General features: G+C 71.3%; 82 protein-coding genes and 2 pseudogenes. 35 read left to right on the top strand and 49 right to left on the bottom strand.

The genetic code is table 11. The annotated features are described in order from the left end of the window. Positions 1–289 precede the first annotated feature (289 nt). A complete protein-coding gene (locus tag AC5L36_RS41785) occupies positions 290–1,771 on the top strand; it encodes an FGGY family carbohydrate kinase (protein WP_441216761.1) in 1,482 nt (493 codons plus the stop codon). A gap of 96 nt (positions 1,772–1,867) precedes the next feature. Here the strand turns inward: AC5L36_RS41785 and AC5L36_RS41780 are convergent, their stop codons facing one another. The 3 genes from AC5L36_RS41780 to AC5L36_RS41770 form a co-directional block, all read right to left on the bottom strand. Continuing rightward, positions 1,868–3,310 (bottom strand): endo-1,4-beta-xylanase, encoded by a 1,443-nt coding sequence (locus AC5L36_RS41780; protein WP_441216762.1) that lies wholly within the window; start codon positions 3,308–3,310, stop codon positions 1,868–1,870. Positions 3,311–3,602: 292 nt separating this feature from the next. Then, positions 3,603–4,301 (bottom strand): DUF4386 domain-containing protein, encoded by a 699-nt coding sequence (locus AC5L36_RS41775; protein ID WP_441216763.1) that lies wholly within the window; start codon positions 4,299–4,301, stop codon positions 3,603–3,605. 139 nt (positions 4,302–4,440) lie between these two features. Further along, complete coding sequence (locus AC5L36_RS41770) at positions 4,441–5,334, bottom strand: LysR family transcriptional regulator (protein ID WP_441216764.1); 894 nt, start codon at positions 5,332–5,334, stop codon at positions 4,441–4,443. A gap of 275 nt (positions 5,335–5,609) precedes the next feature. Between AC5L36_RS41770 and AC5L36_RS41765 the strand changes: the two genes are divergently transcribed. From AC5L36_RS41765 to AC5L36_RS41755, 3 genes are all read left to right on the top strand, one after another. Further along, positions 5,610–6,038 carry a hypothetical protein gene (locus AC5L36_RS41765; RefSeq protein WP_441216765.1) on the top strand — a complete coding sequence of 143 codons (429 nt, stop codon included), beginning with the start codon at positions 5,610–5,612 and terminating at the stop codon, positions 6,036–6,038. Between the two features lie 87 nt (positions 6,039–6,125). Continuing rightward, positions 6,126–6,614 carry a SigE family RNA polymerase sigma factor gene (locus AC5L36_RS41760; RefSeq protein WP_441216766.1) on the top strand — a complete coding sequence of 163 codons (489 nt, stop codon included), beginning with the start codon at positions 6,126–6,128 and terminating at the stop codon, positions 6,612–6,614. Next, positions 6,611–7,636 carry a hypothetical protein gene (locus tag AC5L36_RS41755; RefSeq protein WP_441216767.1) on the top strand — a complete coding sequence of 342 codons (1,026 nt, stop codon included), beginning with the start codon at positions 6,611–6,613 and terminating at the stop codon, positions 7,634–7,636. Before AC5L36_RS41760 ends, AC5L36_RS41755 begins: the two co-directional genes overlap by 4 nt. A 133-nt stretch (positions 7,637–7,769) precedes the next feature. Here AC5L36_RS41755 and AC5L36_RS41750 read toward each other — a convergent pair whose 3' ends face one another. From AC5L36_RS41750 to AC5L36_RS41740, 3 genes and pseudogenes are all read right to left on the bottom strand, one after another. After that, positions 7,770–7,991, bottom strand: a complete 222-nt coding sequence (locus tag AC5L36_RS41750; RefSeq protein WP_441216768.1) for a response regulator transcription factor — start codon at positions 7,989–7,991, stop codon at positions 7,770–7,772. Positions 7,992–8,148: 157 nt separating this feature from the next. Next, positions 8,149–8,445: pseudogene (locus AC5L36_RS41745) on the bottom strand (response regulator); the annotation flags it as partial. A 31-nt stretch (positions 8,446–8,476) separates the two neighbouring features. Next, positions 8,477–10,852: a histidine kinase gene (locus AC5L36_RS41740; RefSeq protein ID WP_441216769.1), complete on the bottom strand. Its 2,376-nt coding sequence runs from the start codon at positions 10,850–10,852 to the stop codon at positions 8,477–8,479. Positions 10,853–11,043: 191 nt separating this feature from the next. Here AC5L36_RS41740 and AC5L36_RS41735 point away from each other — a divergent pair, with 191 nt between their 5' ends. Beyond that, positions 11,044–11,268 (top strand): holin, encoded by a 225-nt coding sequence (locus AC5L36_RS41735; protein ID WP_441216770.1) that lies wholly within the window; start codon positions 11,044–11,046, stop codon positions 11,266–11,268. A 94-nt stretch (positions 11,269–11,362) separates the two neighbouring features. Beyond that, on the top strand, positions 11,363–11,758 hold the full coding sequence (locus AC5L36_RS41730) for a hypothetical protein (protein WP_441216771.1): 396 nt from the start codon (positions 11,363–11,365) through the stop codon (positions 11,756–11,758). 129 nt (positions 11,759–11,887) lie between these two features. Here the strand turns inward: AC5L36_RS41730 and AC5L36_RS41725 are convergent, their stop codons facing one another. Together AC5L36_RS41725 and AC5L36_RS41720 are read right to left on the bottom strand one after the other, a co-directional pair. Next, on the bottom strand, positions 11,888–12,763 hold the full coding sequence (locus AC5L36_RS41725; RefSeq protein ID WP_441216772.1) for an NAD(P)-dependent oxidoreductase: 876 nt from the start codon (positions 12,761–12,763) through the stop codon (positions 11,888–11,890). 305 nt (positions 12,764–13,068) lie between these two features. Continuing rightward, positions 13,069–13,566 carry an N-acetyltransferase gene (locus tag AC5L36_RS41720; protein ID WP_441216773.1) on the bottom strand — a complete coding sequence of 166 codons (498 nt, stop codon included), beginning with the start codon at positions 13,564–13,566 and terminating at the stop codon, positions 13,069–13,071. A gap of 85 nt (positions 13,567–13,651) precedes the next feature. Between AC5L36_RS41720 and AC5L36_RS41715 the strand changes: the two genes are divergently transcribed. Beyond that, on the top strand, positions 13,652–14,449 hold the full coding sequence (locus tag AC5L36_RS41715; RefSeq protein ID WP_441216774.1) for a class I SAM-dependent methyltransferase: 798 nt from the start codon (positions 13,652–13,654) through the stop codon (positions 14,447–14,449). 107 nt (positions 14,450–14,556) lie between these two features. Here the strand turns inward: AC5L36_RS41715 and AC5L36_RS41710 are convergent, their stop codons facing one another. Both AC5L36_RS41710 and AC5L36_RS41705 read right to left on the bottom strand, forming a co-directional pair. Beyond that, positions 14,557–15,459 carry a ketopantoate reductase family protein gene (locus AC5L36_RS41710; protein ID WP_441216775.1) on the bottom strand — a complete coding sequence of 301 codons (903 nt, stop codon included), beginning with the start codon at positions 15,457–15,459 and terminating at the stop codon, positions 14,557–14,559. A gap of 24 nt (positions 15,460–15,483) precedes the next feature. Continuing rightward, positions 15,484–15,606 (bottom strand): 50S ribosomal protein L36, encoded by a 123-nt coding sequence (locus AC5L36_RS41705; RefSeq protein ID WP_173068722.1) that lies wholly within the window; start codon positions 15,604–15,606, stop codon positions 15,484–15,486. A 171-nt stretch (positions 15,607–15,777) separates the two neighbouring features. On the opposite strand from AC5L36_RS41705, the gene AC5L36_RS41700 reads away from it, so the two are divergent. Beyond that, complete coding sequence (locus tag AC5L36_RS41700) at positions 15,778–18,180, top strand: glycoside hydrolase family 99 protein (RefSeq protein ID WP_441216776.1); 2,403 nt, start codon at positions 15,778–15,780, stop codon at positions 18,178–18,180. A 113-nt stretch (positions 18,181–18,293) separates the two neighbouring features. On the opposite strand, the gene AC5L36_RS41695 is transcribed toward AC5L36_RS41700, so the two are convergent. Beyond that, complete coding sequence (locus AC5L36_RS41695) at positions 18,294–18,686, bottom strand: hypothetical protein (RefSeq protein ID WP_441216777.1); 393 nt, start codon at positions 18,684–18,686, stop codon at positions 18,294–18,296. 138 nt (positions 18,687–18,824) lie between these two features. Between AC5L36_RS41695 and AC5L36_RS41690 the strand changes: the two genes are divergently transcribed. After that, on the top strand, positions 18,825–19,580 hold the full coding sequence (locus AC5L36_RS41690; RefSeq protein WP_441216778.1) for an NUDIX hydrolase: 756 nt from the start codon (positions 18,825–18,827) through the stop codon (positions 19,578–19,580). On the opposite strand, the gene AC5L36_RS41685 is transcribed toward AC5L36_RS41690, so the two are convergent. After that, complete coding sequence (locus AC5L36_RS41685) at positions 19,472–20,332, bottom strand: CDP-alcohol phosphatidyltransferase family protein (RefSeq protein WP_441216779.1); 861 nt, start codon at positions 20,330–20,332, stop codon at positions 19,472–19,474. The two genes, AC5L36_RS41690 and AC5L36_RS41685, sit on opposite strands and share 109 nt — an antisense overlap. 115 nt (positions 20,333–20,447) lie before the next feature. Between AC5L36_RS41685 and AC5L36_RS41680 the strand changes: the two genes are divergently transcribed. The 5 genes from AC5L36_RS41680 (at position 20,448) to AC5L36_RS41660 (ending at position 25,131) form a co-directional block, all read left to right on the top strand. Then, positions 20,448–21,437, top strand: a complete 990-nt coding sequence (locus AC5L36_RS41680) for a zinc-dependent alcohol dehydrogenase (RefSeq protein WP_441216780.1) — start codon at positions 20,448–20,450, stop codon at positions 21,435–21,437. Positions 21,438–21,441: 4 nt separating this feature from the next. Beyond that, the gene (locus AC5L36_RS41675; RefSeq protein ID WP_441216781.1) at positions 21,442–21,840 is read left to right on the top strand and encodes a 6-pyruvoyl trahydropterin synthase family protein; all 399 of its coding nucleotides are present in this window, start codon (positions 21,442–21,444) and stop codon (positions 21,838–21,840) included. Between the two features lie 31 nt (positions 21,841–21,871). Next, positions 21,872–23,176, top strand: coding sequence for a glycosyltransferase family 4 protein (locus AC5L36_RS41670; protein WP_441216782.1), 1,305 nt, complete (start codon positions 21,872–21,874; stop codon positions 23,174–23,176). A 76-nt stretch (positions 23,177–23,252) separates the two neighbouring features. Beyond that, positions 23,253–24,056, top strand: coding sequence for an SAM-dependent methyltransferase (locus tag AC5L36_RS41665; protein ID WP_441216854.1), 804 nt, complete (start codon positions 23,253–23,255; stop codon positions 24,054–24,056). A 58-nt stretch (positions 24,057–24,114) separates the two neighbouring features. After that, positions 24,115–25,131, top strand: a complete 1,017-nt coding sequence (locus tag AC5L36_RS41660) for a lysylphosphatidylglycerol synthase transmembrane domain-containing protein (protein WP_441216783.1) — start codon at positions 24,115–24,117, stop codon at positions 25,129–25,131. 555 nt (positions 25,132–25,686) lie between these two features. Here AC5L36_RS41660 and AC5L36_RS41655 read toward each other — a convergent pair. Continuing rightward, positions 25,687–26,439, bottom strand: a complete 753-nt coding sequence (locus AC5L36_RS41655) for a hypothetical protein (RefSeq protein WP_441216784.1) — start codon at positions 26,437–26,439, stop codon at positions 25,687–25,689. Positions 26,440–26,601: 162 nt separating this feature from the next. Here AC5L36_RS41655 and AC5L36_RS41650 point away from each other — a divergent pair, with 162 nt between their 5' ends. After that, entirely contained in the window at positions 26,602–27,501 is a 900-nt protein-coding gene (locus AC5L36_RS41650; RefSeq protein ID WP_441216785.1) for an aminotransferase class IV, read from the top strand. A 92-nt stretch (positions 27,502–27,593) separates the two neighbouring features. Here the strand turns inward: AC5L36_RS41650 and AC5L36_RS41645 are convergent, their stop codons facing one another. Both AC5L36_RS41645 and AC5L36_RS41640 read right to left on the bottom strand, forming a co-directional pair. Next, positions 27,594–28,298, bottom strand: a complete 705-nt coding sequence (locus tag AC5L36_RS41645) for a sulfotransferase-like domain-containing protein (protein ID WP_441216786.1) — start codon at positions 28,296–28,298, stop codon at positions 27,594–27,596. Between the two features lie 4 nt (positions 28,299–28,302). Beyond that, the gene (locus tag AC5L36_RS41640) at positions 28,303–29,022 is read right to left on the bottom strand and encodes a RibD family protein (protein WP_441216787.1); all 720 of its coding nucleotides are present in this window, start codon (positions 29,020–29,022) and stop codon (positions 28,303–28,305) included. 880 nt (positions 29,023–29,902) lie between these two features. Between AC5L36_RS41640 and AC5L36_RS41635 the strand changes: the two genes are divergently transcribed. Further along, positions 29,903–30,508 (top strand): flavodoxin family protein, encoded by a 606-nt coding sequence (locus AC5L36_RS41635; RefSeq protein WP_441216788.1) that lies wholly within the window; start codon positions 29,903–29,905, stop codon positions 30,506–30,508. 7 nt (positions 30,509–30,515) lie between these two features. Here AC5L36_RS41635 and AC5L36_RS41630 read toward each other — a convergent pair whose 3' ends face one another. Next, positions 30,516–30,851, bottom strand: a complete 336-nt coding sequence (locus tag AC5L36_RS41630) for a VOC family protein (protein WP_441216789.1) — start codon at positions 30,849–30,851, stop codon at positions 30,516–30,518. A 71-nt stretch (positions 30,852–30,922) separates the two neighbouring features. Between AC5L36_RS41630 and AC5L36_RS41625 the strand changes: the two genes are divergently transcribed. The 3 genes from AC5L36_RS41625 to AC5L36_RS41615 all read left to right on the top strand — a co-directional run bounded on the left by AC5L36_RS41625 (position 30,923) and on the right by AC5L36_RS41615 (position 35,745). Beyond that, on the top strand, positions 30,923–33,283 hold the full coding sequence (locus AC5L36_RS41625; RefSeq protein ID WP_441216790.1) for a phosphoketolase family protein: 2,361 nt from the start codon (positions 30,923–30,925) through the stop codon (positions 33,281–33,283). A gap of 95 nt (positions 33,284–33,378) precedes the next feature. Continuing rightward, positions 33,379–34,623 carry a phosphodiester glycosidase family protein gene (locus AC5L36_RS41620; RefSeq protein ID WP_441216855.1) on the top strand — a complete coding sequence of 415 codons (1,245 nt, stop codon included), beginning with the start codon at positions 33,379–33,381 and terminating at the stop codon, positions 34,621–34,623. A gap of 111 nt (positions 34,624–34,734) precedes the next feature. Beyond that, on the top strand, positions 34,735–35,745 hold the full coding sequence (locus AC5L36_RS41615) for a DUF4190 domain-containing protein (RefSeq protein ID WP_441216791.1): 1,011 nt from the start codon (positions 34,735–34,737) through the stop codon (positions 35,743–35,745). 25 nt (positions 35,746–35,770) lie between these two features. Here the strand turns inward: AC5L36_RS41615 and AC5L36_RS41610 are convergent, their stop codons facing one another. Both AC5L36_RS41610 and AC5L36_RS41605 read right to left on the bottom strand, forming a co-directional pair. Beyond that, positions 35,771–36,523, bottom strand: coding sequence for an SAM-dependent methyltransferase (locus tag AC5L36_RS41610; RefSeq protein ID WP_441216792.1), 753 nt, complete (start codon positions 36,521–36,523; stop codon positions 35,771–35,773). An 11-nt stretch (positions 36,524–36,534) separates the two neighbouring features. After that, a complete protein-coding gene (locus tag AC5L36_RS41605) occupies positions 36,535–39,297 on the bottom strand; it encodes an ATP-binding protein (RefSeq protein ID WP_441216793.1) in 2,763 nt (920 codons plus the stop codon). A 51-nt stretch (positions 39,298–39,348) separates the two neighbouring features. Here AC5L36_RS41605 and AC5L36_RS41600 point away from each other — a divergent pair, with 51 nt between their 5' ends. From AC5L36_RS41600 to AC5L36_RS41585, 4 genes are read left to right on the top strand one after another with little or no spacing between them, the layout of a single operon-like run. Then, on the top strand, positions 39,349–40,005 hold the full coding sequence (locus tag AC5L36_RS41600; protein ID WP_441216794.1) for a DUF4386 domain-containing protein: 657 nt from the start codon (positions 39,349–39,351) through the stop codon (positions 40,003–40,005). After that, a complete protein-coding gene (locus AC5L36_RS41595; protein ID WP_441216795.1) occupies positions 39,977–40,789 on the top strand; it encodes an SAM-dependent methyltransferase in 813 nt (270 codons plus the stop codon). The genes AC5L36_RS41600 and AC5L36_RS41595 overlap by 29 nt, the downstream gene beginning before the upstream one ends. Continuing rightward, positions 40,786–41,295: a DinB family protein gene (locus AC5L36_RS41590; protein ID WP_441216796.1), complete on the top strand. Its 510-nt coding sequence runs from the start codon at positions 40,786–40,788 to the stop codon at positions 41,293–41,295. Before AC5L36_RS41595 ends, AC5L36_RS41590 begins: the two co-directional genes overlap by 4 nt. After that, on the top strand, positions 41,292–41,648 hold the full coding sequence (locus AC5L36_RS41585) for a hypothetical protein (RefSeq protein WP_441216797.1): 357 nt from the start codon (positions 41,292–41,294) through the stop codon (positions 41,646–41,648). The genes AC5L36_RS41590 and AC5L36_RS41585 overlap by 4 nt, the downstream gene beginning before the upstream one ends. 495 nt (positions 41,649–42,143) lie before the next feature. Here AC5L36_RS41585 and AC5L36_RS41580 read toward each other — a convergent pair whose 3' ends face one another. Together AC5L36_RS41580 and ybiA are read right to left on the bottom strand one after the other, a co-directional pair. Beyond that, complete coding sequence (locus tag AC5L36_RS41580) at positions 42,144–42,953, bottom strand: TIGR02452 family protein (RefSeq protein WP_441216798.1); 810 nt, start codon at positions 42,951–42,953, stop codon at positions 42,144–42,146. Continuing rightward, complete coding sequence (gene ybiA, locus AC5L36_RS41575) at positions 42,950–43,498, bottom strand: riboflavin biosynthesis intermediates N-glycosidase (protein WP_441216799.1); 549 nt, start codon at positions 43,496–43,498, stop codon at positions 42,950–42,952. The genes AC5L36_RS41580 and ybiA overlap by 4 nt, the downstream gene beginning before the upstream one ends. Positions 43,499–43,599: 101 nt before the next feature. Here ybiA and AC5L36_RS41570 point away from each other — a divergent pair, with 101 nt between their 5' ends. Then, positions 43,600–44,364 (top strand): NUDIX hydrolase, encoded by a 765-nt coding sequence (locus AC5L36_RS41570; RefSeq protein ID WP_441216800.1) that lies wholly within the window; start codon positions 43,600–43,602, stop codon positions 44,362–44,364. Between the two features lie 109 nt (positions 44,365–44,473). Here the strand turns inward: AC5L36_RS41570 and AC5L36_RS41565 are convergent, their stop codons facing one another. Continuing rightward, the gene (locus tag AC5L36_RS41565; protein ID WP_441216801.1) at positions 44,474–44,812 is read right to left on the bottom strand and encodes an STAS domain-containing protein; all 339 of its coding nucleotides are present in this window, start codon (positions 44,810–44,812) and stop codon (positions 44,474–44,476) included. A 133-nt stretch (positions 44,813–44,945) separates the two neighbouring features. Here AC5L36_RS41565 and AC5L36_RS41560 point away from each other — a divergent pair, with 133 nt between their 5' ends. From AC5L36_RS41560 to AC5L36_RS41550, 3 genes are all read left to right on the top strand, one after another. After that, positions 44,946–45,332, top strand: a complete 387-nt coding sequence (locus AC5L36_RS41560) for a phage holin family protein (RefSeq protein WP_441216802.1) — start codon at positions 44,946–44,948, stop codon at positions 45,330–45,332. Next, positions 45,329–45,703 carry a DUF3618 domain-containing protein gene (locus AC5L36_RS41555; RefSeq protein ID WP_441216803.1) on the top strand — a complete coding sequence of 125 codons (375 nt, stop codon included), beginning with the start codon at positions 45,329–45,331 and terminating at the stop codon, positions 45,701–45,703. The genes AC5L36_RS41560 and AC5L36_RS41555 overlap by 4 nt, the downstream gene beginning before the upstream one ends. A 301-nt stretch (positions 45,704–46,004) precedes the next feature. After that, positions 46,005–46,547, top strand: coding sequence for a hypothetical protein (locus AC5L36_RS41550; RefSeq protein ID WP_441216804.1), 543 nt, complete (start codon positions 46,005–46,007; stop codon positions 46,545–46,547). Positions 46,548–46,727: 180 nt separating this feature from the next. On the opposite strand, the gene AC5L36_RS41545 is transcribed toward AC5L36_RS41550, so the two are convergent. Further along, a complete protein-coding gene (locus tag AC5L36_RS41545) occupies positions 46,728–47,876 on the bottom strand; it encodes a COG1361 family protein (protein WP_441216805.1) in 1,149 nt (382 codons plus the stop codon). Positions 47,877–48,232: 356 nt separating this feature from the next. On the opposite strand from AC5L36_RS41545, the gene AC5L36_RS41540 reads away from it, so the two are divergent. Continuing rightward, positions 48,233–50,815, top strand: a complete 2,583-nt coding sequence (locus AC5L36_RS41540) for a M14 family zinc carboxypeptidase (RefSeq protein WP_441216806.1) — start codon at positions 48,233–48,235, stop codon at positions 50,813–50,815. Here the strand turns inward: AC5L36_RS41540 and AC5L36_RS41535 are convergent. Next, positions 50,780–51,724 (bottom strand): AraC family transcriptional regulator, encoded by a 945-nt coding sequence (locus AC5L36_RS41535; RefSeq protein ID WP_441216807.1) that lies wholly within the window; start codon positions 51,722–51,724, stop codon positions 50,780–50,782. The genes AC5L36_RS41540 and AC5L36_RS41535 overlap by 36 nt on opposite strands. A 39-nt stretch (positions 51,725–51,763) precedes the next feature. Here AC5L36_RS41535 and AC5L36_RS41530 point away from each other — a divergent pair, with 39 nt between their 5' ends. Next, positions 51,764–52,636, top strand: a complete 873-nt coding sequence (locus AC5L36_RS41530) for an SDR family NAD(P)-dependent oxidoreductase (RefSeq protein ID WP_441216808.1) — start codon at positions 51,764–51,766, stop codon at positions 52,634–52,636. A gap of 59 nt (positions 52,637–52,695) precedes the next feature. On the opposite strand, the gene AC5L36_RS41525 is transcribed toward AC5L36_RS41530, so the two are convergent. Both AC5L36_RS41525 and AC5L36_RS41520 read right to left on the bottom strand, forming a co-directional pair. Further along, positions 52,696–52,818 carry a hypothetical protein gene (locus AC5L36_RS41525; RefSeq protein ID WP_441216809.1) on the bottom strand — a complete coding sequence of 41 codons (123 nt, stop codon included), beginning with the start codon at positions 52,816–52,818 and terminating at the stop codon, positions 52,696–52,698. A gap of 8 nt (positions 52,819–52,826) precedes the next feature. Then, positions 52,827–53,213: a VOC family protein gene (locus tag AC5L36_RS41520; protein ID WP_441216810.1), complete on the bottom strand. Its 387-nt coding sequence runs from the start codon at positions 53,211–53,213 to the stop codon at positions 52,827–52,829. Positions 53,214–53,348: 135 nt separating this feature from the next. Between AC5L36_RS41520 and AC5L36_RS41515 the strand changes: the two genes are divergently transcribed. Beyond that, complete coding sequence (locus tag AC5L36_RS41515; protein ID WP_441216811.1) at positions 53,349–53,798, top strand: YdeI/OmpD-associated family protein; 450 nt, start codon at positions 53,349–53,351, stop codon at positions 53,796–53,798. A gap of 107 nt (positions 53,799–53,905) precedes the next feature. Here AC5L36_RS41515 and AC5L36_RS41510 read toward each other — a convergent pair whose 3' ends face one another. Beyond that, entirely contained in the window at positions 53,906–54,946 is a 1,041-nt protein-coding gene (locus AC5L36_RS41510; protein WP_441216812.1) for an NAD(P)/FAD-dependent oxidoreductase, read from the bottom strand. A gap of 96 nt (positions 54,947–55,042) precedes the next feature. Here AC5L36_RS41510 and AC5L36_RS41505 point away from each other — a divergent pair. Beyond that, positions 55,043–55,327: pseudogene (locus tag AC5L36_RS41505) on the top strand (helix-turn-helix domain-containing protein); the annotation flags it as partial. A 101-nt stretch (positions 55,328–55,428) separates the two neighbouring features. On the opposite strand, the gene AC5L36_RS41500 reads toward AC5L36_RS41505, so the two are convergent. Together AC5L36_RS41500 and AC5L36_RS41495 are read right to left on the bottom strand one after the other, a co-directional pair. Next, positions 55,429–56,742 (bottom strand): erythromycin esterase family protein, encoded by a 1,314-nt coding sequence (locus AC5L36_RS41500; RefSeq protein ID WP_441216813.1) that lies wholly within the window; start codon positions 56,740–56,742, stop codon positions 55,429–55,431. Between the two features lie 60 nt (positions 56,743–56,802). Further along, on the bottom strand, positions 56,803–57,420 hold the full coding sequence (locus AC5L36_RS41495) for a zinc-ribbon domain-containing protein (RefSeq protein ID WP_441216814.1): 618 nt from the start codon (positions 57,418–57,420) through the stop codon (positions 56,803–56,805). A gap of 52 nt (positions 57,421–57,472) precedes the next feature. Between AC5L36_RS41495 and AC5L36_RS41490 the strand changes: the two genes are divergently transcribed. Continuing rightward, positions 57,473–57,838, top strand: a complete 366-nt coding sequence (locus AC5L36_RS41490) for a hypothetical protein (RefSeq protein WP_441216815.1) — start codon at positions 57,473–57,475, stop codon at positions 57,836–57,838. On the opposite strand, the gene AC5L36_RS41485 is transcribed toward AC5L36_RS41490, so the two are convergent. Beyond that, entirely contained in the window at positions 57,829–58,437 is a 609-nt protein-coding gene (locus AC5L36_RS41485; RefSeq protein ID WP_441216816.1) for a hypothetical protein, read from the bottom strand. The two genes, AC5L36_RS41490 and AC5L36_RS41485, sit on opposite strands and share 10 nt — an antisense overlap. 160 nt (positions 58,438–58,597) lie before the next feature. Here AC5L36_RS41485 and AC5L36_RS41480 point away from each other — a divergent pair, with 160 nt between their 5' ends. Together AC5L36_RS41480 and AC5L36_RS41475 are read left to right on the top strand one after the other, a co-directional pair. After that, on the top strand, positions 58,598–60,604 hold the full coding sequence (locus tag AC5L36_RS41480; protein ID WP_441216817.1) for a GAF domain-containing sensor histidine kinase: 2,007 nt from the start codon (positions 58,598–58,600) through the stop codon (positions 60,602–60,604). Beyond that, the gene (locus AC5L36_RS41475; protein ID WP_441216818.1) at positions 60,601–61,275 is read left to right on the top strand and encodes a response regulator transcription factor; all 675 of its coding nucleotides are present in this window, start codon (positions 60,601–60,603) and stop codon (positions 61,273–61,275) included. The genes AC5L36_RS41480 and AC5L36_RS41475 overlap by 4 nt, the downstream gene beginning before the upstream one ends. Before the next feature lie 18 nt (positions 61,276–61,293). On the opposite strand, the gene AC5L36_RS41470 is transcribed toward AC5L36_RS41475, so the two are convergent. The 19 genes from AC5L36_RS41470 to AC5L36_RS41380 form a co-directional block, all read right to left on the bottom strand. Beyond that, positions 61,294–61,728, bottom strand: a complete 435-nt coding sequence (locus AC5L36_RS41470; RefSeq protein WP_441216819.1) for a VOC family protein — start codon at positions 61,726–61,728, stop codon at positions 61,294–61,296. A 125-nt stretch (positions 61,729–61,853) separates the two neighbouring features. Beyond that, the gene (locus AC5L36_RS41465) at positions 61,854–63,416 is read right to left on the bottom strand and encodes a carbamoyltransferase C-terminal domain-containing protein (protein WP_441216820.1); all 1,563 of its coding nucleotides are present in this window, start codon (positions 63,414–63,416) and stop codon (positions 61,854–61,856) included. Between the two features lie 69 nt (positions 63,417–63,485). Then, complete coding sequence (locus AC5L36_RS41460; protein ID WP_441216821.1) at positions 63,486–64,001, bottom strand: GNAT family N-acetyltransferase; 516 nt, start codon at positions 63,999–64,001, stop codon at positions 63,486–63,488. Between the two features lie 90 nt (positions 64,002–64,091). Continuing rightward, complete coding sequence (locus AC5L36_RS41455; RefSeq protein WP_441216822.1) at positions 64,092–64,727, bottom strand: uridine kinase family protein; 636 nt, start codon at positions 64,725–64,727, stop codon at positions 64,092–64,094. 9 nt (positions 64,728–64,736) lie between these two features. Continuing rightward, positions 64,737–66,611 carry a galactosyltransferase-related protein gene (locus tag AC5L36_RS41450; RefSeq protein WP_441216823.1) on the bottom strand — a complete coding sequence of 625 codons (1,875 nt, stop codon included), beginning with the start codon at positions 66,609–66,611 and terminating at the stop codon, positions 64,737–64,739. Continuing rightward, a complete protein-coding gene (locus tag AC5L36_RS41445) occupies positions 66,608–67,582 on the bottom strand; it encodes a branched-chain amino acid transaminase (RefSeq protein WP_441216824.1) in 975 nt (324 codons plus the stop codon). Before AC5L36_RS41445 ends, AC5L36_RS41450 begins: the two co-directional genes overlap by 4 nt. Continuing rightward, positions 67,579–68,241, bottom strand: a complete 663-nt coding sequence (locus AC5L36_RS41440; protein ID WP_441216825.1) for a transaldolase family protein — start codon at positions 68,239–68,241, stop codon at positions 67,579–67,581. The genes AC5L36_RS41445 and AC5L36_RS41440 overlap by 4 nt, the downstream gene beginning before the upstream one ends. Continuing rightward, positions 68,222–68,818 (bottom strand): D-glycero-alpha-D-manno-heptose-1,7-bisphosphate 7-phosphatase, encoded by a 597-nt coding sequence (locus AC5L36_RS41435; protein WP_441216826.1) that lies wholly within the window; start codon positions 68,816–68,818, stop codon positions 68,222–68,224. Before AC5L36_RS41435 ends, AC5L36_RS41440 begins: the two co-directional genes overlap by 20 nt. Before the next feature lie 11 nt (positions 68,819–68,829). Beyond that, positions 68,830–69,459: an SIS domain-containing protein gene (locus tag AC5L36_RS41430; protein ID WP_441216827.1), complete on the bottom strand. Its 630-nt coding sequence runs from the start codon at positions 69,457–69,459 to the stop codon at positions 68,830–68,832. Between the two features lie 19 nt (positions 69,460–69,478). Continuing rightward, entirely contained in the window at positions 69,479–70,483 is a 1,005-nt protein-coding gene (locus tag AC5L36_RS41425) for a GHMP family kinase ATP-binding protein (protein ID WP_441216828.1), read from the bottom strand. Next, positions 70,480–71,412, bottom strand: a complete 933-nt coding sequence (locus AC5L36_RS41420) for an NAD-dependent epimerase/dehydratase family protein (RefSeq protein WP_441216829.1) — start codon at positions 71,410–71,412, stop codon at positions 70,480–70,482. Before AC5L36_RS41420 ends, AC5L36_RS41425 begins: the two co-directional genes overlap by 4 nt. 8 nt (positions 71,413–71,420) lie before the next feature. Continuing rightward, positions 71,421–72,833 (bottom strand): NUDIX domain-containing protein, encoded by a 1,413-nt coding sequence (locus AC5L36_RS41415; RefSeq protein WP_441216830.1) that lies wholly within the window; start codon positions 72,831–72,833, stop codon positions 71,421–71,423. Between the two features lie 261 nt (positions 72,834–73,094). Then, positions 73,095–74,168, bottom strand: a complete 1,074-nt coding sequence (locus AC5L36_RS41410; RefSeq protein ID WP_441216831.1) for an NAD-dependent epimerase/dehydratase family protein — start codon at positions 74,166–74,168, stop codon at positions 73,095–73,097. A gap of 66 nt (positions 74,169–74,234) precedes the next feature. Then, positions 74,235–74,990, bottom strand: coding sequence for a class I SAM-dependent methyltransferase (locus AC5L36_RS41405; RefSeq protein WP_441216832.1), 756 nt, complete (start codon positions 74,988–74,990; stop codon positions 74,235–74,237). Then, positions 74,980–75,705 (bottom strand): HAD family hydrolase, encoded by a 726-nt coding sequence (locus AC5L36_RS41400; protein ID WP_441216833.1) that lies wholly within the window; start codon positions 75,703–75,705, stop codon positions 74,980–74,982. Before AC5L36_RS41400 ends, AC5L36_RS41405 begins: the two co-directional genes overlap by 11 nt. Beyond that, positions 75,702–76,865 carry a glycosyltransferase family 4 protein gene (locus AC5L36_RS41395; RefSeq protein WP_441216834.1) on the bottom strand — a complete coding sequence of 388 codons (1,164 nt, stop codon included), beginning with the start codon at positions 76,863–76,865 and terminating at the stop codon, positions 75,702–75,704. Before AC5L36_RS41395 ends, AC5L36_RS41400 begins: the two co-directional genes overlap by 4 nt. Positions 76,866–76,889: 24 nt before the next feature. Then, positions 76,890–77,702 carry an FkbM family methyltransferase gene (locus tag AC5L36_RS41390; protein WP_441216835.1) on the bottom strand — a complete coding sequence of 271 codons (813 nt, stop codon included), beginning with the start codon at positions 77,700–77,702 and terminating at the stop codon, positions 76,890–76,892. Positions 77,703–77,805: 103 nt separating this feature from the next. Further along, positions 77,806–78,477, bottom strand: a complete 672-nt coding sequence (purN, locus tag AC5L36_RS41385; RefSeq protein WP_441216836.1) for a phosphoribosylglycinamide formyltransferase — start codon at positions 78,475–78,477, stop codon at positions 77,806–77,808. Between the two features lie 56 nt (positions 78,478–78,533). Further along, complete coding sequence (locus AC5L36_RS41380) at positions 78,534–79,166, bottom strand: histidine phosphatase family protein (protein WP_441216837.1); 633 nt, start codon at positions 79,164–79,166, stop codon at positions 78,534–78,536. 208 nt (positions 79,167–79,374) lie between these two features. Here AC5L36_RS41380 and AC5L36_RS41375 point away from each other — a divergent pair, with 208 nt between their 5' ends. After that, complete coding sequence (locus tag AC5L36_RS41375) at positions 79,375–80,559, top strand: MFS transporter (RefSeq protein WP_441216838.1); 1,185 nt, start codon at positions 79,375–79,377, stop codon at positions 80,557–80,559. Positions 80,560–80,672: 113 nt separating this feature from the next. On the opposite strand, the gene AC5L36_RS41370 is transcribed toward AC5L36_RS41375, so the two are convergent. Continuing rightward, positions 80,673–81,665, bottom strand: coding sequence for a LacI family DNA-binding transcriptional regulator (locus tag AC5L36_RS41370; RefSeq protein WP_441216856.1), 993 nt, complete (start codon positions 81,663–81,665; stop codon positions 80,673–80,675). Between the last annotated feature and the right edge of the window lie 549 nt (positions 81,666–82,214).

Here is an 82,214-nt window from a genome sequence, read left to right as displayed (position 1 = left end):
GGGGTTTCGGCGAGCGCTGCGAGCCGCCGGCCGGGAGCGGTGCCCGCGGGAGCATACGGTCCGCCGCTGACGCGGACATGGGCGAATATGCCTCGACCTAATGCCAGCACGGGCGGCGACCCTGGCCCCGAAAGGTCTCCAGGCCGCGGACCGGGTCGGGACGAAGCCGAGCAGCTCGTTAAGACCAGGTCGTGACCCCGGCGGACGTGGATTCGCTCCGAGCCGCTGGCCAGACCAGCAGCAGCGACTAGGGTCGTCGGAGAACGCGGCGCCGACGACGAGGACTGCGATGACCTTGACCGACGAAGACGTCGCCCTCGACGCGGCGCTGGACCCGCTGGTCCTGGCGCTCGACATCGGCTCCACCGCCACCCGTGGCGGCGTGCACGACGCGTCCGGCAGGCGGGTCCACGGCCTGCACCACAAGGTGCCGCACGCCTTCACGGTCGCGCCCGACGGCACCTCGGTCATCGACCCCGACCAGGTGACCGCGGAGGTCGAGCAGGTCCTCGACGCGGTGACCGGCGAGCGGCGGCTGAAGACCCGCGTCGCCGGTGTCGCGCTGGACACCTTCGCCGCGTCCCTGATCGCGGTGGACGCGGCCGGCCGCGCGCTCACCCCGTGCCTGACCTACGCCGACTCGCGCAGCGCCGGCGCGGTCACCGCGCTGCGGGAGGAGCTCGACGAGCACGCGGTGCAGCAGCGCACCGGCACCCGCCTGCACACCAGCTACCATGCCCCGCGCCTGCGCTGGCTCGCCGCCGCGCAGCCGCACGTCGTCGCCGGTGCCGCGTCCTGGTGGTCGCTGGGCGAGTACGTCCTGGCCCGCCTGATCGGGCACCCGCTCGCCGGGACGTCCACGGTGGCGTGGACCGGCCTGCTCGACCGCCGCACCGGCGAGCTCGACGCCGAGCTGCTCGCCGCGGCGGGCGCCGGCCCCGGGCAGCTGTCCTCACCGCGGGACCCGACACAGCCCGCGACTCCGGTCGCCCCGGCGCGCTGGCCCGCCCTCGCGCGGGCCGCGTGGTTCCCGGTCATCACCGACGGCTTCGCCAGCAACGTCGGGTCCGGGGCGACCGACGCCACGGTGCTTACCGCGGCGACGGCCACCAGCGGTGCGCTGCGGGTGCTGCTCGACGGCCCCGCCGATCCCCTGCCGTTCGGGTTGTGGAACTACCGGGTCGACGCGGCACGCACCCTGCTCGGCGGGGCGATCAACGACGTCGGTCGCGCCGTCAGCTGGGCGCAGGAGACGTTGCGACTCAGCCCGGCGCTCGCCGCCGTGCTCACCGCACCGCCCAGCGACACCACCCCGCTCGTGCTGCCGTACCTCACCGGTGAACGCGCGCCGGGCTGGGTCGGCGAGGCACGCGCCGTGCTCGGCGGGGTGTCGGCGGCCACGGACGCCGACGCCATGTTCCGCGGGATCGTCGAGGGCGTGGCCATGACCTACGCGCGCGTCGCCGACGAGCTGCGCCCGGCCGCACCGCAGATCGTGCAGGTCGCCGCGGCCGGCCGGGTCAGCAACGACCAGCCCGAGTGGCTCCAGATCCTCGCGGACGTGCTCGGGCGACCCGTCACGCACGTGACCGGCCGGCGCACCACGCAGCGAGGCACCGCGCTGCTCGCCCTCGACCTGCTGGCACCGGACGCCCCGCGCGCGCCCCGGACCACCGGGACGACGTACGAGCCCCGGCCCGCGCACGTCGAGCACTACGCGGCGAGGCGCGCGCGGTTCGCCAAGGTGTACGACGCGCTCGTGCGCGGCTGAGGACTGACGCGGCCAGGGTGTGTCCTCTTGTCCGGGCAGGATGAGAACGCCACTGTCCGGGACGGGTGATTCGCTCCCGCCCCGGACAGGCGGTGGTCAGGAGGCGGTGCAGACCGGGGTCAGGCCGGTGGCCGCCCCGGTGCCCTGGAAGCCGAACTCGGTGGTCTGTCCGGCGTTCAGCCGGCCGTTGTAGCTCACGTTGCCGAACTGCACGGCGCCGCTGTTGCCGCTGCGGTTGGCGTTCCAGGCGTTGGTCACGGTGGCTCCGGACGGCAGGGTGAGCCGGACGTTCCACCCGTTGATCGGCGCGGTGCCGGCGGTGACCCGCACGGTGGCGACGAAGCCGCCGGTCCAGGAGTTCAGCGAGACCGCGGCTGTGCAGCCGGCGGTCGGGGTGGGCGACACCGTGGGTGACACGGTCGGCGACACCGTCGGCGAAACGGTCGGTGACACCGTGGGCGACACCGTCGGCGACGTCGTGTTGGTGGGGACGCGGCCCTTGTTCAGCTCGTCGAGGACCGCGTGGTAGGCGGCCTTCTTCTGGTAGTTTCCGCTGCTGCCGGTGAACAGCAGGCCCCGCTCCGAGGCGCGCCACGACTCGCTGTCGGCGATACCCCAGACGGTGATGCCGGTGCAGCGCGCGACGTTCAGGCAGGCCCGGACGACCTTGCGGTAGTTTTCCGCCTGGCCGGCGCCGATGTCGTTGTTGCTCAGGTCGTCGTCGATGTCCAGCTCGGTGATGTGCACCTCGACGCCCAGGTCGGCGAAGCGCTGGATGTTGGCCTGGAGGTCGTCGGTGATGATGCTGTTCGGGTTGTCGTTGAAGTGCGCCTGGAACCCGACGCAGTCGATGTACTGCCGGTAGTTGCGGACGATGTCGTACAGCGCGTTGGCCTTGCGGTTCTGCGTGCCGCCCCGGACCGTCAGGCCCTCGACGTCGTAGTCGTTGATGCACAGTTTCGTGGTCAGCCCGCCAGCCTGCACGACCTGCTTGGCCCGGATGAACGAGTCCCGGATGACGTCGGTGTCGCCGGTGTCGAAGAAGTCACCGTCGCCGTTCGCGTCCCGGTTGAGGGTGTGCGGCCACTGGGTGCGGCGGTTGCCGGTGTTGTTGTCGTCGAGCGCCTCGTTGACGACGTCCCAGTACGCGATCCGGTTGCCCCAGCGGTTGAGGGCGTTGCCGATGAACGTGTTCAGCGTCGCCTGGTTGGCGCCCTGGAGCGAGCCGGCCTGCGAGTGCCACACCAGCGTGTGGCCGCGTACCAGCATGTTGTTGGTCTGGGCGTAGTTGACCAGGGTGTCCGCGTTGCCGGTGTTCTGAAGCCCACCGCTCGACGTGGCGATCGTGGCGGGCTTCATGTCGTTTTCGGGAGTCAGCTGGTTGAACTCCTGGCCGACGATCGAGCTGAGCCGGCCGGGTGAGGCGGCGACGCCGAAGAACAGCCCGGCGTTGGCGGCCGCGGCCCGCAGCGTGGTCTCGGCAGCGGCGGCCGGGCCGATGGACTGGATCGCCGCGGCGCCGCCGACCAGCAACAACACGGCCGCGGACAAAGCTACGCTGGTGACTTTTTTGCGCTGTCTCGGGCTGCTGTTCACGGGACCGTCCTCAGTGCTTGGCGTCATGTGATCGGCGCTCATATATGTCTGCCGAAGGGCAGTATCGATACCCGCGGGCCGCGCTGTCAACAATTTCCGGAACTGTTCCGGAAGCGTTCAGGAGAGCAAAGGGGCCTACTTGTGCAGGTAGGAGAGGCGCGCGACCGACGAATGGGCGCCCGGCCGCGCCCCCTTTCGACACTCAGGTACCGGAATGCGCCGACCTTTCGAACGCCTACGCCGCGCGAGCGACGGCGAGTTCGCCGGCCGGGTCCACCGCCTGCCGGCGCACGCCCCGGACGACCAGGTAGCCGACCATCCAGAACTCGCCGACGGAGGCGGGGTACGCGAGTGCCTCGGCGAGGACGTGCGCGTCCGGGGCGAGGTACCTGACGAACGCGCTGAGCACGTAGCCGAACCCGCCGCCGACGAGGATCCAGCCCAGGGCGCGGGGCATCCAGCCCGAGCGCAGTACGCACCAGCCCATGGGTACGAGCCACAGGCCGAAGAACAGCCCTCCCACGGCCCACATGTTCTCGCTGATCAGGTACAGGACGTGGGCGGTGGCCGCCGCGTCGCCGAACGGGTCGGCCGCGACCTGGACCGCCGTACCCAACAGGGCCGCGCTCACCAGGCCCACGACCGCGTTGACCAGCCCGAAGGCGGCGATGCCGCTGGCCGCCACGCGGTCCACGGTGCGAAACAGGCGGTAGAACCAGACCGCGGCGAGGGCCTGGACGACGACCATGAGCAGCTCCACGGCAACGATCGCGCGGGCGAGCGACTCGCGCGTGACCAGGTTGGCCAGTGTCGCGTCGGGGTCGTCGGCCGTGTAGAGCCGCGGCAGGAGGACGAGGTAGAAAGCGACGCCGGTGATGGCCATGCCGAGGTAGAGCAGCCCGGTCTCGCGGGCGGTACGTACCAACGGGTGCACGACTCCTCCTTGACTTCGGACGCGTGGAGTCAGGCCATGAGACGGATGCCTCACGCGCCATGTACAACAAACTTGACATCTCGAAGGTAAAGCAGTCGCGACATGATGTCAATAATTTGTGACACCACCAGCGCCCAGGCTACATCTGCTCCGCCAGCTCGTTCGCGGTTTCGACGGCGATGTCGATGGCTCGGGCCGCGAGTGGCGACCGGGTGCGTCCGGCCGGCCAGTACAGGTACCACGTGCTGGTGGGTGACGGTCGGAGCCGGTGGATGCTGAGCTGGTCGTCCGACCAGGCATCGGATCCGTGGAGGGCGAGCCACGGCAGCACCGCCGAGCCGATGCCCGCCCGCACCATCGACACGACGGTTTCGTGGCCGGCCGTGCGGAACACGATTCGTGGCCGCGCCCCGTCGCCGGCGAGCACCCGCTCCAACCATCGTTGGTGGTAGTTGGGCGGCCAGGCGACCATCGGTGCGCCGTCGAGCTGCTTCACCCGCACCGCACCGTCGGGAAACGTGCCGGCGCCGGCCACCAGGAGGTACGGCTCGTCGAGCAGCTTGACGTACTCGACGTCGCCGTCGATCCGGGCGTAGTGGAACAGCAGGTCGAGGTCTCCGATCCGCGGATCCTCCGGCCCCACCTCGGTCAGCCTGATGTCGCAGCCGGGGTGCTCGCCGAGCAGCCGGCGGACGACAGACGGCAGGATCAGCTTGGACGCGCCCTGGAAGGTGCCGATGTCGATCCGGCCGTTGCCCGCCCGGAAGCGGTCGACGGCGTCGGCCAGCCTCTCCGCCTTCGCCAGCAGATCGCGCCCGTGGGCCAGGACCACCTCGCCGAGCGGAGTGATCCGCACCGGCCGGGGACCTCCGGGCCGGTCGAAGACGGCACCGCCGACGGCCTTCTCCAGCGCGGCGACCTGCTGGCTCACCGACGACTGGGTGTAGCCCAGCCGGGCCGCCGCCCGCCCGAACGTGCCTTCCTCGGCGATGGCGACCATGGTCCTCAGGTGGCGCAGCTCGACGTCGACCACGAGTCACAGCATAGGCGAGAGCGATCAACCCGATCGGTGGTCATCGCCTTCCCCGATGCACCGCCGGCCCCCGTCCGACCCTCCTCGATCGCGCGCCCGCACCGGTAGGTGAGGTTTCGTTGTCGAGAGATGGACCGGCCAGAAGAAGGACTTTCATCGGTCCGCCGCCGGCAGGCGGCGATCTTCCAGCGGATGCGGGTCGAACGGCCGACCTGATGGATCAACCACCGTGGATACGCTGCCGGTACCGACCAGACCACGATAGGAGGGGTCTGATGCGCCGGATCGCGACCACCCTGATGCTGTCCCTCGCCCTGATCCTCACGCTCTCACCGGCGACCACCGCCGCCGCGGACACCGGTCTCACGGTGAACGCCCGATGGGCCCTGCTCAGCGACGACCCCGCCACGGTGGTGCTGGTCGGCACGTACACCTGCGGCCCGTTCCCCGGCGGTGTCCCCGACCGCGGCGTCATCGACCTGGGGGTCGACCAGCGCGTCAACGGCGCGACCCGCCGCGGCATCGGCTACCTCACGCCGACCGTCTGCGACGGCGCTCCGCAGTGGTTCGCGGCCGGCGTGTCCACCGTGGACGGCACCGCCTACCGCCGCGCGACCGCGACGTGGAGCGCCTCCGGCTACGTCGAGGGACCGGACGGCGTCCAGCACGGCTCGGTGCCGCCCACCACGATCCAGATCCGCTGAACCGGCGCGCCTCCCGGATCACCCGCCCCGCCGTGCAACGCGACGGGCCCTCGGCTTCGTGTTGAGGGGGTGAGCGGGGAGGGTCGGTTGACATTCGAGGAGTACGTGGCGGTGCGGTTGCCGGCACTGCTGCGGCAGGCGACGGTGCTGGCTGGCGATCCGCACGCGGCCGAGGACGTCGTCCAGGACGTGCTGGTCAAGGCACAGCCGAGGTGGGCGCGGATCCGCGAGCTGGACATGCCGGACGCGTACCTGCGCAAGATGATCGTGAACGAGTTGCTCTCCGCCCGCCGCCGGCTCGCCGCCGCGCGCCGCCGGGAACGGGTCCACTGGCCGGCACCGGACCAGGACGGCGCCGACATGGTCGTGCAGCGCGAGGCGATCTTGCAGGTGATCCGCGCTCTCCCGGTTCGCCAGCGCCTCGTGATCGCTCTGCGCTTCTACGAGGACATGGCCGACAGCGACATCGCCGCGCTGATGGGCTGCTCCGAGGGGACGGTTCGCAGTCAAGCCTCGCGTGCGCTGGCCAAACTGCGCGAGATCGCCACGCTCCAGCCGGTACGGGAGGACGAATGATCGACACCGACGCCATCCGAGGCGCCTTCGCCGCCCTCGCCGACCAGGCCCCTCCCCCGGACCGGATCCGCGCCTCGCTGGCCATCCGCGCGCGGCGGCACCGCCAGCGTCGACTCGTTCTCCGGCTCGCCGGCGCCGGTGCGGCCGCGGCCACGACCGGCGTCGCGGCGGCGGGAGTGTGGCGCCTCACCCGGCCGACCGAGCCGGCGTTCCCGGTGCTGCACGCCGGTCCCGGTGGCGGCTGGTCCCGGGTCCCCCTGCGCTTCCGCCCGGCGTGGCTGCCGCACGGCTACGGCGAGGGCCAACGCTCGGTCGTCGTGGACGGGACACAGGCACCGGTCCTCTCGCGGACCTGGCAGCCGGGCACGCCGGACCAGCTGATCTCACTGCTGATCGGCTCGCACCCGTCGCTCGAAGCCGACCGGCCGAGCGGCCGGGCGACCACCATCGACGTCGGCGGTGTGCCCGGCGAACTCGTCCAGGTCGGGGACCAGCCTCCCGCCACCCACCTCACCTGGCAGCCGCCCGGCCAGCCACGGCTGATCGTGAGCGTGCTGACCGACGACGGCGCGGACGCCCAGCAGGACGTGGCCGTCCGCGTCGCGCGTTCGGTGCGGCCCGATCCGGGACACACCTGGGTCGGTCCCCGCTTCGGCTGGCTGCCACCGGACTTCGCCACCGTCCCCTGGCGGCTGCAACAAGGCTTCGACGACGCGAGCTGGGCCCAGCACGTGGCCGTCGACGCGGCCGACGGGCGGCAGCTCCTCATCACCATGGGCAGCAGCGCGTCGAGCCGGCTGGAGAACACCTTCGCCACCACGCCCGTCCGCATCCGCGGGTTGAGTGGCTGGCAGGTGCCGGAAAACCGGCAGGTCTTCCTGACTTTTCCCGACGGCGTCGAGGTGTTCGCGCAGCTCGAAGACGGACCCGACCGCGAGCAGACCATGCCCGACCTGATCCGGATCCTCGAGGAGTTCGAGTTCGGACCATGGCCGGACATGAGCTGGATCGGTGGACGCTGAGGATCAGACGACCGGGCCGAGGCTGTACGGCGCGTTGTTGTCGGACTGTCCAATTTGCGTGCATCGGATTCCGTATCCCGCGACCGGAGCCGCCGCCCGCTTCCGTCAGAACCGCGCCGCGCTTCGCCGCGGTTCAGGACCCGGTCGGCGTGGGGGGCTCGCCGAGACCGGCTTGCCGAGCCCGCACGATGGCTTCGGCCCGATCGGCGACGTGTAGCTTGGCGAAGATGTTCGAGACGTGGTTTCGGGCGGTCTTGGGCGCGATGAACAGCTCCCGGGCGATCGCCGCGTTGCGGTAGCCTCTGGCCAGCAGGTCCAGTACCTGGCGTTCTCGGTCGGTCAGTTCCGGAAACACGGGCGCGCCGGCTTCGTTCGCTCTGGAGTCGAAGTACCGGCGGACGTGCTCGACGATTCCCTGGGCCCATGATGAAGTCGCCGTCGTGGACAGCGGCGACGGCGCGGGCGAGCTCCGCGCGGCCGGCGCTCTTCAGCAGGTAGCCGTGTGCGCCCGCGCGGATGGCGTCGAAAACCAACTCGTGGTCTTCGAACATGGTCAGCACGAGCGTCCGGATGTGCGGGCTCGTTTTGGTGATCCGGCGGATGGCTTCGATTCCGCTCGCCTCCGGCATCTGAAGGTCCATGATGACGACGTCGGGCTGAAGCCGGTCGGCGAGGTCGACCGCCTCCAGGCCGGTGCCGGCCTGCCCGACCACGTCGACGCCAGGTGCCGAGGCGAGCAGCGCCTGAAGGCCTTCTCGGACCGCGGGGTGGTCATCGGCGACGACCACGCGTAAGGGCTCGCGGCTCATCGCCGTGCTCCTTTGGTATGTGCGGCGCGGATCACTGGTTTTTCCAGTCTTCCGCTGTCGTTGTCCCGTCGTCATGGTGCTGTTGTCCCGTTCCGGGGCGCGACCGCGGGTTCGCGCCCACGGCCGGGCGACGCGTCGGCAAGGGGATGCGGATTCGCACGGTCGTGCCGTGGCCCGGTCGGCTGTCGACGCTGAAGGCGCCGCCAAGCTCGACCGCGCGGTCCTGCATCGAGGTGAGGCCGACTCCTTCTGGCGGGTCGGCGGGGAGCCCGGCACCGTCGTCCGCCACCTCCACCACGAGGTCGTGGCCCGCCTCGAGCCGGACCCGGCAGGTGCTGGCGGACGCGTGGCGAACGACGTTGTTCATGGCCTCCACGGCGATGTGGAACGCCGCCACCTCCACCGCGGCGGGTAGCCCGTCGAGATGGCCGTCCTGTTCCACGGTGATCGTCGGGGGTGTGCGCGCGCCGGTGCCGGACTTGGCGAAGTAGGTGGCTCGCTCCTCGATCGCGGCTTTGAGCCCGAGCTGGTCGAGCGCCGGTGGGCGGAGGCCGTCGACGAGTCGGCCGATGTCGGCGATCGCTCGACGTGTGCCGTGCAGGAGCCGGCCCACCAATGCTTCCGCCTCGCCCGGCGCGGAACGGATCAGGTCTTGGGCGACCTCCAGCTGCATAGCCGTGGCGGCGAGCGAGGGGCCCAGTCCATCGTGTAGGTCGCGGCGCAGCCGGCGGCGTTCCTCCTCGCGGGCGCTCAGGAGCCTCGACCGTGACCTTTGGAGGTCCGTGGCGAGCAGCAGCGTGTACCCGGTGATACCGACCTGGCGGGCGAGCTCGTCCAACAGCCGTCGGTCCGCCGCACCGAACGCCTCACGGCCGGCTGCCACGCTGAGATGCAGCTGCCCGAGTCGTCGGCCGGCGTAGGTGAGCGGCAACGTCTGCGGTCGGCCTGTTGGTCTGCCGTAGGTGGCGCGAACTACGCGGTGCTCCGGTGAGATGCCCACCTCGACGGCGGCGTACGACAGCCGCAACACCTCGGCGAGCGTCGTGACGATCTCACCGAGCACGGCCTCGGGCGCCCCGTGGACGTTGATCCTGCCGAGTGTGGAAGCCACCGTGAGAGGTTCGTGCCGCTGCCCGAAAAGGCGCCGGCCGACGGCCCGCTGGAGCCGGACCCGCAGCGGGTGCACGGAAAGCGCCACGAGGGCGGTGGCGAACAGCGCCGCGGGTGTCGGCCCGAGGGTGTCGGTGAGCAGGTACACGGCGAGCAGGTACACACCGCCCAGGCAGCCGGTGAGTGACCCGTAGACGAGCGAGCGCCGCAGAACCAGCTCCACGTCGAAGAGCCGGCGGCGCAGGACCGCCGAACCGACGGCCACCGGTAGGGGCAGCAGGATCATCGCGAGCCATCCCGGCGGTACCGGGTCCTGCCCTAAGGCCTGCGGCAGTTGACCGACGACGAGGTAGAGGGCCGGGGAAGCCGCGAAGAAGACCAGCTCCCACCGGATCCGTTGGGAGCGCTCGAGGCCGCGTTCGCGGATCAGGCTGGCCAGGATCGCCGCGATGATCAGGATTGGATAGGTACGCGCCGCGGGCAGGGAGACGTGCAGGACGGTCCGCAGCCGGTCCAGCGGATCGCCGTCGCCCGGTAGACGGAACAACAGGTAGACCCCGTAAAGCACGAACGGCAGCACATAACCCGCCCCGACGAACCAGGGCCGGTGCCGCACGATCACCCGCGGTTGGGGAAGGGTCAGCGCCAGGTGGAGGAAGGCTCCCCAGGCGAGCGCGTTGGCGATGCCGCCGCCGATGTACGGCCAATGACCGTACGGAACGACCACGTCGACCACCTGCGGGCCGAACGGCCACGAGGTCGCCCCGATGGAGATCAGCACCGGAATCGCCAGCAGCGTGCGGGTGGCCGGGCTGCGGGGCGCCCGGAGAAAGACGCCCACCGAAACCGCGAGGAAGGTAACGAGCAGCAACACCGCGCTGCCTGAGCTCCGGAGAACCATGAGGAACGGATAGGAACCGGTCGTGACGGGCACGTCGACGGTGGTACGGCCGGACGCCTCCCCCGCACTCCGCAGAACCGTGTAGACGAGCCGGTCGCCCTTCTCCGGAGCGGGTCCGCCTCCGCCTGCGAGCAGCGCGTGCACCGGCTGGCCATTGATCGCGATCACCTCGTCGCCCGGCCTCAACAACCCGTCTCCCACGACACGAGTCACCGTGATCCCGCCCGCGTTCGGGGTGTCCACATAGGCGAGAGTCGCATCCGACGGGGCAACCAGCCGGCTGAGAATTATCCAGACAACCGGTGCCGCCAAGCCGACCAACACGACCGTCACCGGCCGGAGGCGGCGGCGCCCCGCGCCCGTCTCGGTGCCACGCACGCGGCCGAGCCAAACCATCGAGCCCACTCTATAGCCGCTGCGATGCGCCCGGTGCGCGTCCCGAAGTGTGTCCCGTTTCCGGCCCGCCGATGTGGCCCTACGAACGGGACCGCGGCCCTATGGTGCCCGGGATTCGTCGGCATTCATGCTCGCCTCAGTAACTTTCGCCGACCCGGACAGCTGGGAATGCCGCGCTTCGAGGAGTGACCATGCTTACCCGCAAATTCTGGAAGCAAGTGGCGGAACGGGCCGTCAAGACCTTCGCCCAAGCGGCTGTCGCAGTCATCGCCGGCGACGAGTTGGGCATGCTCGCCGTGGACTGGCTCAACGTCCTCTCCGTCGCCGGGCTCGCCGCGATCATTTCCGTCTTCACCTCGCTTGGTTCCGGAGCCATCAACGAAAAGCCGACCCCGAGCCTCGTGAAAATCGATTAGTGCGCGATATCGCGTCGTCGGCTCCTGCCACCGGGTCGGCCCCAACGGCACGCCTCAGCCCTGCTGGGGCAACGAGACGACAGGAGGCCCGGCCATGGCCGCGGCAGTAGTGGACAAGTATTTCACCGTCAATATCAACAGTGATGCCGACACCGATGCCGGCGTGGAACTGATGAACGGCGATTGGGTCGACGTCAGTGCCACCGGCACAGTCTGGTCCGGAGTCTGGGCCACAGGCCGCAACGGACCCGAGGGCTGGTCCAGCTGGTCCGCGAGCGGCGACGCGCTGGTTCCGGGCGTACCCCCGTTCTCCTTGCTCTGGCACACCGCGGAAGACGGCTATCTGTACATAGCCTCGGGCTTGCGGCGGACATACCAGAACGCCACTCTCGGCCCCGGGAAGACGCGGCTGTCCTTCAACATCAACCGGGATCCGCGAAGCCGCAGAGGCGACGGCGGGTTCCAGATCCACCTCGTCGTCTGGCGCTGAACCGATCGAACCGGGCGGGTGGGGATCTCACCCGCCCGTCGGTTCGCGACATCGTCTTGGACATGGATGGCTTGTCCTGGGACCATTACCTCTTCGGCGCGGGTACCCAAAAGCGGTTGGTCCGCTTCGTCAGCCGGGTTGCTTGATGCTTTCGATGATTCGCGCGAAGCCTTCAGGTCCGTGACCCGCGTCGATCTGGTGTTGGATGAGGCGCTGGACCATGGCGACCACGTCGGTGCTGATGCCCTGGTCGGCGCTGGCGGTGAGGATGTCGCCGAGGTCGGAGAACTCCAGGCTCTGCTGCCCGTCGACGGTGTAGTCGCCGCCGTCGATAACCGTGGCGAACCCTTGGAAGGCGCCGGTCATGGCGGTCAGCCATGGTGCGGCCATGGCGGCGAACTCTCCCGCGGTCACGCCTTCGGGCGCAAGCATGGCGGCACCGTGCACGAACCCGGCGAACATCACGTACATGCCCGCGAGGAGGGCCAGGTCGTACAACGACGCCAGCCCGGGATCCGCACCGAAGTAGGTGCTGGTGCCCCACAGGTCCAGTAGCGGCTTGTACCGGTCGAAAGCGGCGACCGACCCGCTGTAGAGGATTGACGACCCGGGCTGGCCGATCATCGTTGGGACGGCCATGATCCCGCCGTCCAGGTACTCCACGCCAGCATCGGCGGCCCACGCGGCGAGCTCGCGCGCCTGCGCCGGTGTCGTCGTGGTCACGTTGATCAGGGTCCGGCCGGCCAGAACGCCGGACAGCGGGTCGAGCACCTCGTGGACCGATGCGTGGTCCAGCAGGCAGGCGATGACCAGCCGGCTGACCCGGACCGCGTCGCCCGCCGTCTCGGCGCCGGTCGCACCCTGGGCGACGAGGTCGCTCGTCCTGCCCGGCGAGCGGTTCCAGACGGTTGTCGCGTGTCCCGCCTTCAGCAGGGCGGCCGCGAGCGCGGTGCCCATCGCGCCCAGCCCGAGAACGCTTACCTGGACGTCGTGGTCCGTCGTCATGTTTCTGGCTCCCTCGTGATCGTCGTTCGAGGCGATCCTTTCCGCTGCCGGTAACGTTGACCAGTACCGACTAAATAGTCAGGTACTCACCTTTTGGTAAGTACCTGTGGAGGGCAGATGGCAGCGGCAGCGCGACGCGGTCCGTACTTCTGCGGCATCGACGCCGCGCCCGTTGGGGACGTGGGGCACCGAACGCATCCGGCGGATCGGCGCCGAGAAGATCTCGCTCGATGTCGCAGGCCGGTTTCAGACGTCGCGGGCGTTGTGGCGTAAGGCTGTTGGCGGTTGGCACCGCCTCGGGCGTGTCACGAGGCGCGCGGCAGCGCGAGCCAGTCCTGCCAGGTGATGTCGCGGCCCAGATAGCGTGGCTGCCGGAAGGGCCAGTCGGCGGCGATCCACCGCGGCACCAGCGCGTCGAGCGCGCGTTCCACCTCACCGCCGACGAGGTCGTCCACCACCCACCAGGAGACCTCGCCGTCGGAGCCGGTGCGTTCGGGTGGGTCGACGTAGACGCAGCCGAAGATCGCCGTCTCCCCCTCGTCCAGCAACGCGTAGTTGAACGACTGGTGCGCGGCTATCTCCCTCTCGTGCCGCAGCAGGTCGATACGGTCCTCTTCGTAGGTCATCGTCTCTTTGGGCCAACCCCAGGCCGGACCGAAGATGTCCCACAAGCGCTCCCGCGATCCCATCACGGCGGGATAGTCGAGCGCGGTGTCCGCCTCGCGGATCGGCCGCAGGTGAAGCGCGGTGCCGGGCACGGGCACGTAGACGGGGTGGACGAAGCCCTCAGGCAGCCAACTCATGAGGGCCGAGGCTACAACTCGTGCGGCGCGGGATGATCCAGGTGGGCGACTGGTAGCGCTGGCTTCGAGGCTTAGGGTGGTGGGCGTGGCACGCGAGGTGTGGGCGCGGGGAGACGCGTACGAGGCGTATGTCGGGCGGTGGAGCCGCCGAGTCGCGGCGCGGTTCGTGGCGTGGCTGGACGTGCCGGCCGGGCGGCGGTGGCTCGACGTGGGATGCGGCACCGGCGCGCTCAGCGCGACCGTCCTGACGCTCACCGACCCGGCCGAGGTGACCGGCGTCGACCCGTCGGACGGGTTTCTGGCGACCGCCCGCGCGCAGGTCGCCGATCCGCGAGCGTCCTTCCTGACCGGTGACGCGCGGACACTGCCGCTGCCGGCGGCCGGCTTCGACGCGGTCGTGAGTGGGCTGGCGCTCAACTTCGTGCCCGAGCCCGCCGAGGCGGCGGTCGAGTTCGCGCGGGTCGCCGCGCCGGGCGCGGTCGCCGCCGCCTATGTGTGGGACTACGCCGAGGGCATGGAGCTGATGCGCCACTTCTGGGACGCGGCGGCCGCCCTCGACCCGGCCGGCGGCGAGCTCGACGAGGGCCGCCGCTTCCCGATCTGCCGCCCCGGTCCGTTGCGTGCACTGTGGACGGACGCGGGCTTCGCGGACGTGTCGGTCGAGGCGATCGACATCCCGACGGTGTTCACCGGCTTCGACGACTACTGGGAGCCGTTCCTGGGCGGGCAGGGCGCCGCGCCGGCATACCTGATGGCGTTGAGCGAGGAGCGCCGCGCCGCGGTGCGCGACCTCCTCCGCGACCGCCTACCGTCCAATCCGGACGGTGCCATCTCGCTGACCGCGCGCGCGTGGGCGGTCCGGGGATACGCGCCGGGCGCCTGAGCCGCAGCGTCCTCAGCTCGTCGACGACGCGGCGCGTCCACGCCTCGCGGCGGTGACGGCGCCGAGGGTGGCCACCAGATCCGCGGCCTGCGCGCGGGCGGCGGCGGTCAGATGCCGCGGGCCCGCAGGTCTTCGACGATCCGGGCGGTCACCGGGGTGTCCACGCCCGCGCGGGCGGCCGCACGCAGCACCGCCCCGCCGATCGCGTCCACTTCGGCCGGTCGGCCGGCCTCGACGTCGCGCTGCATCGACGACTTCATCCCCGGCGGCATGCGGTCGAAGAAGCCGATGACCGCGCCGGCGTCCCCGGTGGCGCCGGCCGCGCGGGCGACCGCCGCCACCTCGCCGACCACCGCTTCCAGATCGCCGCGGTACTTCTCGCGAACCTCGCCCGCGGTGGCGCCGTAGGCCGTGGTGAGCAGCGCCAGCGGGGCCAGGAAGGCGAGCTTGTCCCAGATCACCAGGGCCTCGGAGTCGCGCACCGCCGCGTCGATGCCGGCCGCGCCGAGCTGGCCGGCGAGCGTTTCCAGCCGCGTGCGCGGGGTGTCGTCGCCGGCGAGCTCCACCGCGCAGAACGGGCTGGTGTGCGCGATCCGGCCGGGCGCGACCCGGGTGGACTCGACCCGGATCGCGCCGGCGAGCACCCGCGCGGACGGGAAGCGCTCGCGCAGCCCGGCCATGTGGTCGACGCCGTTGAGCAGCGGCAGGACCAGGCCCGCGCCGAGCACCTCCGCGGGCACGGCGTCGAGGGCAGCGTCGAGCGCGGTCGCCTTGGCCGCGACCACGCACACGTCGACCGGCGCGGCGAGCCGCGGCACCGCGGTCGCGGGCACGCGGAAGTCGCCGTACTGGACGCTGGATACCTCCAGCCCGCCGGCGGTGAGTGCCGCCGCGGTGTCCGGCCGCGCCACGAACACGACCGGGTGGCCGGCCCGGGTCAGCACCGCGCCGACCAAGCCGCCGACGCCACCCGGCCCGACCACCGCCACACTCCACGGCGACTGCGTCACGTGCCCTCCTTCAGGCCTGCGGCGTCAGCCCTGGCGGCCGTTCCACCGGGGGTCGCGCCGGTTGATCACGCGGACCCGGCCGCCGCGGCGGACCACCACCGCGCCGGGCTTGCGGGCCAGCGAACGTAGCGAGCTACGAACCTTCATCATGGTCCTCTTTCCACTCCGCGTCCGGTCGTGTGACCGTTCGCCGCATCCGGAACGCCGTGGACCCGCTACGGATTCCCTCCGATTCTTGCGTTGCCCTGTCAGGTTATTGCGGTGATGTGTTCATTCCTGGCATGATGACCGTCGATCCCGAGCTTGAGGAGCGTCGCCATGGCGGTATCGCGCCGTACGTTCGTGACGTCCGTGGCCGCCGGCTCCGCGCTGGCCGCCGTGTCGACCACCGCGGCCGTCTCGACCTTGACCAGCGCGGCCGGTGCCGCCAGCCCGCCCGGCGACGTGGTGGGGAAGATCTCCGTCGGATACCAGGGGTGGTTCGCCTGCCCCGGCGACGGCGCCCCGATCGGCGGCTGGTGGCACTGGAGCCGCGACCGCTTCCAGCCACCCTCGCCGAGCAACACCACGATCGTCTCCTGGCCGGACCTGCGGGAGATCGCCCGCGGCTACACCACCGCCTACCCCAACCTGGGCAACGGACAGCCGGCCCGGCTGTTCTCGTCGTACGACCAGCAGACCGTGGACACCCACTTCCAGTGGATGCGCGACCACGGATGCGACACGGCCGCGCTCCAGCGGTTCAACCCGTTCGGCGACGAGGGGCCGACCCGCGACGCGATGGCGGTCAAGGTGCGCGACGCGGCCGAGCGCTTCGGGCGCAAGTTCTACATCATGTACGACGTCACCGGCTGGACCGGCATGCAGTCCGAGCTGAAAACTGACTGGACCACCAAGATGTCGGCACACACCGCCTCACCGGCGTATGCCCGGCAGAACGGCAAGCCGGTCGTGTGCGTCTGGGGCTTCGGCTTCAACGACTCCGGCCGCCCGTTCGCGCCGGCGCCCTGCCTCGACGTGGTGCACTGGTTCAAATCGCAGGGCTGCTACGTCATCGGCGGCGTCCCCACCTACTGGCGGCAGGGCATCAACGACTCCCGCCCCGGCTTCCTCGACGTCTACCACGCCTTCGACATGATCTCGCCGTGGATGGTCGGCCGCACCGGCACGCTCGACGGGCTCGACTGGTTCTACACCAACGTCAACGTGCCCGACCAGGCCGACTGCGACGCGCACGGCATCGACTACCAGCCCTGCGTGATGCCCGGCGACCTGTCCACCGGCGCCCGCGCGCACGGCGACTTCTACTGGCGGCACTTCTACAACATGGTGCGGCTGGGGTGTCAGGGCATCTACATCTCGATGTTCGACGAGTTCAACGAGGGCAACCAGATCGCCAAGACCGCCGAGACCGCGGCCACGGTGCCGGCCGGCAGCGGGATCCGGCCGCTGGACGAGGACGGCACGTTCTGCTCGTCCGACTACTACCTGCGGATCACCGCCGACGGCGGCCGGATGCTGAAAGGCCAGCTCGCGCTCACGCCGGTGCGCCCCACACCGCCGGTCGCCGGCGGTGGCCCCGACCCGCGGCCGGGCGTCGACCTGGCGGCCGGCCGGCCCGCCTCGGCCAGCAGCCAGAACGGCGGCTTCGTCGCCGCCAACGCGGTGGACGGCAACGCGGGCACCTACTGGGAGAGCGCCAACAACGCCTTTCCCCAGTGGCTCCAGGTCGACCTGGGGACGGCCGCGACGGTCGACCGCGCGGTGTTGAGGCTGCCCTCAAGTTGGGGCGCGCGGACGCAGACCCTCTCGGTGCAGGGCAGCGCCAACGGCTCCGCCTTCACCACGCTCGCCGCCTCGGCCGGCCGGTTCTTCGACCCCGCGTCGGGCAACACGGTGACCGTGACGTTCCCGGCGACCAGCGTCCGCTACGTGCGCATCTCCGTCAGCGCCAACACCGGCTGGCCGGCCGCGCAGGTGGCCGCCCTGGAGGTGTACGCCGCGACCGGCCAGCCCACCGACCCGCCGCCCAGCGCGCCGGGCAACCTGACGGTCACCGCGAAGTCGTCGACGAGCGTGACGCTGTCCTGGACCGCGAGCACCGACAACGCCGGTGTGACCGGCTACCAGGTGCTGCGCGGCGGCGCGGTCGTCGCGACCACCGCCGCGACGCAGGCGACGGTGACCGGGCTGAGCCCGGCGACGGCGTACAGCTTCCAGGTCACCGCCCAGGACGCCGCCGGCAACACCTCGCCGCCGTCCAACACGGTCGGCGTCACCACCGACCCGGCACCCCAGCCGGGCGGCAACCTGGCCGCCGGCCGCCCGGCGACCGCGAGCAGCCAGACGCAGAGCTACGGCCCGGGCAACGCGGTCGACGGCAACGCGGGCAGCTACTGGGAAAGCGCCAACAACGCGTTTCCACAGTGGATCCAGGTGGACCTCGGTTCGGCGCTGACGGTGGGCCGCGTCGTGCTCAAGCTCCCGCCGCCGGCGGCGTGGGCGGCGCGCACGCAGACGCTGTCGGTGCAGGGTGGCACCAACGGTTCGACCTTCACGACACTTGTCGCCCCGGGCGGGCGGGTCTTCGATCCCGCGTCCGGCAACACGGTGACGCTGACCTTCCCGGCGGCGAGCGTCCGCTACCTGCGCGTGCACATCACCGCCAACACCGGCTGGCCGGCCGGCCAACTGTCCGAAGTGGAGGCGTACGCACCGTGACCCACTTGTCGTGTCACGCGCTAGGGTGGGCCGGCCCGGGTGACGGTTTGTGCCACTGGTAGTGATCGGGTTCGGACGCGCCGGTGCAGACCTCTTTCCTCGCCGGTCAGGCACTAGGGTGACCGCCGGCGCAAAGCGTCTACCAGGCCGTCCGGGTCGGCGACCGTGACCGTGAGCCCAGGATGGCGCAGCCACCGCCCCGGCAGCAGGGCGGGCACCGGCGTCGCGAAGCGGACACACACCCCCGCGGCGGCGTTGGTGCCGAAGGTGACGCCGCGGTCGGCGAGCGAGAGGTGGGGGCCGATCACCCGCCACCACCGGTACGGCCCTGAGCGGCGCGCGTCGAGGACGTTGTCCCGAGCGGTCCGCAGGCGCCATGGTCCGAACCGGACCACAAGCTCGGCTTCCGACAGCGCCAGCCACGCGTTGCCCGGCCGGACACCGAACGGCGCCAGCAGCCACCACACGGCTCGCGACGCCGCGAACCGGAACCGCGCCTCCGCCATGTCAGCCGGTTACCCCGCGCGTCCCCAGCCCAACCACCGCCGGCTACCGGTGGGTGGTCGCGGACGAATCTTCCGTCGTTGGGACGATAAGCAGCGGTTTCCTATACGTCACGACGACGAATAGCTAGCATGGCGGCCGTGAGCGCACCGCACCAGGAGTTCTCCGGCGTCGCCGTGACCGTCGACGTGGTCGTCCTGACGATCCGCGACGACCAGTTGCAGGTGCTCCTGGTCGAGCGCGGCGTCGAGCCTTTCCGCGGCGCGCTGGCGCTGCCGGGCGGGTTCATCAACGACGACGAGGACGCCGAGCCGGCGGCCCGCCGGGAGCTGGCCGAGGAGACCGCGCTCGACGGCGACAGCCTCTACCTCGAGCAGCTGCGTACCTACGCGGCGCCGCGCCGCGACCCGCGCGGCCGGGTGGTCACTGTCGCCTACCTGGCCATCGCGCCGGACCTGCCGGTGCCGGTGGGCGGCACCGACGCGCGCGCCGCGTGCTGGCAGCCGGTGTGGTCGGTCCTGGCCCGGGACGTCGCGCTCGCCTTCGACCATCTGGCAATCGTGGAGGACGCGGTCGACCGGGCGCGGTCCAAGCTGGAGTACACGACCCTGGCGACCGCGTTCTGCCCCGAGGTCTTCACGATGACCGAGCTGCGCCGGGTCTACGAGGTGGTGTGGGGCGTCTCCATCGACGCCCGCAACTTCCACCGTAAGGTGGTCAACGCCGAGGACTTCGTCGTGCCGACCGGTGAGCGGCGGGTCCTGGAGACCGGCCGTCCGGCCGCGCTCTACCGCCGGCCGGGAGCGGTCAGGACCCTGTTTCCACCGATGCTGCGCGGCGCGTTTCCACCGGTGCTGCCCAGCGAGTCCGTGCTGCCCAGCGAGTCCGGGGCCTGAGGCACGGAGACGGCCGCGACCACGTACCGGCGGATCTGCTCGGCGCGCCACAGCCAGGCCACGTCGCGGGTGAACGACCAGATCAGCAGCGCCAGCGCGGTGCCCACGACAGCCATCGTCACCGGGTGCGGCAGCAGCCCCGAGCTGGCCACCACGAGCACCACGCCCTGGATCGCGGCCACCGTCTTGCGCGACACGCGGTGCGGCAGGGCACCGCGCAGCCACGGCACCGCCCAGCCGGCGACCACGAAGGCGTACCGGAACGCGCCGATCGCCAGCACCCACAGGCCCAGCGACTGCGCGACCACGGCGCTCAGCACCAAGATGAGGATGGCGTCAACTTCCATGTCGAAGCGGGCGCCCAGGGCCGAGGTCGTGCCGGTGCGGCGGGCCACCTGGCCGTCCACGGCGTCGAGCGCGAGCGCCACCGCGGCCAGCGTCACGAAGACGGCGACCGCCACGGCGTGCCCGGTGAGCCAGTCCGCCGCCAGCGCCGCCACGCCGCCCACGAGCGTCGCGCGGGCCAGCGTCACCTGGTTGGCCGGGCCGAGGAAGGTGGTGCCGGAGCGACGCAGGGCGCGGCCGAGCAGCACCCAGGTGCCGACCGCGTACACCACGCCGACCGCCCAGCCGGCGGCGTCCAGTCCGACTCCCACGGCCAGCATGCCCAGCAGGACAAACTGCACCGCCAGGCCCGCGGTATGCCCTTCGACGGTCGGAGTGGTCTCGAGGGGCCGGTCGCTGACGGTCAACGTTCCTCCGTAGTTGTCTGGGCGGGTAGGGCCCCACCACGTATGGTTACCAGGGCCTCGGTCTGGAGAACGGGAAACGGGCCGGTTCGGTTCACTTGTCCGCGGAAGGAGATCCATGACGCTCCGTGGTCGGGCGTTCTGGCTGGGCGCACCCGGGGTCGGCGAGATCCGCCCGGTCAGCCTCCAACCTCCCGGTCCGGACGAGGTCGTGGTGCGGGCGTTGTGGTCGGGCGTGAGCCGGGGCACCGAGACGCTCGTCTTCCGCGGCGGGGTGCCGCGAAGCCAGCACGACGCCATGCGGGCGCCGTTCCAGGAGGGCGAATTTCCGGCCCCCGTCAAGTACGGCTACCTCAGCGTCGGAGTTGTGGAAAACGGCCCGGACGCGCTGCGCGGCCGGACGGTCTTCTGCCTGTACCCGCACCAGACCCGCTACGTCGTCCCGGCCGCCGCGGTCACGCCGGTGCCCGAGGGGGTGCCGCCACGGCGGGCCGTCCTCGCCGGCACGGTGGAGACCGCCGTCAACGCGCTGTGGGACGCGGCGCCCCTGGTCGGCGACCGGGTCGCCGTGGTCGGCGGCGGCATGGTGGGGTGCAGCGTCGCCGCGGTGCTGGCCCGCTTCCCCGGCGCGCGGGTGCAGCTCGTCGACGCCGACCCGACCCGCGCGGCGACCGCGGCGGCGCTGGGTGTCGACTTCGCGACGCCCGAGGCGGCGGCCGGCGACCGCGACCTGGTGATCCACGCCAGTGCCACCTCCGCCGGGCTGGCCCGCTCGCTGGAGCTGCTCGCGCCGGAGGGCACGGTGGTGGAGCTGAGCTGGTACGGCGACCGGGCCGTCACGATCCCGCTGGGCGAGCACTTCCACTCCCGCCGGTTGACGGTGCGCGGCAGCCAGGTCGGCACGATCTCGCCCGCGGCGAAGGGGCGGCGCACGTACGCGGACCGGCTCGCGCTCGCGCTGGAGCTGCTCGCGGACCCCGCGTTCGACGCGCTGCTGACCGGCGAGTCAGCCTTCGACGAGCTGCCCGCCATCCTGCCCAAGCTGGCCGGCGGGGAGCTGCCCGCGCTGTGCCACCTCGTCCGGTACGACGCCGACCCAGGAGGTTGAGGGTTTGTTCAGCATCACCGTCCGGGACCACATCATGGTCGCGCACAGCTTCCGCGGCGAGGTGTTCGGCCCGGCGCAGCGCCTGCACGGCGCGACGTTCGTGGTCGACGCGACGTTCCGCCGGCCCGAGCTCGACGCCGACAACATCGTGGTCGACATCGGACTCGCCACCGCGCAGCTCGGCGAGGTGTTGAGCGAGCTGAACTACCGCAACCTCGACGACGAGCCCGCCTTCGCCGGCGTCAACACCTCGACCGAGTTCCTCGCCAAGGTGATCGCCGACCGCCTCGCCGACCGGGTGGGCGCGGGCGCGCTCGGCGAGGGGGCCCGCGGCCTGGCCGGGATCACGGTGGCGCTGCACGAGTCGCACGCGGCGTGGGCCAGCTACGAGCGGACCCTGTGAGCGGCGCTCCGCCGCCCGGCACCCGGACGCCATGACCACTGTGCACGTCGTGCTTCCCGGGGCTGTGGACGAGCCAGCCGCGCCCAGCGGCGGCAACCGCTACGACCGGCGGGCCTGCGAGCGGCTGGCCGCGCTGGGCTGGCACGTGGTCGAGCACCCGGTGCACGGCGCCTGGCCCCGCCCGGACGCCGCACAGGTCGCCCATTTGGCGGCCACCCTCGCGTCCGTACCTGACGGTGGCCTCACCTTGCTGGACGGCCTGGTGGCCTGCGCGGCGCCCGAGGTCGTCGTGCCGGCGTCCGCGCGGCTGCGGGTGGCGGTGCTGGTGCACCTGCCCCTGGTGGACGAGGCCGGCGACGCCGACCTGGACGCCCGCGAACGGCAGACTCTCCGGGCCGCCGCCGCCGTCATCGCGACCAGCGACGGCGCCGCGCGGCGCCTGACCACGCTGCACGGCCTCGACCAGGTACACGTGGCCGCCCCGGGTGTGGATCCCGCACCGCTGTCCACCGGCACCGGCGCCGGCTCGCGCCTGCTCTGCGTCGCCGCCGTCACCCCGCGCAAGGCCCAGGACCTGCTGGTCGCCGCCCTCGCCACACTGCCGGACGTCGACTGGACCTGCACCGTCGTCGGCGCGCTGGACCGCGACCCGGCGTACGCGGCCCGCGTCACCGCGGCGGCCGCCGAACTTGACGGGCGGGTCACCTTCACCGGCCCGCTGGCAGGCGCCGACCTGGACGCCCGCTACGCCGCCGCCGACCTGCTGGTGCTGCCCTCGCACGCGGAGACCTACGGCATGGTGGTGACCGAGGCCCTCGCCCGTGGCGTGCCGGTCCTGGCCACCGAGGTGGGCGGCGTCCCCGAGGCACTCGGCTGGGCGCCGTCCGCGGGCCCGCCGGCGCTGGCGCCACCGGCACCCACCCGGAGCGGCGCGCGGCGCCCGGAGGTCGAGACCGTGCCGGATCGCACGCCCGGCCCAGAGCGGGCGACCGCGGAGCCGGCACCCGGGGCGGAGCGGGCACAGCCCGGCACCGGCCCAGAGCACGCACCTGAAGCGGAGCGAGCACGACCGGACGCCGGCCCAGAGCAGGCGCCCGAAGCGGAATGGGCATCACCGGACGCCGGGCCGGGGCGGGCGACCGCGGAGGGATGGGTGCGGCCGGGGATCCTGGTGCCGCCCGGTGACCCGGGGGCCCTCGCGGACGCATTGCGGCAATGGCTGACGCGACCCGACCTGCGGGCCACCTTGCGCACGGCGGCCCGCTCCCGGCGGTCCACACTGGACGGTTGGGACGCGACCGGGCGGGCACTGTCCGACGTGCTCGGCGTCCTGTGAGGACGGCGGCCCCGACCCTCGCCGCGACCGGTTGAAAGACCCGGTGGGCGGCCCGACCGCATCGAACCAAGGAGGCCTGGTGAGCGAGTTCAGCGCGGCGTGGTTGGCGCTGCGGGAGCCGGCGGACGCCGGTGCCCGCGCGGTCGACCTGCTGGAACCCTTGCGCGCGCGGCTGGACGGCACCGCCCGGCCGGTGATCCGCGACCTCGGCGCCGGCAGCGGCTCGATGGGGCGCTGGCTGGCGCCGCGCCTCGGCGGGCCGCAGCACTGGGTGATGCACGACCGCGACCCCGCGCTGCTCGCGCTGGCCGCGGCGGGCATGGCCCCGTTTCCACAGGTCACGGTCGAGACGCGGCAGGGCGATGTGACCGGTCTCACCGGCGCGGACCTCGCCGGCGCGGCGCTGGTCACCGCCTCCGCGCTGCTCGACGTGCTCACCGCCGGGGAGGTCGACGCGCTGGCGGAGGCGTGTGCGGAGGCGCGCTGCCCGGCGCTGTTCACGCTGTCGGTGGCCGGAAGGGTCGACCTCTCCCCCGCTGACCCGCTGGACAGCGACGTCGAGGCCGCCTTCAACGACCACCAGCGGCGCACCCACGGCGCGCGGACGCTGCTGGGGCCGGACGCGCCCGGGGTGGCGGCGGAGGCGTTCGCGCGGCACGGCGCCACCGTGCTGGAGCGGCCCAGCCCCTGGCGGCTCGGCCCGGAGCAGGCCGGACTCGCCGCCGAGTGGCTACGCGGCTGGGTCGGCGCGGCCGTCGAGGAACGCCCCGATCTGGCCGGGCCGGCCGAGGGGTACCTGCGCCGCCGCCTGGACGCGGTCGCGGGCGGCGACCTGCACGCGGTGATCGACCACCGCGACCTGTTGGCACTGCCTGAATGAACCCTTTGCCACCTCTCCGCCGTATCAGTGCGGGAAGACCTCAGCGAGGGAGGGCGGCGTGAGTCGGTCGGTGTGGGCCTGGGTCAAGGTGCTGGGCGGGCTGGCGATCCTGGGCGCGCTGGTGTGGCGCCTGGGCACCGGCGCCTTCCTCGACGGGCTGACCGTGATCGACGGCAGCACGCTGCTCGCCGCCCTCGGCATCGGGCTGCTCACGACCGTGCTCAGCGCCTGGCGGTGGTGCCTGGTCGCACGCGGCCTGGGCATGCGCCTCCCGCTGCGCGGCGCGGTCGCCGACTACTACCGCGCGATCTTCCTCAACGCCGCGCTGCCCGGCGGCATCCTCGGCGACGTGCACCGCGCCGTCCACAACGGCCGTGAGACCGGTGACATGGGCCGCGGCGTGCGCGCCGTCGTGCTCGAACGTTCGGCCGGCACCGCCGTATTCGTCGTCGTCGGCCTGTCGGTGCTGCTCGCACTCCCCTCGCCGATCGTGCCCCGCAACCAGCTCGTCCAGGTCGCGGCCGCCGTCGCGCTCGCCGCCGCCGTCGCGTTCGCGCTGGTCGCGTGGGCCCGCCGCCGCCGGGGCACGTCGCTTGTCACCCGCGCCCTGGGTACCGCCGCCGCCGACATCCGCCGCGGCCTACTGGCCCGCCACGTGTGGCCGGGCATCCTGATCTCGTCGGCGGTGGTGCTGGCCGGGCACCTCGCGACGTTCCTGGTGGCGGCCCGGGCGGCCGGCTCCACTGCCTCGTTCGCCCGGCTGGCGCCGCTGATGCTGCTCGCGATGCTGGCGATGCTGATCCCGCTCAACGTGGGCGGCTGGGGGCCGCGCGAGGGCGTGACGGCGTGGGCGTTCGGCGCCGCGGGCCTGAGCCCGAGCCTGGGCCTGACGATCGCCGTGGTGTACGGGGTGCTCGCGTTCGCGGCCAGCAGCCCCGGCGCGGCGGTGCTCCTGGTGCGGTGGCTCCGCCCGGCGCCGACGCCCCCGAAGCCGGCGACCGACGAGGCCGCGGCACAGCCTGCCCTCGTCGAGGCGCTCCCCGCCCGCACTCCCGCGCTCTCCGTCGCCGGCTGAAATAGCGCGGGCCGCGCCCGAAAAGCGCCGTGCGCCCAGCGACCCGGCGCAGGTCACGCTCGGTCAAGCGAGGTCGCCGCCGCGGCACAGCGCCGGCCACGCTCGGAGAGAGCGCCGTCCGCACCGCGGGCCGCGCTCGGAGAGGAGCGCCGTCCGCACCGCCGCACACGCGTAGGCCGCGCTCGGAGAGAGCGCCGTCCGCACCGCGGCACAGCGCCGGCCACGCTCGGAGAGAGCGCCGTCCGCACCGCGGGCCGCGCTCGGAGAGGAGCGCCGTCCGCACCGCCGCACACGCGTAGGCCGCGCTCGGAGAGAGCGCCGTCCGCACCGCGGCACAGCGCCGGCCACGCTCGGAGAGAGCGCCGTCCGCACCGCGGCCCGGCACGGGCCGCACTAACTCAACGCGACATCCCGCATCCGGTCCAAAGCACGACCAACGCGCGATTACGACCTGGCGGACGGGCGCGAGCGGGTGCGCCGCGACGACGTCATGTCGTGAAGAGCGGGAGGGCCGGCGCCGTCGAACGGCGCCGGCCCCCTTTCCAGCTCCCCCGATCACCGCACCGTCGGCCAACGCCTGGACTCCGGGCCCGAGTCGCGGGCCAGCTCCCGCCAGTGGCCTTCCCGCTGGGCGCCGTGCGCCGCGACTTCGGGACGCTGGTTGGACCAGCCCGGTGTGACCGGTACCCCACCCCATCCGCGCCCACCGTCGGGGTCGCGGTCCAGGTCGCGGTCGCCGTCGCCGTCGCGGAGCGGGGCGTCGCCCATCAGCTCGTCGGCGAGCGGGCTGGCCGGAAGCCCGAGCCCCTCCGCGCCCAGCGGTCGGTCGCTCGGCAGCGCAAGCGGGGCGCCGGCTCCCACGAGCTCGGGTACCTCGTCGTGCCGGGCCGCCCGCCGCCAGCGTCCGACGCTGGCCACCGCGAGCAGCAGCGCGGCGCCCAGCACCATGGCGGAGCCGGTACGGAGCGGCGTCGCGAGGTCGGCTTCCCGGCCGGCCACCGAGATCGTCCCCGGCAGGAAGTTGAGGACCGCGTCAGGATCCACCAACAGGGCCAGGTAGGTGGCTGTGTACAGCAGCCCGGTGAGCACCGCGCCGACCGGCGAGAAGCGAAGGGTGCCTACCAGTCCCAGCAGCAGGCCGGCGGCGGCCAGACACAGCACGGGCCGGATGAAGTCGCCGTCGCGGAACGCGCCCGCGGTCTCCTCGTTGACGAAGGCCTGGAGGGAACGGTCCTGCCCGTACGCGAGCAGCACCCAGGCGAGCGGCGCGATGACCGCGGCGGCGATCAAGGTCCAGACGTGACGCATGCCGGACACCGTAGTGCCATGCATATGGGGCTACACCAGGCCAAACCCGAGGTGGACCGCCGGTTTCACGGCTGGTGCGAACATCGCGCGACGGGTGTAACGCGCAGGCCGGCCGGGACGCCCTTGCATCCGCGAGCACCGAGTGCCGCTAGCGTTCGGATCATGTTGCAGCGCTACGACGAGCGGAACGCCGGCATCTCCTACTGGGTCAACGGCGTGCTCCGCCACCGCGACGAGCCGGGCATCTCGCCCTTCGACTCCGTTGTGCAGGGCGGTGACGCCGTGTGGGAAGGTCTCCGCCTGTACCAGGGAAGGATTTTCGGGCTGGAGGCCCACCTCGACCGGCTGCGGCGGTCGGCGACCGCGCTCGGCTTCGCCGGCATCCCCTCGGCCGAGGAGGTGACGGCGGCGGTCGCCGAGACGTTGCGGGCCAACGACATGCGCGACGGCGTCCACATCAGACTGACGCTGACCCGGGGCGTGAAGGTGACCAGCGGCATGGATCCGCGCCTCAACCAGAGCGGCTGCACGCTGATCGTGCTCGCCGAGCACAAGCCGCCGGTGTACGACACGAGTGGTCTGCGCCTGGTCACGTCGAGCGTGCGCCGCCCCGGCCCGGACGTGCTCGATCCGAAGATCCACCACAACAACCTGATCAACTCGATCCTGGCCAAGATGGAGGCCACGGTCGCCGGCGCCGACGACGCGCTGATGCTCGACGGCCGCGGCTTCGTCGCCGAGACGAACGCGACGCACCTCTTCGCCGTCCACGGTGGAGCACTGTCGACGCCGCACGCGGTGGCCTGCCCGGAGGGCATCACCCGGGCGACGGTGCTGCGGCTGGCGGAGGAGGCGGGCATCCCGGCCGCCGTGCGGGATCTTAGCCTCACCGAGATGTACACGGCGGACGAAGTCTTCTGCACCGGCACGATGGGCGAGATCGCCGGGGTGACGCAGATCGACGGCCGGCCGATCGGCGCGGGCGGGGTGGGACCGGTCACCACGCAGGTGGCCGAGCTCTATGTGACGCACGCGCGGGCGAACGGCACCCCCGTGGTCTGAGCACAGCCCGGGCCGGCCGCCAACCTCCAGGGCATCTGGAACGGCCAACGCCACGATCGGGGCTCGATGCCACGAGCCTCGGTCGCGGCGGCTCAGACCCGGTGGGCGTACAGCTCGTCGTAGTAGGGCCGCGCCTGCTCCACCAGCGGCGCCAGCCGCTCGGGCACCGGACCGGACGGCGGTGTGTACGGGCCGAACCTGGTGGACCTCTCAACTCCCGCGTACCAGTGCGGCGCCCACACCCCGTCGGTCTCCCGCCGGCCGGACGCCCAGCTCAGCATCGCCGGGTCGTACCCGATGCCGAGCGCCGCGCACAGCCGCTCCAGCACGCCGGCCGGGTCGCGGAGCAGGTCGGCGGCGTCGACCACCGGGCCGCCGACGGCGCGGAAGATCTCCACCTGCTGCACGTACCCCAGGTCGGCCAAGGTCGGCTCGCCCCGCACCTTCGCGTACGAGGCGACGACGTGCTCCGGGTCGCGGATCAGGTACGCGTGCGCGAGCTCCGGTAGCCAGCCGCGCCCCACGTCGGGGAGCAGGTGGTGCGCCATGTGCTTCTGGTAGTACACGGCGACGCCGTCCGGCAGCGGGCCGGTGAGCGCGGCCGCCACGTCCTGCCAGCGGTTGGGCTGGCTGGCCAGCACGTCGGCGCGACCGGGGTGGTCGAGGCCGGTCGCGTCCAGGTAGTACGCGTACAGCGGCTCGTCGACCACGAGCGTGTCGGTCCGCGAGCCGAAGCTGCGCATCAAAGCCGTCGAGACGTTGCGCGGCCCGGACCACATGGCCAGCCTGGTCACCACGAACTCAGACCTCCTCGAACCCGGCGCGCGCGGCGCCCTTCTCGAACCGTTCGGAGAGCGCGTAGCGCAGCAGTACCACGTCGCCGATCTGGCGCACCTCGACGAGCGCGGCCCGCCGCTCCGGGCCCCACGGAAACGCGCCGTCGCCGACGAACCGGGGCGCCCGCGAGTCGCCGACGAAGAACGGCGCGATCACCAGGTGCAGCTCGTCGACGAGCCCGGCGGTGAGGAACTGGGTGTGCACCCGCCCGCCACCCTCGACCATCAGCCGGCGCACGCCGCGGCGGTGCAGATCGGCCAGCATGCGGCAGAGGTCGACGGGCTCGCCGGCGTCCACCACGGTCGCCACGTCGCCCAGCCGCTCGCGGGTGCCGTCCACCGCCTCGCTGGCGCAGTACACGAGCTTGTCCACATCGCCGGTGCGGAAGAAGTTGGCGGTGGGGTCAAGTTCGCCGCGTCCGGTCACCGTCACCTTGAGCGGCGTGGGGTGCAGGCCCCGGGCGACCCTGTCCGAACGGCGTTCGGCAGAACGGACCAGCAGCCGCGGGTTGTCCAGCCGCACCGTGCTCGCACCGACCATGATGGCGTCACAGCTCGCCCGTACGTCGTCCACCCGGTCGAAGTCGGCGTCGTTGGAGAGCAGCAGCCGCTTTCCGCCCGCGTTGTCCAGATAGCCGTCGATGGACATGCCGCAGCTGAGCAGGATGTACGGCCGCTCACCCACTGGTCGAGCCCCCTCGCGGTTGGGTCCACAGATATACACGGACGGGAAAGAAAACCCGATCACGAACTTACCTGTGGACTCACCACGACGCCGCCGGCCCAGACCGGCCGGGGTGGCACTCCGCACACCCGAAGGCGGGCACACGGCCCGAGCGACCACCAAAGCAAGCGCCGCACGCCCGAAGCCGCGCACGCACGGCCCGAGCGACCACCAAAGCAAGCGCCGCACGCCCGAAGCCGCGCACGCACAGCCCGAGCGACCACCAAAGCAAGCGCCGCACGCCCGAAGCCGCGCACGCACGGCCCGAGCGACCACCAAAGCAAGCGCCGCACGCCCGAAGCCGCGCACGCACAGCCCAAGCGACCACCAAGGAACGCGCCCCAGGGCCACGGCCCGGCCGGCCCACACGGCCCGAGCGACCACCGCACCACGAAGGCGCACCGCGCCACCAAGGCGCCACGCCACGAAGGCCGCGCCACGCCACGAAGGCCGCGCCACGAAGGCGTGGTCGGGGCGTCCAGCACGGTTCCCAGTGCCGTGCGGGGCGCCCCGACCACCAAGGGAAGCTCCGCGGGGCCGCGACCCGGCCGGTGGTGGGCTGCGCCAGGGAGGCGGTGCCGCCGGAGGGCGCTACAGGCCCCGGCCCGGCACCAGGCGACCGCTCACCACGAGCGGGTTGTGTAAAGATCCCCCACGGTCTTCCCACGACCCCAACGGCTTTCCCGCCGTGCCAACGAATGTACCGGCGTTCCTATCCGCCCGCCCGACAGATATCTGACAGGGATTCACGTTGCTCGTGGGCAACCACCCCCGTCGATCCTGAGGACGCCGCCAAATTAGGCGACATGCATGGGTCACGCCAGACCGGGTACGCGAAGGCATGCGCGCACTCATCGTCAACTGCACCCTCAAGCCCAGCCCGGCGGCCTCCAACACCGAGGCCCTCGCCCGCGTGGTCGCCGAGGAGATGGAGAAACGCGAGGTGGAGGTCGACTGGGTGCGTGCCGTGGACCGCAACATCCTGCCCGGTGTCAGCGCGGACATGGGCGCCGGCGACCAGTGGCCCGACATCCACGACCAGCTCCTGCGCTCGCAGATCCTCATCATCGCGACCCCTACCTGGCTGGGCCATCCGTCGTCCGTGGCGCAGCGCGTGCTGGAGCGGATGGACGCCATGCTGTCCGAGACCGACGACGAAGGGCGGCCGGTCGCGTACAACCGGGTGGCCGGCGTGGTCAACACCGGCAACGAGGACGGCGCCCACCATGTGATCAGCGAGATCTGCGGCGGCCTTGTGGACATCGGCTACACGGTTCCCGGCCAGGCGTGGACGTACTGGCACCTGGGCCCTGGCGCCGGACCCGACTACCTCGACGACGAGCGTGGCCACGACTGGGCGGGCAAGACCGGGCGGGCGATGGCCGCCAACCTGGTCACCGTCGCGCGCGCCCTCCAGGCCAACCCGATGGGCCCGCCACCGCAGTGAGGTCCACTCAGGACACGGCGCACACGCAGAACTCGTTGCCCTCCGGGTCGGTGAGCACCACGTAGTCGTCGTCCGGGTCGTCGTGGTGGCGCACGAACGTGGCACCGAGCTCACGCAGCCGCCGCACCTCGCCCGCCTGGTCGTCCGTGTACAGGTCGAAGTGCATCTGGTCGCGCGCGCTCACCCGCGTCAGCGCCACCTGGAGCGAGACGTTGACGGCGGTGCCGCGCAGCACGCGAAAGCGGTCACCCGGCGCCGGGTCCAGGTGCAGCGCCGCCGCCCAGAACGCGGTCATCCGCTCCAGGTCCGCACAGTTGATCACAACGCTCCCGAGCCTGATCATGCCGCTCATCCTCCCACCTGGCGGCCGGCGGGCGACGTGTGAAGAGCGGCGGGCCGGGTAGCCCGACAGGCATGGATACCACGCTGGAGCCGGCGTCCCCCCTCACCGACACCGAGCTCGCGCGGCTCGACGCGTACTGGCGGGCGGCCAACTACCTCACGGTCGGCCAGATCTACCTCATGGACAACCCGTTGCTGCGCGAGCCGCTGCGCCGCGAGCACGTCAAGCCCCGCCTGCTCGGCCACTGGGGCACCAGCCCCGGCCTCAACCTGCTCTACGCCCACCTGGACCGGGCCATCGTCGGGCGCGACCTGAACGCCATCTACGTCACCGGGCCCGGCCACGGCGGCCCGGCCATCGTCGCGAACACCTGGCTGGAGGGCACGTACAGCGAGCTGTACCCCTCGGTGTCCCGGGACGAGGCGGGCATGGCGCGGCTGTTCCGCCAGTTCTCGTTTCCCGGCGGTATCCCCAGCCACGTCGCGGCCGAGGTGCCCGGCTCGATCCACGAGGGTGGCGAGTTGGGGTACTCGCTGATGCACGCATATGGCGCCGCGTTCGACAACCCGGACCTGCTGGTCGCCTGCGTGATCGGCGACGGCGAGGCGGAGACCGGGCCGCTTCAGGGCAGCTGGCTGTCGAACGTGTTCAACAATCCGGCCCGCGACGGTGCGGTGCTGCCGATCCTCCACCTCAACGGGTACAAGATCGCGAACCCGACGGTGCTCGACCGCATCCCCCGCGACGACCTGCTCACCCTCCTGCGCGGCTACGGCTACCGGCCGTACCTGGTGGAAGGCGACCGGGTCGAGGCCGTCCACCAGGGGTTGGCGGCCGCGTTCGACCGGGCGCTGGACGACATCGCCGGCATCCAGCGGCACGCCCGCACCACCGGCGACACCAGCCGCCCCCGCTGGCCGGTGATCGTCATGCGCACGCCGAAAGGCTGGACCGGCCCCCACGAGGGCACCTTCCACTCGCACCAGGTGCCCCTCACCGGGATCCGCGAGAACGACGAGCAGCTGCGCCTGCTGGAGGAGTGGCTGCGCTCGTACCGGCCGGAGGAGCTCTTCGACGCGACCGGCGCGCCGGTCGGCGAGGTGGCCGCGCTGCCGCCGCGCGGCGACCGGCGGATGAGCGCCAACCCGCACGCCAACGGCGGCTCGGTCCTGCGCGACCTCGTGCTGCCCGACTACCGGACGTACGGCGTCCGGGTGCCCCGGCCGGGCGAGCCGCCCTCGGAGGCCACCCGCGTGCTCGGCGGCTGGCTCCGCGACGTCATCCGGGCCAACCCCGACCGGTTTCGCCTGTTCGGCCCGGACGAGGTGGCCTCCAACCGGCTGGACGCGGTGTTCGAGGCGACCGACCGGACGTTCCTCGCGGCACGTCAGGAGGGCGACGAGCACCTCGGCGCCGACGGCCAGGTCGTCGAGGTGCTGTCCGAGCACCTGTGCGAGGGCTGGCTGGAGGGCTACCTGCTCACCGGGCGGCACGGCGTCTTCACCAGCTACGAGGCGTTCATCCACGTCGTCGACTCGATGGTCAACCAGCACGCGAAGTGGCTCAAGGTAACCCGCGGCATCCCGTGGCGGCGCCCGATCGCCTCGCTCAACTACCTGCTCTCCTCGCACGTGTGGCGCCAGGACCACAACGGCTTCTCGCACCAGGACCCCGGCTTCATCGACCACGTCGTCAACAAGAAGGCCGAGGTCGTCCGCGTCTACCTGCCACCGGACGCCAACACGCTGCTGTCCACGATGGACCACTGCCTGCGCAGCCGGCACTACGTCAACGTCGTCATCGCCGGCAAGCAGCCCGGCCCGAGCTGGCTGACGATGGAGGAGGCCGACCTGCACTGCCGGCGCGGCCTCGGCATCTGGCACTGGGCCAGCACCGACGAGGGCACCGCGCCGGACGTGGTGCTCGCCTGCGCCGGCGACGTGCCGACGATGGAGACGCTCGCCGCCGCCGACCTGCTCCGCCGCCACCTGCCCGAGCTCAAGGTGCGCGTGGTCAACGTCGTCGACCTGATGCGGCTCCAGCCGGAGAGCGAGCACCCGCACGGGCTGCCGGACACCCAGTTCGACACCATCTTCACCACGGACCGGCCGGTCATCTTCGCCTACCACGGCTACCCGGCGCTGATCCACCGCCTCACCTACCGGCGCACCAACCACAAGAACCTTCATGTGCGCGGATACAAGGAGGAAGGCACCACGACCACGCCGTTCGACATGGTGATGCTCAACGACCTCGACCGGTACCACCTGGTGATCGACGTGATCGACCGCGTGCCGGACCTGCGGACCCGGGCCGCCCACCTGCGTCAGTCCATGGTGGACGCCCGCCAGCGGTGCCGCGACCACACGCGCGAGCACGGCGAGGACGCGCCCGAGATCACCGAATGGCGGTGGGACCAGGAACGCCCGTAACCCACACTTCGCCCGCACGTCAACGAACCGGGAGGTACGGGTTCCATCCGGTGGCGACGATCGCCACCATGATCTACAAATTCCGTACCGGAGTCCTGGCCGCCGCGACGGCGGTCGCGCTGGCCGTCGGGCTCGCGCCCGGCGCACCCGCGCTCGGCGCGAGCCCCCTGCCCCTCGGCGACGCGGATCTTGTCGAGGCGCGGACGACCCAGACGCTCGCCCGGGGCGTCACGCTCACCCGCATCACCCGCGGCACCGAGCCGGCGCCCGCCGACCAGATCAACACCACCACGCGCGGCCCGTGGGTGGTCAACGTGCTGACCATCGACCCGCGCCGGGCTCGTGGCCACCTCGCCGCCACCTACGGCCCGAACCTGGGCCAGGTCGAACCGACCACCGAGCTGGTCCGCTCCGCCGGCGCGCTCGCCGGGGTGAACGCCTCGTTCTTCACCTTCACCGCGAACCCGCAGTATCCGGGCGACCCGGTCGGTCTCGGGATCTTCGGCGGCAGGCTGCTCAGCGAGCCGACCACCGATCCCGCCGAGGTCAACCTCGTCGTGGACGCGGCCAGCGACAAGGTACTCATGGGGCGGCTGTCCTGGACCGGGACGGTCCGCAACCGGCGGACCGGCGCGACACTCCCGCTGGAGTTCCTCAACCACCCGCCGGTGGTACCGGCCGCCTGCGCGACCCTCGCCGACCAGACGCGGTGCGGCGTGAGCGGTGACGTCGTGGAGTTCACACCGGAGTTCGGCCCGGCCACTCCGGCCGGCGCCGGCGTGGAGGTCGTGCTGGACCGGCACGGGTGTGCGGTACGCACCGCGACCACCCGGGGCACCTCGCTGGCCGCCGGCCAGAAGTCCCTGCAAGCGACCGGGCAGGAGGCCGCCGCGGTGCTGGCCATCACGGCGTCCGGCTGCCTGACCCGGACGGTCACCCTGCGCGACGCCGAGGGCGACCGGGTCGACCTGCGGCCGGGCCTGTTCGGCGTCAACGGCCGGTACCCGCTCACGGCGGACGGTCGCATCGTCGTGCCGGCCGGCACGGGCAGCTTCTTCGCCCGCAACCCGCGCACGATCGCCGGCGTCACCGGCGACGGGCGGATCGTCCTGGCCACCATCGACGGCCGGCAGACCACCAGCGTCGGTACCACGATGGACGAGACGGCGGCCGTGGCCCACGCGCTCGGCCTGCGCGACGCGGTCAACCTCGACGGTGGCGGCTCGACCGCGATGTCGGTGGGTGGCGCGCTCGTCAACAGGCCGAGCGGCGGCACCGAGCGGGCGGTCGGCGACGCGCTCGTCTACATCGACAGCCCGTGGCGCGGCGGTCACCACTAGACACTGTGGGTGCCGGGGCGGGCGGCGCGCGTGCCGCCCGCCCCCGAGCTGTAGCCAGACTGACAGCAATACGGGCAGGTGAGGGGCGCGCGGCCCTGCTAGTGTCCGGCCGTGACTCAGCCCCCTCCGTACGGATCTCCGCAGTCCTACCCCACGTCAGGCGCACCGCAGCAGCCCTATCCCACGTCCGGAGCGCCGCAGCAGCCCGACCCGTGGGGCCAGCAGCAGCCGGCCTCCTGGGGCCAGCAGCCGCAGCAGCCCGGCGTCTACGGGCAGCCGCAGTCCGGCGTGTACGGCCAGGCCCAGCAGCAGCCCGGCGTCTACGGCCAGCCCCAGCCGGGTGTCTACGGCCAGCCGCAACAGGACCAGTGGAGCCAGCAGCCGCAGGCTGACCAGTGGGGCCAGCAGCCGCCGCGACAGGACCAGTGGGGCCAGCAGCCACAGGCCGACCAGTGGGGCCAGCAGCCACCGCCCGGCCAGTGGGGGCAGCAGCAGCCGCCACCACCGCCGCGCCAGGGCGGCACCAACGGGTTCGCGATCGCGTCGCTCGTCTTCGGCCTGCTCGGCGGCATCCTGCTCAGCGTCATCTTCGGCTTCGTGGCGCTGTCCCAGATCAAGAAGCGCGGCCAGGGCGGCCGGGGCCTGGCCATCGCCGGCCTCTCGCTGTCCGGCGTCTGGGTGCTCGGCATCGTGGCCCTGGTGATCGTCGGCATCGTCGCCGGCGGCACCGGCAACACGAACGACCCGACCACGTCCCTGGCCGACAGCGGCGACGTCAACGTGCAGCGGCTCACACCCGGCCAGTGCCTCAACGGCCTCAAGGAGGGCAGCGCGATCCGCGACCTGCCGGCGGTGCCCTGCACCCAGCCGCACGAGGGCGAGGTGTTCGCGACCTTCGACCTGGCCGACGGCGACTTCCCGGGCGACACCGAGGTGGGCAAGCTCGCCGAGGACGGCTGCGTCGACCGGCTGAAGACCTACTCGGCCAAGGCCGCCGACGACCCCAACGTCGAGATCTACTTCCTGCACCCGACGCAGACCTCGTGGCGGCTCGGCGACCAGGGCGTCGCCTGCGTCGCGATGTCCAGCACCGGCAAGGTGACCGGCTCCATCAAGGACTGACCGGTGGGCGGCCGGCCGCCCACCGTCAGCGCCGCTTCAGGGCGAAGACACCCCAACCGAGGAACCGCCGCTGGTACCTGACGTAGGCCAGCGGCGCCCGGTCCAGCTCGGCGCGCATCTCGCCGGCGAGCGCGTGGCCGGGATTCGCGTCCAGCCACTCCCGGACGTTGAGCCACTGCGCGGCCACGTAACGGTCCCAGCTGTCCTCGTCGGCGAGCACCATCTCGACCAGGTCCCAGCCCAGCTCGCCGAAGCCCGCGACCAGGCCGGGCAGGTCGGCGAACTCGTCCTTGCCGGTGGCGTGGCAACCCTCCACCGTGGCCTGGTCGGGCGGCTCCTCGCGCCAGAACGGTTCGCCGATCAGCACCAGGCCGCCCGGACGCAGGCTGCGTTCCAGCAACGCGATCGTGCCGGCGACGCCGCCGCCGATCCAGGTGGCGCCCACGCACGCGGCCACGTCGACCGGCGCGGGCGCGACGTGGCCGGCGGCGTCCCCGTGCACGAACGTGACCCGGTCCGCGACGCCCAGCTCGGCCGCCCGGTCGCGCGCCGAGGCGAGGAACGCCGTGCTGATGTCCACGCCGGTGCCGGTGACGCCGTGGTCGCGTGCCCAGGTGCAGAGCATCTCGCCGCTGCCGCAGGCGAGGTCGAGCACGCTCGCACCGGCCCGCAGCCGGAGCGCCCGGCCGAGCACGGCCAGCTTCTCCTCCGTGAACGGGTCGTGGATGCGGTGGTGGCGCTCGCGGATGACGAACGGTTGCGGCAGGTCTTCGGTCACGGACCGGCAACCTAGCGGGTGTGCCGCGGCGCGTCGACCTCATTCCCGCGGCCGAGCACGGACAGCATGTACTCCAGGGCACCCCGGTCGTCCAGCTCGGCCGCGCCGCCGGGGTCGGGCAGGCCCGGCACCGGGTCGAGCTGGGCCCGCCACACCGGCGTGTCGAGCAGGCCACTCCCCCGCAGGTACGCCAGCACGGGCTCGGCCTCCGCCGGGCGCCCGGAACGCGCCAGCATCGACACGAACTCGACCGACGCCACGCAGGCGCCCTGCATGTTGTCGCTGTCGAGCAGCTCCTCGACGTGCGCGCGCAGCGCCCGGAACGCGCGCGGCCGGTCGCCGCGCCGGAACGCCACCCGCGCCTCCACGGTGCGGTTGGGCGAATGGGTGCGCGGCGGCACCTCGACGTCGACCGCCGCGTCGAAGAGCCGCTCCGCCTCCTCGTGCCGGCCCTGCCCGGCGGCGGAGTAGCCGAGCAGCATGAGCGCCCAGTTGTACAGCGTGGGCGGCCCCTGCACCCGGTAGCGCTCGGCCAGCCCGCGCATGACCGCGTCGTGCTCGGCGAAGCGGCCGCGGAACAGCAGCGCGGCGCCGATGTCCACCTCGACGTGCTCGGCCAGGTCGTGGTCGCCGTGCGCGCGCAGGTCGGCGAGGGCGTCCGGCGCGCAGGCGGCCAGCGCCTCCCAGTCGCCGTACACGCAGGCCCGCGCCCACCCCGCCGCCGGGTGGTCCGGCTCGCCGTGCTCGGCCAACAGCCGCTCGTAGGCCGCTGAGTCGTGGCTCAGCTTGTACCGCTGGGCCGCCACGGCGAGCGCGAAGGGCGCGCGGTCGGGCAGGAGGCGCTCAGCCCAGTCGCCGACCTCGGCCCGGCTGCGCGACGACACCTCCGTGGCCACCGTCCGGACCAGCGCGTAGGCCAGGTCGCGGTCGCCGCTCGCACAGGCCCACTCGAACGCCGCCCGCTGGTGGGGCCAGTGCTCGTCGAGCCGGGCCACACCCTCCACTTCGGACGGACCGGCGAGCAGCCGGCCGATCGCGGCGGCGCGGTCGCGGCACCAGCGGGCGTGCGCGGCGGCCGCCCGGTCGCTCTCCCCCGCTGCGGCCAGCCGCTCGGCCGCGAACTGCCGCACCGTCTCCAGTAGACGGAAGCGCCGCCCGAACGGGCCGGGCTCGGCGAGCACCATCGACCGCGCCACGAGATGGCCGAGCGCCGCCTCCGCCCCGGTGCCGCCGACCGCCTCGGCGGCGGCCAGGTCGAACGGGCCGGCGAACACGGCGAGCCGGCACAGCAGCGCGCGTTCCGCCGCGCCGAGCAGGTCGTACGACCACTGGATCGTGGCCCGCATCGTGCGGTGCCGCTCGGCGCCGGTCCGCCGGCCGCCGACGAGCACACCGAGATGGTCGTCGAGGCGGGCGAGGAGGTCGGCCGGGGCCAGGCTCGTGGTGCGGGCGGCGGCGAGCTCGATGGCGAGCGGCACGCCGTCCAGGCGCCGGCAGATCTCCTCGACGTCGCGCCGGCCGGCGACCGGGTCGTAGCCGGGGAAGGCGGCCGCGGCCCGCTCGTCGAACAGCTCCACGGCCGCGCCGGCCGGCTCCAGCGGCGGCACCGCGACGAGCATCTCGTGCCCGTCTCCGACGTCGAGGCCCTCCCGCGACGTGGCCAGCACCCGCACGCCCGGACTGCCCTCGGCGACGGCGCGGGCCAGCCCGGCGGCGCCGTCGACGACATGCTCGCAGTTGTCCAGCACCAGCAACGCGTCCCGGGAGCGCAGAGTAGCCACAATGGACTCGCGCAGGCTCCGCCCGGCGCTCTCCCGCACGCCCAGCGCGCCGGCGACCGCGCGCGGCACGTCACCGGGCGCGGTCACCTCGGTGAGGTCGACGAGCCACGCGCCGTCGGCGGCCACCACCTCGCGGGCGGCGGCCAGCGCGAGCCGGGTCTTGCCGATCCCGCCCGGCCCGACGAGCGTCACCACCGGGTAGGCGGCCAGCGCGGCCCGCACGGCGAGCAGCTCGCGCGCCCGGCCGATCAGCCGGCCGGGCCGCAGCGGGAGGTTGCCCGCGTGCGGCGGCGGCTCCAGACGCTGGTCGAGGATCTCCGCCTCCAGCTTGCGCAGCTCGGGGCCGGGCTCGACGCCGAGGCCGTCGACCAGGTGCCGCCGCGCGGTGCGGTACGCGGCGAGCGCGTCCGCCTGCCGCCCGGCCCGGTACAGCGCGGTCATCAGCAGCGCCCACAGCCGTTCCCGGTACGGGTGGCCGGCGGTCAGCTCGGTCAGCCGTCCGACGGCGGCGCCCGGGTCGGCCTCCACCCGCGCGCCGAGGTCGGCCTCGACCGCGCCGAGCCACCGCTCGACGAGCCCGTCGACGGCGGCCGCCAGCCCAGGCGCGGTGAGGCCGGCGAGCGGGTGACCGGTCCACTCGGCGATGGCACCGGTCACATCGCCGGCGTCGAGGCATCGCTGGAAGCGGGCGGCGTCGACCGCGGTGTCCGGCACGTCGAGCCGGTACGCGGCGCCGGCCCGCGCGATGGTGCCGGGGCCGAGGCTGGCCCGCAGCCGCGTCACGTACGACTGGAGGGTGCGCTCGGCCGTCCGCGGCGGGTCGCTGCCCCACACCAGCTCGACCAGCCGCCAGGTCGGGACGGCCGTGCCGGGGGCGAGGGCGAGCGCGGCGAGCAGCGCGCGGCACTTCGCCGGCCCCACGTCGACCGGCTCACCGAGGTCGGTCGCCGCGGCGACGCCGCCGAGGAGCTGGATGCGTACCCCTGCGCCCACGCTCAACAGTCTCTCAACACCCGCACAACGCCCGCCGCCGACAGTGGGCCGATGAGACTCGTGAGCGCCCGCCTCGCCGGGCTGCTGTACCTCGTGATCATCGTTTTCGGCCTCTTCGCCGAGGTCGCGGTCCGCGGCCGGCTCACCACCGCGGACGACATCCTGCGGTCGGAGGGCCTCTACCGGGCCGGCATCGCCGTCAACCTTGTGTTCCTGCTCGCCGAGACGCTCCTGGTGGTCATCCTGTACCGGCTCTTCGAGCCCGTCGACCGGGACGTCTCGCTGGTCGCCGCCATCTTCCGGTTCGCCGCCGTGGTGGTCCAGGCGGCCAACCTGACCACGATGTTCGCGGCGCTGCTCGCCGCGCGCGGCGGCGACCCGGGCGTCCCCCTGCTGCTCGACCTCTTCCGGTACGGGTACGGGATCGCGCTCGCGTTCTTCGCGGTCTGCTGCGCCGCGACCGGCTACCTGCTGGCACGCACGGCGCTGGGCTACATGTTCGCCGTCGCCGGGGTGGTGTACCTGGCCAACAGCTTCCTGCTCTTCCTCGTCCCCGGCTACGACGCGTCCGTGACGGCGTTGCTGCTGGCGCCGGCGGCGGTCGCCGAGATCTGGTTTACCGTGCTGCTCCTGCGTCGCGGCGACGTCCCGTTCACCGCCGGCGGTACGCTGTCGGTCCATGAGCGTGGGACCGCCGTCGGGCGATGAGGCGCCACCCGGCATCGACACCAGCGTGCCGCACTCCGCCCGGATCTGGAACTACTGGTTGGGCGGCACCGACAACTTCCCGGTCGACCGGGCGGCCGGCGACGAGTACCGGCGGGTCTTTCCGGGCGTGGTGGACGTGGCGCGGGCGTCCCGCGGCTTCCTGGTCCGCTCGGTCCGTTACCTGGCCGGCGAGGCCGGCGTCCGCCAGTTCCTCGACGTCGGCACCGGCCTGCCGACCGCCGACAACACCCACCAGGTCGCCCAGGCCGTGGCGCCCGACTCCCGGGTGGTCTATGTGGACAGCGACCCGCTGGTGCTCGCCCACGCGCGGGCCCTGCTCGCCGGCACGCCGGAGGGCGCCACCGCGTTCCTCGACGCCGACCTGCGCGACCCCGACCGGATCGTGTCCGGGGCCCGGCGGACCCTCGACTTCGGACGGCCGGTGGCCCTGATCCTCAGCGGCGTCCTCGGCCACGTCGCGGACACCGGCGAGGCCCGCGCGATCGTCCGCGGGCTGCTCGCCGCGCTGCCGTCCGGTAGCTACCTGTCGCTCAACGACGGCACCGCCGTGTTCAGCGATCGGATCGGCGCGGCGCAGGAGGAGTACAACGACACCGGCGCCGTGCCGTACACGCTGCGCACCCCCGCCGAGATCGCCTCTTTCTTCGACGGCCTCGAACTCGTCGAGCCGGGCGTGGTCGCCTGCCCGCGGTGGCGGCCGGATCCGGGGGCCGGGGGCGCGGCCGACGTCGACGCGTTCGGCGGCGTGGGGCGCAAGCCGTGAGCCGCCCGTTCCCTTCGCCGACCGTCCCGGCCGGCGGGCGGGCCGAGGTCTTCCTTCGGTACCTCGACTACTTCCGCGAGTCCACAGTGGAGAAGGCTGCGGCGTTGCCGGAGGCCGAGCTCCGCCGCAGCCGCCTGCCCAGCGGCTGGACGCCCATGGAGCTGCTCAAGCACCTGCGGTACGTGGAGCTGCGCTGGATCGAGTGGGGCTTCGAGGGCAAGGACGTGGGCGACCCGTGGGGCGACCGCCGCGACGACCGCTGGCACGTGTCACCCGGCGAGACCCTCGACGACCTGGTCGCCGCGCTGCGCGCGCAGGGTGCCCACACCCGCGCGGTGGTCGAGGGCGCCGACCTGGCGGCCGCCGGGCCACCCGGGCCGCGCTGGCCCGACGCCGAGCCGCCGACACTGGAGCGGGTGCTGTTCCACCTTGTGCAGGAGTACGCCCGCCACCTCGGCCACCTCGACATCGTGGCCGAGATGGCCGGCGGCCCGGTCGGCGAGTGAACGGCCGCTACGCCGCCGTGGACGTGCACTACCCCGCGTCCGGTGGCGCCGGCGCGGCGGCCGTCGTCGCCGCCGACGAGCGATTCGCGTCCATCGTGGACGTACGCCGGCCCGGCCTCGGCGCCCACCTGCACGCCGAGATCCGGGTGCCGGTGGTGGGCGTGGCGAAGACCGAGTTCCGCGGCGCCGGCCACGCGATCCCCGTCCACCGCGGCGGCGCGGCGCGACCGCTGTACGTGACCGCGGCCGGCCTGAGCGCCGAACGGGCCGCCGCGCTGGTCGCCGCGATGGCCGGTCCACATCGGATGCCCGACGCCCTGCGCCGCGTCGACTCCCTCGCCCGCCGTCGATGAGGCGCTCGAGACCTTCGGAGATGTGAGCTACCGCGATGTCCGTCGTGGTCCGGACCGCTGCTCCCGCGGCCTCACCCGTCCGCTTTGGTCGCGGTCACCCTTGCGGGGGTGAGAATTTGTCCACAATGTCGCTGGCCCGGGTCGGTGGCGAGGCGGAAAGCGGTGCTGCGTCGCCTACAGTGACCGCCGCGAGGTGCGCGAACAGCGCGCGGGTTGAGATCTAGGAGAGTTGGGGCGCTATATCAACCCTAAGTCTCCTAGATCTCGAAGTCCCGGCCCCGCGGGTTGGTGACGCTCTGTCAGGGCGGCGGAGGGTAGGGGTCTGCGACCGCCCGCGAAGATCTTCAGGGCTTGTCCCGCGGACCTGGCAGTGGACGGCCAGGGGTTTCGGCTCGGCCCACGAGCCGCCGGCCGGGAGCGGTGCCCGCGGGAGCATACGGTCCGCCGCTGACGCGGAGGCGGGAAAATCTGTTTCGAAGAGCGGCGACCCGCTCGCTAGACCAAGGTGGAGGCCGCCGCGGAGAAGGCGTGGTACGTGGGCGTGCCGGGGGCCCGGTCGAGCACCGCGAACACCACGTGGTCGAAGGCGTCCACCCGGTCGAGGGCCGCGGTGAAGGCGCTGGCCACCAGGGCCGGGTCGTTGCCGAAGACGCCGCAGCCCCACGCGCCTAGGACCAGCCGCCGGTGCCCGTGCGCGGCGGCGACCTCGACCACCCGCAGGGCGCGGGCGCGCAGCACGTCGGGCACGGTGGCGGCGAAGTGCGGCTGGTTGCTCCGCAGCGCCCGAAGGTTTGGCGCGGCCGCGGTGATGAAGGCCGTCCGGTGTGGACGGTCCAGCAGGCGCAGGCTCTCGTCGCGGAAGACCGGCACGCCGGGCGAGTAGATCACTCGGTCGCTGTAGCGCAGGTCGGTGTTGGCGCGGTGGTGGAGGTAGAACGCGGGCACCGCGCTGAGGCAGGAATGCAGCGCGGTGGACCGGACGATGTCCTCCTCCTGCGCCCGGGCACCGGTGAGGAAGCCGCCGCCGGGGTTGCGGGCCGAGGCGAACACCAGCGCGGCCGCGCCGTCGCCGAGCCGCCACGCGGCGGACAGCGTCGACTCGTTGCTGACCTCCACCAGCCCGCTGCCCGCGCGGGCGAAGCCGACCGGCAGACGCTCGCCGGGCAGGTACAGCCGGGTGCGCGCCACGGCCGCCCGGATCGACTCGCGGATGTCGACCCATCCACTGGACGGCGTGCGGTAGCCGCCGACTTGCGAGATTGTGACGGTCTCCGCCGCGACCGCCCGTAACCGTTGGTTGTTCATAGCCGCTCCCGTACGTCCATGAGCGCGAAGCCGAGCAGGTTGAGCCCGCGCCATTTCAGGGGATGCGCCACGTCGGGGTTGTTGGGCCCCATCCCGATGCCCCAGACCGGGTCGTAAGGGCTGGCCTCCACGAGCACCCGGTCGCCAGTCGCGAGGAGGAACTCGCGCAGGCCTTCGTGCTGGCTGAACTTGGCCAGGTTGCCGGTTACCACGATGTCGTACCGCGCGTCGACCCACTTCTGCTGGTGGAAGTCGCGCACCTTGCGGCCGGCCGCCTTCGCCGCGACGGGACTCCGGGCGGCCAGCACCGCGGCGAGGCCCTCGTCGTCGCCGAACAGGCGCGCCTTGGCGGCCATCATCCAGTGCTCGGCGGTCGGGTAGGTGACGCCGTCCACTGTGAACTCGGCCAGCCACCACTGGCTCAGGCAGCTGGGCCCGACCATGCCGCTCGCGGTCGGCCGGTGGCCCCAGAACGGAGCTATCTTCATGGGCTTGCCGTCCAACTCGGCATCGCGCAGGGCGGTGAGGCGTTCCTTCGGTGTCATGACGCTCCCTTCCCGAGCGCGGCGGCGGTCCCCCACTCGCTGCCCGTTCGCCAGAACATACACAGCATCATGACTCACTTTGAGTCTCTACACAACTCATCATGAGTACAATGCTGTGTGTGACCGTCGACAACCACCTCACCGACGAGGACCGCGGCTTTCTCGCCACCTACGACCCGCGGGCCTTCCCGCCCGTCGCCGTCACCGTCGACCTGGTGATCCTCACCGTGCGCGAGGGCGAGCTGTGCGTGCTGCTGATCCGCCGTGGCGAGCCGCCGCAGCGCGGGCGGTGGGCGCTGCCGGGCGGCTTCGTCGGCCCGGACGAGACGCTCGACGCGGCCGCCGGGCGGGAGCTGGTGGAGGAGACCGGCATCCGGGCCGGCGCGCACCTGGAGCAGCTGGCGACGTTCGGCGACCCGCGGCGCGACCCCCGGATGCGGGTGGTCTCGGTGGCCTACCTGGCGCTGGTGCCCGACCTGCCGACGCCGGTGGCCGGCACCGACGCGAGCGAGGCCCGCTACCAGCCGGTGGCCGAGCTGGCCGGCGCCTCCGGCGCGCTCGCCTTCGACCACGACCGCATCCTCGCCGAGGGGGTCGAGCGGGCCCGGGCCAGGCTGGAGTACACCGGGCTGGCCACCACGTTCCTCGACGAGCCGTTCACGATCGCGGACCTGCGCCGGGTGTACGAAACGGTGTGGGGGGTGCCGCTGCACGCGGCCAACTTCCGGCGCAAGGTGCTCTCGACGCCCGGTTTCGTGGAGCCGACCGGCGAGAAGCTGGCGACCGGACGCGGCTGGGCCGAGCTCTACCGGCGCGGCACCACCGCCCACCTGCACCCGGCGATCCCCCGGCCGTCAGCTAGTTGAGGTGTGTTGGCCTTCCTCCCCTGCCTGAGGGTGTGTTGGCCCTCCTCCTCGCCGCCCCCACGTCCAGCGGCGAGGAGGAGGGCCGGGCCGGCCGGTGGGGGTGTCCCGGTCAGCCCTCCTCGGTGAGCACCGGCAGCAGGCCGGTCACCTCGAGGAGTCGGCGCACCTGCGGCTGCGGATCGGCCACCCTGAAGTGGATGCCCTCGTCGCCGGCCCGCTGGTGGGCGTAGACGAGCGCGCTGAGGCCGGTCGAGTCCAGAAACGTGACGCCGCCGAGGTCGACGGTGAGCGAGGCGGGGCGCAGGTCGAGCGCGCCGGACAGGTACTGCCGGAACTGACCGGCGGAGACGACGTCCACCTCGCCGGCGACCACCAGCCGGACGCCGTCGCCGAGGTGCACCGCGGACACCAGCAGCCCGGACGGTGCGCCGCCGAGGTCGTCGATCATCGTGAGCCCTTCCGCCGATTCGGAGTACCGCGGGAAAGAGCGTCCGGCCGCGGCCGCGCGTTACCCGCGGCAGGTTTTGCGGCGAACCGCGCCGGGCATCACTCACCTCACCGAGAGTGAGGAGTGACCGATCATGTCCGATGCGGGTACCGGCGAACTGGTCCGCCAGGCGGCCGACCAGATCACTCGCCTGGTCCGCGACGAGCTCGCCCTGGCCCGCGCGGAGATGGTGGAGAAGGGCAAGCGGGTGGGCACCGGCGCCGGGCTGCTCGGCGGCGGCGGGGTCGTCGCGCTGTACGGCGTGGCGGCGCTGCTCGCGGCCATCGTGCTCGGCCTCGCCGAGGCGATGCCCGCCTGGCTCTCCGCGCTGATCGTGGCCGCGGCCCTCTTCGCCGTCGCCGGCGTGCTGGCGGTCATCGGCCGCCGCCAGGTCGCTCAGGGTGTGCCGCCGGTGCCGCGGGAAGCGGTCCAGAGCGTACAGGCCGACATCGAAGAGGTACGAGGGAGGGCCCAACGATGACCACCAAGAAGAGCACCGAACCCACACCGGCACCGCCGCCCGGTGACACCGACGCCATCCGCGCCGACATCGCGCACACCCGTGAGGACCTGGGCGACACCGTCGAGGCGCTCGCGGACAAGGCGGACGTCAAGTCCCGCGCCAAGGGGGCGGCCGCCGACGCCAAGGAACGGGTGCGGGACACCGCGCACGCCGCGACCGAGAAAGCCGGCGAGAAGGCCGGCGAGGTGACCGAGACGGTACGGCGCCGCCCCGGCCGGGTCGCCGCCGCGGCCGGCGGGGTCGTGGCCGCCCTGGGCACCGTCGTGGTGTTCCGCCGCCAGCGGGCCAAGGCCCGCGCCCGCCGGCCGTGGTGGCGCCGCGTCCGGTAAGCGTTCGGCGAGCCGGCTGTCCCGGGCTGATTGTGGCCCAGGAGAGCCGGCTTCCGTCTGTTCAGCCGTCGACTCCGCCGGCGGAGTCGTGCCAGGCGGTTTCGCCGTCCGCGACCAGCCCGGCCCGCAGACCATCGGCGAGCCGCGGCTCGTCCTCGACGACCAACACCCGCATCGTCCCCATCCTCGCCCACCGCGGCTGAAGGCCCGCTGAAAAGCGCAGGCCCATTGACAAATTCCCATCCGGTACGCGACGGTGCGGTCGCACGCCGGGCCGAACGATTTTGACGGGGGAATCGCCATGCGGGTGTGGAAAAGTCTTGTCCTGCGGGCCGCGCTGGGTGCCGCTGTCGTCGCCGGAGCGGTGGGGATAGCCGCGGCGCCTGCCCAGGCGGCCGGGTGCTCGCCGACGTCCAACCACGCGGGGTACGCCACCTACAACTGCTACATGTACCGCTCGTCGGTGCACCTGTGGAACCGCTGGACCACCTCGAGCACCTACTCGGTCGCCGACAACACGACCGGCGTGCTGTACCAGGGCACGAGCTGGTTCGTGTGCCAGCGCACGTTCCCGGCGGGGGTCCACTACGGCAGCGCGGCCAACAACTGGTGGGCGTACACGCTGAGCGACAACGGGGTGTGGGGCTGGGTCAACGCGGTCTACATCTCCGGCGGCGTCAACTGGGGCCCGATTCCCGGGCTGGCGGGGTGCGCGGCCGGTTTCGGCGGCAGCACGTCGTACCCGGGTGACTTCGCCGCGTGCAGCAGTGTCGTGGCCTGGCCCGACGGCGCCTCACATGTCGACCTCACCGCCGCCGTCACGCGCTTCGGTGGCGTCTGCTGAAACCGCCGACAGCGAAAGCCACCGGCACCAGGCCCCGTCGCGGACCGGCGAAGCGGCCACGGAGGGCCAACCGCAAAGGCCCGACGGGCACCGCACCCTTCACCGACCGGCGAAGCGGCCGCGGACGGGCAGCGAAAGGGCCCGGCGCCACCGGCGCCGGGCCCTTCGCGATCCGCTGGTTCAGGCGGTCGGCTTCTCGTCGTCCGGGACGGCGAGCACGACGCGCCGCCGGCGGGACATGAGCAGCATCGCGCCGCCGCCGGCCACGACGACCAGGCCGACGCCGCCGATCAGGCCGGCCTGCACGCCGGTGACGGGCAGCTCGCCGCCGCCACCGCCGCCGCCGGCCTTCGCCAGGTGCACGGAGAACTCGTCGGTGTTGTCGCTCTCGTCGATGTCCTTGGCCGACACGCCCTTGACACCCTCGGGCAGGGCGGCGCTCGCCAGGCGGGCCACCTCGGGCGTCTCGACGGTCTTGATGCCCTCGGCGCTCACCACGCCACCGTCGAGCACCGCCGGGGCGGGCGCGTCGTCGGCGACCTTGAGGACGTGGACGTCGATCTGGATCGCCGAGTACGGCGCGCCCTCACCGGTGTCCTCGTCGGCCGGGATCAGCCCGACGTCGAAGGTGCAGACGGCGCTGCGGTTGTCCGCCGCGTACTCGCAGTCCTTCCGCTTCTCCACGAACGTGACGTGCTCGGGGAGGTTGAGCTTGACCTTGAGGCCCTGCACCGCCTCGTCGCCGAAGTTGATCACGTAGTAGAAGAGCTCGGTCTCCTCGCCCGGCGCCACGGTGCCGGTCAGGCCCTCTTCGTTCAGCGGCACGTCCGGCGCGACCGTGGTGAGGTCCGGGCCGGTGCTCTCGCTGACGGTCACCGTCGCGGTGGCGCTGTCGTTGGTGGAGACCGCGTCGTCGGCGCCGTGCGACACCGTCGCGGTCAGCTTGCCCGGGGTGCCGTCGCCCTTGCGCACCAGGGCGAACACCAGGTCGAGGTTTTCGCCCGGCTTGACCGGGATCACGCCACAAGCGATCTTGGAGCCGGTCTGCTCGCACGCGTCGGCGTCCGGCAGCGGCACCTCGACGACACTCGTGTCGAGCCCGCTCAGGTCGAAGGTGATGACGACCTCGTCCGCGGTCTCGGCACCCTTGTTGGTGACGGTCGCGGTGGCCACCTTGCCCGACGTGGTCGCGGCCAGCGTGGTGCCACTCAGGGTGAGCGCGAGGTCGGTCGGGCCCGCTGCGAGCGCCGGCGCGGCGAAGGCGCCCGTGGCCACGAGGCCGACGGCCGCGGCGCCGGCGAAGGCCAGGGCGCGGGTACGAACGTTCATCAAATGACTCCCGTGGGAGAGGTGTTAAGGAAAACGAAAGGTGAGACGCGGGGACGCTAGCGGTACCGATGGTGCGTACGCCACCCCGAACCCTCAACCTCAACGTGAGCTGCACTCGGGCCGTGCGGAGGGAATGTCTGGTTTGGCCGGCGATATCCGCCCGACACACCCCCTGGCCAGGCACAAAGATCATCCTGCGGTACCAGAAGAGTCGGCCGTTCGGCGGACCGATGCCGCGAAGAACGCGCACCCTGAGTAGCCGCGCCGTGCCGTAGGCGAATCGCAATGTACTGGCTGTTGACCGGCGTCGATGGGGTCGGAACGATCGTTCACACGTCCACCTTGGAGGTGCCGCTGTGCCCCGAACCCCGCGTGTCCTCGCCGCCCTCCTCTCCCTCGCCGTCGCGCTGCCGGCGACCCCGGCCGCCGCCGCTCCGCACGGTCCGCCGGCGCCCGGCGAGCGCGCCACCCGCGAGCCGGGCAACGGGCCCGAGCGCCACGAGGTCGCCGCCACCGACCCCCTCGTGGCGGCGGCGGCCGACGCCCGCGCACAGGGGCACAACCAGCCCACGAAGACGGCCGGCTACCCGCGGCAGACAAGGCTCCGGGTGTACCCGGTGGATCCCACCGACCGGGCCGTCAAGCTCGGCCTCGTGCCGTACCACGGGATCGCCCCCCTGCTCAACGACCTCCAGGCCCGCAGCGACCGGGTCTCGGTCGAGGTGGTGGGTCAGTCCACATTGGGCCGTGACCTCTACCTCGTCACAGTGACCGCACCGGAGCACGCGAGCCAGACGCGGCGGCAGGACCGGTGGCGGCGGCTCATCGAGGACGACCCGCGGGCGGCGGCGCGCGACCGGGGGCTGCGGGCCGGATACAAGACGCCGGTGTGGTTCAACGGAAACATCCACGGCGACGAGTGGGAGGGCACCGACGGCGCGCTCCGCGTGATCGGCCAGCTCGCGACCGCCACGGACCCCGCGACGCGGCGGCTGCTGGAGCGTACCCGGCTGTACTTCACGGTCACCAACAACCCCGACGGGCGGGTGGCCGGCACCCGGGTCAACGGCGCCGGCTTCGACGTCAACCGCGACCACGTCACGTCCAGCCAGCCGGAGTCGCGGGCGGTGCGCGACGTGGTGATCGCGACCCAGCCGGTGCTGATGCTCGACGAGCACGGCTACACCGGCACGACGCTCATCGAGCCGAGCACCGCGCCGCACGGGCAGAACTACGACTACGACCTCTACATCCGGCACGCCTACCCGAACGCGCTCGGCATGGAGGCCGCGATCGCCGCGCTCGGTCACCCGGAGACGGCGCGGGCGGACATCCCGTTCCGCGACTACGCCCCCGGCGACTGGGACGACTGGCCGCCCATCTTCACCCCGATGTACGCCATCTACCACGGCGCGGTCGGCCACACCGTCGAGGTGCCGCTCCAGGTCAACCGGGGCGCGTACGACGGCCTGCCGGTCGAGGAGCTGCGCCGCCGCTCAGCCGTCAACACCGACGTGGCGGCGGCGACGATCCGGGCCGCCATCGGGTACGCGGACACCCACCGCGCGGCGCTTGTCGCCGACCAGATCGAGCTCTTCCGCCGCGGCTGGGCGGGCGAGCCGCAGCGGCACATCCCGGACGGGTACGTGCCGGGCTTCGGGCCGGAAGACCGGTACACGACCGAGTTCCCGCGCGCGTACGTGATCCCGGCCGGGTCCGGCCAGCGCTCGCCGGCCGCCGCCGCCCGCCTCGTCGACCTGCTCGTCGCGCACGACGTGCGGGTGCGGCGGGCGAAGGCACCGTTCGCGCTGGCCGGCACGTGGCATCCGGCTGGGTCCTATGTGGTCGACATGCGCCAGCCCAAGCGCGGCCTCGCCAACGCGATCCTCGAGGCCGGGCGCGACATCTCCGCGCTGGTGCCGCAGATGTACGACATCTCCGGCTGGAGCCACGGCCTGCTCTGGGGTGCCACCGTCCACACCAGCCGGTGGGCGGCGCCGCGCGTGCCGACCTCGCCGGTCGCCGTGGCCGGTCCGACCGGTGGCGTGCTCGCCCCGCCCGGACGCGACCTGGCGCTCACCGTCACCGACGGCAAGGACGTCCAGGCCGTCAACGCGCTGCTCGACGCGGGCGTCCGGCTCCGCCGCCAGGACGACGGCACGATCCTGGTACCGGCCGCCGCGCGGCGTACCGCGGCCGGCCTCGCCGACCGGCTGGGTGTGCGCTTCACCGCCGCCCGGCCGCACGCCGGTGGCCGGGTGCTGACCAAGCCGGTGCTGGCGGTCGCGGTATCCGCCGACGAGCTGTTCGTGCTCCGCCAGTTGGGCTTCGACGTGCGGCCGGTATCCACGGCGGCACTCAACGCCGGCTACGACTTGTCCGAGGTGGACACTCTCGTCGTCTCCTCCGGACTGTCCTATCAGGCCCTCAACGCCGCGGCGAAGTCCCAAGTGGACGCGCTGCTCGCCCGGGGCGGCGTCGTCACCCGCGGGGCGACCGGCGCTAGGTTCAACTCCGACGCCGGTGTGCTCCCGGCGCGCGCGGTCGCCGGCCGCACGGACGCCAACGGCGTGGTCTCCGTCCGCAATGGACCCGGCCCGGTCGGCGCGGGAGCGCTGCCGCACTCGTTCGTGTACGCGCCGCTGTGGTTCACCGACCTGGGCGCGGGTGTGACCGTCGACCAGCGGTACGCCGCGACGCCGCTCGTCGCCGGCCACTGGATCGCCGACCCCGACGACGGCACCGGTGGCCCTGCGGAGGCGGCCGGGCAGGCGGCGGTGGTGTCCGGTGTCGGGCCGCGCGGCACGGCGGCGGTCCTCTTCGGCACCGAGCCGCTCTTCCGGGCCCACCCGAAGGGCCTCTTCGCGCAGGTGGGCCGGGCGATCTACTGGACCGCGACGGCCTCAGCGGACACCGGAGCGGCGGTACGCGCCGGGTGACACCCCGAACTCGCGCTTGAACGCGGCGGCGAAGGCCACATCGGAGGTGTAGCCCACCTGGGCCGCCACCGCCGCCACCGTGACCCGCTGGTCGCCGAGCAGGGCGCGGGCCCGGCGCAGCCGCAGCGCCTGTAGGTAGCGCATGGCCGGCTCACCCACCCGGCCGGTGAACCGCGCCGCGAACGCGGCCCGGGACAGCCCCGCCGTGCGAGCCAGACCGGCGAGGGTCCACGGGTGGGCGGGGTCGGCGTGCAGGGCGGCGAGGGCGGCGGCCACGTACGGGTCGGCGAGTCCGGCGAGCCAGCCCGGCCGGTCGACGGCCGCGCTGTGGTGGCGCAGCGCCCGCACCAGCATGGCGTCGGAGAGCCGGGCCATCACCAGGTCGCTGCCCGGGCCGCCGTCGGCCGCCTCGGCGGTCAGCGCCTCGATCAGCGGGGCCAGCCACGCGGCGGGGCGGCCTCCGGCTCCGGGCAGCCGGATCGTGCGGGGCAGCCCGGACAGCGCGGGGTGGTCGGCCTCCCCGACGAGGAACGCGCCGCACACCACCTCGGTGTCCACTGTGGGCCCACCGGCGCGCAGCCGGTTTCCGGCGGTACGCATGGCGAGCGCGAAGCCGGAGGTCGCGGAGGCGGAGGCGGCGCCGGGCGAGCGGATCTCGTGGGCGTCGCCGCGGGGCAGGATCACCAGGTCGCCCGGCTCCACGCGCTCGGTCGTGCCGTCGTCGAACACCAGGTCGCAGGCGCCGCGCGTGACGAGGTGCACGCCGCGCAGGTCGGGGTGGTCGAAACGGACGCGGAACGGCGCGCCGAGCTCCAGCCACCGGTACGCGGCGCTTTCGAACCGTGCCTCCCGCAGTACGCTGCTCAGCAGGTCGTGCGAGACGGACACTGTGGTTTGCCGGACGCTCACCCATAGAGTGTCTCGCTTGGCCGCCCTAGCGTCGACCTCGTGAGAGACAGACGAACCGCCGTCGTGACCGGCGGCACGGGTGGGATAGGCGCCGCGGTCGCGGCGGAGCTGGCCCGGCGGGAGCACCGGGTGCTCATCGTCGGGCGGGACGCGGAGCGGGGTCGGGCGGTGCTGGGCGGCCTGGTGGGGACCGGTCACACGTTCATCCGGGCGGACCTCGCCCTGATGAGCGACACTGCCAGGGTCGCCCATGAGGTGACCGGTCACACCGACCGGTTGGACGCGCTGGTGCTGTGCGCCGGCGTACTGTCCACTGTGGCCGAGTGGACCGCCGAGGGCCTGGAGCGCACCCTGGCGCTCAACTACCTGTCCCGCTACCTGCTGGCCCGCCGGCTGCTACCGCCGCTCACCGGGTCGCCGTCGGGACGGGTGGTGCTGGTCGCCAACGCCGGCCGCTACCGCGACACCCTCGACCTCGCCGACCTCCAGCTGCGGCACGGCGGGCGCGGCCTGCGGGTGTCCGGGCGCAGCCAGTTCGCCAACGACCTCCTCGCCGTGGAGCTCGCCGAGCGGGTAGAGGCGACCCGGATCGCCGTGACGTGCGTCTACCCCGGGCTCGTCGCGACCGATGTGTTCGCCAACGCGCACGGCCCGTCCCGCCCGCTGCGGGCCGTGGCCGCCGCGCTGCAACGCCGGTTCGGCGCGCCGCCGGCGAAGGCAGCGACGGTCCCCGCCCGCCTGGCCGCCGACCCCGACGCGGCCGGCTTCGGTGGCGCCTTCGTCGGACCGGGGATGCGACGTATCCGCATCCCCGACCGGGCCCGGCGCGCCGATCGGCGGGCCGCGCTCTGGGCCGCCAGCGAGGCGCTCGTCGCCGCCTGGCTGACCGACGCCGACCGCCGGCTCCGTTGACGGCGGATTCCTTCGCGAGCACCCCGCCCGGCTTGACGCTCACGCCCTCGCCACCGCGGTCAGCTCGGCCGCGACCGCCGGACCACGAAGACCACGGTCGCCAGCGCGAGCACCGCCGAGGAGGCCGCGCCTACCGCCGCCGGACCAGCGGCGGACGGGGTGAGGCCGGGAGCAGCGGCCACGCGTCCGTCTACAGTGTCTGGACGAGCTGGACGGGATGGCCGTCCGGGTCGGTGACCCAGGCGATCAGCAGCCGGCCCAGCCACTCGTGCGGGCCCGTGAGGCCGGGCGTCCCGCCGTCGGTGAGGGTCGTGTAGGCCGCCGCCACGTCGTCGGTCCACAGGACGACCGCCGCGCGCTGGCCGTGCGCGACCGGGTCGAGGCCGTGGTCGTCCCGTGTGGACGCGACCGAGGCGAGGCCGATCCGGTATCCGTCGAGGGCGAGGTCGATGTGGATCGGCTCGCCCTCGCGTGGCGTCCGGAACGTCTCGGTGAACCCCAGGCCCTCGTAGAAGGCGGCGGCGCGGGGCAGGTCCCCGCTGAACAGGATGACCTGCGGGCTGCGGAATCGTGCCACCCGGCGACGTTACCAGCCGGCCTCACCGGCGCGGTGCCCTCGCCGGCCGGCGAGCACAATGCTCGGCGGGCGATGAGTTTTCGCGGGCCGGCCCGTCTGAGCCGGTGGACGCAAACGCCGATCGGGAGGACCGTCATGAGGTTTCGCGCGGAGCTGGAGGCCACCGGCGCCACGACCGCCGGTTTCGAGGTGCCGGAGGAACTGGTCGAGTCGCTCGGCGGCGGAAGGCATCCCAAGGTGGCCGTGACGGTCAACGGGTACCGCTTCCGCACGTCCATCGCCCGCATGGGCGGCCGCTTCCTGCTCGGCGTCAGTGGCGAGCGCCGCGCGGCCGCCGGGGTACGGGCCGGCGAGGTACTCGACGTGGACGTGGAGCTCGACACCGCGCCGCGCGAGGCGGAGGTGCCGGACGACCTGGCCGCGGCTTTGGCCGGTGACACGGCGGCCAAGGCGTTCTGGGACACGCTCACGCACAGCAAGCAGATGTGGCACGTCACGCAGGTCACGTCGGCGAAGAAGGCCGACACCCGGGCCGCCCGGGTGGCGAAGTCGGTCGCCATGCTCCGCGAGGGCCGGGCCCGCTAGCGCGGTGGCCCACGACGTTGGCCGGCTTCGCCGGCCCGGGTGAGCGGCGGCCGAAGGCCGCCACCGCACTGGCGCGCTGGCCGTCGACCCAGCCAGGTCGGCCCCGCTCAGAAGCGGTCGAGGCGGCAGCCCGCCAGCAGCGGCTCGACGGTGCCGTCGACCAGCTCCCGCGCGACAAGGCGGCCGACGGCCGGGGCGAGCGTGACCGCGGAATGCAGCACCGCCACGTAGAGGCCGGGCACCTCGGCGACCGGGCCGACGATCGGCTCGCCGTCGGCCGGCATGGGGCGTAGGCCGACCCGGGTGCCGAGCAGCTCGACGTCCGCGGTGCCGCGGAAGGTGGAACGGACGGCGGCGAGAGTCCTTTCGGGCGAGTCCGCGGCGGCGAGCAGCCGGTCCGGGGCGACCTGCCGGAGATCGAAGTCCGGTGTGTTGACCACGGTGCGGACCAGACCGGCCGGGGCGCGAAGCCGGAAGAGCGTCGCCGGCGACGGGTCGACCGGGATGTGCACGCCGAGCGGGGCGCCCAGCGCGGCCGTGGCCACCCCGGCCGCGAGCACCACCGTCGCGCCGGAGAGAGGCCCGGCGGCCGTCTCGACCCCGACGACCCGACCCGCCGCGTCCCGGCGGACCGCGGTGACCGGGGTGTCCGGATGGACCCGGGCGCCATGGGCGCGGGCACCCGCGACGAGCCGCTCGGTCACGCCCACCGGGTCGGCGGCGCCGTCGCCGGGTGCCCAGACCGCCCACGGCAGGGGCTGCCGCAGGGCGGGCTCGAGCGCCGCCGCGGCGGCCGCGTCCACGATCTCCTGCCCGGGCCCGGGCTCCGGCGCGCGGTCCGCCGCACCCCAGGACAGCGAGCCGGACCAGGTGACCGGGAGTCCGGGGAGTTCGGCCTCGAGCCGGCGGTACTCCCGGGTCGCGGTCGCCCGCGCCGCGGCGGCCGGACCGGTGCGGACGCCGGACGCTCCGATCCAGGCGAACGAGCCCGCCGTGACGCCGGCACCCGGCCGCCCGGCGTCGACCAGGGTCACGGCGGCACCGGCCCGGGCGGCGTGGTAGGCCACCGAGGCGCCGACGATGCCCGCGCCCACCACGAGGACCGTTTCGCCAGAGGTTGCGTCACCGCCGGACCGGGAGTGGGACATGGTGCGATCATTCCCGAGCATCCGGACGGGACGCGTCGCCTACGCTGAGCGCGAAATCGGCGCTCGGCGGTTCAGCCCCGCACGTATGGTGAGCGGATGTCGGACGTGGCGTACATCGGACCGGGCGGGCACCGCGACCAGCCGTTGTTGCGCACGCTCGTGGGTGACGTGCTGCGGCGCCGGCGGATCGCGCAGCGGCGCACGCTCGCCGACGTGGCCCGCGCGGCCCGCGTGTCCCTGCCCTATCTGTCCGAAGTGGAGCGGGGTCGCAAGGAGGCCAGCTCCGAGGTGCTGGCGGCGGTCTGCGAGGCGCTCGGGTTCGACCTCGCCGACTTCCTGACCGAGGTGCGGCTCCATCTCGTCACGCGGGTCGCGCCCATGCCGCGCCCGCAGCCGCAGGCACCGGTGCGGCGCCCCGGCGACGTGGTGCTGCTGGCCGCCTGACGCTGGCTGGCCCGCGTGACCCCGACGGTCAAAGGACTTCAGACGCCGGTCGGGTAGGTCTCGGGTTCGAAGACCGGCGAAGCCGGCACCGGCATCGGGGCCACCGCGCGGCTTTCGTCGAACCAGCAGAACGCGTCGTAGCGGTCGCCGAGGACGGTGGGCACGTAGTTGTTCCACCGGTCGCGTTCCGGGTGGTAGACCACGCCGATCGCGCGGTGGTCGAGAGCGTCGGTGAGCAGGTCGGGGCGGTCGTCGCGGGAGAAGACGAAGACCGCGCGGGCCGGCGCCGCCGCGTGCAGCACGCCTTCCAGCGCGGCCTCGCGGGCCGGCGGCACGACCATCTCCTCCATCGGCGCGCCCCACCCGTCGCCGGCGACGACCGTGCCGTGGTGGCTGCCGAAGCCGACCAGGACGACGCCGTCCGCGCCGTGGCGTTCGCGGGCCAGCTGGCCGATGTTCACCTCGCCGCGGCCGCCCATGTCGGTGGCGCGGGCGTCGCCGACGTGCGAGTTGTGCGCCCACACCACGGCCTTCGACTCCGGGCCGTAGTGGTCGAGCAGGCGGGCGAGGGTGGCGTCCATGTGGCGGTCGCGCACGTTCCAGGAGTCGCGGCCGCCGCGGACCATGGCGCGGTAGTAGCGTTCGGCGCCGGCGACCACCTCGGCGTTCTGCCACGCGCCGAAGCGTTCCGCGGCCGCCGAGGCCGATGCCGAAGGGCCACCGCCCTCCTGTGCCCGCGACCGCAGCCGCACGAGCAGGTCGACCACCTCGTTCTCGCACCCGGCCGCGACGAAGCGGGTGGCCAGCGCGTACAGCTGGGCGTCCTCCGCGTACGGCTCGAAGCACTGGTACGCGGCGAGCGCGGCGGGCACCTGCCCGGGATCGTGCTCGCGCAGGTAGACGAGGATCTCGCGGAGCGACTCCCACAGCGAGTACACGTCGAGGCCATGGAAGCCGGCGCGCACCTCTGGGTCGGCCTGCGCGTTGTGCCAGCGCAGCCACTGGCAGAAGTCGGCGACCTCGTCGTTGGCCCACATCCAGGTCGGCCACCGCTCGAACGTGGCGAGCGCCGCCCGCGGGTCCTCCGGCGCGCCCGCTTCGAGGCGGACGCTGCGGTTGACGCGGTCGCAGTCGGGCCAGTCGCCCTCCACCGCGACGAACGAGAACGCGGCTTCCTCGATCAGTCGCTGGGTGAGCTGGGCGCGCCAGTGGTAGTACTCGTGCGTGCCGTGGCTGGCCTCGCCCAGCATCACGACGCGGGCCGTGCCGACCCGGTCGAGCAGTACGTCGAGGTCGTCGGGGCCGCCGAGCGGCGCGGCCAGCGCGGCGACCTCGTCCCCGTACCGTGACATCGTTACCCTCCCGGCGGGTTCGGTTGTGCCGTCCCCGTCGGTTACCCGGTGCGGGATGGCTCAACCGAGCCGGGCGGACTGCTCCACGGTGGTGATGACGCCGAGCGCGTGGGCGGGCGTGAGGCCGAGGGTGCTGGCGAGCCAGCCGAGCGCCTCCCGCTCGGCGGGGTTGAGCGCGCCGTCGGCGACGCCGATCCGGGCCGCCTCCGCGAGGTAGCGTTCGCGCGCGTCCAGGGTCAGGTGCGCGGCCAGGGCGCGCAGCGGCTCGACGACCGCCTCGGCGGGCCGGCTGACGTCGGCCTGGAGGTGCGCCACGTCGTACCCCTCGGCGCCGGCCGAACGCACGGCGGCGAGCGCGGCGCCGACGGCGGCCTCGGAGGTGCCGCCGGCGCGCAGGATGACCGCGGCGGCGGCCCGCATCCCGGCCGGGAGCGCGCTGGCGAGCTGGGCGCTGGTGGGCGCGGCCAGCACGGCGGGGTCGAAGCGGACCCGGCAGGTCTGGCACCGCACGACCTCGCCGACCTTGTCGAGCGGGATCACCGGCACGAAGAACAGGGTGAAGAAGCGCCGGGCGGTGCGGTGCTCGTAGTCGCGGTCGCCACCGCAGTTGGGGCAGGCGAAGCGGCCCTTGCCGATCAGACCCATGAAGTAGAAGACGGACAAGCCGAAGATGATCACGCGCGGGAGGATACCAATGCGGCGCCACCTCGGCGGGGTCCACAATCTGCTCATGACCTCCACCGGCTCCTCGCGCCTGTCGCTGTGGTCCACCGATTCGGTGCTGTCGATCGGCTCACACGGTTCGATGCTGTCGATCGGCAGTGTCGGCTCGATCGCCTCCGTTGGCAGCATCGGCTCCGCCGGGTCGATCCTGTCCGTCGGCTCCGCGCTCTCGACCGGATCGGCCCTGTCCTGGCGGTCGCGCTGGTCGCTGCTGTCCGACCAGTCCTTCGGGACCGCGATGGCCTCGCGCGGCGGCGCCCGCGCGGTCGTCGGGCCGCCCGCGGTGTTGGCGGCGGTCGCGGTCGCCGCCTACGCCGGCTACCTGCTGACGCGCCGCCGCCAACCGGCCGCGGGCCGATCAGGTCATCGGTAGTCGGCACCCGTCGTTCCGCGGGTCGCGGCCGCGCGCGGCCGAGCCGGCGACTCCGCCGGAACCTCCAGCCGCAGCGCGACTCCCAGGGTGAGCCAGACCAGGCCGATGCCGGTGATCGCGGGCGTGTTCGGCATGCCGAAGACCGCGAAGGCGGGCAGCTCCACGGCGAACGGGTACAGGCCGCAGGCCAGTGGCGCGAAGCGGCGCCAGCCGTGCCAGCGGCCGGTGCGCAGGACCTCGACGCCGGTCAGGGTCATGCCCAGGCCGATCAGCGGGTCGCCGGCGCCGAACATAGCCTTGGCGACCGTGAAGTCCACCCCGACCGTCAGCTCCGCCGCCGCGATCAGCGCCCAGCCCAGGCCGGCGAGCGGCAGGCCGATCCGGGGCAGCCGGCCGGAGCCGGCGGCACCGGACGCGGCGAGCGCGAGTACTCCGGTGAGGACCAGCAGGTGCGAGGTGGTTGTCGCGATCGTGAACGCCAGGCCGGGGTGCTCCGGGTCCACGGGATTGACGAACTGGGCGACGCCCACGGCCAGGTGCAGCAACGCGCCGGCGATCAGGGTGGACGTGGCCGCGCGGCCGAGCCTCGTGATGTCCATGGCTTCTCTCCACTCAGTCGGTGATTGAGCCGACCGTAGGAACAGCAGGGGTTCGCCCGGAACGTGGCGGGGACACAGTGCCGACCCCGTGGCCAGCCTCGGGGTGGGACCGCGGAGCACCTCCTGGACCGGCGCGACGGCTCCGGGGCACGATCCATGGGTGGCGAGTCGGGTTCGGCGGACGGTGGCCGCCTTCGGCCTGTTCGGGCTGGCGGCGGTGTGCGCGGTCGCGGCCCTGGTGGGCGCGGTCGTCGCCGGCTACGACCTCGACGAGGCGATCCGGGTGTTCGTGCTCCCGCAGGCCGTCATCGGCGTGTCGTTCGCGGTCAGCGGTGTGCTCATCGCGTGGCAGCGTCCGGGCAACCCGGTGGGGTGGCTGGTGCTGTCCGCCGGGTGCGTGCAGACGGCCACCGCCGCCGCGGTGCCCTGGGTCGACATCGGCGTCCGCGACGGCTGGCCGGAGGTGGTGCTGCGCGGCCTCGCGACCGTCTACGCGTACGCCTGGCCGTGGGGGATCTCCCTGTGCGTCCCGCTGGCGCTGCTGCTGTTCCCGGACGGCACGTTGCCCGGCCGGCGATGGCGGCCGGTGGTCTGGCTGGTCGTGGCCGGCAGCGTGTTCTTCGTCGCCGCGCTCGGCGGTGAGGGTGCCCAGCTGAAGGCGCCGCTGGCGCGGGCCTGGTTCGTGGTGCCCGGATATGACGACCTCGACACGCTGTGGCTTGTGGCCAAGATCGCGAACGTGCTCGTCAACGCGGTGGTGCTGGCCAGCCTGGTGGTCCGGTACCGGGCCGGCGACGCGGTGCTGCGCCGGCAGGTTCGCTGGCTGCTGCTGGCGGCCCTGCTGTCCGCGGCCGCGCTGGTACCGCAGCCGTTGTTCGGCGTCGGGCCGGTGCTGTTGTTCCTGGCGCTGGCGTTCATCCCGGTGGCGATCATGTTCGCGGTGCTGCGGTACCGCCTCTTCGACATCGACCTCGTCGTGCGCCGCTCCCTCGTCTACGGCGTGCTGTCCCTCGGCATCACCGCGACCTACGCGGCCCTCGCCGCCGCGCCCGGCCTCACGTTGGGCAGCCGGATCCCGGTCGAGCTCGCCGTGGCGCTGACCATCGTCGCCGCGGTGGCGTTCCAGCCGGTCCGGCGCCGCCTGGACGCCCTGGCGGACCGCTGGGTGTTCGGACCCCGGGTAAACCGCTATCAGCTGCTCACCGCGTTCGGCGCCGGCCTGGAACAGACCCTCGACCTGCGCGAGCTGCTACCGGAGCTGGCCGCCACCGTGCGGCGCGGGCTCGCCGCGAGCTGGGTACGGGTGTCGCTGCCCGGCACCGCCGCGCTCGCGGGCGAGCCCGACGGCCGCACCGCGCTGGAGGTGCCGCTGGAGCGCAACGGCGAGAGCGTCGGGCGCATCGAGTGCGGCGCCAAGGACGGCGGCTACGACCCGGACGACGTGCAGCTGCTGACCACACTCGCAGGGCAGGCCGCCACCGCGATCGCCAACGTGCGGCTGACCGCCGAGCTCGCGCGGCGGCTGGAGGAGCTGTCCCGGTCGCGGGCCCGCATCGTGGCCGCGCAGGACAGCGAACGCCGCCGCATCGAGCGGGACCTGCACGACGGGGCCCAGCAGCATGTCGTCGCGCTGATCACGAAGCTGCGCCTGGTCCGCAACCAGCTGGCCCGTGGCGAACGCTCCGCCGACAAAGCACTCGACGAGCTACAGGCCGACGCCCGGGAGCTACTCGCCGACCTGCGCGACCTGGCACACGGCATCCACCCGCCGGTGCTGTCCGACCGCGGTCTCGTGGCCGCCGTCGAAGCCCGCGCCGACCGGCTCCCCCTCGACATCGTCGTACACGCCGAACCCGCCCTGTACGACCGCCGGTTCGGTGCCGCCGTCGAGGCGGCCGCCTACTTCACCGTCTGCGAGGCCTTGACCAACGTCGTGAAACACGCCCGCACCGACGCGGCACGGATCGCGCTGACCGTCACCGACGGCCACCTGGCGATCGTCGTACACGACGACGGCGTCGGCTTTCCCGGCACGGTCACCGCCGGCCGCGGCCTGACCAACCTGCGCGACCGCATCGAGACGCTCGACGGCACGATGCACATCGAGGGCCGGGCCGGCGCCGGCACCCGCCTGCGCGCCGAGATCCCCATCGGAGGTACCCCATGAGCGACCCGCTGCGCGTCGTCATCGCCGAGGACAACTACCTGGTCCGCGAAGGCACCCGCAGGCTGCTCGAGGACTCCGGCGAGATCGACGTCCTCGCCGCGGTGGGTGACGCCGACCAGCTGCGCCACGCGGTACGCCGTCTCACCCCCGACGCCGTCCTCACGGACATCCGCATGCCGCCCGGCCACCACATGGAGGGAATCGAGGCCGCGCACGCCATCCGCGCCGAGCACCCCGGCATCGGCGTGGCCGTGCTGTCACAGCACACCGACGAGAGCTACGCGTTCGCCCTGCTCCGCGACGGCACCACCGGGCTGGCGTACCTGCTCAAGGACCGCCTCGGCGATCTGGAAGAGCTGATCCGCGCACTCCGGGAGGTGGCCCGCGGCGGCTCGGTCATCGACCCCCAGGTGGTGGACGCCCTGGTCGCCCGCCGCACGCGCACCACGACGTCGGCACTGGCCGCCCTGACCCCGCGCGAGCTCGACGTCCTGCGCGAGATGGCCCAGGGCAAGACCAACGCCGGCATCGAACAGGCGCTGCACCTGTCAAGCTCGACGATCGAGAAACACGTCAACTCGATCTTCGGCAAGCTCGGCCTGGCGGACGAGCCGGTGCACCGCCGCGTGGCGGCCGTGCTGACCTTCCTCCGCCAGACACACGCCGCCTGACCGTGGTGTCGCGGGCGCTCAGTCGAGGCAGAACTCGTTGCCCTCGATGTCCTGCATCACGAGGCACGACTCGTTGACGCCGTCGGCTTTCAGCAGTCGCACGCGTACCGCGCCGAGCGGGAGCAGCCGTGCGCACTCGGCCTCGAGCGCGGCCAGGCGCTCTTCGCCCACCAGCCCGGTGCCGACCCGCACGTCGAGGTGCACCCGGTTCTTGACGACCTTGCCTTCGGGAACCCGCTGGAAGAACAGTCGCGGCCCGACGCCCGACGGATCGACGCACGCGAACGCCGAGCCCTGCTTCTCAGCCGGCAACGCGCGATCGAAGTCGTCCCAGGTGGCGAAACCGTCCGGCGGCGGCGGCACGACGTACCCCAACACCTCACACCAGAAACGGGCGACACGCTCGGGTGCCGCGCAATCGAAAGTGACCTGGAACTGCCTGACCGACGCCATCGGACCACCATAGAGCCGAGGTCTTTCGCCGTCGCCGCGGGCCCGCCCCGGCTCGATCGCGGGAGCGCCTCCGTGCGCGTGGACGGCTCAGGCCGGCGACGCCCGGCATCGCGTCGTCGCGAAGGTCAGCGAGGGGTGACGAAAGAATCGCCCACGACATAGCCGTCCAACCCTCGAGCCTCGCCATAGGCGATCAGGTCAGAGGTCCGGTTGATGAAGCCCTTGCCGGAGAAGTTCAAGGAGGTGTTACACAGCACGCTGTATCCGGTGAGCTCGCGGAAAGCGACAAGGAGCGAGCAGATCGCGGGGTTGTCCTCGAAGGTGACGGTTTGCACGCGCGCTGTGCCGTCGACGTGGGTAACGGCCGGTAGAGCGTCCGACTTGACCGTACTGAAGTACAGCATGTAGGGATCAGGCGAGGCACCGCTGAACCACATGCCCGCGTCCTCTTCCAGAACGATCGGCGCGATGGGGCGGTAGTCTTCCCGTTGCTTGATCGCATTTAGCCGGCGGGTGGTCTCGTTGCTGAACGGAGCGGCCAGGATAGACCTGTTTCCCAGCGCTCGCGGGCCGATCTCCCATCGCCCGCGGGCCCACCCGATGATGCCTCCGTCCAGCAGGAATCGTGCGACTTCGGCTGGGTCGAAGGGCTTTGTCAGGTACCTGGAACTGTCGAATGGGATATCGTCGACGAATTCGGAGCCGCCGTACACACTCCACGTGATGGAAGCAGAACCCGCATAGAAGTGTTGAGCGTCGATCGCCGTCCCCAGCGCCGATCCACTGTCGTTCGGGCAGGGAGGTACGAAAACATCGGCGAATAGACCGGATTCCCGCCAGCGTCGGTTCCATTCGCAGTTTAGTGCGCAGCCGCCGGACACCAGGAGCGGAAGCCCTTCGGTCAGGTTCTCGCGAGCGTAGTCGTAGAAGCGTTCGAAGATGGCGTCGGAGAGTCCAGCGGCGGCATTTCGGTAGACCGGGCTATGTAGTCCGACGTCGTGAAGGGGCGACTCTCGAAGCGCGGCCTTCAGTCGGCCGGTGATCACCTCGGTTTGCGCGAGGATGAAATCCACGACGGCCTGTTCGCCGGGATCATTTTGGCGATCATCGGCAAAACCGGCCAACGCCATTTGCTTTCCGGCATCCTCGAGGCGCATGAACTCTTGGCTCGCGGGAAACTTCGGGTCGGCGAGTGCGAATAGGAAACCGTACTTGTTTCCGGGGTAGGTCAGGACCTCGCGGAGATGACTGACCCGTCCCTCTTCGTCGATCCGGTAGAAGGAACCGATGTTTCCTTCCCAAACGAGGCAGTAGCAAGGCTGCCCGGCCTCGACGGACGACATGCCGTACGCGGCCATGATGTGCGACCGCTCGTGCGTCGACGAGAAGACCCGCACCGGCTTGCCGAAGAACCGTCCCGCCTCGTCCGAGACCGAGGCCGGCCCGACGCCGTAGTATCCGGTGCGCGAACTGGGATCCATCGCCTGATACCCTTTGATCCATCCGCCGAGCGCGATGACATCCGGCTCTCTGGGCAGCTTGGACGCGGCAAGGGCGAAGACTTCGGCGGTAAGGCTGGAATAGCGGAGGCGGGAGTCTTTCTCAGCCTCCAGTGAAAATAGTAGGGCGCCATTGTCGATTGCGGCGATGGTCCCGTCGTGTCCTTCTTTGAAGGAGAGAATAAGCATCGCGCGCGTCCTCCGTATTGGCGAAAATCGGGGTCGGCATCGTGGGATGTGGCGATAGGTCTATGGGATTCAGGAAGAAGGCTCGTGTGCCTCCACGGAACCGAGGCTGAGGACCATGGTGTCGGCATACTCGAAGGACTCCACCGTCTGGAACCTTTCGGATGCGTACAGTTGGGCGGCGACATTGGCACGCTCCACGCTGAGCGAGACTCTTTTGATCCCGGACTGCCGAGCCCTCTCCAAAAGCGCCCGCAATATGGCACGGCCGATGCCTTTTCGTCGATGTTCGCCGGCGACTCCCATCCCCAACTCGGGCACATCGTCACCGACATAGCCGTAACCCGGTCGATCTGCGGTGAAGTAGCGCAGCCACGCCGCACCCAACCGGGCACCGCGCTCGTCGACGGCTAGCACTCCCAGGTCCGTCGGCCGCATCCACCCCTCCACATATCTGGCAAAATCGGGGTTGGCCAACACCTGGTCCTTTGGCATATTGCGGTCCGACTGCCAGTTTACCGACTCGACCAGCATGTCGGCCATAAAATCGAAGTCCTCAGCAACCGCTGAACGTATAGTGAACGACACGAACCTGTTTTCCTGCCTCGCTCAGTCCGATGTACCTGGCTGTCACAAATCGCTCGTAGGCCGGCGCGACCCGTCGATATGAGGCCGATTTCAGGCCCGCGCCCACCGTATTACCACGAACTGATCGACGCCGTAACCGTCGACGGAACTGTCGACGACGAGGTCGGCGTGGTGTGCCGGATGCTGTGTGGCGATGTACTCGTCCTCGGCCGGCATCCACTCGTCCACCCACATCGACCGGGCCTCTTCGCCATCTCGCTCCAAGCCGCGACCCAATCGGGTGCGCGGATCGGCTTGGCAGAAGATCGTGTAGGTGTAACGATCCCGAAGCGTCTCCTCCAGGCAGTAGACGCCTTCGATGATGATCGGGCGGCCGGCGGGCACCTCGATCCACTCTGCCAACTCGTCCTCGTTCCAGTCGTAACGCTGATAGCGCACCGCCGCCCCGGTGCTCGCCGGCCGTATCACCTGCTCCGTCAACCGTGGCCAATCGAAGTGCGACGCGATCTCGCCGACGCGGCTGCCCTGATCCTTACTCGGCAGGTAAAAGTCGTCGACGTGGACGATTACCGCCCCGGGTATTGCCACCGCGAATGCCGCCGCCAGAGTGCTCTTGCCCGAGGCGCCCGGCCCGTCGATTCCGACCAGGATCCGGGGCCGCCCTTGCCCCCGACGGCGCACATCTTCGGCAAGCGCATTGATATCAAGTACCGCAGAATTCACCATGACGCCTCATCATGCCGTCGTCGCTGAATCAGCCGTGTTGGGCGGCCGGTGGACGTCTCCGAACGTGCTCGACCGCCCTTCGGCATGACGCAGTAGCCAGTCGTTGGTCCGTCGACCGTCGTCTTCCATGACGGCCCGCGGATGGTAGAGGTGTGGGAGGTCGAAAGTAAATTGAGCCACCTCTGTATGCGCCTCGACCCTGTCGAAGAACTCGTTGTCCTCGTCACCCCAGCCCTGATATCGCTCGTCGAATCCCCCGACAGCATAGAACAGGTCGGTCTCCACGAAGATGCAGCCGCCGCGATGTGTCATCAAACGGTAACCATTGCATTCGTCTTCGTCAGTGCGAGCATCATCGTCCAGCAACCGCCGCCGGATTGCCAGCTCGCTCGACTGTTCGTCCAGGTGGAGAAGGCTCGACAGGGGAAGCAGCCCGCGACAGCCGGTTACCGACATGAAGTCGCAGGCGGATTCCAACAATGTGCGGGGAAGCAAGACGTCGGCGTCGAGGAAACACAGGTATCGCTCGGCGCGGCCGGTCGCGACGGCACCGACGTTGTGGGCCCACGCTCGTTGGTACTGCCCGCCGTGCGACGCGAACACGTAGCGGTCGACCATGGGCTCGATCACGGCTCGGTGTCGAGGATGACTGTCCTGCTCGACCGCGACGAGGTGGTACGCGGACCGTTCCAGTGTCTGGTCGTTGAGGGCGGCCAGTGCGGCGATCGTGTTTCGCAACCGGAGCCCCCCGGCGACGTCGCGGAAGTCGATCACGACAGTGAGCTGCCACGCGGAGCGCGGTGGCTGCCGCCGCGACTTCGCCGCACGGAGAATCTCGTCCTGGGTGACCGGAGCCACCTGTCGATGTGGGTCGTATCGGCCCCCGTACCACTGGTCGATGCGATTTCGTCGGTCGAAGGTGGTCAACGGCCCCCGTAGCGCGGTAGCGGCCGGTGGTCGCACCATCAGGAGGTTGCGCACCGCGTCGTTGACCGTGCGACGGCAGCGACGATCCAGCGGCGCCGCGGCCAGGGCGGCGAGCGCGGGTTCGAGTGGGGTCGGTAGGAATGCCCCTTTGGCGGTTTCGACGATCGCGGAGAGGATGGCTTGGGCGAGTCGTTCGGTCCGCCGCCACATCGGCGCGCAGATCCCCGGCGCCGCCGGATCCCACAGCGTGCTGAGCGCTCGCACCGCGACCTCGGCCAGTCGCGCGGCCTCGTTGACGTCGATGGGCGCGGGTCGGCTGTCCCCTTGCCGGGGCTCGACCACGTCGATCGCGAGCAGCCGGTCGACGACGTCGACGCCCGGCCACGTGGCGCGCGCGGCGTACCGGTCGAGCAGAGTGACACGGCCGAGCCCAGCGGCCTTGGCCGCCAGGGCCATCTGCATGGACGTGCCGACGAACCAGCATCCCGACACCGAGCCACCGAGCAGATCGAGGGCCCGCCCGATCATGCTGGTCGGGTCGGTGTGTTCGTCTTCCCGCACGACCGCGTCGATCGCCGGCAACCCATCGAGAAGTTCGAGTTGCCGGACCACCGCGCCGACCCGGACGCCCGCGGATCGCAGGCGGGCGACCACCGCGTGTGCGTCCGCGTCCAGGTCGGCTCGGCGATCGCCGCGGGACAACGCTCGTGCACACGCCTGTGCCGCGCTGGCCGGCAATCCGAGCAACGCACACCACGCCGTCGCGGGAGACCCGGGTGGCGGGACAAAGTCTTCGGCCGCGAGCAATGCCTTGCACACGTCCTTGTCGTCAAGGCCCGCGACAGGCAAACCTTCGGCCGTCAGGCCTGCCAGGAGCTCGTCACCGTCGATACGCCAAAAGGTGTGGCGGGCCTCGAACAGGACCGCGCCGAGGGACGAATCCTTGCCAGCCGTCACAGTCCGTCCTCCTTCCCGCGCGAGCCGTCCTCGCCGGGCAGCACCGGCCCCGCGGTAAGCCAGCCGCGGCGGTCCGCCTGACCCTGCCGGCACGCCGCGTAGTATCGCTCTTGCAACTCGCGCGTCACCGGGCCCGGTTTCCGATCACCGATCTCGAGACCGTCGACGTCGACGACCGGTGTTATCTCGCACAAGGTGCCGGTGAGAAATACTTCATCCGCCACGTACAGCTCACTGCGCTCGACCTCCCGCTCGTCGACGCGCAGACCCAGCTCCGCGGTCAGCAACTCGATGGCGCTGCGCCGCGTAATACTCTCCAAAATGGAGGAGCCGACGTGCGGCGTGACGATCCTTCCGTCGCGCACGAGGAACACCGATGCTCCCCCCGTCTCGGCCACTTTGCCCTGCCGGTTGAGCAGGATCGCTTCGTCATAGCCATTCGACGTGGCCTCCATACGGGCGAACCGGAGGTTGTAGTAGCTCGCCGCCGCCTTGACCCGGGGCGGTGCGGAGGCGTCGTCGGCGCGCTGCCAGGAGGAGATCTGGCACCGGAGGCCACTCGTGATCGACTTCTCGCGCGGGGAGGGGAAGATCGCGACGAAGAAGCCGCAGTCGTCCGGGGATCCGCCCACGGAGTAGCGACCCTCCTCCAGGAACAGGGTGGGTCGGATGTAGACGTCCTCGCGGTACGGCATCGCGCTGAGCAAGTCGTGCAAGGCCCCGAGACACTCCTCGAACGTGACGATCCGCGGGATTCGCGCGACGCGCGCCGAGTCGGCCAACCGTCGCATGTGGTCGGGCATGTGTAGGAAGTAGTGGCGCGACTCCTGCTCGTTCCAGTAGCCCCGCATGCCTTCGAAAACGCTCGCCGCTCGAACGACGGCCTCCGTCCAGACGTGGACCGTCGCCTCTTCCCACGGTCGCACGGCATCCTTGAACCATATGTACGGTGGTTTCTCCAGCACGGTCACGAGCCGCTCCTTACCGCGTCGTCGAGGAACTGCTGGACGGTGACCCGGGCGTACTTGTGGTCCACCAGCTTGGTCATCACCGCCGGTGAGACGGTGATGCCGTGCGCACCGGCCCGCATGCAACGGATGACGTCACCGGGGCCGCGGACACTCGCGGCGATAAGCCTGGTCGGCATCTTCCAGTCATCGACCCAGCTACGGGCGGCGGCGACGACCTCGGCGCCGTGGCCGCTCTCGTCGTCGATGCGGCCGACCAGCACGCTGATGTGTTGTGCGCCGGCCTTCGCGGCCAGCATGACCTGCGGCAGCGACAGGCACGCGGTGCAGTTTACGGACACGCCCGTGCGGACCAGCTCGGAGATTTCCCGCAGCAACGGTTTGCCCTCCGGGGTGAGCACGGGGACCTTGACCACAAGGTTGGCGGCGATCCGCGACAGCTCGATCGCCTCCGCGACCAGGACGGGACCGGCAGCAGCCGAGACCTCGGCGTGGAGGGCGCCAGGCGCGATCATTGCCGCTAGTTTGGTGATGGCGTCGATGGCGTTTCCGGCGACGTCCCGGCGGACCACGGACGGGTTCGTGGTGACTCCGTCGAGCACGCCTTGCCCCCACCAGTAGCGGATTTGTGCCTCGTCGGCACTATCCAGCATCAGCAGCATCTACCACTCCCGTCAGAATCCGCTCCACACAGGTAAGGACGTCAGGCGCTACCAAGTCCGGCGAGGTCCCGGCGCGGACCGGGCACACATCGCATCGCACGGAGCCGATCCAGGCGGTTCTGCATCCGGCGGCGCTGCCCGCGCGCAGGTCGACATGGGTATCTCCGATAAACCAACAGTCCGCCGGCCGGACTCCGAAATCGTGGCACGCGCGCAACAGCAGGCCAGGCCGCGGTTTGCGGTTCGGACATTCGTCATGACGTAGGCGCGGGTCCAACGACTGGGGATGGTGCAAGCAGTAGTAGTAGCGGTCCAGCCGCGCTCCGCTGTCGCGGAGGTGCGTGGCGATCTCCGCGGTAACCGCATGGAGCTGACCGCGGCTCAGCTTGCCTTTGGCCACTCCCGGCTGGTTGGACACGACAGCACACGGTATGTCGCGTTGGTTCACCCGGCGGACCGCTTCGGCCGCGCCGGCTGTCAGCCGCACCTGGGCCCGATTGGATGGTGAATCGACAAGTCCGAGGTCGGGCTCACGCCACAGCTCGTTGAGAACGCCGTCCCGGTCGAACAGGATCATGGCTGGCTTGGTCACGGCCGGAGTGACTCCCAACGCGGCACCACCTGTTGAAGGAGCGGATGGGTGGCGAGCATGTGCCAGACCACGGCTTGGAAGATCTCCGTGTGTGTGGTGCGCAAACCTGCGTCCTCGATCGGTATCCGCACGCAGAGGTCGGCCAACCTGGCGGTCTCACCGCCATCCGGGCCGACGATGCCGACGGTGAAGGCGCCCGCGGCGCGACCCAGCTTTACCGCCTCGATGAGGTTTTCGCTCACCGGTGGGTCTTCGCTGCCCCCGCCGACCGACAGGACGAGAAGCACATCCTGTGCCCCGATGCGGCTGACAAGCAACCAGCGTGTGAATGCCTGCCGCCACCCGTAGTCGTTGGCCGCGGCGGTCAGCGAGGCAGGGCTGTCGGCCGGTGTGTACGCCTCGATGTTCGCCAGGCCGCGTAGATCACACGCCGCGTGCGACGCGTTGGCCGCGCTACCGCCGAGGCCGACGATGAACACCCGGCCGGCGACCCGACGGGTTTCCGCCAGCCGGCCCGCGAGGCGGTCCACCGCTTCATGATCAAAACGCTGGGCGGTCGCCACGAGTTCGTTGAGGAACCGCTCGCTGAAACCCCCGGTATTCGCGATCTGCGGGATGGACGTCATGAAGACACCTTCCTCGTAGCTACCACGACAGGGCCGACGGTCGAACGACCGTCGTGCCCTGCGACTCGAAATGGAACGGGACGTGGCGCAAACCATGATTCGCGAGCGCGTTCGCGAGTGCGGGCGCCGAATCAGGATCGGCATACACCAGAAGGAAGCCACCGCCACCGGCGCCAACGATCTTGCCAGCCTTGGCACCGTTTCGGCGGGCCACGTCCAGGTACTCGTCCCACCGACCGTCCTTGTCCCGCACGCGCTTGAGCTCCCAGTGCTCGGACATCAGCACCGGGATGTCGTCCAGCCGTCCGGACTCCAAGGCGACACGGGTCCGGGCACCCAACTCACGGATCTGATGGAGGGCCTCTATCCGCGCCCGCAGACCGGCCTGCGTGGGTGGTGCGTGAAGCGACCCGGCGCTGTCGCGCCGTTGGCCGGTGTAGAACAGGTGCAACCTCCGGTCGAGGGCCTCGAGCACGTCCGGTGCGATGTCCAGCTCGGGCGCCCGCACCTCACCCCTCGAGCTGATGATCAGCCGTCGCATCCCGCCCAGCGCGCAGGCGTAGTGGTCCTGCCGTCCGACCGGTCGCCCGAGCCGCTCGTTTTCCAGCTGGAAGGCGTGCTCGGCCAGTTCCATCCGGCTTGGTTGCCGCCCGGCCAGTTCGTACAGCGCCGCCAATGTGCTCACCGTGAAGGCACCCGAGCTGCCCAGACCGGTGCCGGAGGGCACCGGACCGAGCGACACGATCTCGGTCGGCTCCAGGATCCCGACCGCTTTCAGCGCCTCGGACACGTGCGGGTGTCCCAGACCGTCCGGCGACCGGGCCACGTCCGTCCGCTCGTAGCTGTAGCGGAACAGCCCGTCGACGCGCCCGCGGCGGGCGACGACGGTTACCGGTAGCGAGACGGCCGCCGTGATCATGTCACCGCCGAACCGCTCCGCGTAGAAAGGTAGGTCGGTCCCGCCCCCGCCGAGGGTGAGCCGCAGCGGGGTACTGGCCACTACGAGGCCCTTGTCGCCTGTCATGGCTTGACGCCGCGGGACGTGAGGATGCGGGCGGCCGCGATCCGGACCGCCTCGGCGGCGCTGTGCCCAGGGGCCCAACCCGTCGACAGCGCTCGCTCGATGTCGAGTTCGACCACGGGTTGGTCGCCCGCCCAGGAAAGCGGTGCGTCCGTCGGGACGATACGCGGCGCCGGCAGCTCCATGGCGGCGGCGACAGCGGCCGCCACGCCCGCGACGTCGAGGCTGCCGCCGGCGGCGAGGTTGACGACGTCGACCAGATCGTCGCGGGCCGGCCGGTCCCTTATCCACCTCATGCCGGCGACCACGTCGTCGACGAGCACATAGCTCTTTCGCTGCCGGCCATCGCCAAGCACGTGGAGCTCGTCTGGGTTGTCGGAGAGTTTGGTGACGAAGTCACGGATGATCCCGCGCCCCATGCCTCCGCCGACCACGTTGCCGAGCCGGAAGATCCGGCCACGCAGTCCGAACGTATGCGCGTAGGCCGAGATGAGCCCCTCACACGCGAGCTTTCCGGCGGCGTACAGCGAACACGGCAACAGCGGGCCGTCGCTCTCGCGCGCCACCGGCGCCCCGTTGTCGCCGTACACGCCACTCGTCGACGGAAACACGATCAGCGGCGTCGCATGGTCGCGCATGGAGTCGAGAACACGTTGGGTGAGAAGGATCGACTCACGGATGTCGACCGATGTGTCCCTGGCGCCCAGCGGTATGTCGGCGTTCGCCGCGAAGTGCCAGACCTCCTGGACGCCGGGCATGACCTCGGGCAGCGTGCGGGCCAGATCACCGGTCACGTAGCGCAGCCGCGGCGAGTCCAACAGATCCGTCAATCGCCATGGGTCGGGCGCGAGATCGCTGGCGACGACATCGTGTCCGTCCGCGTGCAAGGCCCGAGTGACATGTGCGCCCACGAAACCGGCGGCGCCGGTCACCAGTACCGTCACCGGACTTCCTCCCCCGTGGTGGACCGCGTCTGGGTGAGGTCGAAGGTCACGGCCAGCGCCGCAAGGGTCGGCGCGTCGCTGAGCAACCCGGACCGTATGTGGGCGGACAGGTCGCGCCGGGAAACGAGGCGCGTCCGCAGGCCGGCCTCACTCGCGTCGGGCGTCGCCTGTTTCCGGTGCGCCGGCACGACCTGTACCAGAGAGAAGCCGTGACTCGCCCAGTCGCCCGCCTCGTGAAACCGTCCGGGTAGCAGCCGCGCCTCGGCGCCGATCCATCCGGTTTCCTCGCGAAGCTCGCGCAGCGCCGCGTCGACGACGTCTTCGTCGCGACCTTGCGCCCCTTGTGGGAACTCCAGGCTCCAGCGCCCGATGGCGTACCGATACTGCTCGGTCATCAGCAGGCGCCCGTCGGGAAACTCGCACACGACGACGACGAAGTCAGCGCGGGAGACCACGGCGAAATTCGAGACCGACCCGTCATCGAGCTGGATCGAGTCCTCGCGCACGGACATCCAGTCGCTCCTGAAGACGGTCCTGCTGTCCAGCCGGCGTTTGGTCGGCCTCCGGTACGGCGTGTCCCGGGGGCTCGGCGGACCCGGCGAACGCGACGCCGGCGGGGTGAGCCGCGGCAGCGTGCCGGTGCTGACCAGTCGGATGAACTCGGCATAGCCTTCCGGCGAGCCGATCTCGTAGAACCTGTGGTCAACCGGCACCGCGCCAAGGTCCCGACTGTCGATCATCGATTGAAACAGGACGTCGAGATCCACCGGGAACAGGTGAGGGATCCGCACGATGACGGAACGCCGCATGATCGCGATGCCGTAGTCGATGTATGCGAAGACCCCAGGACCTGCCTGCTTGTCGTACACCGTCACGCGGTCCCCGGCGACCGCGACGTTACTCGGCACCAACCAGTCCCGGTTGTGCAGCACCGCCATGCTGGCTTCCGTCCCGATGGCCCGATGCCGCCGTACCAGCTCGCGCAGATCGACAGGGGTGTAGGTGTCGCCCAGCAGGAGAATGAACTCCTCCTCGACCATCGCGGCGGCGGCACGAAGGCAACCGGCGGTCCCGAGTGGCTCCACTTCCACAGTGGACGTGACACACAGGTCGGGTGGGCGGTGTCGCTCGACCGCGTCGAGGACCGCGTCGGCGCCCACGCCCAGGCACATGTGTAACCGCCGGACGCCCTGCGTCGCCAGCAGTGCCAGCACGTAGGCCAGGAACGGACGACCCTGCACGCCGGCGAGGATCTTGGGGGTCCCGGGCGGGAGTTTCGCGGAGAGCCTCGTGCCCATGCCGCCGGCGACCATCACGACCTGCGGCACGACATCGACGGTGGGTTGGCGATCGCGTTCGGCGGCAGCGCCCTCGACGGCGGCACGATACGTCGGATCACTGACCTGCATAAAATTCCACCATCCGCATGGACGTCGGACGCGTTGACCAAACCTTGGCGACGATCCTCCCCGAAGCGGAAGAGAACATGCCGCGGCGGAGTCGAATAAGTTTGGCGACGGCGACACGGAGGTGAGCGACGCACCCCCGTGCCCTTACATTTACAGCCATCTCTGACTATAAGTGTCTCGTTCGGTCGTTGCAAGACTTGACAAGAAGCTTGGTTCGAGTCTTGCCGCTCGACGTCGACAACCCGATGCAGGCGATCGCGGTCATCTTGTCGGTTTCCAGTTGCCCATATTCTCCTCGTATATCTCTACAAGCGTGGCCGGCACGTCGTACGTCGGGGACCAGGACGGATAGTGTGACCTCCATTTGGCCATGCTGCTGACCCACCATATATGGTCACCGATTCGATTTTGCTCATGGTAGGTTACCCGCATCTCGTTTCCGGAGATCTTCTCTGCCAGCGCGATCGCCTCCAGATTGGAAACGTTGGCGTGCCGGCCGCCGCCCAGGTTGTAGACCTCGCCGCTGCGTGGACGGCGGAAGAATGCCTCGAAAGCCGCCACCACGTCGTGCGCGTGTATCGCGTCGCGAACCTGTTTTCCGTGGTAGCCGTACAGGTTGTACGTCCGCCGCTCCATGGCGCAACGCATCACATACGCGAGGAATCCGTGCAGTTCCGTTGCGGCGTGTGCCGGCCCGGTCAGGGTCCCGGCCCGAAAGCAGGCGGTTTTGAGACCGAAGTAGCGACCGTATTCCTGCACCATGATGTCGGCGGCGAGCTTGGAGGCACCGAAGATCGAGTGTAGGCAGCCGTCGATCGGCATGTCCTCGGTGACGCCTTCGTAGTACGGGTTACTCGGTTCGAGTTCCCATCTGGTGTCCAGCTCGACGAACGGCAGCGAGTTGGGCCGGTCGCCATAGACCTTGTTGGTGGAGCAATGAATGAACGGAGCGTCGGCACACTGCTCACGGACGTTCTGCAACAGATTGAGCGTACCCGTGGCGTTGATATCGAAATCGGTGAACGGGTCGCTTGCCGCCCAGTCGTGCGACGGCTGTGCCGCGGCGTGAACTACCAACACAATGTCGCGCCGGTATCGGCCGAATAGGCGAGAAATACCTTCCCGATCTCGGATGTCCATATGCTCGTGGTGATACGCGGCACCCAGGTCCTGCATGAGGCGCCTGACGTTGTTCGCGGTAGACGCCTCACCGCCGTAGAACCGAGCGCGCATGTCGTTGTCTATGCCCAACACGTCGAGGCCGATCCCCGCGAAATGACGTGCCGCCTCAGAGCCGATCAATCCGCCCGACCCCGTTACGAGTACGACGCTCATGATTCTCCAGGGACCGCGTGCCAGTGCCTGCGGGACGTTATTGTCATGATTTCCGCCTCGAGAGGATCAGGGAGCCTGGGCTTCGACAGCGAAATTGGCCTCGGGCACCTCGTCAGGAAACCTGATCGGGTGGACATCCGGCACGCAGCCCATGAAATAGCGCGTCTTGTCGGCGGGCAGCGCCTCGATGCCGTCGAAGCCGGCCGCCGACAACATCCGGATCACCATGTCGGGCGTGAGCAGGCTACGATGCTGGCCCCATTGGTGCGACATCCGGTTGATGTAGCGGGCCCACCGGAAGCCGTCGTCGTTCCACCGGTGTACGACCGAATCCGCCACCACCATCGGATCGCTCTCGGCTGCGGGGCCGAGCTGGAGCAGCCGCGCCACCTGCCTGGCGTCCGGCGACACGACGCGGATGACTCCGCCCGCGCGGAGCACGCGACGGCACTCGGCGAGCATGCCCGGCACGTCGTCGAGATAGAGGTGTTCGAAAAAATGCTCGGCCAGCACCGCCGCCACGGTGCCGGTCGCGGCGGGTATCCCCAGCAGGAGATCGGCTCGCCGTACCCGCGGGCCGCGGCGCCGAAGGTCGAGGCCGTACCAGCCGTCAGGCACTGTGCTACCCGAGCCCAAAGCTAGTCTCAGATCGTCGACGCGCCCCAGCAACCTTCGGGTCCTCGCGTTGCTCACCCACAGTGCGGCGTGCCGGAGGGGACGGGGAATCTCCGCGATCGACGCGCCGATCGCGGTCCGCCACCGGTATGGCGGTAGCCGCCATTCTCGTTCACCCGGCTCCTGCCAGCTCGGTTCACGCCCCATTCGAGTCTCGGTCCCTTCCCGGGTGACCGATGTGCGCCTCGATGTGTGACGCGACCTCGGTCAGCGAGGCGGCGGTCGGCCCGTGCCAGCTGACCGGGCGAAGCGCGTACCGATCGAAAAGGATGGCGGACCTCACGCCCGCCGCCAGACTGGCGGCCACGTCGCTGTGTGGGTCGTCGCCGACGAAGACACACGACTCGAGCGGAACACCCAGCCGTGCGGCCGCCCGCGCGAAGATCTTTCGATCCGGCTTGGCCACGCCTTCGAGTCGCGAGTCGAGGACCGTGTCGAAGAAGGACGCGATCCCGTGCCGGGCCAGGTCCCGATGGAGTTGTCCGTCGCCGTTGCTCACCGCACCCACGAGCAAACCCGCCCGCCGTATCGCGGTCAACGTCGGCACGGCGTGTTCGTCGAGAACGGACCACAGTGGATCGTCGTCGGTGTCCATCCGCTCCAGGACTCGCCAGATGGCCGGGCCGTCGTCGGGGGGCAGACCAGCGTGGCGCGCCCAGGACCGTGCCTTGTCGTCACCCGCCCAGAACGCCGACGGGTGGGGCTCCTTGGCGCCGGTCCAGACCGTCTCCGCCAATGCCTTCAGCGCGACGCCCGGCGGCAGCGGGTACCCGCGGCCGCGGAGCGTCGCTTGCCGGAAATGGCGTTCCTGGGGATGGATGATGACGCAGCCGATATCGAACAGAACAGCCCGTAGCCTCACGCGCCTCCACCCGGCCTTCCCACCGTGCCGGCGAGTGCCTCCTCGTATACCCCGATTACCTCGTTCGCCGTCCTGCCTATGTCGAAGTCCGAGACGTCCTTGGCCGCTCGGGTCACCAGCCGCCGCGCCAGCTGGTCGTCGGTCAGCAGCTCGGAGATCCTTTGTCCCAGTGCGGCGGGCTCGCCCGGCCTTACCAGGAGCGCGTTGCGGTCATGTACGAGAAAGCTGTCGAAGCCGGAAACCGTGGTGGCGACAAGTGGCCGCTCGGCCGCCATCGCTTCCAGCGCGGACAGCCCAAGCCCTTCGGCGTAGCTCGGCTGGACGACGAGGTGACAAGCCGCGTAGACGTCGGCCATGTCGCGGTGGGCTATCTCCTCGACGATCCGCACGGCCTCGGCCAGACCTAGTTCCGCGATCCGTTCCCGGATCCGTTGTGAATACTCGACCGAGCCGGAGTGTGCCGAGCCGGCCAGGACCACCAACGGGCGGGCCGGACCCATTATCGCCACGGCGGCGATGAGGTCGAGCTGGCCCTTGCGCGGGGTGAACCGGCTGGGGCACAAGACGACCGGACCGTCGGTCGACGACAGGCCGAGTATCGCCCTGCCGCGCTCGGCCGAGCCTTGGCGAAGCCATTGCACGTCGACGCCGGTGACCACGCGGCGAACGCGCTCTGCCGGGTAGCCGTGCCGCAACGCGGCGCGGGCATAGAAGTCGGAGGAAACCGTGACCAGCGTGAGCGGAAGCGAGTAGACGAACGTGGACCGGGCCTCGCCGAACCCGCCCGACTCGGTCGCCATCTCGTTGAACGTGCCGATCACCGGCACAGGCGGTTGGGCGATGGACGCCGACACGGCCGCGTCGTGCGAGAACACGTGCACAAGATCCGGCCGGCGCTGCCGGATGTGCTGCCAAAGAACGTGCGCCCGCGCGAACGTGTCGAACTCCCAGGCGATGGAATCAGCCGGGACGTCGCGGCCGACCGCGACGAAACGGCCACCCGCGCCGGTGACGGCGGCCCGTACCGCCGCGTCGGCCGCGCCGCAGACGACATCTACCTCGATGCCACGGGCGAGCAGCACGCCGATGACGGACTCGGCGATCACCTCGGCTCCACCGACGGCGGGAGGCAGTGCCGGGGCGACAACACAGACCCTCATGAGTCTTCCCTTCAGCACGACGTCCTAGCGCCGGAACAGACTGAGGTGGCCGTTCGTCTGGCGCCTACGCATGCCATGGCGGCCGAACGCCGAGATCACCGGCCCCGCGTCGATGTACTTGCGGTGGATCTCCACGACGACCGTGTCCACGATGTCCAACCAGCCTGTGTCGCCCTGCATGATCTGCTGTTCAGCACCCTCTACGTCTATCTTCATCAGATCGATCGACCTCAGTCCGTGTCGGCGGATGAAGGAGCTGACGGTGATGGACTCGACCTCGACCGGCGGCAAGACCAGGGCGCTCTCGAAGCGCGCGGCCCGGCCGGTCCGAGCGTCCACTACCGACTTGACCGTCGAACTCGACGCCCACCAGCGATTTGGATAGAACGGGATTCGACCGTCTCGATCCGATATGGCCAGCTGCTCTACAACCGCTTCGATCCCGTTCGCCGCGAAGTTCCTTGCGGCTACGGCGTTGTTTTCCGCCGCCGGGTCGACGCAGTAGAACCGTGCGTCCGTCGCCCAGCAGGACAGATAAACGCTCGCCAAGCCGATGTTCGAGCCGAAATCGACGACCGTTTCGGCCCGACCCAGCCATTCTCCGGTCACGTCCTGTAGCGCATTTTCGAGGAAGATCTCGCGGTACACGTGCCAGTCGCTGGCGTTTCGACGAATGGCCAGTCGGAGGTCTCGCCCGTTGACGCCTGTTCCTACGGTGGTAGCACGGCTTGACGCGAACGGCAGACCGAGAAAGGCACCGTGATACAGAAGGAGGTGGGCGGCGATACGCGGAAACTGTCGACGCGACGACACGGCCCTGACCCGGGCGAGATCCACCACGCATTCCCTCAACTCGCGACCAAGCAGCCACGGCAGGGTGCGGCTCGCGTCATCCCCGTCACGTCGCAGGCGGGGCCTGAATGGCATGACAACCCTCTTGTCAGACAGCCCGGCTGCGAACGAAATCGGCGCCGGACGGGCTGGCCTCGTCTGACCGCGGCCAGATCCGCGCCCTATTTCCTTCGATGACGACTCGGTCTTCTGCGAAGGCCTGGAGAATTCCCGGAAGTAGGCGGTCCTCCACTTCCGCCACCTTCGGATCGACCGTCGCCACCGTGTCGTCCACGTCGACCGGAATCGCACATTGAGCGATGATCGGACCGCCGGCTCCGGACAATGCCCGGCGCAGATGGAAGCTGACGCCGATAAGCTTGACGCCGTCCCGCAAGGGGGCGCCGATCGTGTCGGGCTCCTCGGCATAGGCGGGCAGCAGTGACGGATAGATGCTCAGTACACGATTCGGGAAGCGGTCCACAAGCGTGGCATCGACGACGTCCATGTAGCCCGCGGTGAACACGAAGTTGGCCCCGGCCGCGAGGAAAAACTCCGCTATTGCGGCGTCCCGCACCGAACGCGTGCCATACTTGTCGATCTCGAAGAGGCCCACGTGCGCGATGCCCGCGTCTCGAGCCACCTGCAACGCCGGGCACGGCATGTTGGCGGCAACGGCGACGACTGATCCCGGCGAGGGCTCGACTCCACATGCCCGCAGCGCCATCCGTAGCGCGACGCCTCGGCCCGAGACCATCATTCCGATCTTCAGCGCACCCATCCGCTACATCTCCCTACTAGCCGGAGTCACCGCTCCGGCGTCACGACGTCACCCGGCTACAGCTCGGCAAGAAGCTCGGCCACCGCACGCCCGTCCCATTCGACGCAGACTGTCCGCTCGGGCGTCACATCGAAGAGGCTCGCGCCACCGTTAGCCATCCACCGGCGGTGCCCGAACGCCGGGACAAGGTTTTCCGACATGTAAGTCAGCGCCAGTTGCAACAGCGTCTGATGGCTCACGACGACAACAGTGGCGTCGGCGGGCTGACTCTCCAAAATGCGTGTGACCACCATGCGGAACCGTTCGAGCGCATGCTGGCCCGACTCGCCTCCGGGCCCCAACTCGAAATCCAGATCACCGTGGATGAACCATCGCTCGAGCGCGAGGCTGAATCGCGCGAAACTGGCCTCGTCGGAACGCCCCTCCAGGTCCCCGACGTCACATTCACGCAACCGGTTGTCCTGGACGACGGGTATGCCGAGTCTTTCGGCGATGATTTCCGCACTTTGTGCCGCTCGCAACAAGGGACTTGAATAAATCGACGTCGGATTGCTCCCGCTCAGCAGCTCCGCAGCCCGTCGTATCTGTCCTACACCTTGCTGTGTAAGCTGACCGCCGGGCGATCCCGAGGTGATCACCATGCCAGCGTTGTGGTCTGTTTCCCCATGGCGAATGAAGACGATGCGCAACGAGTCGTGCCCCTCCGTGCCAACTCCGTTAGCCACCGATGATCACCCGGACCGCAACAGTCGGTTTCAATCAGGCGATCAGCCACCTCAGCTTGACCCAAGCGGTCGATGAAGTCAAGGGGAAACACCGCGAACAACATTGATGATCTACCATGGTCGGGTCACCTAGGCAAAGAAGTTGACCAATGCCAGGCCGAAGGAGCAAGCCATGGCGCGAGAAGCCGGACGGTCGCATCGCCGGTGGTGGATAGGTGTGCGTTTGGGGGTATTGACCAACGCAGCCTTCTATGCCACGATGGTCTTGACCCTGCCGCTGGCACTCGCCGACAAAGGTTTTGAGAAAAGCACGATAGCTTTCTTTTTCGCCATCGGCTCCGCCACCGCGGGAGTGCTCAATCTCAGCGTTGGGCCTCTTCTGCGCAAACGAGGCATCCCGTGGTGGAGTTTGGCCCTCGCCATTGCGTGCGGAATTGTCGGACTGCTAGGTGTCGGTTGGGCGACGGACCCGCTGGCGGCCTTGATATTCAGCCCGCTACTCGCCGCCATGACGCTGATCTTCCCGCTGCTCGTCGCGACGGCGAGCACCGCGTCATCGCAAAATGACTCCCGGCTGGCGAGCTCGATGCGCAGCACGTTCGTGATCGGCTATGTCATCGGTCTGTGTCTGGCCGCGCTGGCTCAATCAGCGCCGGAGCTCGGCGTACCGGTCGACGGTCTGGCACTGGCCGTCGTTCTCGCGTTCTGCAACTTGGCCGCGAGCTGGCTCATCCGCTCGCCGCGTCGTTCCGCCACTACCGAGCCAGCGGCACCGGCGGCAGAGTCGGTGTCACGAAGGGTGGCGCTGACCGCCACGATCGCCGTACTCGCTCTCGTCGCGGCGGACACCTTACGCCTCGTCTATCTGCCGCTCTACGTCGTCCATCGTGGACTGTCGCCGGAATGGGTCTCGATCCTCCTGCTCGCTGCCGTCGTCGCCGAACTGCCCATCCTGCCGGTGTTGGGGCGCTTGACAGAGAGGCTCGGCAGTCCCACCACCCTCGCAGTTGTCTGTGCCGTCGGAGTCATGTCGTTCGGCATGCTCGCGATCGGCGGCGGAGTTGTATTCCTGCTCGTTTCCCAGGCGATCTACGGCGCGTTCGCCGCGGGAGTACAAAGCGTCGGGGTCGTGCACCTCGGCAGCGTCCTGCGCGGCGGCCTCGGCGCCGGCGCGGGCCTTTTCACCACCCTCTTGCAGGTCGGTGCCTTGACCGGCCTGGTCGCCCCGCTGATGGTGCCCGGCTACACGGGTTCGATGTTCGTCATCGGCGCGCTGTTCTGCGTGCTCGGCGCACCGCTCGCGTTGACCGGCAGATGGGCGTCCACCCGGAGGGCGGTCGCCCGGTCACAACCATAGGCAGCGGCGGTCGAGCCGCGGCCCCGCCGCGGGCTTCAACCGCGGGCCCGGCGGGCACCCCAGGATCCCCCGCACGCGGTCCGCGGGTGGCGCGGGCGGATGTCGGTGAGCCGTCACGCGGCCGGGGACGAGGTGCTGGCGCGGAGGACGAGCTCGGGTGAGAGGAGGACGTGGTCGGGGGCGCTGGCGGCGGGCCGGGTGATCTGGTCGAGCAGGACGGCGAGGCTGCGGCGGCCGAGCTCGGCGAAGTCCTGGTGGATCGTGGTCAGTGGGGGCAGGAAGTAGCCGGAGTCGGGCATGTCGTCGAAGCCGACGACGCTGACGTCGTGCGGGACGCGGCGGCCGGCCTCCTGGAGGGCGCGGAGCACCCCGAGCGCGATCTGGTCGTTGCCGCAGAAGATGGCGGTCACCTCGGGGTCGCGGGCGAGTGCCTGGCCCTGCTCGTAGCCGGACTGGGCGCTCCACGAGCCGGGCTCGACCGGCGGGACCCGCGCGCCGGCAGCGTAGAGGGTGCCGCGCCAGCCCTCGACGCGTTCGCGGGCCTCCGGCCAGTCGGGCGGGCCCGCCACGTGGTGCACTGTGGAGTGTCCCAGGTCGAGCAGGTGTTGGGTGGCCAGGCGGGCGCCGGCGGCGTTGTCGATGCGCACGGTGGGCACGGCGTCGTCGTCGGCGCCGCCGCCCACGCCGACGCTGGCCAGGCCGGAGGGCACCTGGACGAGGGCGTTGGTGACGGCGGACTTGGGGGCGATCGCGATGATGCCCTCCACTGACTGTTGGCACAGTCGGTCGACGGCTTCGAGCACCGAGGGGCGTTCCAGGGTGCGGATCGAGGCCACGGTGACGAAGTAGCCGGCGGTGCGGGCCGCGTCCTCGATCCCGTAGAGCATCGAGGCCGGGCCGAAGAGCGTGGTCTCGAAGCCGATGACGCCGAGGGTGCCGGAGCGGCGGGTGACGAGGGTGCGGGCGGCGAGGTTGCGCCGGTAGTTGAGCGCCTGCATCGCCTCGAGGACCCGGCGCCGGGTCTCCTGGCGCACGTTGGGGTGCTCGTTGAGCACGCGGGACACGGTCTGGTGCGAGACGCCCGCGAGCCGGGCCACGTCTCGCATGACGGAGCCGCGGGGCTGGGGCGGCACCGTGCCCTCGGCCTTGGCGGCCTGCCCGTCGTCGGCCGCCGATCGCTTCGCTGCCACATCGCCCCCTGAGACCCAGTTGTTACCGATCACAAGTTAGCGCTCAGAGGCCGCGTGCGTTAGTCCTTCCCGGTGGCAACGCATCGGCAACAGATCGGGATCATCTCTTGACGCGTGAGTAGAGAACGGTAACATTCTCGTTCGCGGAGGGTGACACAGGCCACTCCCGCGGCCCACGTCAATCTCCCCTGGCGTGTGGGTCTCGCAGACCTGGATACGGCCAGCAGCACGACGCTCCTCGTTCTCCCGACGAGGCGCGTCACGGTTGTCTATGTTAACGCTCACCTAGCGGAGTGCGCACCAGTTTCGTGGCAGGAGGATGCGATGCTCAGGAGATTGTCCGCGGCGGTGGCCGTCGGCCTGCTGGCCGCCGTCACCGTGACGGCGTGTGGCGGCGATGACGGTGCCGGTTCTGGCAGCGGCTCGGACGATGGGAAGATCGTTCTCGGGTTTTCCCAGGTCGGT

The organism is Phytohabitans sp. LZ39, assembly GCF_059359075.1.
The sequence above is the reverse complement of the archived record's forward strand: the minus strand, read 5'-3'. Positions and strand labels throughout refer to the sequence as shown.

Excerpts from the sequence above, each read along its gene's own strand:
- AC5L36_RS41550 (WP_441216804.1), top strand. The coding sequence starts at position 46,005 with ATGCGGGTGTGGAAAAGTCTTGTCCTGCGGGCCGCGCTGGGTGCCGCT.
- AC5L36_RS41580 (WP_441216798.1), bottom strand. The coding sequence starts at position 42,953 with ATGAACAACCAACGGTTACGGGCGGTCGCGGCGGAGACCGTCACAATC.
- AC5L36_RS41765 (WP_441216765.1), top strand. The coding sequence starts at position 5,610 with ATGCGCCGGATCGCGACCACCCTGATGCTGTCCCTCGCCCTGATCCTC.
- AC5L36_RS41470 (WP_441216819.1), bottom strand. The coding sequence starts at position 61,728 with ATGGCGTCGGTCAGGCAGTTCCAGGTCACTTTCGATTGCGCGGCACCC.
- AC5L36_RS41415 (WP_441216830.1), bottom strand. The coding sequence starts at position 72,833 with ATGCAGGTCAGTGATCCGACGTATCGTGCCGCCGTCGAGGGCGCTGCC.
- AC5L36_RS41725 (WP_441216772.1), bottom strand. The coding sequence starts at position 12,763 with ATGACGACGGACCACGACGTCCAGGTAAGCGTTCTCGGGCTGGGCGCG.
- AC5L36_RS41440 (WP_441216825.1), bottom strand. The coding sequence starts at position 68,241 with ATGCTGCTGATGCTGGATAGTGCCGACGAGGCACAAATCCGCTACTGG.
- AC5L36_RS41600 (WP_441216794.1), top strand. The coding sequence starts at position 39,349 with ATGAGACTCGTGAGCGCCCGCCTCGCCGGGCTGCTGTACCTCGTGATC.
- AC5L36_RS41375 (WP_441216838.1), top strand. The coding sequence starts at position 79,375 with ATGGCGCGAGAAGCCGGACGGTCGCATCGCCGGTGGTGGATAGGTGTG.
- AC5L36_RS41430 (WP_441216827.1), bottom strand. The coding sequence starts at position 69,459 with ATGACGTCCATCCCGCAGATCGCGAATACCGGGGGTTTCAGCGAGCGG.
- AC5L36_RS41435 (WP_441216826.1), bottom strand. The coding sequence starts at position 68,818 with ATGATCCTGTTCGACCGGGACGGCGTTCTCAACGAGCTGTGGCGTGAG.
- AC5L36_RS41515 (WP_441216811.1), top strand. The coding sequence starts at position 53,349 with ATGAGGTTTCGCGCGGAGCTGGAGGCCACCGGCGCCACGACCGCCGGT.
- AC5L36_RS41510 (WP_441216812.1), bottom strand. The coding sequence starts at position 54,946 with ATGTCCCACTCCCGGTCCGGCGGTGACGCAACCTCTGGCGAAACGGTC.
- AC5L36_RS41740 (WP_441216769.1), bottom strand. The coding sequence starts at position 10,852 with ATGGTTTGGCTCGGCCGCGTGCGTGGCACCGAGACGGGCGCGGGGCGC.
- AC5L36_RS41630 (WP_441216789.1), bottom strand. The coding sequence starts at position 30,851 with ATGATCAGGCTCGGGAGCGTTGTGATCAACTGTGCGGACCTGGAGCGG.
- AC5L36_RS41680 (WP_441216780.1), top strand. The coding sequence starts at position 20,448 with ATGACGCTCCGTGGTCGGGCGTTCTGGCTGGGCGCACCCGGGGTCGGC.
- ybiA (WP_441216799.1), bottom strand. The coding sequence starts at position 43,498 with ATGACACCGAAGGAACGCCTCACCGCCCTGCGCGATGCCGAGTTGGAC.
- AC5L36_RS41755 (WP_441216767.1), top strand. The coding sequence starts at position 6,611 with ATGATCGACACCGACGCCATCCGAGGCGCCTTCGCCGCCCTCGCCGAC.
- AC5L36_RS41485 (WP_441216816.1), bottom strand. The coding sequence starts at position 58,437 with ATGGACATCACGAGGCTCGGCCGCGCGGCCACGTCCACCCTGATCGCC.
- AC5L36_RS41635 (WP_441216788.1), top strand. The coding sequence starts at position 29,903 with ATGCGCGCACTCATCGTCAACTGCACCCTCAAGCCCAGCCCGGCGGCC.
- AC5L36_RS41670 (WP_441216782.1), top strand. The coding sequence starts at position 21,872 with ATGACCACTGTGCACGTCGTGCTTCCCGGGGCTGTGGACGAGCCAGCC.
- AC5L36_RS41455 (WP_441216822.1), bottom strand. The coding sequence starts at position 64,727 with ATGGTGAATTCTGCGGTACTTGATATCAATGCGCTTGCCGAAGATGTG.
- AC5L36_RS41655 (WP_441216784.1), bottom strand. The coding sequence starts at position 26,439 with ATGCGTCACGTCTGGACCTTGATCGCCGCCGCGGTCATCGCGCCGCTC.
- purN (WP_441216836.1), bottom strand. The coding sequence starts at position 78,477 with ATGGGTGCGCTGAAGATCGGAATGATGGTCTCGGGCCGAGGCGTCGCG.
- AC5L36_RS41735 (WP_441216770.1), top strand. The coding sequence starts at position 11,044 with ATGCTTACCCGCAAATTCTGGAAGCAAGTGGCGGAACGGGCCGTCAAG.
- AC5L36_RS41570 (WP_441216800.1), top strand. The coding sequence starts at position 43,600 with ATGAGTACAATGCTGTGTGTGACCGTCGACAACCACCTCACCGACGAG.
- AC5L36_RS41650 (WP_441216785.1), top strand. The coding sequence starts at position 26,602 with ATGTTGCAGCGCTACGACGAGCGGAACGCCGGCATCTCCTACTGGGTC.
- AC5L36_RS41560 (WP_441216802.1), top strand. The coding sequence starts at position 44,946 with ATGTCCGATGCGGGTACCGGCGAACTGGTCCGCCAGGCGGCCGACCAG.
- AC5L36_RS41405 (WP_441216832.1), bottom strand. The coding sequence starts at position 74,990 with ATGGGGCGTGAACCGAGCTGGCAGGAGCCGGGTGAACGAGAATGGCGG.
- AC5L36_RS41625 (WP_441216790.1), top strand. The coding sequence starts at position 30,923 with ATGGATACCACGCTGGAGCCGGCGTCCCCCCTCACCGACACCGAGCTC.
- AC5L36_RS41720 (WP_441216773.1), bottom strand. The coding sequence starts at position 13,566 with ATGAGTTGGCTGCCTGAGGGCTTCGTCCACCCCGTCTACGTGCCCGTG.
- AC5L36_RS41705 (WP_173068722.1), bottom strand. The coding sequence starts at position 15,606 with ATGAAGGTTCGTAGCTCGCTACGTTCGCTGGCCCGCAAGCCCGGCGCG.
- AC5L36_RS41700 (WP_441216776.1), top strand. The coding sequence starts at position 15,778 with ATGGCGGTATCGCGCCGTACGTTCGTGACGTCCGTGGCCGCCGGCTCC.
- AC5L36_RS41425 (WP_441216828.1), bottom strand. The coding sequence starts at position 70,483 with ATGACAGGCGACAAGGGCCTCGTAGTGGCCAGTACCCCGCTGCGGCTC.
- AC5L36_RS41555 (WP_441216803.1), top strand. The coding sequence starts at position 45,329 with ATGACCACCAAGAAGAGCACCGAACCCACACCGGCACCGCCGCCCGGT.
- AC5L36_RS41370 (WP_441216856.1), bottom strand. The coding sequence starts at position 81,665 with ATGCGAGACGTGGCCCGGCTCGCGGGCGTCTCGCACCAGACCGTGTCC.
- AC5L36_RS41395 (WP_441216834.1), bottom strand. The coding sequence starts at position 76,865 with ATGAGGGTCTGTGTTGTCGCCCCGGCACTGCCTCCCGCCGTCGGTGGA.
- AC5L36_RS41410 (WP_441216831.1), bottom strand. The coding sequence starts at position 74,168 with ATGAGCGTCGTACTCGTAACGGGGTCGGGCGGATTGATCGGCTCTGAG.
- AC5L36_RS41475 (WP_441216818.1), top strand. The coding sequence starts at position 60,601 with ATGAGCGACCCGCTGCGCGTCGTCATCGCCGAGGACAACTACCTGGTC.
- AC5L36_RS41695 (WP_441216777.1), bottom strand. The coding sequence starts at position 18,686 with ATGGCGGAGGCGCGGTTCCGGTTCGCGGCGTCGCGAGCCGTGTGGTGG.
- AC5L36_RS41490 (WP_441216815.1), top strand. The coding sequence starts at position 57,473 with ATGACCTCCACCGGCTCCTCGCGCCTGTCGCTGTGGTCCACCGATTCG.
- AC5L36_RS41595 (WP_441216795.1), top strand. The coding sequence starts at position 39,977 with ATGAGCGTGGGACCGCCGTCGGGCGATGAGGCGCCACCCGGCATCGAC.
- AC5L36_RS41785 (WP_441216761.1), top strand. The coding sequence starts at position 290 with ATGACCTTGACCGACGAAGACGTCGCCCTCGACGCGGCGCTGGACCCG.
- AC5L36_RS41730 (WP_441216771.1), top strand. The coding sequence starts at position 11,363 with ATGGCCGCGGCAGTAGTGGACAAGTATTTCACCGTCAATATCAACAGT.
- AC5L36_RS41565 (WP_441216801.1), bottom strand. The coding sequence starts at position 44,812 with ATGATCGACGACCTCGGCGGCGCACCGTCCGGGCTGCTGGTGTCCGCG.
- AC5L36_RS41465 (WP_441216820.1), bottom strand. The coding sequence starts at position 63,416 with ATGCTTATTCTCTCCTTCAAAGAAGGACACGACGGGACCATCGCCGCA.
- AC5L36_RS41500 (WP_441216813.1), bottom strand. The coding sequence starts at position 56,742 with ATGTCACGGTACGGGGACGAGGTCGCCGCGCTGGCCGCGCCGCTCGGC.
- AC5L36_RS41545 (WP_441216805.1), bottom strand. The coding sequence starts at position 47,876 with ATGAACGTTCGTACCCGCGCCCTGGCCTTCGCCGGCGCCGCGGCCGTC.